The 112,904-nt window shown below is 73.5% G+C and carries 110 protein-coding genes, 3 tRNA genes and 3 pseudogenes (2 of these 116 running past the window's edge); 84 read left to right on the top strand and 32 right to left on the bottom strand.

Features of this window, described 5'->3' with window-relative positions; all coding sequences use genetic code 11:
• The 6 genes from GA0070613_RS02105 to GA0070613_RS02080 all read left to right on the top strand — a co-directional run.
• A protein-coding gene (locus GA0070613_RS02105; RefSeq protein ID WP_089010726.1) for a DUF58 domain-containing protein crosses the window boundary here: on the top strand, positions 1-260 show its final stretch. Its footprint begins 748 nt before the window's first position; the window shows 260 of its 1,008 coding nt (coding positions 749-1,008); the start codon falls outside the window, past its left edge; it ends in the stop codon at positions 258-260.
• Positions 257-1,216 carry a VWA domain-containing protein gene (locus GA0070613_RS02100; protein ID WP_089010725.1) on the top strand — a complete coding sequence of 320 codons (960 nt, stop codon included), beginning with the start codon at positions 257-259 and terminating at the stop codon, positions 1,214-1,216. The genes GA0070613_RS02105 and GA0070613_RS02100 overlap by 4 nt, the downstream gene beginning before the upstream one ends.
• Before the next feature lie 55 nt (positions 1,217-1,271).
• Positions 1,272-2,129: a S1C family serine protease gene (locus tag GA0070613_RS02095; RefSeq protein WP_089010724.1), complete on the top strand. Its 858-nt coding sequence runs from the start codon at positions 1,272-1,274 to the stop codon at positions 2,127-2,129.
• A gap of 206 nt (positions 2,130-2,335) precedes the next feature.
• Complete coding sequence (locus tag GA0070613_RS02090) at positions 2,336-2,548, top strand: hypothetical protein (RefSeq protein WP_231929630.1); 213 nt, start codon at positions 2,336-2,338, stop codon at positions 2,546-2,548.
• A gap of 9 nt (positions 2,549-2,557) precedes the next feature.
• Positions 2,558-2,983, top strand: coding sequence for an alternative ribosome rescue aminoacyl-tRNA hydrolase ArfB (gene arfB / locus GA0070613_RS02085; RefSeq protein ID WP_089010723.1), 426 nt, complete (start codon positions 2,558-2,560; stop codon positions 2,981-2,983).
• A 48-nt stretch (positions 2,984-3,031) separates the two neighbouring features.
• Entirely contained in the window at positions 3,032-3,607 is a 576-nt protein-coding gene (locus tag GA0070613_RS02080; RefSeq protein ID WP_089010722.1) for a GNAT family N-acetyltransferase, read from the top strand.
• A 5-nt stretch (positions 3,608-3,612) separates the two neighbouring features.
• Here the strand turns inward: GA0070613_RS02080 and GA0070613_RS33180 are convergent.
• Positions 3,613-3,756, bottom strand: a pseudogene (locus GA0070613_RS33180) (3-methyladenine DNA glycosylase); the annotation flags it as partial.
• 222 nt (positions 3,757-3,978) lie between these two features.
• On the opposite strand from GA0070613_RS33180, the gene GA0070613_RS02075 reads away from it, so the two are divergent.
• The gene (locus tag GA0070613_RS02075; RefSeq protein WP_089010721.1) at positions 3,979-4,581 is read left to right on the top strand and encodes a DinB family protein; all 603 of its coding nucleotides are present in this window, start codon (positions 3,979-3,981) and stop codon (positions 4,579-4,581) included.
• A 110-nt stretch (positions 4,582-4,691) separates the two neighbouring features.
• On the opposite strand, the gene GA0070613_RS02070 is transcribed toward GA0070613_RS02075, so the two are convergent.
• Both GA0070613_RS02070 and GA0070613_RS02065 read right to left on the bottom strand, forming a co-directional pair.
• Entirely contained in the window at positions 4,692-5,582 is an 891-nt protein-coding gene (locus tag GA0070613_RS02070) for a 3-methyladenine DNA glycosylase (RefSeq protein WP_089010720.1), read from the bottom strand.
• Between the two features lie 34 nt (positions 5,583-5,616).
• A complete protein-coding gene (locus GA0070613_RS02065; RefSeq protein ID WP_089010719.1) occupies positions 5,617-7,011 on the bottom strand; it encodes a hypothetical protein in 1,395 nt (464 codons plus the stop codon).
• Between the two features lie 182 nt (positions 7,012-7,193).
• Between GA0070613_RS02065 and GA0070613_RS02060 the strand changes: the two genes are divergently transcribed.
• The 4 genes from GA0070613_RS02060 to GA0070613_RS02045 all read left to right on the top strand — a co-directional run bounded on the left by GA0070613_RS02060 (position 7,194) and on the right by GA0070613_RS02045 (position 8,564).
• On the top strand, positions 7,194-7,997 hold the full coding sequence (locus GA0070613_RS02060; protein WP_089010718.1) for a fumarylacetoacetate hydrolase family protein: 804 nt from the start codon (positions 7,194-7,196) through the stop codon (positions 7,995-7,997).
• Between the two features lie 106 nt (positions 7,998-8,103).
• Positions 8,104-8,175: transfer RNA gene (locus tag GA0070613_RS02055), tRNA-Gln, on the top strand.
• 88 nt (positions 8,176-8,263) lie between these two features.
• A tRNA-Glu gene (locus tag GA0070613_RS02050) sits at positions 8,264-8,336 on the top strand.
• Between the two features lie 155 nt (positions 8,337-8,491).
• A tRNA-Glu gene (locus tag GA0070613_RS02045) sits at positions 8,492-8,564 on the top strand.
• 61 nt (positions 8,565-8,625) lie between these two features.
• Here the strand turns inward: GA0070613_RS02045 and GA0070613_RS02040 are convergent.
• On the bottom strand, positions 8,626-9,312 hold the full coding sequence (locus GA0070613_RS02040) for an IclR family transcriptional regulator (protein ID WP_089010717.1): 687 nt from the start codon (positions 9,310-9,312) through the stop codon (positions 8,626-8,628).
• A gap of 49 nt (positions 9,313-9,361) precedes the next feature.
• Here GA0070613_RS02040 and leuC point away from each other — a divergent pair, with 49 nt between their 5' ends.
• The 3 genes from leuC (at position 9,362) to GA0070613_RS02025 (ending at position 12,217) form a co-directional block, all read left to right on the top strand.
• Complete coding sequence (leuC, locus tag GA0070613_RS02035) at positions 9,362-10,804, top strand: 3-isopropylmalate dehydratase large subunit (RefSeq protein ID WP_089010716.1); 1,443 nt, start codon at positions 9,362-9,364, stop codon at positions 10,802-10,804.
• A gap of 17 nt (positions 10,805-10,821) precedes the next feature.
• On the top strand, positions 10,822-11,409 hold the full coding sequence (gene leuD / locus GA0070613_RS02030) for a 3-isopropylmalate dehydratase small subunit (protein ID WP_089010715.1): 588 nt from the start codon (positions 10,822-10,824) through the stop codon (positions 11,407-11,409).
• Between the two features lie 172 nt (positions 11,410-11,581).
• Positions 11,582-12,217: an HU family DNA-binding protein gene (locus tag GA0070613_RS02025; protein WP_172875741.1), complete on the top strand. Its 636-nt coding sequence runs from the start codon at positions 11,582-11,584 to the stop codon at positions 12,215-12,217.
• Between the two features lie 112 nt (positions 12,218-12,329).
• Here GA0070613_RS02025 and GA0070613_RS02020 read toward each other — a convergent pair whose 3' ends face one another.
• From GA0070613_RS02020 to cofC, 4 genes are read right to left on the bottom strand one after another with little or no spacing between them, the layout of a single operon-like run.
• The gene (locus GA0070613_RS02020; RefSeq protein ID WP_089010713.1) at positions 12,330-13,211 is read right to left on the bottom strand and encodes an NUDIX hydrolase; all 882 of its coding nucleotides are present in this window, start codon (positions 13,209-13,211) and stop codon (positions 12,330-12,332) included.
• A gap of 40 nt (positions 13,212-13,251) precedes the next feature.
• Complete coding sequence (locus GA0070613_RS02015; RefSeq protein WP_089010712.1) at positions 13,252-15,582, bottom strand: RNA degradosome polyphosphate kinase; 2,331 nt, start codon at positions 15,580-15,582, stop codon at positions 13,252-13,254.
• Between the two features lie 52 nt (positions 15,583-15,634).
• Positions 15,635-15,832 carry a cold-shock protein gene (locus tag GA0070613_RS02010; protein WP_089010711.1) on the bottom strand — a complete coding sequence of 66 codons (198 nt, stop codon included), beginning with the start codon at positions 15,830-15,832 and terminating at the stop codon, positions 15,635-15,637.
• 23 nt (positions 15,833-15,855) lie between these two features.
• Positions 15,856-16,503: a 2-phospho-L-lactate guanylyltransferase gene (gene cofC, locus GA0070613_RS02005; RefSeq protein ID WP_172875740.1), complete on the bottom strand. Its 648-nt coding sequence runs from the start codon at positions 16,501-16,503 to the stop codon at positions 15,856-15,858.
• Positions 16,504-16,617: 114 nt separating this feature from the next.
• Between cofC and GA0070613_RS02000 the strand changes: the two genes are divergently transcribed.
• The 5 genes from GA0070613_RS02000 (at position 16,618) to GA0070613_RS01980 (ending at position 21,639) form a co-directional block, all read left to right on the top strand.
• Positions 16,618-17,343, top strand: a complete 726-nt coding sequence (locus GA0070613_RS02000) for a lysophospholipid acyltransferase family protein (protein ID WP_089010709.1) — start codon at positions 16,618-16,620, stop codon at positions 17,341-17,343.
• Positions 17,340-18,356: an NAD(P)H-dependent glycerol-3-phosphate dehydrogenase gene (locus GA0070613_RS01995; RefSeq protein ID WP_089010708.1), complete on the top strand. Its 1,017-nt coding sequence runs from the start codon at positions 17,340-17,342 to the stop codon at positions 18,354-18,356. Before GA0070613_RS02000 ends, GA0070613_RS01995 begins: the two co-directional genes overlap by 4 nt.
• Before the next feature lie 7 nt (positions 18,357-18,363).
• Complete coding sequence (locus GA0070613_RS01990) at positions 18,364-19,518, top strand: cystathionine gamma-lyase (RefSeq protein ID WP_089010707.1); 1,155 nt, start codon at positions 18,364-18,366, stop codon at positions 19,516-19,518.
• Between the two features lie 161 nt (positions 19,519-19,679).
• Positions 19,680-20,471, top strand: coding sequence for a putative protein N(5)-glutamine methyltransferase (locus GA0070613_RS01985; RefSeq protein WP_089010706.1), 792 nt, complete (start codon positions 19,680-19,682; stop codon positions 20,469-20,471).
• Positions 20,472-20,586: 115 nt separating this feature from the next.
• Positions 20,587-21,639, top strand: coding sequence for an ROK family protein (locus GA0070613_RS01980; RefSeq protein ID WP_089010705.1), 1,053 nt, complete (start codon positions 20,587-20,589; stop codon positions 21,637-21,639).
• Between the two features lie 30 nt (positions 21,640-21,669).
• On the opposite strand, the gene GA0070613_RS01975 is transcribed toward GA0070613_RS01980, so the two are convergent.
• Positions 21,670-22,929: an ATP-binding protein gene (locus tag GA0070613_RS01975; protein ID WP_089010704.1), complete on the bottom strand. Its 1,260-nt coding sequence runs from the start codon at positions 22,927-22,929 to the stop codon at positions 21,670-21,672.
• Positions 22,930-22,966: 37 nt separating this feature from the next.
• Complete coding sequence (locus GA0070613_RS01970; protein WP_408631031.1) at positions 22,967-24,115, bottom strand: tetratricopeptide repeat protein; 1,149 nt, start codon at positions 24,113-24,115, stop codon at positions 22,967-22,969.
• A gap of 255 nt (positions 24,116-24,370) precedes the next feature.
• On the opposite strand from GA0070613_RS01970, the gene GA0070613_RS01965 reads away from it, so the two are divergent.
• Entirely contained in the window at positions 24,371-25,474 is a 1,104-nt protein-coding gene (locus GA0070613_RS01965) for a D-alanine--D-alanine ligase family protein (protein ID WP_089010702.1), read from the top strand.
• A 120-nt stretch (positions 25,475-25,594) separates the two neighbouring features.
• Here GA0070613_RS01965 and GA0070613_RS01960 read toward each other — a convergent pair whose 3' ends face one another.
• Positions 25,595-26,212, bottom strand: coding sequence for a DUF3515 family protein (locus tag GA0070613_RS01960; RefSeq protein WP_089015688.1), 618 nt, complete (start codon positions 26,210-26,212; stop codon positions 25,595-25,597).
• 9 nt (positions 26,213-26,221) lie between these two features.
• Positions 26,222-26,455 carry an Lrp/AsnC ligand binding domain-containing protein gene (locus tag GA0070613_RS01955; protein WP_013284547.1) on the bottom strand — a complete coding sequence of 78 codons (234 nt, stop codon included), beginning with the start codon at positions 26,453-26,455 and terminating at the stop codon, positions 26,222-26,224.
• A 175-nt stretch (positions 26,456-26,630) separates the two neighbouring features.
• Here GA0070613_RS01955 and GA0070613_RS01950 point away from each other — a divergent pair, with 175 nt between their 5' ends.
• Positions 26,631-27,578 carry a thiamine-phosphate kinase gene (locus GA0070613_RS01950; RefSeq protein ID WP_089010701.1) on the top strand — a complete coding sequence of 316 codons (948 nt, stop codon included), beginning with the start codon at positions 26,631-26,633 and terminating at the stop codon, positions 27,576-27,578.
• Between the two features lie 62 nt (positions 27,579-27,640).
• On the top strand, positions 27,641-28,108 hold the full coding sequence (locus GA0070613_RS01945; protein WP_089010700.1) for a GNAT family N-acetyltransferase: 468 nt from the start codon (positions 27,641-27,643) through the stop codon (positions 28,106-28,108).
• 136 nt (positions 28,109-28,244) lie between these two features.
• Here GA0070613_RS01945 and rpmB read toward each other — a convergent pair whose 3' ends face one another.
• The gene (gene rpmB / locus GA0070613_RS01940; protein WP_089010699.1) at positions 28,245-28,436 is read right to left on the bottom strand and encodes a 50S ribosomal protein L28; all 192 of its coding nucleotides are present in this window, start codon (positions 28,434-28,436) and stop codon (positions 28,245-28,247) included.
• A 237-nt stretch (positions 28,437-28,673) separates the two neighbouring features.
• Between rpmB and GA0070613_RS01935 the strand changes: the two genes are divergently transcribed.
• Entirely contained in the window at positions 28,674-30,287 is a 1,614-nt protein-coding gene (locus GA0070613_RS01935; protein WP_089010698.1) for a DAK2 domain-containing protein, read from the top strand.
• A complete protein-coding gene (gene recG / locus GA0070613_RS01930; protein ID WP_089010697.1) occupies positions 30,284-32,485 on the top strand; it encodes an ATP-dependent DNA helicase RecG in 2,202 nt (733 codons plus the stop codon). Before GA0070613_RS01935 ends, recG begins: the two co-directional genes overlap by 4 nt.
• A gap of 249 nt (positions 32,486-32,734) precedes the next feature.
• On the opposite strand, the gene GA0070613_RS01925 is transcribed toward recG, so the two are convergent.
• A complete protein-coding gene (locus GA0070613_RS01925; protein ID WP_089010696.1) occupies positions 32,735-33,679 on the bottom strand; it encodes a cell wall anchor protein in 945 nt (314 codons plus the stop codon).
• A gap of 256 nt (positions 33,680-33,935) precedes the next feature.
• On the opposite strand from GA0070613_RS01925, the gene rsmD reads away from it, so the two are divergent.
• The 9 genes from rsmD (at position 33,936) to GA0070613_RS01880 (ending at position 41,667) form a co-directional block, all read left to right on the top strand.
• Complete coding sequence (gene rsmD / locus GA0070613_RS01920; protein WP_089015687.1) at positions 33,936-34,499, top strand: 16S rRNA (guanine(966)-N(2))-methyltransferase RsmD; 564 nt, start codon at positions 33,936-33,938, stop codon at positions 34,497-34,499.
• Complete coding sequence (coaD, locus tag GA0070613_RS01915; protein ID WP_089010695.1) at positions 34,496-34,984, top strand: pantetheine-phosphate adenylyltransferase; 489 nt, start codon at positions 34,496-34,498, stop codon at positions 34,982-34,984. The genes rsmD and coaD overlap by 4 nt, the downstream gene beginning before the upstream one ends.
• A 148-nt stretch (positions 34,985-35,132) precedes the next feature.
• Complete coding sequence (locus GA0070613_RS01910; RefSeq protein ID WP_089010694.1) at positions 35,133-35,630, top strand: SPFH domain-containing protein; 498 nt, start codon at positions 35,133-35,135, stop codon at positions 35,628-35,630.
• Between the two features lie 109 nt (positions 35,631-35,739).
• Positions 35,740-36,303: a YceD family protein gene (locus GA0070613_RS01905; RefSeq protein WP_089010693.1), complete on the top strand. Its 564-nt coding sequence runs from the start codon at positions 35,740-35,742 to the stop codon at positions 36,301-36,303.
• 5 nt (positions 36,304-36,308) lie between these two features.
• Entirely contained in the window at positions 36,309-36,482 is a 174-nt protein-coding gene (rpmF, locus tag GA0070613_RS01900) for a 50S ribosomal protein L32 (protein WP_088963525.1), read from the top strand.
• 111 nt (positions 36,483-36,593) lie between these two features.
• Positions 36,594-37,565: a phosphate acyltransferase PlsX gene (locus tag GA0070613_RS01895; RefSeq protein WP_089010692.1), complete on the top strand. Its 972-nt coding sequence runs from the start codon at positions 36,594-36,596 to the stop codon at positions 37,563-37,565.
• A complete protein-coding gene (rnc, locus tag GA0070613_RS01890; protein WP_231929629.1) occupies positions 37,562-38,365 on the top strand; it encodes a ribonuclease III in 804 nt (267 codons plus the stop codon). Before GA0070613_RS01895 ends, rnc begins: the two co-directional genes overlap by 4 nt.
• A complete protein-coding gene (gene mutM, locus GA0070613_RS01885; RefSeq protein WP_089010691.1) occupies positions 38,358-39,215 on the top strand; it encodes a bifunctional DNA-formamidopyrimidine glycosylase/DNA-(apurinic or apyrimidinic site) lyase in 858 nt (285 codons plus the stop codon). The genes rnc and mutM overlap by 8 nt, the downstream gene beginning before the upstream one ends.
• 235 nt (positions 39,216-39,450) lie before the next feature.
• Positions 39,451-41,667, top strand: a complete 2,217-nt coding sequence (locus tag GA0070613_RS01880) for an MMPL family transporter (RefSeq protein ID WP_089010690.1) — start codon at positions 39,451-39,453, stop codon at positions 41,665-41,667.
• A 226-nt stretch (positions 41,668-41,893) separates the two neighbouring features.
• Here the strand turns inward: GA0070613_RS01880 and GA0070613_RS01875 are convergent, their stop codons facing one another.
• Both GA0070613_RS01875 and GA0070613_RS01870 read right to left on the bottom strand, forming a co-directional pair.
• Positions 41,894-42,703 carry an endo alpha-1,4 polygalactosaminidase gene (locus GA0070613_RS01875; protein WP_231929628.1) on the bottom strand — a complete coding sequence of 270 codons (810 nt, stop codon included), beginning with the start codon at positions 42,701-42,703 and terminating at the stop codon, positions 41,894-41,896.
• Positions 42,704-42,873: 170 nt separating this feature from the next.
• The gene (locus GA0070613_RS01870; protein ID WP_089010689.1) at positions 42,874-44,028 is read right to left on the bottom strand and encodes a CAP domain-containing protein; all 1,155 of its coding nucleotides are present in this window, start codon (positions 44,026-44,028) and stop codon (positions 42,874-42,876) included.
• A gap of 374 nt (positions 44,029-44,402) precedes the next feature.
• Here GA0070613_RS01870 and GA0070613_RS01865 point away from each other — a divergent pair, with 374 nt between their 5' ends.
• The 3 genes from GA0070613_RS01865 to GA0070613_RS01855 all read left to right on the top strand — a co-directional run bounded on the left by GA0070613_RS01865 (position 44,403) and on the right by GA0070613_RS01855 (position 49,148).
• The gene (locus tag GA0070613_RS01865; RefSeq protein WP_089010688.1) at positions 44,403-44,597 is read left to right on the top strand and encodes a hypothetical protein; all 195 of its coding nucleotides are present in this window, start codon (positions 44,403-44,405) and stop codon (positions 44,595-44,597) included.
• A gap of 319 nt (positions 44,598-44,916) precedes the next feature.
• On the top strand, positions 44,917-48,528 hold the full coding sequence (smc, locus tag GA0070613_RS01860) for a chromosome segregation protein SMC (RefSeq protein WP_089010687.1): 3,612 nt from the start codon (positions 44,917-44,919) through the stop codon (positions 48,526-48,528).
• A complete protein-coding gene (locus tag GA0070613_RS01855; protein WP_089010686.1) occupies positions 48,528-49,148 on the top strand; it encodes an HAD family hydrolase in 621 nt (206 codons plus the stop codon). The genes smc and GA0070613_RS01855 overlap by 1 nt, the downstream gene beginning before the upstream one ends.
• 68 nt (positions 49,149-49,216) lie before the next feature.
• Here the strand turns inward: GA0070613_RS01855 and GA0070613_RS01850 are convergent, their stop codons facing one another.
• The 5 genes from GA0070613_RS01850 to GA0070613_RS01830 form a co-directional block, all read right to left on the bottom strand.
• Positions 49,217-49,747: a DinB family protein gene (locus GA0070613_RS01850; RefSeq protein ID WP_089010685.1), complete on the bottom strand. Its 531-nt coding sequence runs from the start codon at positions 49,745-49,747 to the stop codon at positions 49,217-49,219.
• Between the two features lie 43 nt (positions 49,748-49,790).
• Positions 49,791-50,282, bottom strand: coding sequence for a universal stress protein (locus GA0070613_RS01845; protein WP_089010684.1), 492 nt, complete (start codon positions 50,280-50,282; stop codon positions 49,791-49,793).
• A gap of 3 nt (positions 50,283-50,285) precedes the next feature.
• A complete protein-coding gene (locus GA0070613_RS01840) occupies positions 50,286-51,905 on the bottom strand; it encodes an MDR family MFS transporter (protein ID WP_089010683.1) in 1,620 nt (539 codons plus the stop codon).
• 114 nt (positions 51,906-52,019) lie between these two features.
• The gene (locus tag GA0070613_RS01835; RefSeq protein ID WP_231929627.1) at positions 52,020-52,457 is read right to left on the bottom strand and encodes a MarR family winged helix-turn-helix transcriptional regulator; all 438 of its coding nucleotides are present in this window, start codon (positions 52,455-52,457) and stop codon (positions 52,020-52,022) included.
• A 14-nt stretch (positions 52,458-52,471) separates the two neighbouring features.
• Positions 52,472-54,184, bottom strand: a complete 1,713-nt coding sequence (locus GA0070613_RS01830; RefSeq protein WP_089010682.1) for an alkaline phosphatase D family protein — start codon at positions 54,182-54,184, stop codon at positions 52,472-52,474.
• 136 nt (positions 54,185-54,320) lie between these two features.
• Between GA0070613_RS01830 and ftsY the strand changes: the two genes are divergently transcribed.
• The 11 genes from ftsY to GA0070613_RS01775 all read left to right on the top strand — a co-directional run bounded on the left by ftsY (position 54,321) and on the right by GA0070613_RS01775 (position 67,302).
• On the top strand, positions 54,321-55,511 hold the full coding sequence (gene ftsY, locus GA0070613_RS01825; RefSeq protein ID WP_089010681.1) for a signal recognition particle-docking protein FtsY: 1,191 nt from the start codon (positions 54,321-54,323) through the stop codon (positions 55,509-55,511).
• 6 nt (positions 55,512-55,517) lie between these two features.
• On the top strand, positions 55,518-56,381 hold the full coding sequence (locus tag GA0070613_RS01820) for a phosphotransferase (protein ID WP_172875738.1): 864 nt from the start codon (positions 55,518-55,520) through the stop codon (positions 56,379-56,381).
• A 242-nt stretch (positions 56,382-56,623) separates the two neighbouring features.
• Complete coding sequence (locus tag GA0070613_RS01815; RefSeq protein WP_089010679.1) at positions 56,624-58,021, top strand: ammonium transporter; 1,398 nt, start codon at positions 56,624-56,626, stop codon at positions 58,019-58,021.
• A gap of 25 nt (positions 58,022-58,046) precedes the next feature.
• Positions 58,047-58,385: a P-II family nitrogen regulator gene (locus GA0070613_RS01810; protein ID WP_170285500.1), complete on the top strand. Its 339-nt coding sequence runs from the start codon at positions 58,047-58,049 to the stop codon at positions 58,383-58,385.
• Between the two features lie 13 nt (positions 58,386-58,398).
• Positions 58,399-60,675 (top strand): [protein-PII] uridylyltransferase, encoded by a 2,277-nt coding sequence (locus GA0070613_RS01805; RefSeq protein WP_089010678.1) that lies wholly within the window; start codon positions 58,399-58,401, stop codon positions 60,673-60,675.
• A gap of 96 nt (positions 60,676-60,771) precedes the next feature.
• Entirely contained in the window at positions 60,772-61,674 is a 903-nt protein-coding gene (locus GA0070613_RS01800; protein WP_089010677.1) for an ABC transporter ATP-binding protein, read from the top strand.
• On the top strand, positions 61,664-62,485 hold the full coding sequence (locus tag GA0070613_RS01795; protein WP_089010676.1) for an ABC transporter permease subunit: 822 nt from the start codon (positions 61,664-61,666) through the stop codon (positions 62,483-62,485). The genes GA0070613_RS01800 and GA0070613_RS01795 overlap by 11 nt, the downstream gene beginning before the upstream one ends.
• Positions 62,486-62,510: 25 nt before the next feature.
• Complete coding sequence (locus tag GA0070613_RS01790; RefSeq protein WP_089010675.1) at positions 62,511-63,644, top strand: sensor histidine kinase; 1,134 nt, start codon at positions 62,511-62,513, stop codon at positions 63,642-63,644.
• Complete coding sequence (locus GA0070613_RS01785) at positions 63,641-64,297, top strand: response regulator transcription factor (protein ID WP_089010674.1); 657 nt, start codon at positions 63,641-63,643, stop codon at positions 64,295-64,297. Before GA0070613_RS01790 ends, GA0070613_RS01785 begins: the two co-directional genes overlap by 4 nt.
• Positions 64,298-64,555: 258 nt before the next feature.
• Entirely contained in the window at positions 64,556-66,112 is a 1,557-nt protein-coding gene (ffh, locus tag GA0070613_RS01780) for a signal recognition particle protein (protein WP_089010673.1), read from the top strand.
• A 110-nt stretch (positions 66,113-66,222) separates the two neighbouring features.
• A complete protein-coding gene (locus tag GA0070613_RS01775) occupies positions 66,223-67,302 on the top strand; it encodes an amidohydrolase family protein (RefSeq protein ID WP_089010672.1) in 1,080 nt (359 codons plus the stop codon).
• Positions 67,303-67,409: 107 nt separating this feature from the next.
• Here GA0070613_RS01775 and GA0070613_RS01770 read toward each other — a convergent pair whose 3' ends face one another.
• On the bottom strand, positions 67,410-67,976 hold the full coding sequence (locus GA0070613_RS01770; RefSeq protein WP_089010671.1) for a hypothetical protein: 567 nt from the start codon (positions 67,974-67,976) through the stop codon (positions 67,410-67,412).
• Between the two features lie 148 nt (positions 67,977-68,124).
• Between GA0070613_RS01770 and proS the strand changes: the two genes are divergently transcribed.
• The 12 genes and pseudogenes from proS to GA0070613_RS01710 all read left to right on the top strand — a co-directional run bounded on the left by proS (position 68,125) and on the right by GA0070613_RS01710 (position 76,440).
• Positions 68,125-69,531, top strand: coding sequence for a proline--tRNA ligase (gene proS / locus GA0070613_RS01765; RefSeq protein WP_089010670.1), 1,407 nt, complete (start codon positions 68,125-68,127; stop codon positions 69,529-69,531).
• A 49-nt stretch (positions 69,532-69,580) separates the two neighbouring features.
• Positions 69,581-70,201, top strand: a complete 621-nt coding sequence (locus GA0070613_RS01760; protein ID WP_089015684.1) for a DUF402 domain-containing protein — start codon at positions 69,581-69,583, stop codon at positions 70,199-70,201.
• Positions 70,202-70,440: 239 nt separating this feature from the next.
• Positions 70,441-70,917, top strand: a complete 477-nt coding sequence (gene rpsP, locus GA0070613_RS01755; RefSeq protein WP_089010669.1) for a 30S ribosomal protein S16 — start codon at positions 70,441-70,443, stop codon at positions 70,915-70,917.
• On the top strand, positions 70,892-71,152 hold the full coding sequence (locus GA0070613_RS01750; RefSeq protein WP_172862164.1) for an RNA-binding protein: 261 nt from the start codon (positions 70,892-70,894) through the stop codon (positions 71,150-71,152). Before rpsP ends, GA0070613_RS01750 begins: the two co-directional genes overlap by 26 nt.
• Positions 71,152-71,766, top strand: a complete 615-nt coding sequence (rimM, locus tag GA0070613_RS01745; protein ID WP_089010668.1) for a ribosome maturation factor RimM — start codon at positions 71,152-71,154, stop codon at positions 71,764-71,766. The genes GA0070613_RS01750 and rimM overlap by 1 nt, the downstream gene beginning before the upstream one ends.
• 18 nt (positions 71,767-71,784) lie before the next feature.
• Entirely contained in the window at positions 71,785-72,573 is a 789-nt protein-coding gene (trmD, locus tag GA0070613_RS01740; protein WP_089010667.1) for a tRNA (guanosine(37)-N1)-methyltransferase TrmD, read from the top strand.
• 143 nt (positions 72,574-72,716) lie between these two features.
• Positions 72,717-73,073 carry a 50S ribosomal protein L19 gene (rplS, locus tag GA0070613_RS01735; RefSeq protein WP_089010666.1) on the top strand — a complete coding sequence of 119 codons (357 nt, stop codon included), beginning with the start codon at positions 72,717-72,719 and terminating at the stop codon, positions 73,071-73,073.
• A gap of 193 nt (positions 73,074-73,266) precedes the next feature.
• A pseudogene (gene lepB / locus GA0070613_RS01730) lies at positions 73,267-74,135 on the top strand (signal peptidase I).
• 9 nt (positions 74,136-74,144) lie between these two features.
• The gene (gene lepB, locus GA0070613_RS01725; RefSeq protein WP_089010664.1) at positions 74,145-74,780 is read left to right on the top strand and encodes a signal peptidase I; all 636 of its coding nucleotides are present in this window, start codon (positions 74,145-74,147) and stop codon (positions 74,778-74,780) included.
• A 48-nt stretch (positions 74,781-74,828) separates the two neighbouring features.
• Positions 74,829-75,314, top strand: coding sequence for an NUDIX hydrolase (locus GA0070613_RS01720; RefSeq protein ID WP_089010663.1), 486 nt, complete (start codon positions 74,829-74,831; stop codon positions 75,312-75,314).
• Positions 75,308-76,120, top strand: a complete 813-nt coding sequence (locus tag GA0070613_RS01715; protein WP_089010662.1) for a ribonuclease HII — start codon at positions 75,308-75,310, stop codon at positions 76,118-76,120. Before GA0070613_RS01720 ends, GA0070613_RS01715 begins: the two co-directional genes overlap by 7 nt.
• Positions 76,117-76,440: a DUF2469 domain-containing protein gene (locus tag GA0070613_RS01710; RefSeq protein WP_007075222.1), complete on the top strand. Its 324-nt coding sequence runs from the start codon at positions 76,117-76,119 to the stop codon at positions 76,438-76,440. The genes GA0070613_RS01715 and GA0070613_RS01710 overlap by 4 nt, the downstream gene beginning before the upstream one ends.
• Positions 76,441-76,453: 13 nt before the next feature.
• On the opposite strand, the gene GA0070613_RS01705 is transcribed toward GA0070613_RS01710, so the two are convergent.
• Positions 76,454-77,560 (bottom strand): sulfite oxidase, encoded by a 1,107-nt coding sequence (locus GA0070613_RS01705; RefSeq protein WP_089015683.1) that lies wholly within the window; start codon positions 77,558-77,560, stop codon positions 76,454-76,456.
• Positions 77,561-77,595: 35 nt separating this feature from the next.
• Positions 77,596-78,246 (bottom strand): class I SAM-dependent methyltransferase family protein, encoded by a 651-nt coding sequence (locus GA0070613_RS01700; RefSeq protein WP_089015682.1) that lies wholly within the window; start codon positions 78,244-78,246, stop codon positions 77,596-77,598.
• A 159-nt stretch (positions 78,247-78,405) separates the two neighbouring features.
• On the opposite strand from GA0070613_RS01700, the pseudogene GA0070613_RS01695 reads away from it, so the two are divergent.
• A pseudogene (locus GA0070613_RS01695) lies at positions 78,406-78,984 on the top strand (murein hydrolase activator EnvC family protein); the annotation flags it as partial.
• Between the two features lie 6 nt (positions 78,985-78,990).
• Here GA0070613_RS01695 and GA0070613_RS01690 read toward each other — a convergent pair.
• Complete coding sequence (locus GA0070613_RS01690; protein ID WP_089010661.1) at positions 78,991-80,172, bottom strand: aminotransferase class V-fold PLP-dependent enzyme; 1,182 nt, start codon at positions 80,170-80,172, stop codon at positions 78,991-78,993.
• A gap of 91 nt (positions 80,173-80,263) precedes the next feature.
• Complete coding sequence (locus GA0070613_RS01685) at positions 80,264-81,223, bottom strand: tyrosine recombinase XerC (protein ID WP_089015681.1); 960 nt, start codon at positions 81,221-81,223, stop codon at positions 80,264-80,266.
• A gap of 628 nt (positions 81,224-81,851) precedes the next feature.
• Here GA0070613_RS01685 and GA0070613_RS01680 point away from each other — a divergent pair.
• Entirely contained in the window at positions 81,852-82,193 is a 342-nt protein-coding gene (locus GA0070613_RS01680) for a hypothetical protein (protein WP_089010660.1), read from the top strand.
• 136 nt (positions 82,194-82,329) lie between these two features.
• Here GA0070613_RS01680 and GA0070613_RS01675 read toward each other — a convergent pair whose 3' ends face one another.
• The 3 genes from GA0070613_RS01675 to GA0070613_RS01665 all read right to left on the bottom strand — a co-directional run bounded on the left by GA0070613_RS01675 (position 82,330) and on the right by GA0070613_RS01665 (position 85,615).
• On the bottom strand, positions 82,330-83,562 hold the full coding sequence (locus GA0070613_RS01675; RefSeq protein WP_089010659.1) for a DNA-processing protein DprA: 1,233 nt from the start codon (positions 83,560-83,562) through the stop codon (positions 82,330-82,332).
• Complete coding sequence (locus GA0070613_RS01670; protein ID WP_089010658.1) at positions 83,559-85,079, bottom strand: YifB family Mg chelatase-like AAA ATPase; 1,521 nt, start codon at positions 85,077-85,079, stop codon at positions 83,559-83,561. Before GA0070613_RS01670 ends, GA0070613_RS01675 begins: the two co-directional genes overlap by 4 nt.
• A gap of 176 nt (positions 85,080-85,255) precedes the next feature.
• A complete protein-coding gene (locus tag GA0070613_RS01665) occupies positions 85,256-85,615 on the bottom strand; it encodes a YraN family protein (RefSeq protein WP_089010657.1) in 360 nt (119 codons plus the stop codon).
• Between the two features lie 222 nt (positions 85,616-85,837).
• Between GA0070613_RS01665 and GA0070613_RS01660 the strand changes: the two genes are divergently transcribed.
• The 8 genes from GA0070613_RS01660 to GA0070613_RS01625 all read left to right on the top strand — a co-directional run bounded on the left by GA0070613_RS01660 (position 85,838) and on the right by GA0070613_RS01625 (position 94,750).
• The gene (locus tag GA0070613_RS01660; protein ID WP_089010656.1) at positions 85,838-86,836 is read left to right on the top strand and encodes a hypothetical protein; all 999 of its coding nucleotides are present in this window, start codon (positions 85,838-85,840) and stop codon (positions 86,834-86,836) included.
• A 424-nt stretch (positions 86,837-87,260) separates the two neighbouring features.
• Entirely contained in the window at positions 87,261-88,118 is an 858-nt protein-coding gene (gene rpsB, locus GA0070613_RS01655) for a 30S ribosomal protein S2 (protein ID WP_089010655.1), read from the top strand.
• 136 nt (positions 88,119-88,254) lie between these two features.
• Positions 88,255-89,082, top strand: coding sequence for a translation elongation factor Ts (tsf, locus tag GA0070613_RS01650; protein WP_089010654.1), 828 nt, complete (start codon positions 88,255-88,257; stop codon positions 89,080-89,082).
• A 163-nt stretch (positions 89,083-89,245) separates the two neighbouring features.
• Positions 89,246-90,013 carry a UMP kinase gene (gene pyrH, locus GA0070613_RS01645; protein ID WP_089010653.1) on the top strand — a complete coding sequence of 256 codons (768 nt, stop codon included), beginning with the start codon at positions 89,246-89,248 and terminating at the stop codon, positions 90,011-90,013.
• Positions 90,014-90,096: 83 nt separating this feature from the next.
• The gene (gene frr, locus GA0070613_RS01640; RefSeq protein WP_089010652.1) at positions 90,097-90,654 is read left to right on the top strand and encodes a ribosome recycling factor; all 558 of its coding nucleotides are present in this window, start codon (positions 90,097-90,099) and stop codon (positions 90,652-90,654) included.
• Between the two features lie 259 nt (positions 90,655-90,913).
• Complete coding sequence (locus GA0070613_RS01635; RefSeq protein ID WP_089010651.1) at positions 90,914-92,398, top strand: phosphatidate cytidylyltransferase; 1,485 nt, start codon at positions 90,914-90,916, stop codon at positions 92,396-92,398.
• 104 nt (positions 92,399-92,502) lie between these two features.
• Positions 92,503-93,651 carry a 23S rRNA (adenine(2503)-C(2))-methyltransferase RlmN gene (rlmN, locus tag GA0070613_RS01630; RefSeq protein WP_089010650.1) on the top strand — a complete coding sequence of 383 codons (1,149 nt, stop codon included), beginning with the start codon at positions 92,503-92,505 and terminating at the stop codon, positions 93,649-93,651.
• A gap of 31 nt (positions 93,652-93,682) precedes the next feature.
• Entirely contained in the window at positions 93,683-94,750 is a 1,068-nt protein-coding gene (locus tag GA0070613_RS01625; RefSeq protein ID WP_089010649.1) for a DivIVA domain-containing protein, read from the top strand.
• Between the two features lie 76 nt (positions 94,751-94,826).
• Here GA0070613_RS01625 and GA0070613_RS01620 read toward each other — a convergent pair whose 3' ends face one another.
• Positions 94,827-95,048 (bottom strand): DUF2631 domain-containing protein, encoded by a 222-nt coding sequence (locus GA0070613_RS01620; protein WP_231929625.1) that lies wholly within the window; start codon positions 95,046-95,048, stop codon positions 94,827-94,829.
• Positions 95,049-95,139: 91 nt separating this feature from the next.
• On the opposite strand from GA0070613_RS01620, the gene GA0070613_RS01615 reads away from it, so the two are divergent.
• The 6 genes from GA0070613_RS01615 to GA0070613_RS01590 all read left to right on the top strand — a co-directional run bounded on the left by GA0070613_RS01615 (position 95,140) and on the right by GA0070613_RS01590 (position 102,133).
• Positions 95,140-96,006 carry a hypothetical protein gene (locus tag GA0070613_RS01615; RefSeq protein WP_089015680.1) on the top strand — a complete coding sequence of 289 codons (867 nt, stop codon included), beginning with the start codon at positions 95,140-95,142 and terminating at the stop codon, positions 96,004-96,006.
• A 128-nt stretch (positions 96,007-96,134) separates the two neighbouring features.
• Positions 96,135-97,715, top strand: a complete 1,581-nt coding sequence (locus tag GA0070613_RS01610) for a Rieske 2Fe-2S domain-containing protein (RefSeq protein WP_089010647.1) — start codon at positions 96,135-96,137, stop codon at positions 97,713-97,715.
• A 94-nt stretch (positions 97,716-97,809) separates the two neighbouring features.
• The gene (locus tag GA0070613_RS01605) at positions 97,810-98,436 is read left to right on the top strand and encodes a TMEM175 family protein (protein ID WP_089010646.1); all 627 of its coding nucleotides are present in this window, start codon (positions 97,810-97,812) and stop codon (positions 98,434-98,436) included.
• Positions 98,437-98,581: 145 nt separating this feature from the next.
• On the top strand, positions 98,582-99,082 hold the full coding sequence (locus GA0070613_RS01600) for a GNAT family N-acetyltransferase (RefSeq protein ID WP_331716717.1): 501 nt from the start codon (positions 98,582-98,584) through the stop codon (positions 99,080-99,082).
• A gap of 192 nt (positions 99,083-99,274) precedes the next feature.
• Positions 99,275-99,496 (top strand): transposase, encoded by a 222-nt coding sequence (locus tag GA0070613_RS01595; RefSeq protein WP_089015679.1) that lies wholly within the window; start codon positions 99,275-99,277, stop codon positions 99,494-99,496.
• Between the two features lie 150 nt (positions 99,497-99,646).
• On the top strand, positions 99,647-102,133 hold the full coding sequence (locus GA0070613_RS01590; protein ID WP_089010644.1) for a GcvT family protein: 2,487 nt from the start codon (positions 99,647-99,649) through the stop codon (positions 102,131-102,133).
• A gap of 100 nt (positions 102,134-102,233) precedes the next feature.
• Here the strand turns inward: GA0070613_RS01590 and GA0070613_RS01585 are convergent, their stop codons facing one another.
• The gene (locus GA0070613_RS01585; protein ID WP_157746241.1) at positions 102,234-102,551 is read right to left on the bottom strand and encodes a hypothetical protein; all 318 of its coding nucleotides are present in this window, start codon (positions 102,549-102,551) and stop codon (positions 102,234-102,236) included.
• A gap of 138 nt (positions 102,552-102,689) precedes the next feature.
• On the opposite strand from GA0070613_RS01585, the gene GA0070613_RS01580 reads away from it, so the two are divergent.
• The 4 genes from GA0070613_RS01580 to ispG are packed head-to-tail and all read left to right on the top strand — an operon-like array spanning position 102,690 to position 106,613.
• Positions 102,690-102,929, top strand: coding sequence for a hypothetical protein (locus tag GA0070613_RS01580; RefSeq protein ID WP_157746240.1), 240 nt, complete (start codon positions 102,690-102,692; stop codon positions 102,927-102,929).
• 43 nt (positions 102,930-102,972) lie between these two features.
• Positions 102,973-104,184, top strand: coding sequence for a 1-deoxy-D-xylulose-5-phosphate reductoisomerase (gene dxr / locus GA0070613_RS01575; protein WP_089010641.1), 1,212 nt, complete (start codon positions 102,973-102,975; stop codon positions 104,182-104,184).
• Complete coding sequence (locus GA0070613_RS01570) at positions 104,184-105,431, top strand: M50 family metallopeptidase (RefSeq protein ID WP_089010640.1); 1,248 nt, start codon at positions 104,184-104,186, stop codon at positions 105,429-105,431. The genes dxr and GA0070613_RS01570 overlap by 1 nt, the downstream gene beginning before the upstream one ends.
• Before the next feature lie 9 nt (positions 105,432-105,440).
• Complete coding sequence (gene ispG, locus GA0070613_RS01565; protein ID WP_089010639.1) at positions 105,441-106,613, top strand: flavodoxin-dependent (E)-4-hydroxy-3-methylbut-2-enyl-diphosphate synthase; 1,173 nt, start codon at positions 105,441-105,443, stop codon at positions 106,611-106,613.
• 76 nt (positions 106,614-106,689) lie between these two features.
• Here the strand turns inward: ispG and GA0070613_RS01560 are convergent, their stop codons facing one another.
• A complete protein-coding gene (locus GA0070613_RS01560) occupies positions 106,690-107,274 on the bottom strand; it encodes a PadR family transcriptional regulator (protein WP_089010638.1) in 585 nt (194 codons plus the stop codon).
• 121 nt (positions 107,275-107,395) lie between these two features.
• On the opposite strand from GA0070613_RS01560, the gene GA0070613_RS01555 reads away from it, so the two are divergent.
• The 5 genes from GA0070613_RS01555 to GA0070613_RS01535 all read left to right on the top strand — a co-directional run.
• Entirely contained in the window at positions 107,396-108,622 is a 1,227-nt protein-coding gene (locus GA0070613_RS01555) for an MFS transporter (RefSeq protein WP_089010637.1), read from the top strand.
• Positions 108,623-108,677: 55 nt separating this feature from the next.
• Positions 108,678-109,517 carry a GNAT family N-acetyltransferase gene (locus GA0070613_RS01550; RefSeq protein WP_089010636.1) on the top strand — a complete coding sequence of 280 codons (840 nt, stop codon included), beginning with the start codon at positions 108,678-108,680 and terminating at the stop codon, positions 109,515-109,517.
• A 112-nt stretch (positions 109,518-109,629) separates the two neighbouring features.
• Positions 109,630-110,373: an ATP-binding cassette domain-containing protein gene (locus tag GA0070613_RS01545; RefSeq protein ID WP_089010635.1), complete on the top strand. Its 744-nt coding sequence runs from the start codon at positions 109,630-109,632 to the stop codon at positions 110,371-110,373.
• Positions 110,370-112,520 carry a YhgE/Pip family protein gene (locus tag GA0070613_RS01540; RefSeq protein WP_089010634.1) on the top strand — a complete coding sequence of 717 codons (2,151 nt, stop codon included), beginning with the start codon at positions 110,370-110,372 and terminating at the stop codon, positions 112,518-112,520. Before GA0070613_RS01545 ends, GA0070613_RS01540 begins: the two co-directional genes overlap by 4 nt.
• A gap of 89 nt (positions 112,521-112,609) precedes the next feature.
• A protein-coding gene (locus GA0070613_RS01535; protein ID WP_089010633.1) for a TetR/AcrR family transcriptional regulator crosses the window boundary here: on the top strand, positions 112,610-112,904 show its start. 299 nt of this gene lie beyond the right edge of the window; only the first 295 of its 594 coding nucleotides appear in the window; the start codon lies at positions 112,610-112,612; its stop codon lies beyond the right edge, outside the window.

The following is a 112,904-nucleotide window of genomic DNA, read 5'->3' as shown; positions in this document are numbered from 1 at the left end:
ACGTCGGCCTGATCACCCTGGTCGACCCGGAGACCGGCCGGCGGCGCGAGGTGTGGACCGGCGACCGGACGCTGCGCCAGCGGTACGCCGAGGCCGCCGCCGCCCAGCGCGACCAGGTACGCGGCGCGCTGCGCCGATCCGGGGCGACCCAGCTGGCGCTGCGTACCGACCGGGACTGGAGCGTCGACATCGTCCGGCACGTGCACGCCCAGCGTCGGCTGGTCGCCGCGCCGGCTGCGGCCCGGGGAGGTGCCGCGTGACCTGGCAGTCGCCCGTCCGGCTCTGGCTGCTGCTCGGCGTGCTCGCCCTGGTGGTGGGCTACCTGGTGATGCAGCGCCGCCGCAGCCGGTACGCCGTCCGCTTCACCAACCTGCGGCTGCTGGACCGGGTCGCGCCGCAGCGGCCGGCCTGGCGCCGGCACGTTCCGGCGGGGCTGTTCCTCGCCATGCTGGCGCTGCTGGTGGTCGGCTTCGCCCGGCCCAGCTCCGAGGTGCGGGTGCCCCGGGAACGGGCCACCGTGATGGTCGCGGTGGACGTCTCCACCTCGATGCTCGCCAACGACGTCGACCCCGACCGGTTGAGCGCGGCGAAGGAGGCCGCCCGGCGCTTCGCCGACGGCCTGCCGGACGAGTTCAACGTGGGGCTGGTCGCCTTCGCCGGCAGCGCGGCGGTGCTGGTGCCACCGAACACCGACCGGGAGGCGCTGCACGAGGGGATCGAGCGACTCAACGAGGGGATCACCGGGGTCCAGGGCACCGCGATCGGGGAGGCGATCAGCACCTCGCTCGGAGCGGTGAAGAGCCTGGACAGCAACGCGGCCAAGGACCCCCCGCCGGCCCGGATCATCCTGCTCTCCGACGGGGCGAACACCTCCGGCATGGACCCGATGGAGGCGGCCGCGCAGGCGGTCGCGGTCAAGGTGCCGGTGCACACCATCTCGTTCGGCACCCCGTCCGGCTCCGTCGACCGGGGCGGCCGGGCCATCCAGGTGCCGGTCGACGGGCAGACCCTCAAGACCGTCGCCGAGGAGACCGGCGGCGGCTTCCACCAGGCGTCCACCACCGCCGAGCTGCGGGCCGTCTACGAGGACATCGGCACCTCGGTGGGCTACCGCAAGGAGCGGCAGGACATCTCCGCCCGCTTCATCGGCCTGGGACTGGTCTTCGCCATGGGCGCCGCGGCCGGGTCGCTGCGGTGGTTCTCGCGCCTGCCCTGACCGCGGCACGGACATGTGCTGACCGCAAGCCGCACGACACGTGAGGAGCGCACGGATGGCAGTGCAGACCGGACTGGGAGAGCCACGCGGTCCCTGGTTCATCTCCCCGGACCTCGATCCGGACGGGCGCGCCCGCTGGGACGTACCGGGATCGGACCGGGATCCGGGGCGACGCCGGCCCGGACGGTGGCTGACGGCGCTGGCGGTGCTGGCAATCTCCAGCGTCTCCGGCGCGGCGGCCGGCGGATGGGTCGCCGGCCGGGACGCGCCCGGGCCCACCGCGGCCTCGGCGGCGCCGGTCCCGGCGGAGCTGGTCACCGCCGCCCAGAAGACGGTGCCGGGGGTGGTCTCGGTGATGGCCGGCGGGGCCTCGGGGTCGTCCGCCACCGGCTCCGGCTTCGCCATCGACGACCAGCAGCACATCGTCACCAACGACCACATCCTGGACCGGGGCGGCGGGGGGCCGGTGACGGTGGAGCTGCCGGACGGCCGGCGGTTCAGCGCCGAGGTCATCGGGCGGGAGCCGCGCAGCGACCTGGCCGTGCTGAAGGTGCCCGCGTCGGCGGGGCTGGCGCCGCTGCCGCTGGCGAAGCCGAACTCCGTCCGGGTCGGCGAGCCGGTGCTCGCGGTGGGTTCTCCGCTGGGGCTGGCCGGCACGGTGACCGCCGGCATCGTCAGCGCGCTGAACCGGCAGGTGCGGATCGGCTCGGGCCGGCACACCGCGGTGCAGACCGACGCGTCGATCAATCCCGGCAACTCCGGTGGTCCGCTGGTCAACGCCCGGGGCGAGGTGGTCGGGGTGAACACGGCCATCGCCACCATCGACGGCAGCGGCTCGATCGGCATCGGGTTCGCCATCCCGATCGACCAGGTCCAGCAGACCGCCGACACCATCATCGGCAAGGGTGGCTGACCGGCCCCGCCGCCCCCTGGCCGGCGGAACCGCAGACGGATCGGGGAAACTGTCGGATATCCGGCGCGGGGCCATCGGGCCATGGAAATATTACGCTGAGTATGGATACTGGCTCGGGTGGAGCAAGCTGTCGTCGCGGCCCTCCTGCTGGTGGGCCTGTTGATCGGATGCGGAGTCGGCGCGGCGTACGCCCGCGCGAAGCGCGGGTGGACGGACCACAAGACCGTCAAGAACGCGGTTCCGTCGCCCGACGGACCGCCTGGCTGGCGATCCGTGCGGTCTGCACCAAGGTCGGCGTGATCGCGCTGCTGCTGGTCGGCGCGGCCGCGTACGCGGCGGCCGGCTCGGATCACAAGCGGGCGGATCCCGCGCCCACACCGACCGTGACCCCCGCCCCGACCCGCACCGCGGGACGTTAGCCTCGGGGCATGGACGACGGACTGCGGGTGACCGACCGGCTGGTGGTCCCCAGCGGCGAGCTGCGGGAGCGGTTCTCCCGCTCCTCCGGCCCGGGCGGGCAGGGCGTCAACACCGCCGACTCGCGAGTGGAGCTCAGTTTCGACCTGGCGGCCTCGCCCAGCCTGCCCGAGCCACTGCGCGAACGGGCGCTGGAACGGCTGGCCGGCCGGCTGGTCGACGGCGTGCTGACCATCGCCGCGAGCGAGCACCGGGCGCAGCTGGCGAACCGGGAGGCGGCCCGGGAGCGGATGACCGCCCTGCTGCGGGAGGCGGTCGCCCCGCCGCCGAAGCCGCGCCGCCCCACCCGCCCGTCCCGGGGCGCCAAGGAACGGCGGCTGGCCGAGAAGAAGCGCCGGTCCCAGCGCAAACGCGATCGCCGCGTCGACGGCGACTGACCGGAAAATCGCGTGCGGGCGGTCCCGTCGTCGCCGACAATTCGCCCCGTGCCCGTCGCCTTCTCCGTCAAGCCCACCCTCATCGGGGAACGTGTGCTGTTGCGGCCGTTCGTCGACGACGACGTGGCCGCCTTCCAGGCGGTGCTGGCCGACCCCGAGGTGGCCCGGCTCACCGGCAGCCCACCGGGAGAGGGCTCCGATCCCGGGCGGCTGCGGGCCTGGTACAGCAGCCGCAACGCGCAGACCGACCGGCTCGACCTGGCGGTGGTCGACCGCGCCACCGGGGCCTGCGTCGGCGAGGTGGTCCTCAACGAGTGGGACGGACCCAACCGCAGCTGCAACTTCCGCACCCTGATCGGCCCGGCCGGGCGCGACCGCGGGCTCGGCACGGAGGCGGTCCGGCTCGTCGTCGGGTACGGCTTCGAACGGCTCGAGCTGCACCGGATCTCGCTGGAGGTGTTCGCCTTCAACCCGCGCGCCCGCCGCGTCTACGAGAAGGTCGGCTTCGTCGCGGAGGGCATGCTGCGGCAGGTGCTGCGCGACGGCGGCGGCTGGGTGGACGCCACCGTCATGTCGATCCTCGCCCCCGAGTGGGCGGTGCACCGCGGCCACCCGCACAGCTGACCCCGCGGGTACCCCAGGTCGGCGAGGTCGTACGGGCTGGCCCGCACATCCAGCGTGCGGATCTTCCGGGCCAGCGCGAAGCAGTCCGCGACCAACTCGCTCGGCACCAGCGGAGAGAGCTTGTACGCCCACTTGTAGAGGTCCCTGTTCACTCCGATCGGGTGCATCTCGTCACCGCTCGCGGTCGAAATCCTGGCCGTCTCCGATACGTCGAGCCACACGGCAGGTCCGGCAGTGAGATCGAGCGAGGGCAGGTACCCGTGTGCGGCCTCCAGGAGTGCCCACTCGACCTCGATCGTGGTCGCTGGCGCCGTCTTCGCGGCCGATTCGACGTCAGCTGCTCGCGCCGTCTTCTGGCAGACTTGCCTTCCATGATCGATGAGTTCGCCAAGGATTACCTCCACCATGAACTGCGCGGTGTACGCGAGGCGCTGGTCTGGAAGCTTGACGGGCTCTCCGAATACGACATCCGCCGCCCCCTGACGGCGACGGGCACCAACCTCCTCGGGCTGGTCAAGCACAAGGCGTACTCGGAAGCCAGATACTTCGGCGAGGTCTTCGGCCGGCCGTTCCCCGGACCGATACCGCGGTGGAACGACGCGGGCGCCTGGGAGAACGAACACTGGGCCACTGAGCACGAAACGCGCGCGGATATCCTGGGTCTCTACCGGTCCGTCTGCGAACACTCGGATGCGACGATCAACGCCCTGCCCATCGACGCGCCTGGACACGTACCGTGGTGGCCAAGGCCAGACGTGAAGCTGTTCAACGTCATGGTCCACATTCTCAACGACACCACCCGGCATGCAGGACACGCCGACATCCTGCGCGAACAGTTGGACGGCAGGACCGGGACGACGGCCGCGTACGAGGAAGCGATCGACGCCGCTGCCCGCGAAGCCTACTGCGCGAAGGTCGAACAAGCCGCCACGGCTGCCGACCCCGCCTGCGCACCCGATCGCTGCAGCGACTGAGAGCGTTGTTCAGTCGGCTGTGCTCGATGAGCTGCGCTCAAGTCCTTGATCGACCCGTTCATGACGCCGCTCAGACGTGGTGCCAACTCATGCTGGACACCATCGCTGACCTATCTGTCCGAGGCGGCTAGGAGCCGGTCGCATTCCGCGATCAGGCGCGAACGCAGGGGTGCGGCCCGTTCCGCGAACGACCGCTGTGCCAGCACATACTCGTGACGGCCCTCGATGGTTTCGATTCTGACGGGCGAGTAGCCCAGTGCGGTGAGGTCGTACGGAGAGGCGCGCATGTCCAGGGTCCGGATCTCTCTCGCCAGCTCGAAGCAGTCGGCTACGAGTTCCGAGGGGACCAGGGGCGAGAGCTTGTAGGAATGCTTGTAGAGGTCCATGTTGGCGTGCAGGCAGCCCGGCTGCTCCAACGCGTGCTGGCCCTCCCGGGTCGGGGTGAGCAGGTTCAGCGGCCGGGCCGGCGCGGTGAAGAACCGGTACGCGTCGAAGTGGCTGCACCGCACGCCCCGCTCCTCGACCACGGCGGCGGTCGCGGCCGGGCTCAGCCGCAGCGGCCAGGCGTTGTGGCGTACCTCGTCCTGGGTCTGCCGGTAGACCATCGCCCACTCGTGCATGCCGAAGCAGCCGAGGTGCGCCGGGCGGCCGGCGGTCGCCGCGAGCAGCGTCCGGATCCAGTCGATCGACTCGGCGCGTCGCGCGTGTACCCGATCGGTGTCGAGGGTGAGGCCGGCGGCGGTGGCCCGGTAGTCCCGGCCGAACTCGGCCGGGTCCGCGTCGCGCAGCACCACGCCGGCGCCCGGGTGCCAGCGGCGCAGCTGGGCGGGGCGGTGGGAGTAGTAGGTGAAGAGGAAGTCCTCCACCGGGTGCTTCTCCCCGGTGCGGCGGCGGGCCAGGTGCGGCGCCAGCCAGGCGTCCACCCGCTGCTCGTGCGCCCGCCGGCGGGCCTGCCAGCCGGCCACGTCGAGCGCGGCGGCGGGGGCGAGGGCGGCGGTCACGGAGCCCAGGGTACGACCGCCGCCCGACCGCCGGTCAGGGCACGTCCACCCGGACCCCGGCGGAGAAGATCCCGCTGCGCAGCTCCAACTGCTTCGGCGGCTGGCTGCCGTTGACCGTGAAGACCAGCGGCAGCACCAGCCGGCTGCCCGCCGCGACCGGCTGGGCGAAGACGTCGCGCCCGAGGTTCGCGACCCGGGTCGCGGTCTCGTCGGTGCTGACCCAGTTGCCGTCCGGCAGGTATGCCCGCTGCAGCTGCCCGTGCCAGGTCTGCTCCTCCGGGCTGAGGTTGCGCACCCCGACGGTGGCCTGGCACTGCCGGCCCCCGGGGGCGGCGGCGGGCTGGCCGGCGGCCGCGCAGGCGACCCGGTAGACGGTGAACTCGAACGCCGACTCCCGCAGCGGCACGCCCACCGCGCCGGTGACGCTCCGGCCCGTCCAGGCGCCGATGGTCGGCTGCTTGCTGGTGTCGATCGCGGCGACCCGCTGGGTGGCCGTCCAGGCCGCCGCGCCGACCACCCCGGCCAGCACCGCCGCCGCCACGCCCACCACCAGCCAGATCGGCGGTCGGCGGCGCCGCGCTCCCGTCGGCGAGGGCATTGCCGTGCGCGGGTAGAGCGTTCCGCCGCCCGGCTGGCCACCGCCGCCCCCGCCCGCCGGGCCACCGGTCCGGCCGGCCGGCGAGGCTCCGGCCATGGTCGGCGTGGCGCCGCCCGGCGCCGCGCTGGCGCGTTGCCGGCGGCGCTGCCACCACCACCAGAGCGCACCGACGGTGATGACCAGGATCGCGGCCAGCGCCGCGAGCAGCACCGGCGGGCGGCGCCAGGCGGGCGCCGCGGTCACCTTCGCCGCCGGTACCGGGGCCGCGTTCCAGGTGGCGGTGGCGCAGTCGTACGGCCGGGTGCCGTCGGTGCCGTACGCGCAGGCCGGCGCGGTCACCGGCCGACCCGGCGCGGTCATGGTCAGCGCGGTGTTCAGGGTGGTGGTGCTCCCCGCCGGCAGCCGGAGCCGCCAGGTCACCTCGCCGGCCCTGGACGCTCCGGTCGGGCGGTTGGCCCGGCCACCGGCGGTGACCGTGCTCGCGGACGTCCCGGCGGGCAGTTCCTGCCGCACGGTCGTCTCCACCATGCTGCTCCCGGCGTTGCGCACGTCGATCCGGTACGCCGGCATCGGCGTGCCGGCCGGCGCCACCAGCACGGTGACCGGCGGTATCGGCCGCGGGACCGGCGCGGCCGAGGTCGGCGGCACCGCGGGCGGCGCCGCCGGCATCCCGGTGGCGGTCGGCGCGGGCTGCGCCGCCCCCGGTGCCGGTGCGGCGGGTGCGGCCGCCGCCCGGGGCACCGTGGCGGGCAGCACCGGTACGGCGGCGAGGATGCCGAGGCAGTTCACGATCACTGCGAGGGCTCTGTGGTGTCGTCTCGATGCAGGCATACGAACGAACCTCCGGACCCGAAGCTATGGGGCCGAGCCCGCCGGGCGGGTACGAAGCAGGCATTCCCGCCCCGGTGGCCGGCCGGCGGCGTACCCTGCCGCCGGCCGCTTCGGGCCGCCTCGCGACGTGCCGGTGGTCGCACGCGGCGTGACACGCCCGTGGTCGGGGATAGATTGGCGGGGTGCGTATCGCTCGTTTTGCTCATGCCAAGGGAATGTCGTTCGGGGTCGTCGAGGGCGAGCCGGGGGTCGGGCCGCAGGGCCTGACCATCGCCGAGATCGAGGGGCACCCGTTCGGCCAGGTCCAGTTCTCCGGCGCCCGGTGGGCGCTCTCCGACGTCCGGCTGCTCTCGCCGATCCTGCCCAGCAAGGTGGTCTGTGTCGGCCGCAACTACGCGGAGCACGCCGCCGAGCACGGCAGCGAGGTGCCCAAGGAGCCGCTGCTCTTCCTGAAGCCGTCCACCTCGGTGATCGGGCCGCGCGACGCGATCCGGCTGCCGATCTTCTCCAAGCAGGTCGAACACGAGGCGGAGTTGGCCGTGGTGATCGGCGCGCCGGGGGCGCGCCGGGCCGACCGGGCCGCCGCCGAGCGGGCGATCTTCGGCTACACCTGCGCCAACGACGTCACCGCCCGGGACCTGCAGCGCTCGGACGGGCAGTGGACGCGGGCCAAGGGCTTCGACTCGTTCTGCCCGATCGGTCCGTGGATCACCACCGGGCTGGACGTCTCCGACCTGGAGATCCGGTGTGAGGTGGGCCGCAACCCCGACGAGATGGAGGTGCGCCAGCTCGGCCGGACGAAGGACATGGTCTTCGACGTGCCGGCCCTGGTGTCGTACATCTCGCACGTGATGACGCTGCTTCCCGGCGACGTGGTGCTGACCGGCACTCCGGCGGGGGTTAGCCCGCTCACCGAGGGGGATACGGTCACCGTGCGGATCGAGGGGATCGGCGAGCTCACCAACCCGGTGGTGCCGGTCGCCTGATGCGCCCGACGCCTCGTTTCCGCAGTTCAGGGGCGGTTCGGGGGGTTGGATTTGGCCTGTCGGCACGGGGAGGGTAAAGTTCATCCCCGGCGCCGCAAGGGGCCAATGGGGTATGGGGTAATTGGCAGCCCGACTGATTCTGGTTCAGTTAGTCTAGGTTCGAGTCCTGGTACCCCAGCGCAGCCGCGGGTTCGCGAGAATCCCGGTCGCTGGACTCTGATAGAGTGCAGCTTCCTCGCCACCAGAGTGAGGAAGCAGGAAGTTCTGGCCCCGTCGTCTAGCGGCCCAGGACGCCGCCCTCTCAAGGCGGTAGCGCCGGTTCGAATCCGGTCGGGGCTACAGCGCTGACAGCCCGTCCCACCTCGGTGGGGCGGGCTTCTCCATGTCCGCGATCGCCGGCCCGTTGGTCCCTGGCCCCGTCGTCGGTCGTGGAGGCGGTGCCGTTAGACTACTGCCGCACCGCTCGTCATGGTGGTGAAGCAGGAAAAGTGCCTGGCCCCGTCGTCTAGCGGCCCAGGACGCCGCCCTCTCAAGGCGGTAGCGCCGGTTCGAATCCGGTCGGGGCTACAGCTCGAACGGCCCGTCTCGCACCCGCGAGACGGGCCGTTTCGCTTCCCCGCACCGGGAGTCAGAGGCCGGAGAGGCGTTGGCCGGCTCTCACCACCGCCATGGCGTGGCGTTCGCCGGGGCGACGGCCGAGGCGCTCGATGGGGCCGGAGATGCTGATCGCGGCGATCACCCGGCCGGTGCGGTCGCGGATCGGGGCCGAGACGCTCGCCACACCGGCCTCGCGCTCGGCGACGCTCTGCGCCCAGCCGCGGCGGCGTACCTCGGCCAGGGTGCGGCCGGTGTACTTCGAACGGGGAAGCAGCGGCATGACCGCCTCCGGCGGCTCCCAGGCGAGCAGGATCTGCGCCGCCGAGCCCGCCGTCATCGGCAGCACCGAGCCCACCGGCACGGTGTCCCGCAGGCCGCTGGCCCGCTCCGCTGCGGCCACGCAGATCCGCTCGTCGGCCCGGCGCAGGTAGAGCTGGGCGCTCTCGCCGGTGGCGTCGCGCAGCGCGGCGAGCAGCGGCTCCGCCGCGGTCAGCAGCACGTCCGGCGCGGCGTTGGCCAGCTCGCCGAGCCGGGGCCCCGGGCGCCAGCGCCCCTGGGTGTCCCGGACCAGCATCCGGTGGATCTCCAGCGCCTGTGCCAGCCGGTGCGCGGTCGCCCGGGGCAGCTTGGTGCGTTCAACGAGTTCGGCCAGGCTGGCGCCGTCGACACAGGCGGCCAGAATGACCACCGCCTTGTCGAGGACGCCGACACCGCTCATACTGTGTCCCACAAGCCGAAACTTACCTCCCAGAATTTAGGATGTCCAGATGGTGGGAGTCACTCAACCGAGGACCCTGGCCGAGAAGGTCTGGGACGCGCACGTGGTGCGGTCCGTCGAGGGCGAGCCGGATCTGCTCTTCATCGACCTGCACCTGCTGCACGAGGTCACCAGCCCGCAGGCGTTCGACGGGCTGCGCCTGGCCGGTCGCCGGGTCCGCCGTACCGACCTGACGATCGCGACCGAGGACCACAACACCCCGACCGGGTACGCCGACCCGACGTTCCGCGATCGGCGCGGCGACCTGCTCACCATCGCGGATCCCACCTCCCGCACCCAGATCGAGACGCTGCGCCGCAACTGCGCCGAGTTCGGCGTACGGCTGCACCCGCTGGGCGACGAGAACCAGGGCATCGTGCACGTCATCGGCCCGCAGCTCGGCCTCACCCAGCCCGGCATGACGATCGTCTGCGGCGACTCGCACACCGCCACCCACGGCGCGTTCGGCGCGCTCGCCTTCGGCATCGGCACCAGCGAGGTGGAGCACGTGCTGGCCACCCAGACGCTGCCGCAGACTCGGCCGAAGACGATGGCGGTGAACGTCACCGGCCAGCTCGCCCCGGGCGTCACCGCCAAGGACCTGGTGCTCGCGCTGATCACCCAGGTGGGCACCGGCGGCGGGCGGGGCCACATCGTGGAGTACCGGGGCGAGGCGATCCGGAACCTCTCCATGGAGGGGCGGATGACGATCGCCAACATGTCCATCGAGTGGGGCGCCAAGGCCGGCATGATCGCGCCGGACGAGACCACCTTCGCGTACCTGAAGGGGCGGCCCAACGCGCCCCAGGGCGCGGACTGGGACGCGGCGGTCGACTACTGGCGGACGCTGCCCACCGACGAGGGGGCGGCCTTCGACGCCGAGGTGACCCTGGACGCCAGCCGGATCACCCCGTTCGTCACCTGGGGCACCAACCCCGGGCAGGGGGCGCCGCTCGGCTCGGCCGTGCCGGACCCGGAGGAGTTCGTCGCCGAGTCCGAGCGGGCCGCCGCCCGCCGGGCCCTGGAGTACATGGACCTCAAGCCGGGCACCGCGCTGCGCGACCTGGCGGTCGACGTGGTCTTCGTGGGCTCCTGCACGAACGGCCGGCTGGAGGATCTGCGCGCCGCTGCCGACGTGCTGCGCGGACACCGGATCGCCGAGGGCGTACGGATGCTGGTGGTCCCGGGTTCGGCCGCGGTGCGGGAGGCGGCCGAGGCGGAGGGGCTGGACAAGGTCTTCAGCGACGCCGGCGCCGAGTGGCGCTTCGCGGGCTGCTCCATGTGCCTCGGGATGAACCCGGACACCCTGTCGCCGGGCCAGCGCTCGGCCTCCACCTCCAACCGCAACTTCGAGGGCCGCCAGGGCCGGGGCGGGCGTACCCACCTGGTGTCCCCGCCGGTCGCCGCCGCCACCGCCGTGGTCGGCCGGCTGGCCGCCCCCGCCGACCTCTAGAAGGGCTGCTGCTCGCGATGGACAAGTTCACCACCCACACCGGCACCGCCGTGCCGCTGCACCGTTCCAACGTGGACACCGACCAGATCATCCCCGCGGTGTACCTCAAGCGGGTGACTCGGACCGGTTTCGCGGACGGGCTCTTCAACGCGTGGCGGGAGGACCCGGCATTCGTGCTCAACGATCCCGCCCATTCCGGCGCGTCGATTCTCATCGCCGGCCCCGAGTTCGGCACCGGCTCCTCGCGGGAGCACGCCGTCTGGGCGCTGCGGGACTGGGGCTTCCGCGCCGTGATCTCTCCCCGCTTCGGTGACATCTTCCGTGGCAACGCGCTCAAGGAAGGTCTCCTCCCGGTGGAGCTGGAATTGAAAGCCGTCGAGGAACTGTGGGATCTGGTGGAATCCGACCCGACCACCCCGGTGACCGTCGACCTCACCGCCCGTCAGGTCCGGGCCGGGGACGCCACCTGGGCGTTCCCGCTGGACGACCACAGCCGTTGGCGGCTGATGGAGGGCTTGGATGACATTGGACTCACCCTCCGGCACGTCGCCGAGATCAGCGCCTTCGAGGCGTCCCGGCCCTCGTTCCTGCCGTCGGTGGCATAGCCGTACGCCCGACCGCACATCGGTTTTCGCCCCCACCGGCCCGGCCGGTGGGGGCGAATCCGTTACGACACAAGGGCTTTTTTCCACCGAATGTTTGTGTCCCGGCAGCACAGGGCATACCGTGCGCGCAGAATGGCTCGCGTCGAGTCAGTTGCACAATCGGGAGGAAATCGTGAACAAGGCCGAGCTCATCGAGGCGCTCGCCGTTCGCCTGGGGGACCGGAAGACGGCGACGGCCGCGCTCGACGCGGTCCTCGCTGAGGTCCAGGGAGCGGTCACCAAGGGCGAGAAGGTGGCGATCACCGGATTCGGAGCGTTCGAAAAGCGCGTCCGGGGCGCCCGAACAGCGCGCAACCCGCGGACCGGCGAGGCGGTGAAGGTCAAGAAGACGTCGGTCCCGACCTTCCGCCCGGGCGCCGGTTTCAAGGAGATGGTGGCCAGCGGCAAGGTGCCGAAGGCCACGGCCGCCGCCAGGAAGACCGCCGCGGCCGCCGCCAAGACCACCGGCGCGAAGGCGACCGGGGCCAAGGCGACCGCGGCCAAGAAGACCACCACGGCCGCCGCCGCCAGGAAGACCGCCGCGGCGAAGGCCACCAAGACCACCGCGGCCACCAAGAAGGCCGCCCCGGCGAAGAAGACCACCGCAGCGAAGAAGACCACGGCGGCCAAGAAGACCGCCCCCGCCAAGAAGGCCGCCCCGGCCAAGAAGATCACGGCCGCCAAGAAGACCACCGCCGCCAAGAGCGCGGCGGCCAAGAAGGCGCCCGCGAAGAAGGCTCCGGCCAAGAAGGCGGCTGCCCGGCGCTGACCGGCTCGACCTGAAGGGCGCCCACCGTCGTGGTGGGCGCCCTTTTCGCGTACGACGGCGGCGCCGCGCTGGCCTGGTGGACGCGCTGGCGTCCGCCCGGCCGTTGCCGGCCCTACAGCCGGTCGGCGGCGACCAGACGGTCGCCGGTGAAGGCGAGCAGCCAGCCACCGCCCTTCGGGGTGGTGAAGTCGTCGGCCCGCCCGGCCAGCCGTTCCAGGGCGCCCGGCAGCACCTTGCCCTGGCTGCACACCGCCACCGGCTCGCCGGCGGCGGCCAGCGCTGCGAGGTGCGCGGCGGCGGCCAGCGCGCACTCGTCCGGCTGCTGGCCGGGTCTCGGCTCGTCGAAGTCGCCGACCACCTCGATCGGCAGGTCCAGCAGGGCGGCGGCCGGGTCCAATGTCTGCACGCAGCGGCGGGCCGCGGCGGACAGCAGGCGTGCCGGGCGGACCAGGGCAACCAGCTCGGCCAGCGCCTGCGCCTGGGCCCACCCGGTGGCGTCCAGCGGCCGGCCGGTGTCCGGCCCGGACCAGGTGCCCCGCTTGCCGGCGTGCGCGTGCCGGACCAGCAGCACCGTGGCGGTCACCGGCGGCAGCGCCGCGAACGCGGCGAGCACCTCGGCGTCGTGCGGATAGCTCACCAGGCGTACCGCCTCGTCGACGGGGAGCCAGCGCACCTCGTCGACCTCGGTGTCCGGTTGGAAGCCGCCGGCGGCCACCGCCCGCATCGACCAGTAGTCCACCCGCTTGGGACGGCCCTCGCTGCGGTAGCGGACAGTGGGCAGCCGGACCTGTGGCACCGCCCGGACGTCGGTCTCCTCGGCCATCTCGCGGACCGCCGCGGCCAACGGGTGCTCGCCGGGCTCCAGCTTGCCCTTGGGCAGCGACCAGTCGCCGTACCGGGGCCGGTGCACGAGGCAGACCTCGGCGCCGCCGGCAGCCGGCCGCCAGGCGACCCCACCCGCCGCCCGGATGCCCGCCGGCTCCTCGTCCGTCACCCGCTCACCGTAAGCCCGGCCGGTGCGTGCCGTGGGCCGCTCAGCCGGCCGTTCCGCCGACCCGCCGCAGCAGCAACTCCTGCAGATGCGTCAGCGGCACCTCGTCGGTGCCGGTACGCCGGGTCCAGGTCCCGTCCCCGGCCAGCTCGAACGCGTCCACCTCGGGGCTCATCGCGGCGCTCAGCACGTGGTCCAGCTCGGCCCGGGCGACCGGGTCGCTCACCTGCACCAGCGCCTCCACCCGGCGGTCCAGGTTGCGGTGCATCAGGTCGGCCGAGCCCATCCAGAACTCGGCGTCGCCGTTGTTGCCGAACCGGAAGACCCGCGAGTGCTCCAGGAACCGGCCGAGGATCGAGCGGACCCGGATGTTGTCCGACAGCCCCGGCACCCCGGGGCGCAGCGTGCACATGCCCCGGATCAGCAGGTCCACGTGTACGCCGGCCCGCGACGCCCGGTACAGCGCGTCGGTGATCTCCTCGTCGACCAGCGAGTTCACCTTGAACTGCACCAGGCCCGGCATGCCGAGCCGGACGTGCGCGATCTCCCGCTCGATCCGCTCGATCAGGCCGCTGCGGATGCCCTGCGGGGCCACCAGCAGCCGCCGGTACGCGGTCTGCCGGCTGTACCCGGTCAGCACGTTGAACAGGTCGGTCAGGTCGGCGCCAATCTCCGGGTCGGCGGTGAGCATGCCGAAGTCCTCGTAGAGCCGCGCCGTCTTGGGGTGGTAGTTGCCGGTGCCGATGTGGCAGTAGCGGCGGATCTGGTTGCCCTCCTGGCGTACCACCAGGGCGGTCTTGCAGTGCGTCTTCAGCCCGACCAGGCCGTAGACGACGTGGCAGCCGGCACGTTCCAGCGTCCGGGCCCAGCCGATGTTGGCCACCTCGTCGAAGCGGGCCTTCAGCTCGACCAGCACCACCACCTGCTTGCCGGCGGCTGCCGCGTCGACCAGCGCGTCGACGATCGGGGAGTCGCCGCTGGTGCGGTACAGGGTCTGCTTGATGGCCAGCACGTCCGGGTCGGCGGCGGCCTGCTCGATGAAGCGCTGCACGCTGGTCGCGAACGAGTGGTACGGGTGGTGCACCAGCACGTCCCCGTCGCGCAGGGTGGCGAAGACGCTGCGCGGCACCTCGCCCTCGGCGAGCCGGGGGTGGGTGGCCGGCACGAACGGCGGGTCCTTGAGCTCGGGGCGGTCGGCCTCGCCGTACACCTGCCAGAGCGCCGAGAGGTCGAGCAGGCCGGGCACCCGCAGCACCTCCTGGTCGTGCATGTCCAGCTCGCGGACGAGCAGCTCCAGCATGTGGTCGGAGATCGAGGCGGCGACCTCCAGGCGTACCGGCGGTCCGAAGCGGCGCCGGGCCAGCTCCCGCTCCAGGGCCTGGAGCAGGTCCTCGTCGCGGTCCTCGTCGACCTCCACCTCGGCGTTGCGGGTGACCCGGAACAGATGGCACTCCACCACGTGCATGCCGGAGAAGAGCTGCCCGAGGTGCACCGAGATGAGGTCCTCCACCGGCAGGAACCGCACGCCGGGGGAGTCCCGGGCCACCCGGACGAACCGCGGCACGTTGTTGGGCACCTTCACCCGGGCGAAGAGCTCCGAGCCGCCGTCCGGGTCGCGGACCGACACGGCCAGGTTGAGCGACCGACCGGAGATGTACGGGAACGGGTGCGCCGGGTCGACGGCGAGCGGGGTGAGCACCGGGAAGATGTGCTCCCGGAACCAGGTGCGCAGCCGCTCCCGTTCCGGGTCGTCCAGGTCGCTCCAGCGCAGGATCCGGATGTCCTCCTCGGCCAGCCTCGGCAGCACGTCGTCGACGAAGCAGGCGGCGTGCCGGGCCACCAGGTCGGCGGTCTTCTCCCCGATCAGCTCCAACTGGGTCCGCAGCGGCAGCCGGTCCCCACCACGGACCGGCAGTCCGGCGGAGAGCCGGCGCTTCAGCCCGGCCACCCGCACCATGTAGAACTCGTCCAGGTTGCTGGCGAAGATGGCCAGGAACTTGGCCCGCTCCAGCAGCGGCGTGCGTGGGTCCTCGGCCAGCGCCAGCACCCGGGCGTTGAAGTCGAGCCAGGAGAGCTCCCGGTTGAGGAAGCGGTCCTCGGGCAGCGGCGGCGCCTGGGGCGGCTCCTCGTCGACGCGGACACCGGCCGGCGGGCGGTGCTCCGGCCCGGTGACCGGGTCGAGCACCTCCTCCAGGCCGGCCGCGGCGGCCGCGGCGTCGGCGCCGGGCGAGTCGGGTTCCCGGGGCGGGATCTCCTCCGGGGCGCGGACGGTGCCGAAGCGGCCGTCGACGCCGCGGGTGCGGGCGCCGTTGCGGGGTTCGGCCGGGTCAGTGACGTGCGGCGGTCGGTCGGGGCGCTTGCGAGGGGTGCTCACCTGCTCATAATCACCCGATTCCGGTTAACGCAAAATGAATTGGCCGGGGTGATCAGGCCATCGTCGGCAACGTCACCCGAACCACCGCGCCCGCCGCATCGACGTCGATGCGTACCCGCTGGCCGAGTCGGAGCAGGCGCAGCCCGGAGGCGTCGAACGCGCGGGCCGGGAAGGCCAGCTCGGTGCCGTCGTCGAGGAGCAGCACCCCGCTCCGGCTCGACGCGTCGTAGGTGGCCACCGTGCCCTGCATGCCAGCACCGTACACCGCACGGGTCAGGCCGGGGCCGCGGCGGCGCCGGCCCCGAGCAGCGCCGCGGTGCGCGGGCCGAGGCCGAGCCGGGCGGCCGCGGCCAGGTCGTCCGCGGTGTCCACGTCGCGGCGCAGGCTGGGCCAGTCGCCGGCCAGCGGCAGTGCGCCGCTCGCCGCGTGCGCGGCCGCCGAGCCCACCCCGAACCGGGGCTCCAGCGGCACGCCCGCCGGTGCCGCGAGCAGCACCGTGCCGCCGCCCGGGGCGTCGGCCACGAACCGGCGTACCCCCGGCGGGCCGGCCGGGACCGCGGACAGCGCCGCCGCCAGCTCGGCCGGGCGCAGCGCCGGCAGGTCCGCGGTCAGGCCGGCCACCCGGGCGTGCCGGCCGGCGGCCGCGGCGCCGTGCCGGAAGGCGGCGTTCAGCCCGGCGTCCGGCGCGTCCGGCACGATCCGGGCGCCCGCCGCGGCCAGCTCCGCCGCCGCCCGGGCGTCGTCGGTCACCACCAGGATCTCGGCCACCGCCGGGCAGGCCAGCACCGCGCGGACCGTGTCGGCCGCCAGGGCCAGCGCCAGCTCCTCATGCGGTACGGCCGGCAGGGCGCCCCGCAGGCGGCTCTTCGCCCCCGGGAGACGCTTCACCGGCACCACCACGGTCCAGGTCGGCTCAGCCACGTGACAATCCTGCCAGTTGGGCGGCGGTACCCTCACTGGCCGGACCCGGGGCGAGCAGGCATGATTTCGTCGCGGGACGTGGGCGCGCGGGTCGGGGCACGACGAGGAGGCAGGGTGGCACGGCGAAGGCTGGGATTCTGGCAACGGTTCGCCGTGGTGCTGGTCAAGCCGGTGATGACCGTCTGGACCCGGCGCACCTGGCGGGGCGCGGAGGAACTGAGCCGCCCCGGCGGCATCATCATCGTGCCCAACCACATCTCGCACGCCGACCCGCTGGTCTCCGCGCACTTCATCCACGACGCCGGACGCTGGCCGCAGTACCTGGGCAAGGCCAGCGTCTTCCGGGTCCCGGTGATCGGCTGGATCCTGCACCGGTGCCGGCAGATCCCGGTGGAGCGCGGCAGCGTCGACGCGGTCAAGTCGCTCGACAAGCTGGTCGCCGCCCTGGCCGAGGGCGGCGCGGTGGTGATCTACCCGGAGGGGACCACCACCCGGGAGCCCGACCTGTGGCCGATGAAGGGCAAGACCGGCGCGGCCCGGCTGGCGCTGGCCACCGGCGCGCCGGTGATCCCGCTGGCGATGTGGGGGCCGGAGAAGCTGTTCGACCCGCGCACCACCCGCTTCGGCCTGCGGCCCCGGATCCCGGTGACCGTGGTGGCCGGCCCGCCGATCGACCTGAGCCGCTGGGCGGGCGCGACGCCGACCAGGGCGGTTCTCGAGGAGATGACCGACACCATCATGCTGCGGCTGCGCGACATGGTGGCGGAGATCCGCGGCGGCACTCCTCCGCCGCTGTGGGAACGTCCCGCCCGTCCGCGTACTCCCGAGGTGACCGAATGATCGAGCGTGGCGGGCAGGTGGCGGTGCTGGGGGCCGGGTCGTGGGGCACGGCGTTCGCCAAGATCCTCGCCGATGCCGGCCGGGACGTGACGATCCTGGCCCGGCGGCGGGCGGTCGCCGAGGCGATCCGGTCCCGGCGGCACAATCCGGACTACCTGCCGGACGTGCGGCTGCCCGACCGGGTCACCGCGACCGGGGACGCCGAGAAGGCCATCGCCGGGGCCGAGGTCGTGGTGCTCGCCGTCCCGTCGCAGACCCTGCGCGGCAACCTGGCCGAGTGGACCGGCCACCTCGACCCCGACGCCACCCTGGTCTCGCTGATGAAGGGGATCGAGCTGGGCACCACCAAGCGGATGAGCCAGGTGATCACGGAGACCGCCGGGGTGCCCGCGGACCGGGTGGTGGTGGTCTCCGGACCCAACCTGGCCCCCGAGATCGCCGCCGAGCAGCCGGCAGCGACCGTGGTCGCCGGCACCGACTCCCGGCGGACCGCCCTGGTCCAGTCGTCGATCCGGACGCCGTACTTCCGGCCGTACACCAACGACGACGTGATCGGCTGCGAGCTGGGCGGGGCGGTCAAGAACGTGATCGCCCTGGCGTACGGCATCGCCACCGCGATGGGCTTCGGCGACAACACCCGGGCGATGCTGATGACCCGGGGGCTGGCCGAGACCGCCCGGCTGGGCGTGGCGCTCGGCGCGGACCCGATCACCTTCGCCGGCCTGGCCGGCATGGGCGACCTGGTCGCCTCCTGCACGTCGCCGCTGGCCCGCAACCGCACCTTCGGCGAGCACCTCGGCCGGGGCGAGACGCTGGAGCAGGCGCAGGCCGCGACCCGGCAGACCGCCGAGGGCGTGAAGAGCTGCCTGGCCATCCGGGACCTGGCCCGGGCGCACGGGGTGGAGATGCCGATCACCGAGCAGATCGAGCGGATCTGCCACGAGGGGATGGACCCGCGGCTGGCCGTGGACGCCCTGATGAGCCGGACCGCCAAGCCCGAGTCGTACGAGTGAGGCGCGGATGAACGAGTGGGGTGACGGCACCCGGAGCGTGCACGCCGGGCTGCCCGCGCCGGCGCCGGGACAGCCGTTCCTGCCCGGGCCGGTCTTCGCCGCGCCGTACCACCTGGACCCCTGGCAGGGGCCGGCGGCGACGCCGAACGGGTACGGGCGGCCGGACAACCCGACCCGCCGGCTGCTGGAGGCCGCCATCGGCGAGCTGGAGGGCGGCGACTGCCGGGTCTTCGCCAGCGGCCAGGCGGCCATCACCGGGCTGCTGCTGGCCCTGCTGCGCCCCGGCGACACCGTGCTCCTCCCCGCCGACGGCTACTACCCGGTCCGGACCTTCGCCAGGAGCACGCTGGAGGGCATCGGCGTCCGGGTCGGCTTCGTGCCGACCGCCGGGCCGTACCCGTCGTTCTCCGGCGTCCGGCTGGTGCTGCTGGAAACCCCGGCGAACCCGGGTCTGGACGTGGCCGACGTGCCGGCGCTGGCCGCTCGGGCGCACGCCGCCGGCGCGCTGGTCGCCGTGGACAACACCACCGCCACCCCGCTCGGGCAGCGGCCGCTGGACCTCGGCGCCGACGTCGTGGTCGCCTCCGGCACCAAGGCGCTGACCGGGCACTCCGACCTGCTGCTCGGCTACGTGGTCACCCGTTCGGTCGAGCTGCTGGAGCCGGTGACCGCCTGGCGGACCACCACCGGGGCGGTGCCGGGCGCCTTCGACGCCTGGCTGGCCCACCGGTCGCTGGCCACGATGGACCTGAGGCTGGCCCGGCAGTCCGCCAACGCCGAGGCGCTCGCCCGGCTGCTCGCCGATCGCCCCGACGTGACGGGCCTGCGCTGGCCCGGGCTGCCCGGTGACCCGGCGTACCCGGTGGCCTCGGTCCAGATGCGCAGGATGCCCGGGGTGCTCTCGTTCGACCTGGGGGATGCCGACCGGGTGGCCCGCTTCCTCGACGCGGCCCGGTTGGTCGCCGCCGCGACCTCGTTCGGCGGGCTGCACACCACCGCCGACCGGCGGGCCCAGTGGGGCGACGACACCGCGCCCGGCTTCGTCCGGCTCTCCTGCGGGGTGGAGGACACCGCCGACCTGGTGGCCGACGTCACGGCCGCGCTGGACGCGAGCGCTGGGGAAGGCCCGGCCAAGCCGGGCGGCGCGGCGGGCACCGGCTGAGCTATCGTGAGCCCGGCCCTGAGCCGTTCCGCGCCGAGCGGGCCTCGACCGGAGGAGGTGAGACCGATCCACCAGACAGGACCGGCGCTCCCCTCCGCGTCCGCGTCGCCCGGGAAGTAGGCGACGCCGGGAGCGCCGACGAGCGTTCCCGGAGGTTTCCCATGGCACCATCCACGTTCTTTCCCGACCGTCCCGCCGTCGTCCGTCGGCTGCGGGCCGCCGGCTGCGTCTACGCCGAGGACGAGGCGGAGCTGCTGATCTGCGCGGCCGACTCGGCCGAGGCGCTGACCGACCTGGTCGACCGCCGGGTCGCCGGCCTGCCGCTGGAGCACCTGCTCGGCTGGGCCGAGTTCTGCGGCCTGCGGGTGGCCGTCGATCCCGGCGTGTTCGTGCCCCGCGGGCGGACCGCCCTGCTGGTCGCCGCCGCCGCGGCGGTGGCCGGCCCCGCGCCGGCCGTGCTGGACCTCTGCTGCGGCTCCGGTGCCGCCGCCCTGGTGCTGCAAGCCCGGCTCGCGCCCCGCTGGCTGGCCGCCGCCGACGTCGACCCGGCGGCGGTGGCCTGCGCCCGACGCAACCTCGCCCCGCTGGGCGTGCCGGTGTTCCAGGGCGACCTGTTCGCGCCGGTCCCGCCCGAGTGGCGCGGCCGGCTCGACCTGGTGGTGGCGAACGCCCCGTACGTGCCGAGCGCGGCGGTGGCGCTGATGCCGTCGGAGGCGCGGCTGCACGAGGCCCCGGTGGCGCTCGACGGCGGCGTGGACGGGCTGGCCGTGCTGCGCCGGGTCGCCGCCGACGCGGCGGAGTGGCTCGCCCCGGGCGGACACCTGGTGGTGGAGATCAGCGAGCGACAGGCCGAGGCGCTCTGCGCGGCGTTCGCCGCCCTCGGCCTGGCGCCGACCGTGGTACGCGACGACGACCTCGACGCCACCGCCGTCACCGCCCGCCGACCTGGCTGAGGACGGGCCGCCTGGGCAGCCGCCTGGACGGCGGCGGGGTGAGCGGGGAATGGCGGGACGGTGAACGTCGAACTAGCCTCAGGTCGGGACGGGACCGGCTGGGAGGCGGTGGCGGATGGGCAGCGCGGGTGTGCCGGTGGTGGTGGGTCTCGACAACGGCGGGAACAGCAACAACGCGACCGTCCTGACCGTCGACGGCCGGTTCCTGGTGGACGGGCTGGTGGAGATACCGAGTGAGGTGCTGGCCGGCCCCGAGGCGGCGATCGAGGCGCTGGCCCGGGCGCTGGACGGGGTGCTGGCGCTGACCGGCGTTCCTCGCGAGCTGGTCCGCGCGGTCGGCCTGGACACCCCGGGACCGGCGAGCGCCACCGGGGTGATCTCGTCGCGCGGCTCGACCAACTTCTCCCAGCCGGCCTGGCGGGGGTACGACGTGCGCGGCGCGCTGGAGCGCCGGCTCGGCCTGCCGGTGATCTACCACAACGACGGCAACGCGGCCGCCCTCTACGCGCACCACGTGCACTTCGGCGCGGACGCGCTGCGCCGCTCCTCGGTGGCGGCCATCGTCGGCACCGGGCTCGGCGGTGGGGTGGTGGAGAGCGGGCGGGTGGTCTCCGGCGCCGCCGGGATGGCCGGGGAGTTCGGGCACGTGCACATCCCGCTGGACGGGCTGCTGGCGCCCGGTCAGCAGGTCCCGATCTGCGCCTGCGGCTTCGTCGGGGACGCCGAGAGCGTCGCCTCGCTGACCGCGATCGAGCGGAACCTGCTGCCGTACTGGCTGGGCCGGTATCCGGGGCATCCGCTGGCGGCCGAGGAGCCGGGCCGGGCGGCGAAGCTCGTCCGCGGGTACGGCGAGCGCGGCGACGCGCTGGCCCGGGAGGTCTTCACCCAGCAGGCGATGGCGTTGGGCCGGCTCTTCACGATCGCCGCCAACTTCACCGACCCGCACGCGTACTTCGTCGGTGGTGGGGTGGTGGAGGCGGCGCCGGAGTTCCGCGACTGGTTCCTCGCCACGGTGGCGGAGCACACCGTGCTCCGCGCCGAGCAGGCCGCCGTCGCCACCTTCGCGCTGGTGCCGGAGCGGGACATGGCCGGGGCGCGCGGGGTGGCGATCGCGGCGCTGGAGTCCCTGCGCGCCGCGCCGACACCGCCGGCGGTCGTCGCCGGCTGACCCGGCCGCCGACGGTCGTCCCCGTCGGGCTCAGAGCAGCTTGCGCCGCTTCAGGTACGCCACCAGGTCGTCGTAGACGCCACCCTCGTTGGCGAACATGGCGACGTTGCGAGCGGTCGACAGCCAGGGCCGGGTCGACGGCCGCACCTCCTTCAGCGCCCGCTCCAGGTCCCGCTGCTCGATCATCCGCACCTCGCCGCTGCGTACCGAGTCGGCCATCGCGAACTCGGCGGCGGTCTCGCAGAGGTGGGCCAGGTCGGCGCCGGAGAAATCCTCGGTCGCGGCGACCACCTTGCCCAGGTCGATGTTGGCGATCGGCCGCTGGCGCAGGTGGTACTCCAGGATCGCCGCGCGCGCCTCGGCGTCGGGCGGCAGCACCAGCACCACCCGGTCCAGCCGACCGGGCCGGCGCAGCGCCGGATCCACGTCCCACGGGGTGTTCGTGGCGGCCAGCACGAAGACCCCCTCGTTGCTGCCCTCCATGCCGTCCAGCTCGGCCAGCAGCTGGTTGCCCAGCGTCCGCATCGAACTCGACGAGACCTGCGAGCGCTTGTGGCCCAGGGCGTCGACCTCGTCGAGGAAGAGCACGCAGGGCGCGTTGCGCCGGGCCGCCTCGAACAGCTCGTGCAGGTTCCGCTCCGAGTTGCCGATCCACATGTCGAGCACGTCGACGATGGACAGCGAGAGGAACTTCGCGCCCATCTCGCCGGCCACCGCCCGGGCCAGGAAGGTCTTGCCGCACCCGGGTGGGCCGTAGAGCATCAGCCCGCCGCGCAGGCTCTTGCCGTACATCCGGCGCAGCTCCGGGTTGCGCAGCGGGCCGAGGAAGGCCAGCTCCAGGCGTTCCTTCACGGCCGTCATGCCGCCCACGTCGGCCAGCCGGACCGTGGAGGACTCCACGTCGTACACCCGGTCGGCCTCGCCGACGACCGGTTCCGGCTCGTCGCCGGCCCGGGCGAAGCGCGGCGGCACGACGTCGGCCAGCTCCTGCTCGTACGCGGCCAGCGGGTCGTCCCCGGGTGGCGTGGGCCCGGCGGGGGCCGGGCGCGGCGCGGGCGGCCGGGCCGGCGTCGCCGCCTCCGGTGCGGGCCCGCCCAGCGCCCGCTGCATCAGGGCCTGCGCCTGGTCGTTGCCCGGGTCCCGGGCGAGCGCCTGCCCGACCTGCGCGATCGCCTCCGCGCCCCGGCCGGAGTCCAGCAGCAGCCCGGCCAGGTGCAGGCGCAGGGGCAGGTCGTCCGGGCGGGCGTCGAGGGCGGCCAGCAGGCTGTCGACGAGGGGATCGGCGCTCATAGGACGAGCAGCTTAATGGGCCGTCGCCCGGCTCCGCTCACCCTTGTACCCGGTGGGATGCGCGCTCGTCCGCCGGCGCCCCGACGGGCCCGCCGGGGCGGCTGCGGGCCCGCGTCCAGGCCCGGTGGACGGCCAGTCCGGTCCGGTGGCCCAGCCGCACCAGGGTGTTACGGGCCCCCCGGGCCAGCAGGTTGCGGCAGCGGACCGCGAAGGTGCCGAGGGCGACCGCGAGCGCGAGCGCCCGCAGCTGATCGGCGAAGGAGTCCGGTGCCGGTCGGTACGCCCCGACGATGAGCCCCACCGCGGCCGCGAGGACCAGGATCGGCCACAACGCCACCGCCGCCTGCCGCCGCTCCACGCGCAGCCGCCACCGGACCGCCGCGGGCTGGGCCCGCCATGCCCGTCGGCAGAGCCAGCCGAAGCCGACCATGACCAGGGCCGACGTGGCGAGGGCGAGTACCCGTCGCCACGGACCCAGCGCGTCCCCGGTCACCCCGAAGAGCACGGCGTGGACCACGGTCGCCGCCGCCAGCACGTCGAAGAGGCGCCACAGCAGGGCCCGGGCGCTGCGGCCGTGGGCCGTGCCGGTGAGGTGGTCGTCCGGTGCGACCGCCAGCGCCGCGGTGAAGCCCCGGACGGCGCTGCCCACCCGCTCGCTGGCCAACTCCGCCACGGCCAGGTTGTGCAGCGCGGCCTGGTTGCCCGGCTCCCGCGCGAGCGCCCGCTGGCAGGCGCGCCGGGCGGCGTCGAACTCTCCCGTACGCAGGCACACCTGGGCGTCGACCACGTGCGGCCCGGCCTCCTCGGGTGCCAGTCGCAGCACGGTGTCCGCGCTGAGCCTGGCCCGCACCGACGACCACACGCCCATCCGTTGGACCAGCACCTCGGCCAGCATCGCGTGGGTCCGCCACTCGTGGGGTGCCACGGCCACGGCGGCCCGGGCGGCGGCCGTGGCGGCGCGTCGCCGCTTCACCTTCAGCAGCGCCCGGGCGCGCAGTCGCAGCGCCCACTCGTGGTCCGGCTCGACCGCCAGCGCGCGGTCGGTGGCATCGAGCATCCCGGGCCCGTCGCCGGCCAGGTCGTGGCAGCGGGCCAGCAGGCAGAGGGCGTCGACGTCGTACGGCCGGACCTGGAGCACGGCGGTCAGCTCGGCTGCGGCGTCGGCCCACCGTCCCACCTCGAGCAGGGCCTTGGCCCGCTCGGCGCCGCTCTCCTCGGTGCCCGTGGTCCACCTCCGTCGTCCGCTGGCACACCCTAGCGAGAGGCGCGACGGGCCGTGGTTCCGTTACTCCCCGTCTACGACTCGTTGACCGGTTGCGCTGTCGTGCCCTGTCTCCCCGGGTATCGGCTTCGGGGTCTCGCCACGCACAGTAAGGTCAATCGGGTGAGCGCCACCGGCGAGCACGGCCAGCCGCAGTCGCGAGCGAAGAGGTGACCTCGAGTGACCACCCCAGGCAAGACCCGTGTGGCGATCGTCTTCGGTGGCCGCAGCCCCGAACACGGCATCTCCTGCGTCAGCGCCGGCAGCGTGCTGGGCGCCCTCGACCCGGACGAGTTCGAGGTGGTGCCGGTCGGCATCACCCGGCAGGGCCAGTGGGTGCTGACCAGTGGCGACCCCGGCCAACTGTCGATCCAGGCGCGCAAGCTGCCGGAGATCACCGCCGCCGCCGGCGCCGCCCTGGTGCTGCGCGCCGAGCCGACCGCGGGCGGCCTGATGGTGCTCGACCCGGCCGAGGGCCCGCGGGCCCTGGCCGACGTGGACGTGGTCTTCCCGGTGCTGCACGGGGCGTACGGCGAGGACGGCACCATCCAGGGGATGCTGGAGATGGCCGACATCCCGTACGTCGGGGCGAATGTCTTCGCCTCCGCGGCCGCCATGGACAAGGAGTTCACCAAGAAGCTCTGCGCCGCCGAGGGCATCCCGGTCGGCCCGTACGTGGTGCTGCGCAACGGGATGACGCTGAGCGAGGCGGACAAGGAGCGGCTGGGGCTGCCGGTCTTCGTCAAGCCGTCCCGCGCCGGCTCGTCCTTCGGCATCACGAAGGTCGACGACTGGGCGCAGCTCGACGCGGCGGTCGCCACCGCCCGCGAGATCGACACCAAGGTGCTGGTCGAGGGCGCGATCGTCGGCCGGGAGATCGAGTGCGGCGTGCTGGAGGGCGAGGCCGGCGGCGCGCCCGAGGCGTCCGTGCTGGCCGAGGTGCGCATGGTGGGCGACCGCGAGTGGTACGACTTCGAGGCGAAGTACCTCTACGCAGACGAGGTGTGCGAGTACGACGTGCCGGCCAACCTGCCCGAGCGGGTCACCCGGCAGGTCCAGGAGTACGGCACCCGGGCCTTCACCGCGCTGGACTGTTCCGGCCTGGCCCGGGTCGACTTCTTCGTCACCCCGGAGCTGGACGTCTACCTCAACGAGATCAACACGATGCCCGGATTCACGCCGACGTCGATGTTCCCGCGGATGTGGGCGGCCAGCGGCCTGGAGTACCCGAAGCTGGTCAACCGCCTCATCCGCACCGCACTCCACCGCCACACCACCCGCTGACCCTGCCACGTCGGGCCGGTCGACGGCTCGCCACACCCGCGACCGCGCTGCCTCCCGAGCCGGGGAGGCAGCGCGGTCCGGAAACGGGGCGGATGCTGCGCGGAGCCCGTGGGGCGCGGGTCAGGCGGTGCAGCCGGCGGGGGCGGACTTCGCCGAAGGAACCGCGGAGACGATGGCGTCGGAGATCGGGCTCACCCACTGGAGCGGCTGCTCGTACTGCCGGGGCACCCGCACCCGGACCGGGGCCTCCCGGTCGACGGTGGTCAGCACGGTGGCGTCGGCCTCCTGCACCGCGTGCCAGCAGACCTTGTTGACCGACCACACCTCGTCGGTGGGCGCGACGATCGGCGGGGTGCCGCCGCAGGCGACGGTCAGCGCCGGGTCGCCGTACGCGGCGTTCTGCTCGGGGCCGGCGGTGACCGGCCGCTGGGCCAGGTCGCGTACCTGGTCGGGCAGCTGCGACACCAGGGCGCGGCAGACCGTCGCGGGCCGCTCCGCGAGCGTCGGGGCGGGCAGCTCGACCGGGGCGGTGGACTGCGGCCGCGCGGCGGTCGCCGACGGGGCCGGCGCGGCGGCCGGCTCTTCCGGGGCGAGCTTCGCGAAGGTGAAGCCGGCCACCGCCACGGTCACCGGCAGCGCGACCAGCGCGGCCACCAGCGCGGCGCGGCGGGTGGTCCGGTCCGGGCGCGGGGCCTCGTCCGCCGGGCGGGACTCCTCGAGAGCAGGGGAGACAGTGATCTCGTCCACTTACAGGCGCACCACCGAACACGTGAGGGTGCGGGTGATGCCGGGCACCATCTGCACCTTGCTGACGATGAGTTTGCCGAGCTCGTCGACGGTGTTCGCCTCGGTGAGGACGACCACGTCGTACGGCCCGGTGACGGCGTCGACCCGTACTACGCCGGCAAGGTCCGCGATCAGACCGGCCACGTCACGCGCCCTACCGACCTCGGTCTGGATGAGGATGTATGCCTGTACCACGACTCGACCTCCGTCCGTCGCCGCCTAGGGCGGCCCGAAGGGTGAAACTACCTTACGGAACAGGCCTGATCCCTAACGGTCGTCGGTTGACGCGGTGAGCGACCACACGCGGCGTGCCGGGCGGGGCGCGGCCGGGCGGGGTGGCGAGTATGAATGAGCGCGACGAGGGGACAAGATGACGGTCGCGGGTGTCGGGGAGTTCGGGCTGATCGACCGGGTCACCGCCCGGTTGACGTACGGGAAGAGCTGCCTGCTCGGCCCCGGTGACGACGCGGCGGTGGTGGCGGCGCCGGACCGGCGGGTGGTGGCCTCGACGGACGTGCTGGTCGAGGGGCGGCACTTCCGCCGGGACTGGTCGACCGCGCGGGACGTGGGACACCGGGCGGCGGCGGCGAACCTGGCCGACATCGCGGCGATGGGCGCCACCCCGACCGCCCTGCTGGTCGCCCTCTGCATGCCGGCGGATCTGGACACCGCCTGGGCGGAGGAGCTGGCCGACGGCCTCGGCGCGGAGGCGGCCCTGGTCGGCGCGAGCGTGGTCGGCGGCGACATGTCGGCCAGTCCCACGCTGACCATCGCGGTCACCGCCCTCGGCGACCTCGCGGACCGGCCACCCGTGGTCCGCTCCGGGGCGCGGCCCGGCGACGTGGTGGCGCTGGCCGGGCGGACCGGCTGGGCGGCGGCCGGGTACACAGTGCTGTCCCGCGGCTTCCGGACGCCCCGGCTGCTGGTGGAGGCGTTCCGGCGGCCCGAGGTGCCCTACCCGGCCGGCCCGGAGGCCGCCGGGCTCGGCGCCACCGCCATGATCGACGTGTCGGACGGGCTGCTGGCCGACCTGGGCCACGTGGCGAAGGCCAGCCGCGTCGCCGTCGACCTGCGTCGGGACGCCTTCGAGGTGCCCCGGCAGATGCGGGACGCGGCGCAGGCGCTCGGCGTCGACCCGTACTCCTGGATCCTCACCGGGGGCGACGACCACGCCCTGGCCGCGACCTTCCCGCCGGCGGTGGCGCTGCCCGAGCGGTGGCGGCCGATCGGGCGGGTGACCGAGGGGGCGGGGGTGACCGTCGACGGCGTGCCGTACGCCGGGCCGGTCGGCTGGGACCACTTCCGCCGGGCGGAGTGATCTGCGACCGAACCGGGCCGGCGGGCCCGGGACGCGCCGGGTGGCGGTCGTACCCTTCAGGCGTGAGTGAGATCGAGATCCGCGCGCAGCGCTTCGACGCGCCCGAGTCGCAGGCGTTGATCCGGGCGGCCCTGGCCGACCTCGGTCAGCGGTACGGCGGCAGCGGCGACGACACCCCGGTGGACGCGGCGGAGTTCCAGCCGCCGGCCGGCGCGTTCCTGGTGGCCTACCTCGGCGGGGAGCCGGTGGGCTGCGGCGGCTGGCGCAGCCACGGCGACGACGGGGAGACGGCGGAGCTGAAGCGGATGTACACCGCGCCGGTGGCGCGGGGACGGGGCGTGGCCCGCGCGGTGCTGGCCGCGGTCGAGCGGTCGGCCCGCGAGCAGGGCCGCAAGCGGATCGTCCTGGAGTGCGGCGACAAGCAGCCCGAGGCGATCGCCATGTACACCTCGGCCGGGTACGAGCGGATCCCGAACTTCGGCTTCTACCAGGACGCCCCCGGCTGCCTCTCCTTCGGCCGCCCCCTCTGACTCCGCCTGCGGCGGGTGCGCGGCGACCCGGTCGTCCGCGCACCCGGCCGGCGTGACGGTGCCCGGACACGACAGCACCGGCGGACCGTGACGGCCCGCCGGTGCTGGGTGGTTCGTGAAGTTGGGGCTTACCGCGTCAGGCGCGGGTGACCTTGCCGGCCTTGATGCACGAGGTGCAGACCTGCAACTTCTTGGTGGTGCCGCCACCGGCCGGGGTACGCACCGACTGGATGTTCGGGTTCCAGCGGCGGTTGGTCCGCCGGTGCGAGAAGGACACGTTGTGGCCGAAGCCCGGTCCCTTGCCACAGACGTCGCACACGCTAGCCACGGGATACTCCTGGGATTGAAACGTTCATGAGGTCGCCGCCAGGCGCTGCCCGGGCAACCTGGTCAGGTTACCCGATGACCCGCCGGTACGCCCAACCGGCCCGGTCGGCGGCGGCTCGGGCCCGCCCAGCGTACCCGGTGCCGGGCGCGGCGCGGCCGGCGGGCCGGGACGGGGGACACGCCGGTGGGGGGCGGTCGACCCCGGCGCGTGTCGGTCCGCGCAAGTAGGCTTCTCGCCGTGCTGGACACCCTCGACGCCGCCGCGGTGCGCCGCTGGTGCGCGAGCGGGCTGGCCGCCCTGCGCCGGCACCAGGGTGAGATCGACGATCTCAACGTCTACCCGGTCCCGGACGGCGACACGGGCACCAACCTGGTGCTCACCCTCACCTCCGCCCAGCAGGCCCTCGCGATGGACCTGGGCACCCTCCCCGACGACGGCCACACCCCGCACGGGCACGCGCTGCGGCTGATGGCCCGGGGTGCGCTGCTCGGGGCCCGGGGAAACTCCGGGGTGATCCTGTCGCAGATCCTGCGCGGCTTCGCCGACGCACTGGCCGCCGAGCCGGCGGTCCGCGGCCGCCAGCTCGCCGCCGCGCTGACCGACGCGGCCACCGCCGCGTACGGGGCGGTCGCCCGGCCGGTCGAGGGCACCCTGCTCAGCGTGGTCGCCGCCGCCGCGCGCGCCGCCGAGCAGGCGGACAGCGACGACCTGCGGGTGGTGGCCCGCGCGGCGGCCGGCGGGGCGGCCCGGGCCCTGGCGCGCACCCCCGAGCAGCTGCCGGAGCTGGCCCGGGCCGGCGTGGTGGACGCCGGCGGGCGCGGGCTGTGCGTGCTGCTGGACGCGCTGGTCGAGGTGATCACGGGGGAGAGCCCGCGGCAGCCGACGCCCGCGCCGACCGCGGTCCGCCCGCCGGCCACGGCCGTCCGGGAGACCGGCTCGCCGGAGTACGCGTACGAGGTGCAGTTCCTGCTCGACGCCCCGGCGGAGGCGGTGACGCGGCTGCGCGCCGAGCTGGACGCGCTGGGCGACTCGCTGGTGATCGTCGGCGACGGCGACGCCACCTGGAACGTGCACGTGCACGTCAACGACGTGGGCGCGGCGGTCGAGGCGGGGGTGGTCGCCGGCCGGCCGCACCGGATCTCGGTGACCCGCTTCGCCGACCAGGTGGCGCCCGCCCCGCCCCCGCCGACCGTGCTGCCGGACGGCCGGGCGGCCGTGGTGGTGGCGGCCGGCGCCGGCCTCGCCGAGCTGTTCGGCGCCGAGGGCGCCACCGTGGTGCCGGGCAACCCGTCCACCGGCGAGCTGCTCGACGCGATCCGGGCCACCGCCGCCGCCCGGGTGGTGGTGCTGCCCAACGACCCCAACACCCAGTCCGTGGCGAGCGCCGCCGCCAGGGAGGCCCACCGGCTCGGCGTCAAGGTCAGCGTGGTGCCGACCCGCTCCCCGGTGCAGGCCCTCGCGGCCCTCGCCGTGCGGGACCCGGGCCGGCGGTTCGAGGACGACGTGATCGCGATGGCCGAGGCCGCCGGCGCCTGCCGGTACGCCGAGGTCTGCCACGCGAGCCGGGAGGCGCTCACCGTCGCCGGCCCGTGCCGGTCGGGCGACGTGCTGGCGCTGGTGGAGGGGGAGGTGCACCTGATCGGGTCGGACCTGGTCGACACCTGCACCGCGGTGGTGGACCGGATGCTCGGCGGCGGCGGCGAGCTGGTCACGCTGCTCTGCGGGGCGGACGCCCCGGCCGGGCTGGCCGACCGGGTACGCGAGCACGTCGAGCGGGCCTGGCCGTTCGTCGAGGTCCAGGCGTACGAGGGCGGGCAGCCGCACTATCCGCTGCTGGTGGGGGTCGAATGACGAGCGAGCCGGCCACGATGGACACGCCGCTGAAGAAGCTGGTCGGGGAGAAGACCGCCAAGGCCCTGGCGAGCCACCTCGACCTGCACACCGCCGGCGACCTGATCTACCACTTCCCCCGCCGGTACGACGAGCGCGGCGAGCACACGGACATTCGTTCGCTGGACGTCGGCGAGCAGGTGACCGTGCTGGCCCAGGTGCAGCGCACCGCGGTCCGGCCGATGCGGCAGCGGCGGGGCAACCTGCTGGAGGTGACCGTCGGCGACGGTTCCGGCGGGCTGCTCACCCTCACCTTCTTCGGCAACCAGGCCTGGCGGGAGCGGGAGCTGCGCCCCGGCCGGTGGGGGCTGTTCGCCGGCAAGGTCACCGAGTTCCGGGGCAAGCGGCAGCTCAACGGCCCGGAGTACGTGCTGCTCGGGGAGGGCGGCGACGGCGAGGCGGCGGCCAACGAGGAGGTCGAGGAATTCGCCGGGGCGCTCATCCCGGTCTACCCGGCCGCCGCCGCGGTGCCGACCTGGGTGATCGCCCGCTGCGTGCGGGTGGTGCTGGACACCTTCACCCCGCCGGAGGACCCGCTGCCGGCCACCGTCCGGGCCGCCCGCAACCTGGTCGGCATCGACACCGCGCTGCGGGAGATCCACCGACCCTCCAGCAAGGAGGAGCTGTACCGGGCCCGCCGGCGGCTGAAGTGGGACGAGGCGTTCGCGGTGCAGCTCACCCTGGTGCAACGCAAGCACCGGGCGGCGGACTGGCCGGCGAAGTCCCGGCCGCCGCGGGCCAGCGGGCTGCTCGACGCGTTCGACGCCCGGCTGCCGTACGAGCTGACTCCCGGCCAGCGGACCGTCGGCGCGGAGATCGCCACCGACCTGGCCACCGCGCACCCGATGCACCGGCTGCTGCAGGGCGAGGTCGGCTCGGGCAAGACGGTGGTCGCGCTGCGCGCCATGCTCCAGGTGGTCGACGCCGGTGGTCAGGCGGCCCTGCTCGCCCCGACCGAGGTGCTCGCCGCCCAGCACCACCGGGGCATGCTCGACCTGCTCGGCCCGCTCGCCCGGGCCGGCGAGCTGGGCGCCGCCGACAACGCCACCCGGGTAGAGCTGGTCACCGGTTCGCTCGGTGCGGCGGCCCGGCGGCGGGCCCTGGCCGAGGTGGCCGAGGGCCGGGCCGGCATCGCGCTCGGCACCCACGCGCTGCTCTACGAGGGGGTCGACTTCGCCGACCTGGGCCTGGTGGTCGTCGACGAGCAGCACCGGTTCGGTGTGGAGCAGCGGGACGCGCTGCGCGCGAAGGCCGACCAGCCGCCGCACGTGCTGGTGATGACGGCCACCCCGATCCCGCGCACGGTGGCGATGACCGTCTACGGCGACCTGGAGATCTCCACCCTCTCCCAGCTCCCGAAGGGCCGCTCGCCGATCGCCTCGCACGTGGTGCCGGCCGCCGAGAAGCCGGCGTTCCTGGACCGGGCCTGGCGTCGGCTGCGCGAGGAGGTCTCCGCCGGCCACCAGGCGTACGTCGTCTGCCCGCGGATCGGGGAGGGGCCGGCCAGCGAGGAGGAGCCGCCCCGGGAGGACGACAACGGGCGGCGACCGCCCCTCGCGGTGACCGAGGTCGCCCCGCTGCTCGCCGAGGGGCCGCTGCACGGGCTGCGGATCGGCGTGCTGCACGGGAAGCTTCCGGCCGACGAGAAGGACGCGGTGATGCGGTCGTTCGCCGCCGGCGACCTGGACGTGCTGGTGGCCACCACCGTGGTCGAGGTCGGTGTGGACGTGCCCAACGCCACCGTGATGATCGTGCTCGACGCCGACCGGTTCGGCGTATCCCAGCTGCACCAGCTGCGCGGCCGGGTGGGTCGCGGGTCCGCCGCCGGGCTCTGCCTGCTGGTCAGCGAGGCGGCGGAGGGCTCGTCGGCCCGGGAGCGGCTGGACGCCGTCGCCTCCACCACGGACGGTTTCAAGCTGGCCGAGCTGGATCTGGAGCAGCGCCGCGAGGGTGACGTGCTCGGCGCCACGCAGTCCGGGCGCCGGTCCCACCTGCGGCTGCTCTCGCTGCTGCGCGATGCCGACCTGATCCGGGACGCCCGGGCCGAGGCGATCGCCCTGGTCGAGGAGGACCCGGAGCTGGTCCGGCATCCGGCGCTGGCCGCCTCGGTGGCCGCCCTGGTCGACGAGGAACGCGCGGAGTACCTCGAGAAGGGTTGACCACAGGCCGGCCGCCGGCACGGCGGGCTCCGGTCCTCGCCGTCACGCCGACCGGGACCGACGGGCGGGCGCGACGGGCACCGCCGTTGACCGGGCCGTGGCGGCCTCCACGTCGGAGGGAGGGCAGTGCTTCCGTGTCCGGGTGCGATCTCGACCGCCGCGCCGGTCTGAGACGGCCGGGAAGGGGCGGATGCGCCGAGGGCGCGCCGACCGTCATGGTCGACGCGCCCTCGGGCGATCCGAAGTGGATCAGGCGGTGAAGCGGACCCGACGACGGCGGGCCACCACGAAGAGCACCGCACCGGCGGCGAGCAGCACGGCGGCCCCACCGACGATGGCGCCGGCGGCCGGACCGGTGACCGGCAGGCCGCCGCCCTGGCCGTCGCAGTCCTTCGGCTGGGTGTACGGGATGGTCTCGGAGTCCTCGACCACGTCGTACTTGACCGTGACCTTGAGGCCCTTGTACGCGTCGAAGCTGACCGAGGCGGTCTTGCCCGGCTCGGAGACGAGCTTCTTGGTGACGCCCTTCTCGGTGGTCATCGTGGCGGTGAAGGGAATGCCCTTCGCCGGGTTCTCCACGATGAAGGTCATCTTGTCGCAGGTCTCCTCGAGCTGGAACACCGGCTCCGCCGGCTCGGCCGGGACGGACGGCGTCGCGGACGGGCTGGCCGGGCTGGAGGCGGACGGCGACGGGGTGACCTCGGGCGACTTGGTCGGCTCCGGGGTGGCGCTCGGCGACGGGGAGGTCGGCGACGGCGACGGCGACTCGGCCGGGCCGCAGTCCCGGCTGGGCAGCGCGACGACGCTGCGCTCCCCGGTGATGGTCCTGCCGTCGCGCTCCCAGCGCGCCTCGACGGTGAGCTTCAGCTCGGGGATGGCGCCCTCGAAGGTGTGGGTCTGGGTACCGGTCAGCGGGCCGTCGCCCTGCCTCTTCAGCGTCGCCCCGACGGCCAGGCCGCCGGTGATGTCACCGGGCACGGTGGACTCGAGCTTGGTGATGGTGCCTTCGATGTCGGTCTCGGTGCTGATCACCGACCAGTTGACGGTGACCTTGCCGTCCTGGGCCGCGCAGTAGCTGCCGGAGGGCTCAGGGTGGTGGGCCATGGCGGGGCTGGCGAAGGTGGCCACGCCCGCGAGGCCGATCAGCGCGCCAGCGGTGAGGGCCGCGGCACGCCGGAGGTTGAGACGGTTCACGCAAACTCCTAGTGAGGGGAAGATCGGAGAGTCCGGCGGGCGGACCGGAGCCTCTCGCCCGCAACGACAACCGGGCAGACCCTAGCGAGATCGCCAGGGGATGCGTTACTCCGATGGGTGTGCCCACCAAGCTCTGTTATGAATTTGAGATTATTGATCCACGGTCGGTGATCATTCCGGCGATGCGGTCGTACGCACTGTCGTCGGAACGGTTCCAGCGGTCGCGTAGCGTCTGGGACATGTGCAGGAGCAGACGGTGACCCGGATCGTGGCCGGGACGCTCGGCGGCCGACGCATCGCCGCGCCGCCCGGCGCCGGCACCCGGCCCACCTCGGACCGGGTCCGGGAGGCCCTGTTCAGCGCGGTGCAGGCCGAGGTGGACCTGGTCGGGGCGCGCTTCGCCGACCTCTACGCCGGCTCGGGTGCGGTCGGCCTGGAGGCGCTGTCCCGGGGCGCCGAGCACGTGCTGCTGGTCGAGTCCGACCCCCGGGCCGCCCGGGTGATCCGGGAGAACGTCGCCGCGCTGCGGGCCGCCCCGGCCGCCCGCCTGGTCACCGGCAAGGTGGCCACCGTGCTCGCGGCCGGCCCCGACGGTGCCCCGTACGACGTGGTCTTCGCCGACCCGCCGTACGCCGTACCCGACGAGGAGATCACCGCGCTGCTGGCCGCGCTGGTCGACGGCGGCTGGCTGGCCCCGGAGGCCCTGGTGGTGGTGGAGCGGTCCAGCCGGTCCGGACCGGTCGCCTGGGTGGAGGGCATCACGTCGGAGCGCAGCCGCCGCTACGGCGAGACCACCCTTTGGTACGGTCGCCGATCATGAGACGTGCGGTCTGTCCCGGCTCGTTCGATCCGGTCACCAACGGACACCTCGACATCATCGGCCGGGCCAGCCGGCTCTTCGACGAGGTGATCGTCGGCGTGCTGGTGAACCAGTCCAAGAGCGGCCTGTTCACCGTCGAGGAGCGGATCGACATGCTCCGCGAGGTGACGGCCTCCTACGACAACGTGCGGGTCGAGTCGTTCCGCGGGCTGCTGGTGGACTTCTGCCGGGCCCAGCGGGCGAGTGTGCTGATCAAGGGCCTGCGGGCGGTCAGCGACTTCGACTACGAGCTCCAGATGGCCCAGATGAACATCGGGCTGGCCGGCGTCGAGACGCTCTTCATGCCGACCAACCCGCTCTACTCGTTCCTCTCCTCCAGCCTGGTCAAGGACGTCGCCAAGTGGGGCGGGGACATCTCGTCGCACGTGCCGGACGTGGTCCGCGAGCAGCTGCGCACCCGGCTGGCTCCGGGGCAGCCCGGCTGACCCGACCGCCCGACGGCCCGGCGCGACGCGCCGGGCCCGGGGCGGATGGGCCACCTGTCGCCCGCGCACGACATCATTGGTGGAGCGGGAACCCGGCCGCAGCCCGCATCATGTAGGTCGGCCGAAGAACGACAGGAGTGAGGTACCGGTGGACCCGCTCGATCGCATCGACGAACTGATCGCCATGGTGGAGCAGGCCCGCTCCGTGCCCATGTCGCGCAACAACTGCATGGTCGACCGGGGCGAGATGATCGGCGCCCTCGACGAGCTGCGCGTCGAACTCCCCGCCGACCTGCGCCGGGCCGCCGCGCTGCTGGAGGAGCGCGACAAGATCATGGAGGCCGGCAAGCGGGAGGCCGACCGGATCATCAGCGAGGGTGAGGCGGAACACGCCCGCCTGGTCTCGGTGAACGAGATCACGGTCTCCGCCGAGCACGAGGGCGCCCGGATCATCGCGGAGGCCCGCGCCGAGGCCCAACGCCTCCGCGAGGAGGTCGACGACTACGTGGACACGGCGCTGGCCAACTTCGAGCAGTTCCTGACCCGGGCGCTGGCCTCGATAGAGCGCGGCCGGGACAAGATGCACGCCCTGCGGGAGATCGGCACCTTCGCTGGGGATGAGGCGGATCGCCCGTTACCCTTCTGAGCGGCACCTCACCAGCCGACAGGCAGGACGGACGTCGCCCCCGGTTCGACGGTCCGGCGGTCGCCCAGGTAACCTATTTTGTCGGCCTCTCACCGGCCGGAGTCTGACTATGCCCAAACACTCGCCTTCATCACTCAACCCCAGGTCGCCGCTGGTCCTCGACACGAGAGACCTGCCGCGTCGGCCTGGTGCGTTGCGTACGGTCAAGCGGGTCGTGCCGGCACCGGCGGACCTCGGCGTGGAGTTGATCGGTGTGCCGGAGGGCGCGGATCTCGACCTCGACCTGAGGTTGGAGTCGGTGTCCGAGGGCGTGCTCGTCTCCGGGACCATCAGCGGTCCCGTCAAGGGCGAGTGCGGCCGCTGCCTGCGCGAGATCGACGACTCGATGGTCGTGAACGTCCAGGAGCTGTACGCGTACGAGAACAGCACCACGGACACCACGACCGACGAGGACGAGGTGGGCCGGATGCAGGACGACCTGATCGACCTGGAGCCGGCGCTGCGGGACGCGGTGGTGCTCACACTGCCGACCAACCCGCTCTGCCGGGAGGACTGCCCAGGGCTGTGCCCCGAATGCGGGGTGCACTGGGACGATCTGCCGGCCGATCACAGCCATCAGCAGATCGACCCGCGTTGGGCGGGCCTGTCGCAACTGACCCGTAAAGAGGAGTAAGAACCGTGGCCGTCCCGAAGCGCAAGATGTCGCGCAGCAACACCCGGTCCCGCCGGGCGAACTGGAAGGCGGCCGTGGTCGCGACCGTGGCCTGCCCGCAGTGCAAGTCGGCGAAGCTGCCGCACGCCGCCTGCTCCGTCTGCGGCACCTACAACGGCCGCCAGGTTCTCGAGGTCTGACCTGGACGCCGAGTGACGCCCCCGACCGCGGGTCGGGCGGCGCGCGCACCCTGGCAATCGCCCGGTGCCCCGGCTCCCGCCACCGCCGGCCGTGCAGCGGCCGGCATTCCGGTGGAGCCGGGCACCGCGCGGATCGCCGTTGACCTCCTCGGCGGGGACGACGCTCCCGCCGTCGTGGTTGACGGCGCTCTGCGGGCCGTTCGCGCCGACCCCGACCTGCATCTGCTGCTCGTCGGTCCGACCGAGGTCGCCGGCGGGCTGATCGACGCCCTCGATCCGGCGCAGCGCGCCCGGATCGCGGTCCGGCCGGTCCGGACCGCGGTCGGCATGGCCGACCATCCCACCGCCGCCCGCGCGCACAGCACCGTCCGCGCCGCCGTCCACGCGGTACGCGAGGGGCTCGCGGACGCGCTCGTCTCCGCCGGTTCGACCGGCGCCACCGTCACCGCCGCCGCGCTGGGCTTCGGGCGCTGGTCCGACGTCCGCCGGCCGGCCCTGGTGGCCACCCTGCCCGCGGTCGCCGGCCCGGTGGTCCTGCTGGACGTCGGCGGCTCCCTGGAGCCCCGCCCGGCCACCCTCGCCCGGCACGCCGTCCTCGGCGCGGCCTACGCCGCCGTGGCGCACGGCGTCGTCGAGCCGCGGGTCGGCCTGCTCTCGGTCGGCACCGAGGCGGGCAAGGGCGACCGGCTGCGCCGGGCCGCCGACCCCGTGCTGGCCGCGGCGCCGCTGCCCTGCGGCGCCCGCTACGTCGGCCTGGTCGAGGGGTACGACGTCTCCCTCGGGGTGCGCGCCGATGTGGTGGTCACCGACGGGTTCACCGGTAACGTGCTGCTCAAGGCGATCGAGGGCGCGTACGCGATGGCCGGCGGTCCCCCCGCCAGCGGCGGCGCCCCCCGGGCGGCCGCGCTGCTCGGCGTGGCCGGCACGGTGGTCGTGTGCCACGGCGCGGCCCGGCCCGACGAGGTCGCCTCCGGCATCGCCCTCGCCGCTCACCTGTGGCGGCGCGGGGCCACCGAACTGATCTCCAGCCTGCTCGACGGCATTCCGCAGGATTCCGCACACGGCAACGAGGTAGTGCAATGACCAACGACAAGCGGCGGCGTGCTCCCATCGGTCACCTGGAGGCGGCCTTCGGGGTGTCGCTCGAACCGGAGCTGCTGGAGCGCGCGCTGACCCACCGTTCGTACGCGTACGAGAACGGCGGCCTGCCCACCAACGAGCGGTTGGAGTTCCTGGGCGACTCGGTGCTCGGCGTGGTGATCACCACGGCGCTCTTCCACAACCACCCGGACCTGCCGGAGGGGCAGCTCGCCAAGCTGCGGGCCAGCGTGGTGAACATGCGCGCCCTGGCCGACGTGGCGCGCGGCCTCGGTCCGGACGGGCTCGGCGCGTACCTGCTGCTGGGCAAGGGCGAGGAGAGCACCGGCGGCCGGGACAAGGCGAGCATCCTCGCGGACACCCTGGAGGCGCTGCTCGGCGCGATCTACCTCCAGTACGGCCTGGACACGGCGGCGATCGTGATCCACCGGCTGTTCGACCCGCTGATGGCCGAGTCGGCCGGCCGGGGCGCGGCCCTGGACTGGAAGACCAGCCTCCAGGAGCTGACCGCCGCGCTCGGGCTGGGCGTCCCGGAGTACCGGATCGAGGGCGCCGGCCCGGACCACCTGAAGACCTTCACCGCCTGGGTGGTGGTGGCCGGCAACCGGTACGGCGGCGCCGAGGGCCGGAGCAAGAAGGAGGCCGAGCAGCGGGCCGCCGAGTCGGCCTGGCGGATGCTGACCGCGCAGGCGGAGGCGGACGCCGCGCCAGCGGACCCGGTGGGCGACGTCACGCCGGGCGAGGCCGGCAGCGAGACCGCCGAGGCGGGCTTACGCCGTGCCTGAGCTGCCCGAGGTGGAGACGGTCCGGCAGGGGCTGGCCCAGTGGGTGGTCGGCCGCCGGATCACCGCGGTGGAGGTGCGCCACCCCCGCGCGGTGCGGCGGCACGAGCCCGGCGCGGCGCACTTCGCCGACGTGCTGTCCGACCGGACGGTGACCGACGTCCGACGGCGGGGCAAGTACCTCTGGCTGCCGCTGGACAGCGGCGACGCGCTGATCGGCCACCTTGGCATGTCCGGCCAGCTGCTGCTCCAGCCGGTCGGCGCGGCCGACGAGCTGCACCTGCGGGTCCGCTTCCGGTTCGCCGACGACGGCCCGGAGCTGCGCTTCGTCGACCAGCGCACGTTCGGCGGGCTGTCCGTGTCCGACGGCGGCGCCGAGCTGCCCGCCGAGATCGCGCACATCGCCCGGGACCCGATGGACCCGGAGTTCTCCGACGCCGGTTTCGTGGCGGCGCTGCGCCGGCGGCGTACCGAGGTGAAGCGGGCGCTGCTCGACCAGACCCTGATCTCCGGGGTGGGCAACATCTACGCCGACGAGGCGCTGTGGCGGGCGAAGCTGCACGGCACCCGCCCCACCGACGCGCTGACCGGGCCGGCCGCGCTTCGGCTGCTCGGCCACGTCCGGGACGTGCTCGGTGAGGCGATCAAGCAGGGCGGCACCAGCTTCGACGAGCTGTACGTCGACGTCAACGGCGAGAGCGGCTACTTCGATCGGTCGCTGAACGCGTACGGCCGGGAGGGTGAACCCTGCCGGCGGTGCGGTACGCCGATCCGCCGGGAGGCCTTCATGAACCGGTCGTCGTACAGTTGCCCGCGCTGCCAGCCCCGCCCCCGGGTTGCCCTGAGGGGTTGACCCCGAGACGGGCTCCGGGTTGCGCCGGTGTGCCTCCGCCGGTGGTCCCGGCGCGCCCCCGGGTTCGTACCCGGAAAATGCCTTCTGTCCGGTTGGCCGATCCGTGCCCACTCGGCCGGCCGGCGCTCGCCGGATCGGGGACGAGCCGGGGCCGTTCCCGGATGTCCGGGCCCCTCACGCTGCCTAGCGTCAGCACCGTCGGTAGGGAACCGACGCGTGGAGGGGGAAACCGGAGATGGGCAGACGACCGGTGACGGTGCGGTTGGCGCGGTGGAGTGCGGAGCACCCCTGGCGGGCGATCGCACTCTGGGTGGTCTTCGTGGCGGTGTGCTTTGTGGGGGGCAACGCCGCGGGCCTGACCGAGGCGACCGACCAGGACATGGCGATCGGCGAGGCGGGACGCGCCCAGCTGATCGTCGAGGGCGGCCAGTTCGACGACCCGGCCGTGGAGAACGTGCTGATCACGCCCCGCGCCGGGGGGCTCGACCAGACCGCGGCGAAGGCCGCCGCCGACGACGCCGGGGCGCGGCTGCGCCAGGTCACCGGCGTCGCCTCGGTGGGCACGCCGATGCCGTCCCGCGACGGCGGCGCGCTGCTCGTGCCGATCACCATGTCCGGCGACCCGGGGACCGCGTCGGACCGGGTGCAGCCGCTGCGCGACGCCACCGCGAAGGTGCAGGAGGCGCACCCCCAGCTGCGGATCGAGCAGGTCGGGGGGCCCTCGATCAACAAGGCGCTGGACGACACCCTGGGCCGGGACTTCAAGCGGGCCGAGCTGCTCAGCCTGCCGGTCACCCTGGCCATCCTGGTTATCGCGTTCGGGGCGCTGATCGCGGCGAGCGTCCCGGTGCTGCTGGCGCTCACCTCGGTGGCCGCGGCGATGGGGCTCTCCACCCTCGCCTCGCACCTGGTGCCGGCGACCGACACCACGGCCAGCGTGATCCTCCTGATCGGCATGGCCGTCGGCGTCGACTACTCGCTCTTCTACGTCCGGCGGGAACGGGAGGAGCGGGCCAGGGGTCGCGCCGGCCTGGACGCGGTGGAGATCGCGGCGGAGACCTCCGGGCACGCCGTGGTGGTCTCCGGCTTCGCCGTGATCATCTCGATGGCCGGGCTGCTGCTCGCCAACGACGCGGTCTTCTCCTCGCTCGCCATCGGCTCGATCCTGGTGGTCGCGGTCGCGGTGACCGGTTCGCTCACCGTGCTGCCGGCGCTCCTGGCCAAGCTGGGCCGCTGGGTCGACCGGCCCCGGGTGCCGCTGCTCTGGCGGCTCACCGCGCCGCGGACCGGTCGGCACGGCGAGCGGGCGCCGCGGTTCTGGCCGGCCGTGCTGCGCCCGGCGCTGCGCGCGCCGATGGCCACCCTGGTGGTCTCGGTCGGGCTGCTGCTCGCCCTGGCCGCCCCGGCGCTGGGCATGAAGCTGAAGTTCCCCGGCATGGAGGACCTGCCCCGGACCACGCCGGCCATGCAGGCGTACGACCGGCTCACCGCCGCCTTCCCGAGCACCGGCACCACCCACACCGTGGCGGTGCGGGCGCCGGCCGCGCAGGCCGACCGGGTCCGCGCGGCGCTGACCGACCTGGCCGGCCGAGCCGCCGCCGACCCGCTCTTCGCGCCGGCCGAGGGGGACGGCCCGAAGATCGAGGTGTCGGCGGACCGGCGGGTGTCGGTGCTGGAGGTGGCCACCCCGTACGCCAGCCGCACCGACGAGGCGGCCCGGTCGATGCACGAGCTCCGCGACGACCTGGCGCCGGCCGCGCTGCGCGGCATCCCGGGCATCGAGTACGCGATCGGCGGCGGCGTCGCCGACAGCGAGGACTACGCCGCGCACATCAAGGAGAAGCTGCCGCTGGTGGTGGGCTTCGTGCTGGCGTTGACCTTCCTGGTGATGGCGTGGACGTTCCGGTCGGTGGTGGTCGCGCTCACCTCCATCACCCTCAACCTGCTCTCCGCCGGGGCGGCGTACGGGCTGCTGGTGCTGGTCTTCCAGGGTGACTGGGCGGAGGGGGTGCTCGGCTTCACCTCGATGGGGGCGATCGTCTCCTGGCTGCCCCTCTTCCTCTTCGTGGTGCTCTTCGGCCTGTCGATGGACTACCACGTCTTCGTGGTCAGCCGGATCCGCGAGGGGATCCGCAACGGCATGACCAACCGGGAGGCGGTGGCGTACGGGATCACCTCCTCGGCGGGCGTGGTGACCAGCGCGGCGATCGTGATGGTCGGGGTCTTCGCGATCTTCGCCTCGCTCAGCACGATCGACATGAAGCAGCTCGGCATCGGGCTGGCCGCGGCGATCCTGCTGGACGCCACGATCATCCGGGCGGTGGTGCTGCCGTCCCTGATGACCCTGCTCGGCGACGCGAACTGGTGGGCGCCGCGCTTCCTGCGGGCCCGGGCGGCGACCCCGCCGGCCGACCCGCCCACCCCGGCGCCGGAGCTCGTCGGCGCCCGCTGACCGCCGGCGTACGGAGGGCCCGGACCGCACCCGGTCCGGGCCCTGCGGCGCGCCTGCCGGCCGGACCCGGTGAGGTGTCGCCCACCGTCGGCGTTACGGCAGGATCAACAGACCGACCGGCGGGGCATCTGGGCCGCCACGGATGAACTGCGCATGTCGTTTCCCGCGGCAGTGCGCCCTGGCCGCCTCGGCGCGCTGCCGGGGCCCGGTCACGCCGGCAGCCGGGTCAGGGGAGCGGGCAGGTCTCCCGCCAGGCGTCCAGGTCGCGGTCCTTGCGGATGGAGGTGAACCCGTACCCCACGGTGGTCACGCAGAACCCGGACGGGCTGCCGGCGTACTCGACGTGGAAGACCGGCTTGCGGGCGTCGGCGAAGGGCAGCAGTTTGGCGCACTCCCGCAGCCGGACGCACTCCTCGTTGACCGCGAAGTCGAAGTCGGGCGCCAGCGCGGCGACCTGCGGCACGTCGTTGACCAGGCCGGGGGAGAGGTCGAGGGACCGGGCGAGCGTGGCCAGCCGGCGGTTGAACAGCAACTGGTCGTCGAAGCCCAGCGGGAAGCCGGGCCGGTGCAGGTAGCCGTCGGCGTCGGCGAGTGCCACACCCCCGAAGCCCTTGCCCCGGCACAGCCGGAACCGGTCGGCCAGCACCGGCTCCAGCGCGTCCCACTGCCGTACGTCAAGCCACCGGCTGCCCGGCCGGCCCGCCACTGCGGCGCCGCGGACCGTGGTCGGGAAGCGGGTGGCGTCCGGGTCCGTGCCGGCGTACGTGCCGACCCGGACCTGGCACACCAGCCGGCGGTCCCGGGCGCGCAGCGCCGCGGTCTCGGTCGAGGTGGTCCGCACCGGGTCGAGCAGGAAGACGTCCGCCTCGACGCTGACGTCGAGCGGGCCGCTGAGCTGCCACTGCCACTGCCAGCGACGGGCCGACTCGGTCGGCCAGGGGGTGGGCGCCCCGGGCGGGACGAGCTCGGCCCGGCAGCCGGGCACCGGGGTGAGCAGCAGCAACGGCACCAGCGCCGGCAGGGTCCGGCGCAGCACGCGCCGGAGGGCGCGCGCTGGCCGGACCCACGATGCGGGCCGGGCCGGCCGGATCCGCATCGGCAGCTCCCGGGTCGCGGGCGGCACTCCGCCGCCTGAGCCGGTACCCCGGGCTGGCCCCGGCGTACCTCACCCGGTCAAACGAGCGCGAACCCGGTCACGACTCGCGTTCAGCGCGGGGTGCCGAAGTCCTGCGTCCAGTACGGACCGTTGCTCCGTGCCACCCCGACGCCGATCTCGGTGAAGGAGCAGTTGAGGATGTTGGCCCGGTGGCCCGGGCTGTTCATCCAGGCGTCCATGACGGCGGCCGGACTCTGCTGGTTCCAGGCGACGTTCTCGCCGTACCCGCGCCAGGCGTAGCCGACCCGGTCGAGCCGGTCGCCGACGTCGCTGCCGTCGCTGCCGTCGTGCGACATCGTCTTGTGGTCGGCCTGGTCCTGGCTGTGCGCCTGGGCGGCCCGCATCAGCTTGTCGTCGATGCTGAGCGCCTTGCAGCCGGCCTTGGCCCGCTCCTGGTTGACCAGGTCGACCACCTGTTGGAGCTCGGCGGTGATCCGGCCCGTCGAGGTGGTGGCGGTGCTGCGGCTCGGCGCGGCGGCGCGGTCGAGCTGACGGGACGGGGCGGTGGTGCGGCTGGGCTTCGGCGCGGCCGTCCGGCTGGCCGAGGGGCTCGGCCGGGCGGTGCTCGGCTTGACCGTGGGGGAGGCCGGGGCAAGCGCGTCACCGGGGGCGGCGTCGGTGCTCGGCACGGCAGGGGCGGCGGCCACTGTGTCGTCGACGGCCGTCGGATCGGCCTGCTGGTCGCTGGCCGGCACCAGCAGGGCACCCACGCCCAGGCTGACCACCAGGGTCGCCACTGCGGCGGCCCCACCGATCAGGAGGGGACGGCGAGAGCGCCGGGCCTGCCGGTGCCGTCCCTCGCCGGAGCCGCCGGGGCCCGCGTCCGGGGCGGCCCGGAACGCGGTGAGGTCGGCCGGGGCCGCCCCGTCGAACCCCGGGTGGGCACCCGCGGGCTCGAACGGGGCGGCCGGGAAGGGCAGCTCGCCCGTGCGGTCGGTGCCGTGGGCGTCCGGCCGCTCGAACGGCCCGACCGGGAAGGGGAGTTCACCGGTGCGGTCGGGCTGCCACTGCTCGGTGGGGTGCTCCCGCCAGGCGTCGACGGGCTCCGCCCGCCAGGCGTCGACGGGTTCCCCCGGCTCGTCGCCGAAGAGGTAGGACGACCGCGGCTCCGGCCGGTCGGTGAGCCACGCCGGGGGGTGGTCGGTCGGCGGCTCGGGACGCCGGTGAGCGTCGTCCGGGTCGGTCGGGTCGGTCCAGCGGTACACGCCTGTCGCCTCCACGGGGTCGGTTGCGGGCCGGGCTGACCGTACGGGCGGGCCACGAGCTGCGGCAACGTGGCTAAGAAAGAGTTAAGGGGAAGCGGACACCCGGGTGCAGGCGTTCGCACAATCCCGGGCGTACAGTTAAGTCGTCCGGACAGAGCGTGTCCGCGCCTTGTGGCAGCCCCCCGACAAGTGGACAGGTGGACGTGGAGATGATCTACGGCCTGCCAGAACTTGACGAAGGAGGGGTTTTCGGCTCAATATGTAGGTGTCGCCAGTCGCGCCCGGTCATGCCCACTTATCGGTGGGAAGACAGCCGCGAACACCAGGGGCGCGCGTTGGCCGGCCTTTCCGGCAGCGCATATCAAGGAGTCAGCATGGCGAAGGCCCTCTACGGCCACGTAGGTGCAGCGCCCGACCGGCGTCTGCTCGACGAGGTCACCCGACTGCGTGCCAGGGTTCAGGCACTGGAGTTCGAGATCACGCGTCTGCGCGCCGAGAATGATCGGCTTGCGGCGGCTGCGGCGGAGGCTGACGACCTCCTTCGACTGGCCGAGCCCGCGCTGACCTGATCTCCGGTTGTCGGAAAACTGAATCGCACCACACAAAAACGCGCGCCGACACTCAAGTGCCGGCGCGCAGTTCTGTCCGCACCCATTTCCACGCCGACTTCTCGATCTTGTGAATCGCCAGGGAATGCGCACGAGGGCGCGGAACGCGAATAGCGATCTTGTATTTCCCGCCACTGCCGAAGACTGCTCGCGGATCGGGACGCGACCGGCGTGGGGTGGGTCGCGTACCGGGGCGCCCCGGCCCCCGGGATAGTCTGCGGGTTCACCAGGTCCGCGCAGCCGGCGACGGTACGGCGGCCACCGGACGAGGATCGAGAAGGTGCATCTCAAGAGCCTGACGGTGAAGGGCTTCAAATCCTTCGCCTCCGCGACGACGTTGAAGCTGGAGCCCGGGATCACCTGCGTGGTGGGTCCGAACGGCTCCGGCAAGTCCAACGTCGTCGACGCCATCGCCTGGGTGCTCGGCGAGCAGGGCGCCAAGGCGCTGCGCGGCGGCAAGATGGAGGACGTCATCTTCGCCGGCACCGCCGGGCGGGCGCCGCTGGGCCGGGCCGAGGTCACCCTCACCATCGACAACACCGACGGCGCGCTGCCGATCGAGTACACCGAGGTCTCCATCACCCGCCGGATGTTCCGCTCCGGCGAGAGCGAGTACGAGATCAACGGCGACTCCTGCCGGCTGCTGGACATCCAGGAGCTGCTGTCGGACTCCGGCATCGGCCGGGAGATGCACATCATCGTCGGCCAGGGACGGCTCGACGGCATGCTGCACGCCAAGCCGGAGGACCGGCGGGCGTTCATCGAGGAGGCGGCGGGCGTCCTCAAGCACCGCAAGCGCAAGGAGAAGGCGCTGCGGAAGCTCGACGCGATGCAGACCAACCTCAACCGCCTCACCGACCTCACCGCCGAGCTGCGCCGCCAGCTCAAGCCGCTGGGCCGGCAGGCCGAGGTGGCCCGCCGCGCCGCCGCCATCCAGGCCAACCTGCGCGACGCCCGGCTGCGGCTGCTCGCCGACGACCTGGCCACGCTGCGCACCACGCTGGACAAGGAGATCGCCGACGAGACGGCGCTGCGCGAGCGGCGCGAACAGATCGAGGCCGAGCACGGCGAGGTGCAGGCCCGGCTCGGCGAGCTGGAGGCCGCCCTCGCCGAGGACGCGCCGCTGCTCGCCGCCGCCCAGGACGCCTGGTACAAGCTCTCCGCCCTGCAGGAGCGGTTCCGCTCGATCGAGCAGCTCGCCCGGGAGCGGCTGCGCCACCTCAGCACCACCGGCGACGACGAGCGCCCCGGCCGCGACCCCGACCAGCTGGAGGCCGAGTCCCAGCGCGTCCGGGAGCAGGAGGAGGAGCTGCGCGCGGCGCTCACCGACGACCAGGTCCGCCTCGCCGAGGCCGTCGAGCACCGGCAGGAGCTGGAACGCCAGCTCGCCGCGGCCGAACGCGAGCTGGTCGCCGCCGCCAAGGCCATCGCCGACCGGCGGGAGGGGCTGGCCCGGCTCACCGGTCAGGTCAACTCCGCGCGGGCGCGGACCACCAGCGCGGGCGAGGAGATCGAGCGGCTCGCCGCCGCCCACTCCGACGCCCTGGCCCGCGCCGAGCAGGCCCAGGCCGAGCTGGACGCCGTCGAGGAGGTGTCCACCGAGGCGGACCGGGACAACGCCGACCTGGACGCCCGGCACGCCGAGGCGGTAACCGCCCAGGAGCGGGCCCGGGCCACCGTCCGGGCCCTCGCCGACGCCGAACGCGCCGCCGAGAAGGACGCCGCCACCTGGAAGGCCCGCGAGGAGGCGCTCGCCCTCGGCCTGCGCCGCAAGGACGGCGCCGGCGCGCTGCTGGCCCGCGCCGACCAGGTGCCCGGCCTGCTCGGCAGCCTGGCCGGGCTGCTCACCGTCACCCCGGGCCACGAGGCCGCGCTGGCCGCCGCGCTGGGCGGGCTCGCCGACGCGGTGGCGGTCAGCGGGGTGGACGAGGCCGTCGAGGCGATGCGGCTGCTGAAGATCTCCGACGCCGGGCGGGCCGGACTGCTGGTGGGCAGCCCCGCCGGGCCCGGCATGGCCGGGCCGGCCGACGCGCTGCGCCCCAAGCTGCCGGAGCACGCCCGCTGGGCGCCCGACCTGGTGGAGTGCGCCGCGGAGATCCGTCCGGCCGTGCACCGGGCCCTGCGCGACGTGGTGCTGGTCGACGACCTCGCCGCCGCCGCCGAGCTGGTCGCCGGCAACCCGGAGCTGCGCGCGGTCACCCCGGACGGCGACGTGGTCGGGGCGTACGCGGCGGCCGGCGGGTCGGCCAAGGCGCCCAGCTACATCGAGGTGCAGGCCGCCGTCGAGGAGGCCCGGGCCAACCGGATCACCGCCGAACGGACCAGCGCCGAACTGCGTGAGCAGCTCGTCGACGCGCGCTCCGAGGTGGCCGCCGCGAAGGAGGCCGTACAGCACGCCGCGGCCGCCAAGCGGGAGGCGGAGAGCCACCGCAACGCGGCCGCCCGCCGGCTCGCCGAGCTGGGCGCCGCGGCCCGTTCGGCGAAGGCCGAGACGGACCGGCTGGGCGACTCCCGGGCCCGCGCCGAGGCGGCCCGGGAGCGCGACCTGTTGGCCCTGGCCGAGCTCGAGGAGCGGCTGCGGCTGGCCGAGGACACCCCGCTCGACGCCGAACCGTCCACCGAGGAACGCGACCAGCTCGCCGCGATGGTGCCGCAGGCCCGGCAGAACGAGATGGAGGTCCGGCTGGCGGTGCGTACCGCCGAGGAGCGGGTCTCGTCGATCGCCGGACGGGCCGACTCCCTCGCCCGGCAGGCGACCGCCGAGCGGGCCGCGCGGGAACGCGCGGCGGCCCGGCGGGCGGCCCGGACCCGCGGCGCGGCGATCGCCCGCGCCGTGGTCGGCGGCGCCCGCGAGGCGCTGACCCGCCTCACCGACTCCATCGCCCGGGCAGAGGAGCGCCGCGACGCCGTCGCCCGCGAGCGCGCCGGCCGGGAGGCGGAGCTCCAGGAGGTACGCGGCGCGGCCAAGCGCCTCGGCGCGGAGCTGGAGCGGCTGACCAGCCAGGTGCACCGGGATGAGGTGGCCCGCGCCGAGCAGCGGCTGCGCATCGAGCAGCTGGAGGCCAAGGCCGCCGAGGACTTCGGCCTCGACGTGGAGACCCTGGTCGCCGAGTACGGCCCGGCGCAGCTCGTCCCGCCCACCCAGGTGGACGTCGCGGCGGCCGAACGGGACGGCCTGCCGGTGCCCGAGCCGGTCCGGTACGAGCGGCCGGTGCAGGAGAAGCGGGCCGCCAAGGCGGAACGGGAGCTGGCCCTGCTCGGCAAGGTCAACCCCCTCGCGCTGGAGGAGTTCGCCGCGCTGGAGGAGCGCTACAAGTTCCTCTCCGAGCAGCTGGAGGACCTCAAGGCCACCCGCCGGGACCTGCTCACCGTGGTCAAGGACGTCGACGACCGGATCCTGGAGGTCTTCGCCAGCGCGTTCGAGGACACCGCCCGGGAGTTCGAGCAGGTCTTCACCGTGCTCTTCCCCGGCGGCGAGGGCCGGCTGATCCTCACCGACCCGGAAGACCTGCTCACCACCGGCGTGGAGGTGGAGGCCCGGCCGCCGGGCAAGAAGATCAAGCGGCTGTCGCTGCTCTCCGGCGGCGAGCGGTCGCTGACCGCGGTGGCGATGTTGGTGGCGATCTTCCGCGCCCGACCCAGCCCGTTCTACATCATGGACGAGGTGGAGGCGGCCCTCGACGACGTGAACCTCGGCCGCCTGATCACGCTGCTGGCTCAGCTGCGGGAGAAGAGCCAGCTGATCGTGATCACCCACCAGAAGCGGACGATGGAGATCGCCGACGCGCTCTACGGCGTGACCATGCGCAGCGGCGTCACCCAGGTGATCAGCCAACGGCTCAACCGGGCCGAGGACGACGAGCGGCCTGGCCGCGGCGAGGAGAACGACTAGTGGCTCGGGAACGCGCGACGGCGCTCCTGGTGGACTTCGACGGCGTGCTGCGCCACTGGGACCCGGCGGTGGCCGCCGGCGTCGAGCGGGAGTACGGCCTCTCCGAGGGCGTCCTCGGCGAGATCGCCATGCAGTGGGGGCGGCTCCAGCCGGTGCTGACCGGCCGGGTCAGCCACGCCGAGTGGGTGTCCAGCGTGGCCGACGCGCTGGCCGGGTCGGTGGGCAGCCCGGAGCAGGCCCGAGCGGCCGTCGAGGAGTGGCAGCGCTACCGGGGTGAGGTCGACGCCGACGTGCTGGCGTTCATCCGCGAGGTCCGGACGGCCGGCGTACGGGTGGGACTGGGCACCAACGCCACCGACCTGCTCGACGCCGACCTGGCCGCGCTCGGGCTGACCGACGACTTCGACGTGGTGGTCAACTCCTCGGTCATCGGGGTGCACAAGCCGGCCAAGGAGTACTTCCAGGCCGCCTACGAGGCGCTGGAGACCCCACCGTCGCGGGTGCTCTTCGTCGACGACGAGGACTGGGCGGTCCGGGGCGCCCGCGCCGCCGGCCTGTCCGCGCACCGCTGGAGCGGCCCGACGGACCTGCGCTACCTGCGGGCCGCGCTGGCGTACTGAGGCCTGAACGCGGCAGGTCGCGGTGTCCCGTTCCCGGGCGACCGCGGCCTGCCGCATCCAGCGAATGGTCAGTCGCCGGTGACCCCGTCGATGCGTTCGCGGATCAGGTCGGCGTGGCCGTTGTGCCGGGCGTACTCCTCGATCATGTGCACGTACACCCAGCGGACGTTCATCTCGTCGGCGCTGCCCTCGCGGCGGCGACGCAGGAAGGTGTCGTCCAGCGAGAGGCCGGCGGCAGCGGCGCGGGCGGCCCCGACCTCCGCGGCGAAGGTGGCGAAGTCCGCCTCCGGGTCGGCGTCGGCGACGTCGTCCAGGTCACCGTCCGGGCTGGCCTCGGTGCAGTAGAGGTCGTCGAGCTGCTGGCCGGCGGCCCGGATCCGGAACCACCAGCGTTCCACCTCGGCCATGTGGCGGACCAGGCCGAGCAGGGTCAGCCCCGACGGCTCCACGCTGGGGGTCTTCAACTGCTCGGCGGTGAGGCCGGCGCACTTCATCAGCAGGGTCTGCCGGTGGTAGTCGAGCCAGCCTTCCAGCATGGTCCGCTCGTCGGCGACGTACGGTTCGGTGGTCCGGGTGATCTCCGGCGCTCTCCAGGTCATGCCGGCCATCCTGGTCGCCGGGTCCGACAGCCGCGACGGAATATCAGGGCACCACGACGACCGGCCAGCGGCCGGTGCGGACCAGCCGGGTGGCGACCGAGCCGACCAGGCGGTGCCCGGCCTGCTCGGACGACCCGACCACGACCAGGTCCGCGCGGGTCTCGTCGGCCGCCTTGCGGAGTTCGGCGTACGCGTCCCCGCGCCGGCAGAGAAAGGTGACCGGCAGGCCCAGCTCGTCGGCCCCGCGCCGGAACTGCTCCCGCAGCTCGGCGGCGAGCTCGTCGTGGGTCTGCTGCACCGCCCCCGCGACCACCCCGGAGATCAGTCCGGTGTAGGCGGCGGGGGAGCTGACGAAGACCACCACCAGGCCGGAGCCCTGCCGGCGGGCCAGCCCCGCCGCGTACGCGGCGGCACGCAGCGAGGTCCGGGTGCCGTCGACGCCGACCAGGACCACCCGGGGCCCGTCCGTGCCGCGTTCGAACGGCAGCGGACGGGCCTCCGGGCCGTACTCCTCGCGATCGATCGGGGTGCTCATCGGTCAGTCCCGGACGCCCGTCGCTACCACCGCGGCACCCGCGCCACCGGCCACGGTCGACTCCCGGTCGACCTCCGCGGCGACCTCGTCACGGTTGTGGCGGCGCAGCGGGATCTCCTTGATGAAGCAGACCGCGATCAGCGCGATCAGCCCGAACGGGGCGGCGGCGAGGAAGATGTCGCCGGCGCCGTGGCCGTACGCGCTCTCCACCACGGTGCGGATCGGGGCGGGCAGGGTGTGCACGTTCGGCAGGGTGCCGCCGCTGCCCGAGCCGCTGGCCGGGATGCCGAGGCCGGCCAGCCCGTCGGCGATGTAGTCCTTGACCTTGTGGCCGAGGATCGCGCCGAGCGCGCTGACGCCGATCGCGCCGCCGAGGCTGCGGAAGAAGGCGACCACCGAGCTGGCCGCGCCCAGCTCGTGCGCGCCGACGGTGTTCTGCACGGCGAGGACGAGGTTCTGCATGGTCATGCCCAGCCCGACGCCGATCAGGGCCATGTAGATGCTGAGCTGCCAGTACGGGGTGTCATAGCGGAGCGTGCCCATCAGCGCGAAGCCGACGGTGAGCAGGGCCGAGCCGGCGACGAGGTAGCGCTTCCAGCGGCCGGTGTTGGTGATGATCCGGCCGACGACCGTGGAGGAGACCAGCAGGCCGAGGATCATCGGCAGGGTCATCAGGCCGGACATGGTCGGGCTCTCGCCGCGGCTGATCTGGAAGTACTGGCCGAGGAAGACCGAGGCGCCGAACATGCCCACGCCGACCGCGATGCTGGCCACCACGGCGAGGGTGACGGTGCGGTTGCGGAACAGCCGCGGCGGGATCATGGGCTCACTGGCCCGGTTCTCCACCCGGACCGCGATCACGCCGAGCAGCAGCGCGGCGGCCACCATGACCGCGGACTGCCAGGAGATCCGGTCGTACTTGTCGCCGGCGAGGGTGACCCAGATCAGCAGCAGCGAGACCGCGGCGGTGATCAGCGTCGCGCCCCACCAGTCGATCTTCGCCTCCCGCTTGACCACCGGCAGGTGCAGGGTCTTCTGGAGCACGATCAGGGCGAGGATCGCGAACGGCACGCCGACGTAGAAGCACCAGCGCCAGCCGAGCCAGTCGGTGTCGACGATGACGCCGCCGATCAGCGGGCCGCCGATGGTGCCGACGGCCAGCACCGCGCCGAGGTAGCCGCTGTACCGGCCCCGCTCGCGCGGCGCGATCATCGTCGCCATGATCACCTGGGCGAGCGCGGTCAGACCGCCGGCGCCGACGCCCTGGAGCACCCGGCAGGCGATGAGCTGCCCGGTGGACTGGGCGAGGCCGGCCAGCACCGAGCCCAGCACGAAGACCGTCAGGGCGAGCTGGACCAGGAGCTTCTTGCTGGTCAGGTCGGCGAGCTTGCCCCAGATGGGGGTGGTCGCGGTGGTTGCCAGCAGCGTCGAGGTGACCACCCAGGTGTACGCGGACTGGCCGCCGTGCAGCTCGGTGATGATCCGCGGCAGCGCGTTCGAGACGACCGTGGAGGAGAGGATCGCGACGAACATGCCCAGCAGCAGGCCGGAGAGTGCCTCCAGGATCTGCCGGTGGGTCATGTCCACGGCGGTCGCCCGGCTGGGCGCTGTCGCCTGGGTCATCGTGGGGGGCCTCCGGTGGAAGTCGGGGAAAAGGGTTGCTCCAGGCAACCGTACGGGTTGGTTGCCTCAAGCAACAACCTGACGTGGCGCAGGTCTTATTCCCGCCGGAACGGTTCAGAAGCTGTCGTTGAACCGGTGCAGCAGCCGGGCGAACTCTTCGATGTCCCGCCTCGGCCAGTTCTCCATCGTGCGCCGCATCTGCCCCAGCCGGGCCGCCCGGGCCGCGTCGAACCGGCGCGTGCCCTCCTCGGTGAGGCCGATCTGGGCGGCCCGCCGGTCGTCCGGGTCCGGGTCGCGACGCACCAGGCCGAGCCCCTCCAGGCCCTGGATCTGCCGGCTGAGCGTCCCCTTGCCGATGCCGAGCCGGCCGGCCAGGTCGGTCAGCCGGGTCGAGCCGGAGCGGCGCAGCCAGAGCAGCAGGCCGTACGCGTTGGGCTCCAGGTTGGGATGCACCTCCCGGGCGATCTCCCAGGACAGGGCTCGCCCGCGGCGCAGCAGGGCGGCCAGCTCGTCCTCCACCGCGCGCACGGTCTCCGGCAGGTGCTCGTCCACGGCGTGCAGCGTACTCAGGCGGCGTCGGTGAGCGGGCGCTGCGCCACGGTACGGAGCTGACCGTCGCTGGTGGTGCCCTCGATCAGAACCTCCGCCGACCGGCCGCGGTGGGTCAGCGTGGCCACCGCGTTGCCGAAGTACGGCCCGGCCAGCTTGTTCCACCGCACGCTCGGGCGGCGGACCCCGGCCGAGCGGGCCAGGGCACGGGCGGCGGTCGCCGGGCCGGGCGACCAGCCCAGCGTCATCAGCGGGCGCATCGCGCCCGGCACCTGGTTGTGGATGGGGGAGCAGGTGAGCTGGTGCACCGGGGTGCGGACGGCCGGGTCGGGGAACCGGGCCCGGGCCACGTACGAGTGGTGCACGTCACCGGAGAGCACGCTGATGGATGCCGGTGGCGCGTACGCCGGCCCGGCGCCGACCCGGTCGCCCGGGTGTCCCGGCGTGCCGCTGCCGAGCCGGGCGAAGAGCTCGCCGAGGGCCTCGAAGGAGCGGCGGAACGACGCCCAGTGCTCCAGGTCGAGGGCCCGCCGGACCTGTTCGGAGACCCGGGCCACCCAGGGCCGGCGGGAGTCGGCCAGCCGCTCGTTCCAGGCTTCCACGTGATGGATGCCCGGCGGCAGCAGCCAGGGCAGCGAGGCGCCGACCACCAGGTGGTCGTAGACGCCGTGCGCCCGGTCGAGGAACCAGGACCACTCGCCCGGCGGCAGCATCGCCCGGTTGCCCGACTCGAGCACCCGGCTGGACCGGTTGTCCAGCATCACCAGGCGGGTGCGGCCCAGGTCGAGCGCGTAGCTCCACTGGTACTGCACGGCGCGCCAGCGTTCGGTGTCGTGGGCGACGTCGGCCTCGGTGTCGACCCGCTCGCCGAACTCGCGCAGCACGCTCGTGGCGTCCTCGGCAGCGGTCACCTTGGCGAAGAGCGGGTCGACGGCGATCTCGTCCGGGGCGAGGTTGCCCAGGTGCTGGTAGACCCAGTACGAGGCGAGCCCGCTGCGGATCCGCTCGGCCCACCACGGCTGCTCGCGCATGTCCGCCCGCCAGGAGGCCGAGGTGTTCCAGTCGTCGATGACCTCGTGGTCGTCGAAGATCATCACGCTCGGCACGGTGGAGAGCAGCCAGCGGATCTCCGGATCGCGCCAGGACTCCAGGTAAAGCTTGGTGTACTCGTCGAAACTGACCACCTGGGTCGCCGGGGCGTCCTTCGGCCGCCGCCGGCGCCGCTTGAGCAGCCGCCGCACGGTCGGCGAGGTGACGTCGGCGTAGACCTGGTCGCCGAGCAGCACCAGCAGGTCCGGCCCCGCGGCCGGGTCCGGGTCGGCGATCAGCCGCCGGGCGTACGCGTCGAGCGCGTCCGGGGGCAGCTTGCGGGCCGTGGCGTGCTGGGTGGTCTCCCGGCACGAGCCGAAGATCAGGGTCACCGGCTGGTCCCGGTCGTCGCTGGCCCGGGTCCGGATGACACTCGCCGGGAAGCCGCTCTCCGGCACCGGCCAGGCGACCTCGCCGTCGATCAGCACCTCGTACGTGGTCGCGCTGTCCGGAGTGAGCCCCGCCACCACGACGATCGCGTAGTGGTGGTCGTACGCGGAGAAGGTCGGCGCGGTCCCGGAGGCGCCGTCGGCCGTGCGGACGGTGACCACGGCGGGCCCACTGGTCTCGACCCAGACGGTGGCCCGCGTGCCCACGACCCGCCGCAGCAACGGACCGATGAGCAGGCGCGCGCTGGGCATGGTCGACCTCCGAGGTGAGCGGACTTCATGTTTACTACCCGGCCGGCGGTCGCACCACAGCTGGCTGGCGTCGAGCCTACCGCCGGCGGGGTGCGGTCGATGAGACGGCGCTGGCGGCATCTGACAGGATTTCGGCATGACGGAATACCTCCTCATCGCACTCGCCCTGCTCGGCGTGCTGATCCTCGGTGCCCTCGGGCTGGTGGTGCCGCGGCTGCGCCGGCGTCCCGAACCGCCGCTGCCGGAGACGGAGGTCGACACCCGGGCCGAGGAGGACCTGGCCGGTCCGCCGGTCGAAGCGGCGGAGTCCGACCTCTCCACCGGCATCCTGGTCGAGCCGCCACCGGTGATCGAGGCGCCCGCGCCCGCCATCGAGGTCCCCGAGCCCACCGCCGGCCGGCTGGTCCGGCTGCGCTCCCGGCTGTCCCGCTCGCAGAACGTCTTCGGCAAGGGCCTGCTCGGCCTGCTCAGCCGGGACCACCTGGACGAGGACACCTGGGAGGAGATCGAGGACAGCCTGATCACCGCCGACGTCGGCATCGACGCCACCCGGGAGATCGTCGACCGGCTGCGCGAACGCACTCGGGTGCTGGGCACCCGCTCGGCCTCCGAGCTGCGCGCGCTGCTGGCCGCCGAGCTGGTCAACGCGCTCGACCCGTCGCTGGACCGGTCGCTCAAGACCGCCCCCAAGGACGGCCTGCCGGCGGTGCTGCTGGTGGTCGGGGTCAACGGGGCCGGCAAGACCACCACCTGCGGCAAGATCGCCCGGGTGCTGGTCGCCGACGGCCGGAGCGTGGTGCTCGGCGCGGCCGACACCTTCCGGGCCGCCGCGGCCGACCAGCTGGAGACCTGGGGCGGCCGGGTCGGGGCCGAGACGGTCCGCGGCCCGGAGGCCGCCGACCCGGCCAGCGTCGCCTTCGACGCGGTCAAGCGCGGCATCGACACCGGCGTGGACACCGTGCTGATCGACACCGCCGGCCGGCTGCAGAACAAGGTCGGCCTGATGGACGAGCTCGGCAAGGTCAAGCGGGTGGTGGAGAAGCATGGGCCGATCGACGAGACGATCCTGATCCTCGACGCCACCACCGGCCAGAACGGCCTGGAGCAGGCCCGGGTCTTCACCGAGGTGGTCAACGTGACCGGGGTGGTGCTGACCAAGCTCGACGGGACGGCCAAGGGCGGCATCGTGATCGCCGTGCAGCGCAAGCTCGGCATCCCGGTCAAGCTGGTCGGCCTCGGCGAGGGCCCGGACGACCTGGCCCCGTTCGACCCGGCGCAGTTCGTCGACGCGCTGCTCGGGATCGAGCCGCTCGCCCGGGACGCGTAACCTCGAGTGACGACTGACGATCGCGCCTACGCGGGGTGGCGCGACCCCAGCCACCCGTCGCCGCGCCTCGGGAGACCGTACGTGACTTCGCAGGAGATCCCGCTGCACGGCGGGAACGTGAGCACCGTGGTCCGGGTGGGCGACACGGTCCGGCGCAACGCCGGGCCCTGGACGCCCTCCGTGCACGCCCTGCTGCGCCACCTGGAGTACGTCGGGTTCACCGGCGCGCCCCGGGCGCTCGGCATGGACGAGCGCAACCGCGAGGTCCTGTCGTACCTGGAGGGGGAGTGTGGGGAGTACCCGCTCGCCCCGCACTGGGTCACCGACGAGGCGCTGGTGACCGTGGCCACCATGCTGCGGATGTTCCACGACGCCCAGTACGGCTTCACCCCGCCGCCGGGGGCGGTCTGGCGCTCGTTCGGCCCGCCCCCGCCGGACACCGAGGTGATCTGCCACCACGACGCCGCCCCGCACAACGTGATCTGGCGGCCCGACGGCACCCTGGGCCTGATCGACTTCGACCTCGCGTCGCCCGGCGCCCGGATCTACGACGTGGCGTACGCGGCCTGGACCTGGGTGCCGATCTTCGCCGACCGGGACTCGATCACCCTCGGCTGGAAGCACCCCGACCGGCCGCGCCGGCTGCGCCTGTTCGCCGACGCGTACGGGCTGATCCCGCGGGACCGGCACCGGCTGATCCGGACCATCCGCAAGCGGATCGTCGACCACGTCGAGGGCATCCGTCGGATGGCCGCGGCCGGGGAGCCGGCGTTCGTCCGGATCGTGCACAAGGGGCACCTCCGCCGCCCGATGCGCGACCTGCGGCTGCTCGACTACGAGCGGCACGCCCTGGAGAACGCCCTGCGCTGATCGGCCGTGCCGGGCGGGGTGGTCGCGCGGCCATCGACGTCCGCCGTACGGCCGATCCACCGCCGTCCATCCCGGTGGTTGTGCGGGTTTCTTCACACGTCTGAAACACACCGTCACGGACCGGAAATCGGCCGGGGTCGTTGAGTGAAACAGCCGGCGACGAAGCTTCCGCGCAACCGGCTGACGGGCGATGCTGCCAGGTCTCAGCCGGAGGGAGGACTTCCACACCGAGAGGAGGCAGCGTGGAGATCAACACCGGCAACACCGCCTGGTTGCTCTTGTCGTCTGCGCTCGTGCTGCTCATGACGCCCGGTCTGGCCCTGTTCTACGGCGGCCTCAACCGGTCCAAGGGCGTACTCAACATGATGATGATGAGCTTCTCCGCGATCGGGCTCATCTCCGTACTTTGGGTCATCTACGGCTTCACCCTGGCGTTCGGCACCAACGACAGCACCGGGGCCAACAACCTGATCGGCAGCTTCACCCAGTACTTCGGGACGCAGACGAACTTCATCGGCGAGGAGTGGCTCTTCCTCGGCGCGGGGACCGGCATCCCCACGTACGTCTTCATGGTCTTCCAGATGATGTTCGCCATCATCACGGTCGCCCTGATCTCCGGCGCGGTCTCCGACCGGCTGAAGTTCTCCGGCTGGCTGCTCTTCGCCTTCGCCTGGTTCACCCTGGTCTACGTGCCGGTGGCGCACTGGGTCTGGGGCGGCGGCTTCATCGGCTCCAAGATCAAGGCGCTGGACTTCGCCGGTGGCACCGCGGTCCACATCAACGCCGGCGCCGCCGGCCTCGGCCTGGTGCTGATCCTCGGCAAGCGGATCGGCTGGCCGAAGGAGAGCTTCAAGCCGCACAACGTCCCGCTGGTCGCCCTCGGCGCCGGCCTGCTCTGGTTCGGCTGGTTCGGCTTCAACGCCGGCTCCGAGCTCACCGTCGACGGCACCACCGCGGTGGCCTTCGTCAACACCCAGGTGGCCACCGCCGCCGGTGTGCTCGGCTGGGTCATCGTGGAGTGGGTACGCAGCAAGAAGCCCACCCTGGTGGGCGCCTCCTCCGGCGCCATCGCCGGTCTGGTCGCCATCACCCCCGCCTGCGGCTTCATCGCCCCGCTCCCGGCGGTGCTGCTCGGCCTCGTCGCCGGCGCGGTCTGTGCGGTCGCGGTCGGCCTGAAGTACCGGCTCGGCTTCGACGACTCGCTCGACGTGGTCGGCGTGCACTTCGTCGCCGGCTGGATCGGCTCGCTCTCCATCGGCCTGTTCGCCACCCTCCAGGTCAACTCGGCCATCGAGGGCCTGGGCGCCAGCGAGGGCCTCTTCTACGGCGGCGGGGTGACCCAGCTCGGCCGGCAGGCGCTGGCCAGCGGCATCGTCTCGGTCTACTCGTTCGGCGTGGCGGCGCTGATCGCCCTGGTGATCAAGAAGGTGATCGGGCTGCGTTCCGACGCCGAGGACGAGGTCGCCGGCATCGACGTCGCCGAGCACGCGGAGAGCGCGTACGACCTCTCGCCCACCACGGGCAGCAGCGCGGGCGGCGCGTTCGCCATGGCCGGGATCGGCGCCACCAAGCCGGCCCCGGAGTCCGCCGAGCCGGCGGAGGAGCCCGCCGAGCCGGTCAGCGAAAAGGTCGCCGGTTAACGTTCCTGGGATGGAGGGGTTGGACATGAAGCTGGTGACCGCGGTCATCAAGCCGTACCAGCTGGACGCGGTGAAGGAGGCCCTGCACGCCCTCGGCGTGGCCGGCCTGACCGTCAGCGAGGTCCAGGGGTACGGCCGGCAGAAAGGGCACACCGAGGTCTACCGGGGTGCCGAGTACACGGTCGAGTTCCTGCCCAAGATCCGGGTCGAGGTGCTCACCGACGAGATGGACGTCGACAAGATCGTGGACGCGATCGTGGCGGCGGCCCGGACCGGCAAGATCGGCGACGGCAAGGTCTGGGTGACCGGCGTCGAGGAGGTCGTCCGCGTCCGCACCGGCGAACGCGGCCTGGACGCCCTGTAGGGAGCCACCCCCGATGACCTCGTTGATCAAGAAGGATGCGTCAGGACACCCCGGCGACGGCGACGCGGAGCTCTTGATCAACGAGGTCGTCGGCGTTCCCGGCGGGATCGGGGAGGGGGCGCGGGCGGCGCGGGCCGACGCGTTCGACTCGTGGCTGGGCTCGCTGCTGCCCCGGCAGGACGGCATCGCGCTCATCGCGGTGGGCGGGTTGGGGCGGCGACAGTGCGCGCCGTACGGGGACCTCGACCTGGTGCTGCTGCACGCTGGGGTGCCCGGCACGGACGAGCTGGCCGCCAAGCTCTGGTATCCGATCTGGGACGCCGGGCTGCGGCTCGACCACTCCGTGCGGACCGTCGCCGAGGCGCTCTCGGTGGCCCAGGACGACGTCAAGGTGGCCCTCGGCCTGCTCGACGCCCGCTACGTCGCCGGCGGCCGGGCGCTCGCCGACCAGCTCATCCGCACCGCCACCGACCACTGGCGGCGCACCGCCGTCCGCCAGCTCCCCGGCCTGAAGGAGATCACCACCGCCCGCTGGGCCACCCACGGCGAACTCGCCTTCCTGCTCGAGGGCGACCTGAAGGAGGCCGCCGGCGGGCTTCGCGACGTCGGCATCCTGCGGGCCATCGCCACCGCCGGGATCACCGACGCGCTGCGCCCGGCCGTCCGCGCCGCCCACCTGCGCCTGCTGGACACCCGCGACGCCCTGCACCTGCAGGTCGGCCGCCGGGTCGACCGGCTCGTCGCGCAGGAACGCGACGGCGTCGCCAAGCTGCTCAGTCTGGACGACGGCGACGCCCTGCTGCGCCGGGTCGCCGGGGACGCCCGCACCGTCAGCCACGCCCTCGACGACGCCTGGCGGGCCGCCGACCGGCTCCGCTCCGGCCGCCGCCGGGGCGCCGACGGCCGCCCGGTCCGCCGCCCCGTGGCCCGGGACGTGGTCGAGCACGACGGCGAGCTGGTGCTCGCCCGTACCGCCATCGGGGCCCGCCCCGACCCGAGCCTGTCGCTGCGGGTCGCCGCCGCCGCGGCCACCACCCGCCTGCCCATCGCCCGGGCCACCTGCGAGTGGCTGGCCGCGTACTGCCCGCCGCTGCCCGCGCCCTGGCCGCCCGCCGCCCTGGCCGCGCTGATCACCCTGCTCGGCGCCGGTCCCGGCCTGGTGCCCGCCTGGGAGACCTGCGACCGGTACGGCCTGATCGACGGCTGGCTGCCCGAGTGGACCCGGCTGCGCAGCCTGCCCCAGCACAACCCGGTGCACCGGTTCACCCTGGACCGGCACCTGGTGCAGACCGCGTACGAGGCGAGCCGGCACTCCCGCGAGGTGGACCGCCCCGACCTGCTGCTGCTCGGCGCCTTCCTGCACGACATCGGCAAGGGACTCCCTGGCGACCACAGCACCGTGGGCGCGCCGGTCGCGGAGTCCGTCGCCGCCCGGATCGGGCTGCCCGAGCACGAGGTGGCGCTGATCGGCAACCTGGTCCGGCTGCATCTGCTCCTGCCCGACGTGGCCACCCGCCGGGACCTCGCCGACCCGAAGACCATCGCCGACGTGGCGGAGAAGGTCCGCGACACCACCACCCTGGACCTGCTGCACGCCCTGGTCCGCGCCGACGCCGCCGCCACCGGGCCGGCGGCCTGGTCGGACTGGAAGGGGCGGCTCGTCGCCGAGCTGGTCGCCCGGGTGCGTACCGCGCTGGACACCGGCGTGCTGCCCGCGCCCCCGGCACCCGACCCGGCGCTGGTGGCGGGGCCGCTGCCGGTCGTACACCTGACCGAGGACCGGGTGGCGGTGGCCGCGGCGGACCGGCGCGGCCTGCTCGCGACGGTCGCCGGCTGCCTGGCCCTGCACCGGCTGGAGGTGCTCTCCGCGGACGCCTCCACGGTCGACGGCCGGGCCCTGGTCGAGTGCCGGGTGCAACCCCGCTACGGGCTCGCGCCCGACCCGATCGCGCTCAGCGCCGACCTGCGCCGGGCGGTCACCGGCGACGTCTCGGTCACCCAGCGGCTGCGCGGCCGGGCCCTCGCCGCACGCGGCGCGGGCGCGGCCCCCCGGGTGGTCTGGCACCGGGAGGCGGCGACCGACGCGGTGCTGCTCGAACTGCGGGCGGCCGACGCGGCGGGACTGCTCTACCGGGTGGCCTGCGCCCTCGACGAGGCCGGCGCCCAGGTCCGGGCGGCCCGCATCTCCACCCTCGGCGCAGACGTGGTGGACGCGTTCTACCTGGTCGGCGGCTGGCCCGACGACGCCGAGCGGGCCCGGCTGGAGGCCGCCGTCCTGGCCGCCGTCTGAGCCGCGGGCCACTCTTGGGCCTACGTCCGGAGGCGTAGCCGAGGTGCCGCCCACGAGGCGACGTTTTCCGTCGCGCCGGCCGGCACGCTCGGGGGCATGAACCTGCCAGTGCAGACCGAAGGGCTCACGAAACGGTACGGCGGCCTGACCGCCGTGCGAGATCTCGACCTGACCGTCCGATCCGGCGAGGTGTACGGCTTCCTCGGCCCGAACGGCGCCGGCAAGACCACGACCCTGCGGATGCTGCTCGGGCTGGTCCGCCCCACCGCCGGCACGGTCCGGCTGCTCGGCCGGGCCCCCGGCGCCGGCCGGCTCACCGGGGTCGGCGCGCTGATCGAGGGGCCGGCCTTCTACCCGTACCTGTCCGGCCGGGACAACCTGCGGGTGCTCGCCCGCTACGCCGGGGTCGGCGCCGACCGGGTGGCGCTGGTGCTCGACCTGGTCGACCTGACCGAGCGGGCCGGCGACCGGTACGCCGGCTACTCGTTGGGCATGAAGCAGCGCCTCGGGGTGGCCGCCGCCCTGCTCAAGGACCCGCGCCTGCTGATCCTGGACGAACCGACCAACGGCCTCGACCCGGCCGGCATGGCGGACATGCGCACGCTGATCCGCCGGCTCGGCGCGGGCGGCTGCACGGTGCTGGTCTCCAGCCACCTGCTGGGCGAGGTCGAGCAGGTCTGCGACCGGGTCGGCGTGATCTCCCGGGGTCGGCTGATCGCCGAGGGCAGCGTCGCCGAGTTGCGCGGCGCGGCCGGGCTGCGGGTGCTGGCCGACCCGCTGGACGAGGCCGCCGCGCGGGCCCGGGCGCTGGTCGGCGCGGAGCGCGTGCGGGTGGTGGACGGCGGGTTGGAGCTGTCGGTCGAGCCGGACCGGGCGGCGTGGCTCAACGCGGAGCTGGTCGGCGCCGGGGTGGCGGTCCGCGAGCTGCGGCGCCGGGAACGGGATCTGGAGCAGGTCTTCTTCGACCTCATCGAGAAGGGAACGGCCGATGTCGCGTAGCTTCCGGGCCGAGGCGGTCAAGCTGGTCCGCCGGCCGGCGTCCTGGCTGCTGCTGGCCATCACGCTGGTGCTCGCCCTGGTCTTCACCTACGTCTTCCCGTACGCGAGCATCGCCGGCGGGACCACCGGCCCGAACACCGACCGGACGCTGCCGATGCTGCTGCCCGACCGGCTGGTGGGGAATTCGCTGGGCGGGCTGCCGGTCTTCCTCGGCGCGATCGTGCTGATCCTCGGCGTGCTCGCGGTGGGCGGGGAGTACGGCTGGGGCACCTGGAAGACGGTGCTCTCCCAGGGGCCGTCCCGGCTGGAGGTGTACGCCGGCAAGCTGCTCGCCCTGGCGGCTGCCGCCCTGGTTGTGGTGCTCTCCGTCTTCGCCGTCGGGGCGGTGGCGAGCGCGCTGATCGCGGTCGCCGAGTCGCAGCCGGTGCGCTGGCCGTCGGCCGGCGACCTGGTGACCGGGATCGGGGCGGGGTGGCTCATCGCGACGATGTGGGCCATGCTCGGTGCCGTGCTCGCCGTGGCGTTGCGGGCGGTGGCGCTGCCCGTCGGGCTGGGGCTGGTGTGGATGCTCGCGGTGCAGAACCTGCTCGCCGCGATCGCGGCGCCCCTGCTTGACTGGGTGGCCCAGGCGCAGAAGGGGCTGCCCGGGCCGAACGCCGGGTCGCTGGCGGCGGCGCTCGGCGCGGCCGGCGACACGCCGGGGGTCGCGGCGACGGTCGGCGGCGGACAGGCGGCGCTGGTGGTGGCCGGCTATCTGGTCGCCTTCGCGGCGGTGGGCGGGGCGCTGCTGCGCCGACGGGACATCGGCTAGAGCGGTGGGGACCGGGAGGGACGGCGTGGACCGGAACCGGACCGGGTGGCGCGACGACATCTTCGACGTCCTCGTGGCCCTGGCGCTGGTCGCGTTCGGGCTGATCGGCACCGGGCCGGCCGGCGCCAACGAGGGGATCCCCACCGGTCGGGCGACGTATCCGGTGGTGGTGGTGGCGGCGTTGGCCCTGGCGGTCCGGCGGCGGTGGCCGCTGGCGACGCTGGCGGTCGGCACCGCGGCCGTCACGGCGTACCTGGTGCTCGGCTACCCGTACGGGCCGATCCTGCTGTCGTTCTTCGTCGCGGTCTACACGGTCGCCGCGTGCCTGCCGTTACGCACCGCGGCGGTGGCCTGCGGGGTGGCCCTGGTCGCGCTGCTGGTGCACGTCTTCGTGGGCGTCCGGTCGCCCGGCCTGCTGGGCCTGATGCCCGCCGCCGCCTGGGTGGTGGTGCCGTTCGCGGTGGGGACGACGGTGCGGCTGGGTCGGGAGAGCGCGGCCCGCGGCCGGGTGGACGAGGCCCGCCGGCTGGCCGACGCCGAACGGCTGCGGGTCGCCCGGGAGGTGCACGACGTGGTCGGGCACGGCCTCGCCGCCATCCACATGCAGGCGGAGATCGCCCTGCACCTGCTGGCAAAGCGGCCGGAGCAGGCCGAGGCGGCGCTGACCGCGATCAGCCGCACCAGCAAGGAGGCTCTGGACGAGCTGCGGGTCACGCTCACCGTGGTCCGGCGGGACGAGGCCGCCGACGAACGGGCGCCCGCCCCGGGGCTGGCCCAGCTCCCGCAGCTGCGCGAGCGGCTGGCCGGTGCCGGGGTGCCGGTCACCGTCGAGGTCGACGGGGCGCCGCGCCCGCTCCCCGTCGCCGTGGACCTGGCCGCGTACCGGGTGGTGCAGGAGTCGTTGACCAACGTGCTCCGCCACGCCGGGCCCGCCACCGCCGCCGTCCGGCTCCGGTACGCCCCCGGCGAGGTCGCGGTGGAGGTCACCGACACCGGGCGCGGGCCGCTGCCCGGGGCCGGGAGGCCGCCGGGTCCCGGGTACGGTCTGGCCGGCATGCGGGAGCGGGTGACCGCGCTGGGCGGGTCGTTCACCGCCGGCCCCGGCCCCGGCGGCGGCTTTCGGGTGTACGCGACACTGCCGGTGGAGGAGACCTCGTGATCACCGTGTTGCTCGCCGACGACCAGGGCCTGGTCCGGATCGGGCTGCGCGCCCTGGTGGAGAGCGAGGACGACCTCGCGGTGGTGGGTGAGGCGGCGGACGGGCTGAGCGTCGTCGAGCTGGCCCGGCGGGAGCGCCCGGACGTGGTGCTGATGGACGTCCGGATGCCGGGGATCGACGGCATCGAGGCGACCCGGCGGATTGTCGCCGACCCCGAGCTTGCCGGCACCCGGGTGATCGTGCTGACCACCTTCGAGCTGGACGAATACGTCTTCGACGCGCTCCGCCACGGGGCGAGCGGCTTCCTCACCAAGGACACCCGCCCGGCCGAGCTGCTGCGGGCGATCCGACTGGTCGCCGAGGGGGAGGCGCTGCTGTCGCCGTCGGTGACCCGGCGGGTGGTCCGCGAGTTCGCCACCCGACCGGCCCGGGTGCCCCGCCCCCACCCCCGGCTCGGCACGCTCACCGACCGGGAGCGGGAGGTGGTGGGGCTGGTCGGCGAGGGGCTGAGCAACGTCGAGATCGCCGAGCGGCTGGTGGTCAGTCCGGCCACCGCGCGGACCCACGTCAGCCGGGCGATGGTGAAGCTGGGTGCCCGGGACCGGGCCCAACTGGTGGTCTTCGCGTACCAGTCGGGGCTGGTTCAGGCGTGATCGTCTGGTTGAACGGTGCCTTCGGGGCGGGCAGGACGACCGTCTCCGCCGAGCTGTGCCCGGCGCTGACCGAGCTGGGCGGGCTTGTCGCGCGCCCGGGCCTGCGGCCCTGACCACCGCGGGTCCTGGGATGGTGACCGGCGTGGCCCGGCCGGTGGGAAGCAGTGGCGAGGTGGGACCGTTACCCTTGCGGGTGGCCGGCCTTGTGCGCGCCGGCTGAGTTGTACCCGCCGGAACACTGACAAACGGGATGTTCGTGTGTTTGACACCTTGAGTGACCGCCTGTCCGGGATCTTCACCAAGCTCCGCGGCAAGGGTCGGCTCACCGATGCCGACATCGACGCCACCGCGCGCGAGATCCGCATGGCGCTGCTGGAGGCCGACGTCGCCCTGCCGGTGGTCAAGGGCTTCATCGCGAACGTCAAGGAGCGCGCGCGGGGGGCCGAGGTCTCCCAGGCCCTCAACCCGGCGCAGATGATCATCAAGATCGTCAACGAGGAGCTGATCAACGTCCTCGGCGGCGAGGGGCGGCGGCTCCAGTTCGCCAAGCACCCGCCGACGGTGATCATGCTGGCCGGCCTCCAGGGTTCCGGCAAGACCACCCTCGCCGGCAAGCTGGCCCGCTGGCTCAAGGCCCAGGGCCACCAGCCGCTGCTGGTCGCCGCCGACCTCCAGCGCCCCAACGCCGTCGGGCAGCTCCAGGTGCTCGGTGGCCGCGCCGGCGTCGAGGTGTACGCCCCGGAGCCCGGCAACGGCGTCGGCGACCCGGTGCAGGTGGCCCGCGCCTCGATCGAGCACGCCAAGCGGGCCGCCCGGGACATCGTCATCGTCGACACCGCCGGCCGCCTCGGTATCGACGCCGAGATGATGCAGCAGGCCGCGGACATCCGGGACGTCGTCCAGCCGGACGAGGTCATCTTCGTCATCGACGCGATGGTCGGTCAGGACGCGGTGCGGACCGCCGAGGCCTTCCGCGACGGCGTCGGCATCACCGGTGTCGTCCTCTCCAAGCTCGACGGCGACGCGCGCGGCGGCGCCGCGCTGTCGGTCCGGGAGGTCACCGGGCAGCCGATCCTCTTCGCCTCCACCGGCGAGAAGCTGGAGGACTTCGACGTCTTCCACCCCGACCGGATGGCCAGCCGGATCCTCGGCATGGGCGACGTCCTCACTCTGATCGAGCAGGCCGAGCAGGCCTTCGACGCCGATCAGAAGGAGAAGATGACCGCCAAGCTGATGGGCGGCGAGCAGTTCACCCTGGAGGACTTCCTCGACCAGCTCATCGCGGTCCGCCGGATGGGCCCGATCGCCAACGTGCTGGCCATGATGCCCGGCATGGGACAGATGAAGGACCAGCTCGCCGACCTGGACGACAAGCACTTCGACCGGGTCACCGCGATCATCCGGTCGATGACCCCGGGCGAGCGCACCAACCCGAAGATCATCAACGGCTCCCGCCGGGCCCGCATCGCCAGCGGCTCCGGGGTCGCCGTGATGGACGTCAACCAGCTGCTCAACCGCTTCGCCGACGCGCAGAAGATGATGAAGCAGATGGGCGGCATGATGGGCCTCCCCGGCGGCGGCCGGCGCAAGGCGACCAAGTCGCCGAAGAACAAGCGCAAGGGCACCAAGGGTGGCAACCGGCCGCGCAGCGGCGCGGGCGCCGGACTGCCGGGCGGCTTTCCGGGCGGCATGCCGCAGCTCCCGCCGGGGCTGGACCCGGGCGACCTGGCCGGCGGCCAGGGCCTGCCCCCGGGCTTCAAGCTCCCGAAGATCGACTTCAACAAGCTCGGCAAGGGCGACGACCGCCCCCGCTGACCGCACGTCGCCGACGTCTGACGGCCCCGTCACCTCTCATGGTGGCGGGGCCGCCGTCGTCGGCCGGCCTGCTGCCGCGGCACGGGCGGTGATCGGGTAGGACTGTGCACATGGCTTTGCATGTGCGCGGTGTGCTGCTGCCGGACGACGAGGTCCGGGACATCTGGCTGGACGGCGACCGGGTCACCTTCGATCCGGTGCCGGGGGCGGAGACGGTGGTCGACGGCGGCTTCGTGCTGCCGGGGTTGACCGACGCGCACTGCCACATCGGCATCGCCCAGGGCGGCGCCCCGATCTCCTCCCTGGACCAGGCCCGGGAGCTGGCCCGCACCGACCGGGACGCCGGGGTGCTGGCCATCCGCGACGCCGGCTCGCCGTACCCGTACCCGGAACTCGACGACGAGCCGGAGCTGCCGCGGCTCGCGCGCGCCGGCCGGCACGTCGCCCCGCCGAAGCGCTACCTGCGGGACATCGGCGTGGAGGTCGGCGCGGCCGAGGTGGCCGCCACGGTGGCCGCGCAGGCGGCCGCCGGCAACGGCTGGGTCAAGCTGGTCGGGGACTGGATCGACCGGGGGGTCGGCGACCTCGCGCCGGCCTGGGACGCCGACACCATGACCGCCGCCGTCGCGGCCGCACACGCCGCCGGGGTACGCGCCGCGGTGCACACCTTCTCCGAATCGGCCGTGGAGATCATGGTGCGGGCCGGGGTGGACTCGGTGGAGCACGGCACCGGTCTCAGCCTCGACCTGATCGACCTGATGGCCCGGCAGGGCACCGCCCTGGTCCCCACGATGATCAACATTGCCACCTTCGGCGGCATCGCCGACCAGGCGCGCGCCAGGTTCCCCGGGTACGCCGACCACATGATCGCCCTGCGCGACCGCTTCCCCGAGGTGGTCCGGGCCGCGTATGAGGCGGGTGTGCCGATCTACGTCGGCACCGACGCCGGTGGCGGGATCAACCACGGGCTGGCCGCCGAGGAGATGATGCTGCTGCACGAGCGGGCCGGCATGTCGACCCTGGACGTGCTCGCCGCCGCCTCCTGGGGCGCCCGCGCGTGGCTCGGCTTCCCCGGCCTGGTCGAGGGTGGCCTAGCCGACCTGGTCGTCTACCCGGAGGACCCGCGCCGCGACCTCCGCGTCGTCCGCGCCCCGTCCCGCATCGTCCTCCGCGGCCGCGTCATCCGCTGACCCCGCCTCGGGTCAGGCGGTGGTGGCGGTGAGGAAGAGGTGGAGGGCGAGGTCGGCGAGGGCGGCCACGGTCTGCTCGGGCGGGGCCCAACGGGCGGCCGGACGGCTCAGCTCACGACGAGGCGGTACTGCGCCTCCACCCAGAAGCCGCCGCCGTCGCTGCCGCCGAAGGTCAGCTCGTGCGCGCCGGGGGCCAGCGGCGGGAGGCTGGCCCAGAGCCCCCAGACGGTCACCGGCGTCGGGCGGGGCGTCGAGGTCACCCCGTTGCCGAGGGCGCCGCGCACCTCGAACGGCGTCGTCGTGCCGATCGTGGCCAGCGGCAGCGGCACCCCGTCCAGCTGGGCGTGCCCGGTCGCCCGGGACACCACCGGCACCTCGCCCGCCCGGGCCGGGAACTGCCACATGTTGAACGCCGGGAAGAACAGCGGCCGGCCGGCGGGCACCGCGCAGCGCCGGGTCACCGAGCCGCCGTAGGTGCCGGCCAGCAACCACACGTCGTCGGGCTGGTGGTGCCCGGCGTGTTCGCCGGTCGTGTCGCGGACCGGGTTCTTCGTCGGCCCGTGCGCCGCCACCCAGCGCACCCAGCGGGCAGCCAGCCCCTCCGGAGAGGTCGGCGGATACGGCAGCGGGGCCGGCCCGGAGGAGCGGCCGAAGAGGGAACGCAGCGGGGACATGGCCGCAGATGCTAATCAGCGTCCGGCCGGTCCCGCTGTCCCGCGGCACTGCGTCGACCGGGGTGCTCCGGCCGGCGCAGCCCGCGCCGCGCGGCACGGGCGCGCCCGATCGCTGCGGCCCGGAGGGCGGCGCATAGGATGTGCGGTCATGGCACGCGTGCTCACTCCCCGTGCGGAGGACTTTCCCCGCTGGTACCAGGACCTGATCGCCAAGGCGAAGCTGGCCGACAACGGCCCGGTCCGGGGGACCATGGTCATCCGACCGGCCGGCTACGCCATCTGGGAGCGGATGCAGGCCGAGATGGACGCCCGGATCAAGGCGGCCGGCGCGGAGAACGCGTACTTCCCGCTCTTCATCCCGGAGAGCTACCTCAAGCGGGAGGCCCAGCACGTCGAGGGCTTCTCGCCGGAGCTGGCCGTGGTCACCCACGGTGGTGGCAAGCAGCTCGCCGAGCCGGTCGTGGTCCGCCCCACCAGCGAGACGGTCATCGGCGAGTTCATGGCCAAGTGGATCGACTCGTACCGGGACCTGCCGCTGCTGCTCAACCAGTGGGCCAACGTGGTCCGCTGGGAGCTGCGCCCGCGGATCTTCCTGCGCACCAGCGAGTTCCTCTGGCAGGAGGGGCACACCGCGCACGCCACCCGCGAGGACGCGCGGGCCTACGCCCGGCGGATCCTGCACGAGGCGTACGAGGACCTGATGGTCAACGTGCTCGGCATCCCGGTGGTGGTGGGCCTGAAGACCGCCCGGGAGCGGTTCGCCGGCGCGACCGCCACCTACACCTGCGAAGGCATGATGGGCGACGGCAAGGCGCTCCAGCTCGGCACCAGCCACGAGCTGGGGCAGAACTTCGCCAAGGCCTTCGACATCAGCTACTCCTCGGCCGAGGGCGGACGGGAGCACGCCTGGACGACCTCCTGGGGCACCTCGACCCGGATGCTCGGCGGGCTGATCATGGCGCACGGCGACGACAACGGCCTGCGGGTGCCGCCGAAGCTGGCGCCCGTCCAGGCGTACGTGATGATCGTCAAGGACGGCGAGGGCGTCGCCGAGGCGGCGGCCAAGCTCCGCGACGGCCTGCGCGACGCCGGCGTCCGGGTCGCGCTCGACGACCGCACCGACACCGCGTTCGGCCGCCGGGCCGTCGACGCCGAGCTGCGCGGCTATCCGGTACGCGTCGAGGTCGGCCCCCGCGACCTGGCCGCCGGCAACGCGGTCGTGGTCCGGCGTACGGACGGCTCGAAGTCCCCGACGCCGGTGGCCGACGTGGTCGGCGCGGTCCTCGCCGCGCTGGAGGCCGACCAGCGGGCGCTGCACGACCAGGCCCTGGCCCACCGTCAGTCCCGCACCGTCGAGGTGTCGACGCTGGCCGAGGCGATCGAGGCGGCCGCCACCGGCTGGGCCAAGGTGCCGTGGTCGGCGGTCGGCGTCCCGGGCGAGGCCGAGGCGAACGGCCAGGGCGTCACCGTCCGGTGCCTGCTGCGCGCCGACGGGACGGTGCCGGACTCGGAGGACGAGCCCGACCTGGTCGCCGTCCTCGCCCGCGCCTACTGAGGTGCGGCCCGGCGGTCCGGTCACCCGGTTCGCCCCGGGTCGGCTGATCATGCACCGGAACGTCCGGCACGGCCGGATCGGTTGGGTCCGGGCGGCGCGGGTGGTCCTCGACGACGACCGGGGCCTGCTGCTCTGGGTCGCCCGGCACTCGCCGGTGGCGCACGAGGTCACCGAGGCGGGACTGGGCATGCGGGCGATGCCGTTCGCCGAGTGGATCACGTCGTCCCACCGGCTGGCGCGGGGTCGGTGGAACGGGCCGCCGGTGCTGAAGTTCCTGCCCACCGGGGCGTCCCACTCGGTCTGGTGGTTCCGGGACGCCCGGGGCCGGCACAGCAACTGGTACGTCAACCTGGAGGAACCGGGCGTCCGCTGGGACGACGGCCCGGTGGCCGGCGTGGACATGGTCGACCAGGACCTGGACGTGGTGGTCCGGCCGGACCACAGCTGGGAGTGGAAGGACGAGGAGGAGTTCCTCGAACGCCTCGCCTTCCCCGACGACTACTGGGTGGCCGACGAGAAGGCGGTCCGGGCCGAGGGGGAGCGGGTGATCGCCCTCGCCGAGGCCGGCGCGTTTCCGTTCGACGGCACCTGGTGCGACTTCACCCCGCCGGTGGAATGGGACGTACCGGACGAACTGCCCCCTGGCTGGGATCGTCCGCCGGTCCGCTGACGGTGTCGTCCGTCACTCGGCTACCGCCTCGGGTGACCTGTCCGGGTCCGGTGTGAGAGATCGGCGCCGGATCTGGCAGAATGGTTCGCTGGTATCCGGCGCGCGTCCGGCGCCCTCTAACCCGGGCGCGTCGCCAGTCCACCGAGCAGTCTCCGGCCCAAACCCCACTGTGCCGGTCGGCGCTCACCCGTGCACCGCCCGTACCGGGCCGGTGAAATCGCAACAGGAGCGAAACAACTGTGGCCGTAAAGATCCGGCTCCTGCGGATGGGCAAGATCCGCAACCCGCAGTACCGCATCGTCGTCGCCGACTCGCGCACCAAGCGTGACGGTCGCGCGATCGAGTTCGTGGGCGTGTACCAGCCGAAGGAGGACCCTTCGGTGATCGAGGTCAAGTCGGAGCGGGTCCAGTACTGGCTGTCGGTCGGCGCGCAGCCGAGCGAGGCCGTGCAGCGCCTGCTGGAGCTGACCGGTGACTGGCAGAAGTTCAAGGGCCTGCCGGCCCCGCCGCCGCTGAAGGTCGCCCCGGAGCGGGCCGACCGCAAGGCGGCGTACGAGGCCGAGGCGAAGGCCGCCGCCGGCCTGGCTCCGGAGACCCCGGCCAAGCCGGCCAAGAAGGCCGCCAAGGCCGCGGCTCCGGCCGAGGCCGAGGCGCCGAAGACCGAGGCTCCGGCCGAGGCCCCGGCTGCTGCTGCCGACGCCGGTGAGCAGGCCTGACATGCCGCTGCGTCCCGCGCTGGAGCACCTGGTCAAGGGCATCGTGGACCACCCGGACGACGTGCGCGTCCGGATGGTCGATTCCCGTCGGGGCAAGCGGCTCGAGGTCCGCGTGCACCCCGAGGACCTCGGCACGGTGATCGGGCGGTCCGGCCGGACCGCCAAAGCGCTGCGCCAGGTGATCGGCTCCATCGGTGGGCGCGGGGTACGCGTCGACATCGTCGACTCGTACTGATGCTTCTCGTCATTGGCAGGATCGGCAAGCCGCACGGGATCCGCGGTGAGGTCACCGTGGAGGTGCGGACCGATGAGCCCGAAGCACGGTTCACCCCCGGCTCGGTGCTACGCACCGAACCGGGGGTGAGACCCCCGGCTGAGTCTTCCCGCGGTCGCGGCGTGCTACGCACCGAACCGGGAGTGACACCCCCGGCCAACCCGGCGTCTGGTCCCGGGGTGCCGTTCCGGGTGCCGGCCGAGCTGACCATCGAGTCGGCGCGCTGGCACCAGGGCCGGCTGCTGGTCGCCTTCGAGGGCGTGCCGGACCGGGACGTCGCCGAGGCGCTGCGCGGCACCCTGCTCACGGTGGACAGCGCCGACGTCGCGCCGCCGGAGGACCCGGAGGAGTTCCACGACCACCAGCTGGTCGGCCTCGCCGTGGTCACCCCGGCCGGCGAGCGGCTGGGCGAGGTGGCCGCGATCGACCACGCGCCCGCGTCCGACATGCTGGTGCTGCGCCGCCCCGAGGGGCGTACCGCGCTGATCCCGTTCGTCAAGGCGATCGTGCCCGAGGTGGACCTCGCCGGCGGTCGCGTCGTCGTCGACCCGCCGGCCGGTCTGCTCGATCTCTAGACCGCCGGAGCACCCCTGATGCGCGTCGACATCGTGTCGATCTTCCCGGAGTACTTCGCCCCGCTGGACCTGTCGCTGGTCGGCAAGGCCCGGGCGAACGGCACGCTCCGGCTGGCCGTACACGATCTGCGGACCTGGACCCACGACGTGCACCGCACGGTCGACGACACCCCCTACGGCGGCGGCCCCGGCATGGTGATGCGGCCGGAGCCGTGGGGTGAGGCGCTGGACGCCCTCGCCCCCGACGAGCTCAGCCCGGACGGCCACACCCTGCCCCGACTGCTGGTGCCCTCGCCGGCCGGCGTCCGGTTCACCCAGGCCATGGCGCACGAGTTGGCCGCCGAGTCGCACCTGCTCTTCGCCTGCGGCCGGTACGAGGGCATCGACCAACGGGTCCTCGACCAGGCGGCGACCCGGATGCGGGTGACCGAGGTCTCCCTCGGTGACTATGTGCTCTTCGGCGGCGAGGTCGCGGTGCTGGTGATCCTGGAGGCGGTCACCCGGCTGCTGCCCGGAGTGCTCGGCAACGCCGGGTCGCTGGACGAGGAGTCGCACGCCCACGGGCTGCTCGAGGCCCCGATGTACACCAAGCCGGCGACCTGGCGCGGGCACGAGGTGCCGGAGGTGCTCCGCTCCGGCGACCACGGACGGATCGCCCGCTGGCGGCGGGACGAGGCGCTGGCCCGGACGGCCGCGCGCCGCCCCGACATGATCGCCGCGCTGCCCCCGGAGAGCCTGGACAAGCGGGACCGGGCCGCGTTGGACCGGGGCGGATTTCCGCTGCCGCCGGGGGATGTGGCAAAGTAGAGGGGTTGCCGCATCTGTCCGCGCCCGCGGACGGCTGCGAGGATCCTCGACCGGGGTCGGCCCGCCGTCCACCACCCGGGGATCAGAATCACCCATCCGCGCACCGAGTGACGGTGCGCCGTGAGCCTCACGAGGACACAGCGATGAACATCCTGGACGCCCTTGACGCCCAGTCGAAGCGGGTCGACCTCCCCGACTTCCGTGCCGGTGACACCGTGAAGGTGCACGCGCGGGTCGTCGAGGGAAACCGGTCCCGGGTCCAGATCTTCCAGGGCGTCGTCATCCGCCGCCAGGGTGACGGTCTGCGCGAGACCTTCTCGGTCCGCAAGGTCAGCTTCGGTGTCGGTGTGGAGCGGACGTACCCGATCAACAGCCCGGCGATCGACCGGATCGAGGTCGTGACCCGCGGTGACGTGCGTCGGGCCAAGCTCTACTACCTGCGCGAGCTGCGCGGCAAGAAGGCCAAGATCAAGGAGCTGCGCGAGAAGCAGCCCAGCTGACCTACCGCTCGCCACGCCGCCTGACCTGCGCGGATGTCGCATCGACCGGATCCCATTACCCTGGTCGTACGGGCGCAGGAGGGCAGCGACGCCGCAGCGGTGTCCCGCGCGGCACAGCGATCCACTACCGCCCGTGGGGTCTCACGACGAGGCCCCCGGGCGGTAGTGTCGTTTCTGCGGACCGGAGAGTGGCATGGTGCAGATGCTTGACGAGGACGGCACCGTCGATCCCTGGCGCCGGCGGGCCCGGCGCACCAGGCGGCAGATGCCCCTCTGGCAGGAGCTGCCCCTGCTGCTGATCGTCGCGTTCTGCCTCGCCGTGCTGATCCGCACCTTCCTGCTCCAGGCGTTCTTCATCCCCTCCGGGTCGATGGAGAACACCCTCCTCATCGGCGACCGGGTGCTGGTCAACAAGGTCGTCTACGACGTCCGCGATCCGGCGCGCGGCGAGGTGGTGGTCTTCCGGGGCACCGACAAGTGGGTCGCCCAGGAAACCCCGGCGCCGCCGGCCGGCTTCGCCGGCAAGGTCGGCCGCACCCTCGGCGACCTGGTCGGGGTCAGCCGCCCCGGCGAGAAGGACTTCATCAAGCGGGTGATCGGGGTGCCCGGCGACAAGGTCTGGTGCTGCGACAAGGGCCGGGTCGTGGTCAACGGCGTGCCGCTGGACGAGCGGGGGTACGTCTCCGAGGATTCGCCCGCCGAGCTGCCGCCGAACCCGAAGGAGTGCCGGTCCCGGCAGTTCACCGAGGTCGTCGTGCCGGCCGGCCAGATCTTCGTGATGGGCGACCACCGGCTGGTCTCCCAGGACGCCCGCTGTCAGGGTCCGGTGCCCATCGACAACGTGGTGGGCCGGGCCTTCATGATCGTCTGGCCCTCCGAGCGGTGGACCTCGCTGCCCGTGCCGGACACCTTCGCCGGCCTGCCCCGGGCCGACGGCGTGCCGGCCGGGCCGACCCCCGTCGATCCCGATCCGGTGGGCGGTGTCGTGCTGATCCTCCCGGTCACCGCGGCCCTCTCCGTTCTCGCGCGTTCCGGGCGGCCCCCGCGTGCCCGGCGTCGTAGGCTCCTCCCGTGATTGACGAGCAGACCGAAAAGCCTCGCAGCTCCTTCTGGAAGGAGCTGCCCATCCTCCTGGGCGTGGCGATCCTGGTCGCAGTGCTGGTGCGTGCCTTCGTGCTGCAGACCTTCTTCATCCCCTCCCCGTCCATGGAGAACACTCTCAAGATCGACGATCGGGTGCTGGTCAACAAGCTGGTCTACGACTTCCGGTCGCCGCACCGGGGCGAGGTGATCGTCTTCAAGGCGCCCACCGAGTGGAGCGGCAACCCGGAGGGTGAGGACTTCATCAAGCGGGTGATCGGGGTCGCCGGCGACCACGTGGTCTGCTGCGACGTTCAGGACCGGTTGGTCATCAACGGCCGATCGCTGGAGGAACCGTACATCTACTCCGCCAACGGCCAGCAGGACAAGCCCGCCGACCAGGACTTCGACATCACCGTGCCGCAGGGGCGGCTCTGGGTGATGGGTGACCACCGTTCGGCCTCGGGCGACTCGCTGGAGCACTGGCAGCAGTCCGGCCAGGACATCACCGAGGCCACCATCCCCGAGGACCAGGTGGTCGGGCGGGCGTTCACCGTCTTCTGGCCGGTCGACCGGGCGACCTGGCTCACCGTCCCCAAGCAGTTCGACGGGATCCCCAATCCCTGACCCCGGAGGGCGTGGGCGTTCGTCGGAGCCGTCTGGCAGGCTTGGGCGGTGACCGTCTACACCCCGCGACGCGCGGCCCGGGTGCTGCTCGTCGACGCGGCCGACCGGGTGCTGCTCTTCGCCGGCACCGATCCGGCCCGGCCCGGGCACAGCTACTGGTTCACCCCCGGCGGCGGGCTCGACCCGGGGGAGAGCCCGGTCGACGGCGCGGCCCGCGAGCTGGCCGAGGAGACCGGGCTGCGGCTCATCCCGGCCGAGCTGGGCCCGCCGGTGTGGGCCGAGACGGTCGAGTTCCCGTTCGACGGCGTCTGGTACCGGCAGGAGCAGGAGTTCTTCCTGGTCCGCGTCCCGGCCTGGGAGGTGGACACCGCGGGCTTCGACGAGATCGAGCGCGCCAGCGTCAGCGGCCACCGCTGGTGGTCCCTGGGCGAGCTGGCCGGCACCGCCGAGCGCTACTACCCCGAGGATCTGCCGGCAGTGCTGACCCGGGCGCTCGCCGCCCGAGCCGCCGCCCACGGGGGTACGCCGTGCTGACGCCGCCGCGCACCGTGGTGCGCCGCGAGGGTGGCCTCTACGCGCTGGAGCGCGCCCTGCAACGGCGCGGCTTCCGGCACGTGGCCGGCGCGGACGAGGCCGGGCGGGGCGCCTGCGCCGGGCCGCTCGTGGCCGCCGCCGCGGTGCTGCCCGAGGGGCGGCGCGGCGAGATCGACGGGCTGGCCGACTCCAAGCTGCTTACCCCGGCCACCCGGGAGCGGATCCACGACGAGGTGGTCGCCCGCGCCCTCGCGTACGCGGTGGTGGTGATCCCCGCCGAGGAGGTCGACGCGCGCGGGCTGCACGTGTGCAACGTGGCCGCGATGCGGCGCGCCCTCGCGTCGCTGACCACCCGCCCCGAGTACGTGCTGACCGACGGCTTCGGCGTCGACGGGCTGGACGTGCCGGGGCTGGCGGTCTGGAAGGGCGACCGGGTGGCCGCCTGTGTGGCGGCGGCGAGCGTGCTGGCCAAGGTCACCCGGGACCGGATCATGGTGGAGCTGGACGACCGGTACCCGGGGTACGGCTTCGCCGAGCACAAGGGCTACATCACGCCCGAGCACACGGCGGCCCTGCGGGAGCGCGGGCCGTGCCGGGAGCACCGCTTCTCCTACGTCAACGTGGCCACGATCTCCGGCCGGGACGGGCGCCCGCCCCGGTCCCGTCGTCCGGTGGTGGACGGCCCGGACGAGCCGATGGAGCGCTCCGGCGCGTCAGGGGGTACCGTCGGCGTGGCGTTGGGCGAGCAGCCTCGACCTCCGGCGCCGGTGGGGGAAGATGTGGTCATGGAAGGCGGAGTGCGATGAGCGCGGAAGATCTCGAGAAGTACGAGACCGAGATGGAGCTGCAGCTCTACCGGGAGTACCGCGACATTGTCCGCCAGTTCTCCTACGTGGTGGAGACCGAGCGCCGTTTCTACCTGGCCAACCAGGTCGACCTGCACGTGCGCAACTCGGACGGCGAGGTCTACTTCGAGGTCGAGATGCACGACGCCTGGGTGTGGGACATGTACCGCCCTGCCCGTTTCGTCAAGAACGTCCGAGTCATGACGTTCAAGGACGTCAATGTCGAAGAGCTCGAAAAGCCGGACATCTCCCTTCCCGCAGACTCCGGATTCGGCGGCTGAGGGTTTCCGGCTCTCACCCCGCCAGGACCACCACCTCGACCCGCTGCACCAGGTTGTTGGCGAAGCCGCCCCGGTTCCACGGCTGCTCGACCGGCTGACGGCGTCCGGCGGCGTCCGTGGCCCGAGCGCCCAGCACGTACCGCCCCGGCTCCGGAGCCCAGTCGAACTGCCACCGCCGCCACGCCCACTCCCCGCCGCTCGGCTCGTCCAGCCGGGTCGGTACCCAGCTCGCGCCACCGTCGGTGGTCACCTCCACCGCGCTGACCGGCGCGTGTCCCGACCAGGCCCGACCGTCCACCGTGCACGGCCCCGGACGCAGCACCCGGGTACGTGACATGAAGTCCGGGAAGCCCGGCGGGCGGACCAGGGCGCGAGGCTCGATCCGGGTCACCGGCACGCCGGGGTCGTCGGCGTCGCTCCGCAGCCGGTACGCCACCGCGTTCTGGTAGCCGTCGAAGGGCTCGGTCAGCACCCGGATGCCGCGCAGCCACTTCACGTGCGCCATGCCGTACCAGCCGGGCACGATCAGCCGCAGCGGCGACCCGTGCTGCGGCAGCAGGGGAGCGCCGTTCATCTCGTACGCCAGCAGCACCTCCTCGCGCAGCGCGTCCGCGACCGGCAGTGCCCGCTGGTAGTCCTGCTCGACGCCCCGCTCGACGCCGTGGTCCGCGCCGGTGAAGACCACGTCCACGGCGTCCGGGGAGAGCCCGGCCTCGCGCAGCAGCGGCGCCAGCGGCGTGCCGGTCCACTCGGCGTTGCCGACCGCCTCCACCAGCCACGGCTGGCTGACCGGCCGCGGGTGCAGCAGCGCCCGACCGTTGCCGGCGCACTCCAGGGTCACCCGGTGGGTGACCCGGGGACGGTCCCGCAGGCCGGCCAGGTCGAGCCTCAGCGGCCGGTCCACCGCGCCGTCGACGGTCAGCGTGTGCGCCACCGGGTCGACGTCCGGGATGTCGTAGTGGATGAGCAGGTAGTGCAGCCCGGCCGGGGTGACGTCGTAGCGCAGCGCCTCGAGGGGGATGCCGTGGTTGCGCGCGGCGAGCTGCAACTCCTCCGCGCTGATCGCCTCGTCCGGACCGGCGATCCGGGACGGCCGGCTGACGTCGTCCACAGTGGTCATCTCGGCTCCCCGACGGTCGGCGGGCGGACGCCCGGTCACGGGTGGGTGAGGCGGTCGTAGCCGACGAACTCGAACATCCGCACGCCGGCCGGCAGCGGCCGGGGTCGGTCGGTGAAGCGGTGCACGCCCACCCCCACCCCGTCGGCCGGGCTGCTCACCGCCACCGGGGTGAAGCCCTCCTCGGCGAACCAGTCGCAGATGGCGGGCACCAGGTCCGGCTCGCGACGGTGCCGGGTCCAGAAGACCGTCCCGCCGGCGGCGCAGAGGGCGGCGCAGTGCCCGACCGTGGCCCGGATGTCGGCGTCGACGATGTTGCCGAAGACGCCGCAGACCAGCACGAGGTGCGCCGGGGCGAGGTCGGCGTAGTGGTCCGTCAGCGCCGCGTCCCCGACCACCACCTGCACCGCCGGCAGGCCGGCCTCCGCCGCGGCCGCCCGGGCCACCTCGGCGTTGCGGGGGTCCAGCTCGACCAGGCGGGCGGTCACGTCGTCCCGCCGGGGATGCGTCGCGAGCACCGGGATCAGGTCCCGCCCCTGGCCGGCGCAGAGGCTGACCACCCGGAGCGGGCCGGGTGGCGCCTGGTCCAGCGCCTCGCGGATGCGCAGCCGCAGCTCGGTCAGGCGTCGGGACAGGGCCGAGTCCGGCTGGTCGTAGTCGTCGTGCCAGGCGTACCAGTCCCGTGTCACCGGCTCAGCATAGGCGGTGCGGGTCGCCGGCCGGTCTGGCCGCATAGCAGATCGACTCCGCCGCCGGGCGTTGTCCACAGCCGGGCCGCCGTCCACAGTCGGCGGTGCGCCCGGTGGCGCGGGCACCGCCGTCGGGGCAGGCTGCCGGCCGTGCGAACCATGCCCGGGCCCGTCACGGTGGCCCTCCTCATGCTTCCGCTGATCCTTCCGGCGGCACCGGATCCGGTGGTCGTCCCGGCCGCCGCGGTCCCGGTGGTCGTCCCGTCGGCGTCCCGTCGGATGGCGGCCCTGACGGATCCCGCCCCGGGAGGGGCGCCCCGGGTCGGGCCACGGTTCCGGTGGCCGCTCGCCGGCACACCCCGGCTGGTGCGCCGGTTCGACCCGCCGCCCCAGCCCTGGCTGCCCGGTCACCGGGGCGTCGACCTGGCCGCCGCCCCGGGCGCCGAGGTCCGCTCGGCCGGCGCGGGCGTGGTGCTCTTCGCCGGTCCGGTGGCCGGGCGCCCGGTGGTCACCGTCGGGCACGGCGACGGGCTGCGGACCACCTACGAACCGGTGAGCGCTGGACTGTCGGTCGGCGCCCGGGTGGCTGCCGGCACGCCGATCGGCACCCTGCTCGCCGGCCACACCGGCTGCCCGGCCGCGGCGTGCCTGCACTGGGGGCTGCGCCGGGGCGACGAATACCTCGACCCCCTGGCCCTGCTCGGCCTGGGACCCGTCCGGTTGCTGCCGCTGGACGGCGAAGGCTCACCGCTGGGCGAGCAGCGCGGGAAGCTGGACCGCCAGCCGCTCGTACTCGTCGGGGGTGTTGTAGACCTGGCCGCACAGCCGCAGCCAGCCCCGGTCGTTCCAGGTCATCACCGCCACCTCGGCGGCGATCCGGTCCGCGACCCGGGTCTGCAGCGCCTTCGCCGCATCCATCGTGGTGGCGACGCCGCGTGGCAGCGGGATGAGCCGCATGGACACCGTCGGTCCGCCGGGCTCCGGCAGGTCGGCCGGCGCCACCCCGAGGGCGTCCCCGAGCACCCGCTGCCCGTACGCGGCGAGCGCGGCGTTGTGCGCGCGTACCCGCTCCAGGCCCAGGCTGCGCAGGGTGAACAGCCCCACCGGCGCGGCCAGCCACGGGGTGTAGTCCAGCGTCGCCTGCCACTCGACCCGGGCGGGGAAGCCGGCCTCCTGCTCCCAGGAGACGACCAGCGGTTCGATCCGCTCCCGCCACGGCTCCGCGACCACCAGCGCGGCGGTCCCGCGCGGCGCGTACGCCCACTTGTGCAGGTTGCCGACCCAGAAGTCGGCGCCGACGGAGGCCACGGTGATCGGCAGCATGCCCGGGGCGTGCGCCGCGTCGACCAGGACGGGCACGCCGTGCTCGCGGGCCACCCCGACCACGGCGGCGGCCGGGAAGAGCCGGGCGGTGGCGGAGGTGAGCTGGTCGATCACCAGCAGCTTGGTCCGTCCGGGGCGCAGCCCGGATCGGACGATCTCGACGACCTCCTCGTCGCCGGCGGTCAGCGGCACGTGCAGGGTCCGGTGCGTCGCCCCGGTGCGGCGGCACTCCCGCTGCACCGAGAAGCCGACCGCGCCGTACCCGTGGTCCGTGGTCAGCACTTCGTCGCCGGGGCGCAGGCCGAGCGACTGGAGCACCACCGCCACCCCAGTGGTCGCGTTGCCCACCAGCGCGGTGCCCGCCGGGTCGGCCCCCAGGAAGCCGGCCAGGTGCCGGCGGGTGTGGGCGATCCGGTCGACCAGGCCCTGGGTGAAGAAGCGCAGCGGGTTCGCCTCCATCTCGTCGCGCAGCCGCTGCTGGGCCCGCTGCACCCCGATCGGGACGGCACCGAACGAGCCGTGGTTGAGGTGGCTGACCGACGGGTCGAGCGAGAAGAGCAGTCGAGCGCCGGGGATCGGCTCGGGCGGCTGCGGGACCGTCATCCGCCGATCGTAGCCCGCCGTCGATCATCAACTCGCCGATCGCCGTCCTCTCGCGGTGACGGCCGGCCTACGACGCGGCCCGCCGGGTCGGTCAGGCCCGCGGGTGCGCCTGCCGGTACGCCGCCCGCAGCCGCTCCACCGAGACGTGCGTGTAGATCTGGGTGCTGGCCAGCGAGGAGTGGCCCAACAGCTCCTGTACCGCGCGCAGGTCCGCGCCGCCCTCCAGCAGGTGGGTGGCGGCCGAGTGCCGCAGCCCGTGCGGGCTGGTCCGGGGCAGGCCCGCTCGCTCGGCGTACCCGGCGACGATCCGACGCGCGGTGGTCGGATTCAGCCGCCCGCCCCGGGCACCCAGGAGCAGCGCGCTTCCGGAGCCCGGACCCGCCAGGGCAGGTCTGCCCCGGCTCAGCCACACGTCCAGCGCGCGCTGCGCCGGCACCCCGTACGGCACGGCGCGCTCCCGGCCGCCCTTGCCCAGTACCCGCACCACCCGGCGGCCGTGGTCGACGTCGGCGACGTCCAGGCCGCACGCCTCGCTGATCCGGATCCCGGTGCCGTAGAGCAGTTCCAGCAGCACCCGGTCCCGCAGCAGCACCGGCTCGTCCTGGCCGGCCGCGGGTAGGTCGGCCGCCTGGGGCGGCGCGGCGGTCCGGTCCGTGGCGTTGGGCGGTGCGGCGGCCCGGCCGGGGGCGGCCATCAGGGCGGCGGCCTGGTCGGCACGGAGCACGGTGGGCAGCTCGCGGTGGGCCTTCGGGCTGGCCAGCGGGGCGGCCACGTCGGCCGGCAGCAGCCCCGACCGGTGCGCCCAGGCGCTGAAGGTGCGCGCCGAGGCGGCGCGGCGGGCCAGCGATGTCCGGGCGGCGCCCATCGTCCGCTGCTTCGCCAACCAGCTGCGCAGCACCGTCAGGTCCAGCTCGGCCAGGTCGACGCAGCCCATCCGGACGGCATGGTCGAGCAGCGAGACCACATCGGTGACGTACGCCCGCACGGTGTGCGCGGAGCGGTTGCGCACCCGGGCGAGATGGTCGGCGAAGTCGTCCACCGACTCCCGCATCGCCGGTGGCAGTCCCTCGTGGGCGGCCCGGGTGCCGCGTCCCTCGCCGCTCACCGCGCACTCTGGGCCGGTGCTGGGGCGCCGGGTCGCGTCGGCAGCGGCTTGTCGGCGCCGGTGGGGGCCGCTGCGGGGCGTGGCCTGCTCCTGCTGTCGGCGGACACCGGCCAAGCCTACGGGCCTGATCCCATAACGGCAGCGCACCAGGCGGTCGTCCCGTCCGCGTCGACCGTCCCGTCGCGCGCCGACGTCCGTCGCCGTCGTTCCGTCTCCTCCCGCGCCGCCGTTGCGCCTTCTCCCGGTGCCGCGCTTCTCCGGAGCGCCGGCGCGGCTCGGCGGGTCGGCGCGCCGTCAGGGGTGGCTGAATGAGCCCTGGACAGGGGAAACTGGTCGTACGAAGAGGACGGTGGAACTGCCGAGCGGACGTGACGACGACCGCGCCGGTGTCACTGCTGATCCCGCCATGCCCGAGCGCGCTCACCCCGGCGCCGGGCCGGTGGCATCACGGTGCCGGACCGGCCCGGGGGCGTCACGGTGTCGGCCGGGCAGGTGGCGCGGAGTGGTGACTCGCTGGGCGGAACGGAGCGGCGTCGATCCGGGAAGGTGACGCCGACGGGAGGAGGGACCGATCGTGGGTGTGGATGCCGTCCTCTACCGGCTGGTCCGGGCCGGACCCGGTCGGGGGCGTCCGTCGTACATCGCGGCCGGGGTGGTCGCCGACCCCGACGACGTACTGCTGGACCTGTTGAAGCGGGTGCGGGGCGGAGGTCGTACACCGCTGCTGGACCGCGTCGATCCGCTCGGCGAGCTGGTGGTCGGCACCGAGGCCGTGCCGCAACTCCTCGCCGAGCTGCGCTGCCTGGCCGAGGTGGCCCACGCGCCCGCGGAGGTGGACCGGGTCCGCCGGCTCGCGCAACTCACCCGGCGCTGCCTGACCAGCCGGGAGGTGGAGATCCGCTTCGAGGGCGACTGAGCCGAGCTCGCGGTCGCTCCGGTCGGCTCGTCCGGCTCCGGCCGGCCGGCTGACTCGCCGGGCGGTGGGGCTGACTCGCCGGGCGGTGGGCTGACTCGCCGGGCGGTGGGCTGACTCGTCCGGGCGGTGGGCGGACTCATTCGGGCTGTGGCGGCGCGCCCGCCGGGCGGGTGCCGGCCGGACGCCGGTCCGGAGGTGGGGCGAGCGCGTACCCGCCGTCGCGGCGGACCACCAGCCCCAACTCCTCCAACAGGGACAGCTTGCGCAACGCGACCCGGACGCCCACCCCGGCGCGGGCGGCCACCGCGTCCGGGCTGCGCAGCCCCCGACGCGGCAGGGATTCCAGCACCAGGGCGGCCTCGTCGTCGAGTTCGTCTGCGGGGCGTCGCGGCCCCCGGGCCGGGGGTGCCAGGTCGGCGCCGATCCGTCCCACCTCCTCCAGTACGTGCGCGACCCCGGTGACGAGTCGGGCCGTGGGCTGCTCCCGGAGCAGTTCGTGGGCGCCGACCGACATCGCCGAGGTGACCGGACCGGGCACCACCATTCCCGGTCGGTCGATGGCGAGCGCCCGGCGCATGGTCTGGGTCGCCCCGCTGCGCGCGGACGCCTCCACCAGCACGCTTCCCCGAGTGGCGGCGGCGATCACCCGGTTGCGGATCAGGAACCGCGGCCGGAGCGGCTCGGCGCCCGGCATCCACTCGCTGACCAGCAGCCCCGTCTCGGCGATCCGGTCGAAGAGGGCGGTGTTGCCCATCGGGTAGGGCCGGTCCACCCCGCAGGCCAGCACCGCCACGGTCACCCCGCCGGCGTTCAACGCGCCCCGGTGCGCGGCGGCGTCGATGCCGAACGCCCCGCCGGAGACCACCGACCACTCCCGGTCCGCCAAGCCGTAGCCGAGTTCGGTGGCCACGTGCACGCCGTACGGCGTCGCAGCCCGGGCGCCGACCACCGCCACCGACCGCGCCATCGCCTCGGCCAGCGGCCAGGCGCCGCGTACCCAGAAGCACAGCGGCGGGGCGGTCTCGGTGTCCACCCGACGGCTGGCGCCGGAGAGGGCGAGCCGGCGCAGGTCCTCGACGCCGGCCGGCCACTCGTCGTCGTCGGGGGTGACGATCCGGGCGCCGAGCCGATCGGTCCGCTCCAGCGCCCGGGCCGCCGCGGCCCGGGAGTCACCGGCGGCGAGCCGGGCGGCCACGGTGGCGTGCAGCTTCTCCTCCGGCGCGCCGCCCTCGCAGAGCAGCGTCAGGGTGGCGGGCGCCCCGAGCCGCTCGACCAGCCGATGCACCGACCAGGTGCCCGGTTCGGTGAGCCAGGTCAACGCCACCCGGGCCAGCCGGTCCTCCGTACGTGTCTCCTGGTCACGGCTCATGCTCCCTCTCCCGTCCGTAGTCCGATCGCTTCCCGTACGTCCTCCCGGTCCGGCCGGTCCCGCCCGTCCAGATCGGCGATCGTCCACGCCAACCGGATGATCCGGTCGAAGCCCCGGGCCGAGAGCGACCCGCTGTCCAGCCGGGCGCGCAGCTCTTCGGTGTCCTGACCCGGCAACCGCCAGGGCGAGCGGCGCAGCAGCGGGCCGGGTATCTCGGCGTTGAGCCGGCGGCCGAGCGGGGCCCAGCGCTCGGCCGCCGCGGCGCGTGCCGCGGCGACCCGCGCGCCGACGGTGGCCGAGGACTCGTTCGCCCCGCCCGTCTCCATCAGTTCGGCCGCCCGCACCGGCAGCACGGTGACCTGCACATCGATCCGGTCCAGCAGGGGACCGGAGAGTCGCCCCAGGTAGCGTCGCCGGGTCAGCGGGCTGCACTCGCACTGCGTGTCGCCAGCCGGTTTCGCGCACGGACAGGGATTGGCGGCCAGCACCAGCTGGACCCGCGCCGGGTACTCGGTGCGGCCCCGGGTCCGGGCCAGCCGGATCCAGCCGTGCTCCAGCGGCTGGCGCAACGCCTCCAGGGCGCCCTTGCTGAACTCCGGCGCCTCGTCGAGGAAGAGCACCCCGCGGTGGGCCAGCGACACCGCGCCCGGGCGGGCCAACCCGGCGCCCCCACCCACCAGCGCCGGCACGGTGGCGGTGTGGTGCGGTGCCTGGAACGGCGGGCGGCGCAGCAGCCGCCCGTCCGACGGCAGCACGCCGGCGATCGAGTGCAGCGCGGTGACCTCCAGCGCGGCGTCGTCGTCCAGCTCGGGCAGGATCGACGGCAGGCGTTCGGCCAGCATGGTCTTGCCGGCGCCGGGCGGCCCGAGCAACGCGAGGTGGTGGCCACCGGCGGCGGTCACCTCCAAGGCCCGCCGGCCCAGCCCCTGGCCGGCGACGTCGGCCAGATCCGGCCCGCCCGGAGGTGGCGTTCGGCCGGCGGCCGGGGGTTCCAGCAGCGGCGTGCCGTCCCGGATGAAGCCGACCAGCCGGTGCAGGGTGTCGACCGCGCGGACGCGGACGCCGGGGATCACCGCCGCCTCGGCCGCGTTGGCGACCGGCACGATGACCCGCCCCAGCCCCGCCTTGACCGCGGCGGCCACCATCGGCAGCACGCCGCGGACGGGTCGGACCGTGCCGTCCAGCCCCAGCTCGCCCAGGACCACCACCCGCTCCAGCGGCAGCAGCGGAAGCTCCCCGGCGCCGCCGAGCAGGGCGGTGGCGATGGCCAGGTCGAACGCCGAGCCGTACTTCGGCAGGTCGGCGGGGAGCAGGTTGAGGGTGATCCGCCGGTTCGGCCACTTCTCGCCGGAGTTCACGATGGCGGCGCGGACCCGGTCCCGGGCCTCGTGCAGGGCGGTGTCGGGCAGGCCGGAGATGACCACCGCCGGCAGCCCCGGCGCCAGATCGGCCTCCACCTCCACCACGTGCCCGGTCACCCCGACCAGGCCCACGCCGAGCACCTTGGCGTAGCTCATGCCGGCACCTCGCTTCGCTCGCCGCCGGCCTGAGCCTCGTACCGCGCTGCCTTGATGACTCGCTCGCTGCGCTCGCTCATGCCGGCACCTCGCTTCGCTCGCCGCCGGCCTGAGCCTCGTACCGCGCTGCCTTGATGACTCGCTCGCTGCGCTCGCTCATGCCGGGACCGCCCATCTCAGAACGCGCCCTTGAGGTGGTCGACCCGGGCCGCGCCCGTCGCGGACAGCCGGACCGAGAGGACGTCGAAGCGCACCTCGTCGGCGGTGGTGCCGGTTTCGGCCAGCCACCGGGCGGCCAGGCCGCGCAGCCGGCGCGCCTTGGCCGGTACAACGGCCTCGGCCGGACTGCCGAAGTCGTCGGTACGGCGGGTCTTCACCTCGCAGAAGGCGAGCACCCCGCCCTCCCAGGCGATGATGTCGATCTCGCCGGCCGGGCAGCGCCAGTTCCGGGCGACCGGCCGCAGTCCCGCCTCGATCAGGTGTCGGACCGCGCACCGCTCCCCGTACGCGCCGACGGCCTGGTTCCGCTTCGTCATGGCGGCAAGGGTGGGCCGGCCCCGGCGGTCCCGCCGTCCCGCTCGGTCTGCCTGTGGACAACCGGAGGGGCTGTGGACGGCCGGACGATCATGCTGGGACTGTGCTAGGAAGCGGCTTCACGGTCACCGAACGCGCATCCGCGATGACCGGACCCGTGCCGTACTGACCCGGGGTGTCGTCGTCAGCCCGCCGGATGGCGCGCGTTGAGCCGGTCGCATACCGTGCCCGTCGTGGACGGACGACGGAGCTTTCCCGAGGACCAGCAGGGGTCGCGCTGGAGCGACCATGGGTACGCCGAACCGGACTGGCGCGGAGCGGGCGACCCGCGCTACCGCGACGACGACTTCCGGACCCCGGAGCAGCGCGCCGGCGCGGACGAGGGCGGCTACGCCGACCCGGTGACCTCCCGGTACGGCGATTCGGGACGCTTCGGTGCGACCGACCCGCTCGGTGACGGACAGCTGGAAACCGATGGTTACCGGTCGTCCCGGTCGCGACGGGGGGATGACCCGGAGGTCTCCGGCGAGCTGCCCGGCGAGCGTGGCGGCCGCTGGGCGGCCCGGGAAGGCGCGGATCAGCTCGCCACCGGCGGCCGGGGAGGCGTCGCCGGGCCGGACCCGCGCGGCGCGGACCGGACGCCGGACGCTCCGCGACCCGCTCCCCTCAGCGGCTACCCGGTCGTCGAGGCGACCCGTCCGACCGAGCCGACCCACGCCGCTGTGCCGCCGTTCGCGCTGGGGGACCGTCCGCCCGGCCCGACCCATGCCGGTCCGACCCCGCTCACCGTCGGGGACCGGCCGGGCGGTCCGGCCGCGTCCCCCGCGCCGGTGGGCGGCCCGGCGTCGCATCCGCTGGAGATGCCGACCGGGCCGATGCCGTCGGTCGCGCCCCGGCTCGACGCCCCGCCGGCCGGCGACGGCGTCTACCGGACCCGCCGGCCGGCGCTGGCGGTGCTGCTGGCGGCGCTGGCGCTCGTCTTCGAGGTCCCGGCCCTGCGGGTCCTCCTGCACGGCCTGGTGGGTGACCCCGTCTCGGCCTCCGACGTGGTGGTGGGGACGTTCCTGGTGGCCGGGCTGCCGATCTTCGCTGCCGGCCTGTACGGGCTGCGCACCGTCGGGCTGGCGCTCGCCGACGGCAGCCGCGGCTGGCTCCGCCCGCCGACGGCCTACCTGACCGTCGGGCTGGTGCTCTTCGTCGCCGCCGCGCTCGGGGCCCGCTGAGCGGTCCCGAGCGGCCGAGCGGACCGGCCGCCCGCCCCCCGGTCGTCGGCTGGGACAGCTGCTCGCGGCGGCGGCCCGTTCTCGGGCCGGCCGCGCCGCCGCGCCGGGCGCCCAGCCGCGGGGCACGGCTGGGCGCGGAGGCGATGCCGGGCCCGACGCCGGGGACCGGTCCCGGTCGTATGCCCGGAAAGGTACGGTGCGGGGCGTTCCCGCACCCCTGGACCGGCGGGCGGAGAAGGGGCGTACACTGGTCGACTGGCGACCGCCTCGCGCGGTCGACCTCGCGCGCCCTCTCCACGGTTCCTCGTGGGGCGACGGCCCCCTGGTCCCGATCCTGTCGGGCCCACCATGGCCGGCGACCAGGCGCCAGGACGCCCGGCCACCGGCCGGGCGTGACAACCAGGGATCTTGAGGAGTACCCACCATGGCCGTCGTGACCATGCGTCAGCTGCTGGAGAGCGGTGTCCACTTCGGGCACCAGACCCGGCGCTGGAACCCGAAGATGAAGCGCTTCATCATGACGGAGCGCAACGGCATCTACATCATCGACCTGCGCCAGACCCTCGACTACATCGAGAAGGCGTACGACTTCGTGCGCAACACGGTGGCTGAGGGCGGCAGCATCCTCTTCGTCGGCACGAAGAAGCAGGCCCAGGAGGCCATCTCCGAGCAGGCGACCCGGGTCGGCCAGCCTTACGTCAACCACCGCTGGCTCGGCGGCATGCTGACCAACTTCCAGACGGTGTACAAGCGCCTGCAGCGGATGAAGGAGCTGGAGGGCCTGGGTGACCTGAGCGGCACCGCCGCCGGCTACACCAAGAAGGAGACGCTGCAGCTCTCCCGCGAGAAGATCAAGCTGACCCGCACCCTGGGTGGTCTGCGGGACATGCAGAAGCTTCCGGCCGCGATCTGGGTGGTCGACACCAAGAAGGAGCACATCGCCGTCGACGAGGCCCGCAAGCTGGGCATCCCGGTGATCGCGGTGCTCGACACCAACTGCGACCCGGACGAGGTCGACTTCCCGATCCCGGGCAACGACGACGCCATCCGGTCGGCGGAGCTGCTGACCAAGGTCGTGGCCGCCGCCGTCGCCGACGGTCTGATCGCCCGTTCCGGCCGTCGCCGGGGCGGCGACGAGAAGCCGGAGCCGGGCCAGGTCGGCAGCGACGAGCCGCTGGCCGAGTGGGAGCGCGAGCTGCTGGAGGAGCCGAAGAAGGCCGGCGAGCAGCAGCCGGCCGAGCAGCCGCAGACCGAGCAGCCGGCGCCCGCCGCCGCGGAGTGATCGCGCCGCCGCGTCCCCACCGTCCGTTTTCGCGGTCGATGGGGACGCGGCGGATACGCCGGGCACATCCGGCCCGGATCCGGGTAACCCGGCAGCCAGACCATCCCACCGCAGTCTCAACACCGAAGAGAGAGTCATGTCCAACTTCACCGCCGCGGACGTCAAGAAGCTCCGCGACCTCACCGGCGCCGGCATGATGGACTCCAAGAAGGCGCTGACCGAGGCCGAGGGCGACTTCGACAAGGCCATCGAGATCCTGCGCGTCAAGGGTGCCAAGGACGTCGGCAAGCGGGCCGGCCGCACCGCCGCGAACGGCCTGGTCGCCCACTCCGGCAAGGCGCTGCTCGAGCTCAACTGCGAGACCGACTTCGTCGCCAAGAACGACGCCTTCATCGCCCTGGCCCAGCAGCTCGTCGAGCACGGCGAGCGCAGCGGCGTCAGCACCGCCGAGGAGCTGCTGGCCAGCTCGATCGACGGCAAGCCGGTCGCCGACCTGATCCAGGAGCAGTCCGCCAAGATCGGCGAGAAGCTGGTGCTGAACCGCTTCGCCAAGCTGGACGGCAACGTCGCGGTCTACCTGCACCGCAAGAGCCAGGACCTGCCGCCGGCCGTCGGCGTGCTGGTGGAGTTCGCCGGCAAGACCGACGAGGCCGGCGACGCCGACGCCCGCGGTGTGGCCATGCAGATCGCCGCGATGCGGCCGAAGTACCTCACCCGCGACGAGGTGCCGGCCGAGGTCGTCGAGTCCGAGCGGCGCATCGCCGAGCAGACCGCCCGCGAGGAGAACAAGCCCGAGGCGGCGCTGCCGAAGATCGTCGAGGGCCGGGTGAACGCCTTCTTCAAGGACTACGTCCTGATCGAGCAGGCGTCGGTGGCCGACAACAAGAAGTCGGTGAAGCAGATGCTGGCCGAGGCCGGCATCGAGGTGACCCGCTTCCTGCGGTTCGAGGTCGGCCAGGCCTGAGCCGCCAGCTCGGGCGTCTGACGCGCCCGTGGGCAAGCAACGTCGACGAGGAGGCCGCCGGTGTACGTGACAGGCACCGCGGCCTCCTCGTCACATAGGGTCGGCAGCGGCAGGTACGCGGTACGCGGCGCACGCGAGGTGCGCGACGGGAAGGGCGGGGCGGATGACGCAGGTTGTGAGTGACCGGAGCCTGGCGGCGGTTGATCCCACCGCCCCACCGCCCGGCCGTTCCCGCCGGGTGGTGCTGAAGCTGTCCGGCGAGGTCTTCGGCGGCGGCGCGATCGGCGTCGACCCGGACGTCGTGCAGGGCATCGCCCGGCAGATCGCCACCGTGGTCCGCCGCGGCGTGCAGGTCTCGGTGGTGGTCGGCGGCGGCAACTTCTTCCGCGGCGCCGAGTTGCAGAAGCGCGGCATGGACCGGGCCCGGGCCGACTACATGGGCATGCTCGGCACGGTGATGAACTGCCTGGCCCTCCAGGACTTCCTGGAGAAGGAGGGCATCGAGACCCGGGTGCAGAGCGCGATCACCATGGCCCAGGTCGCCGAGCCGTACATCCCGCTGCGGGCCATCCGGCACCTGGAGAAGGGCCGCGTGGTGATCTTCGGCGCGGGCGCCGGCATGCCGTACTTCTCCACCGACACGGTCGCCGCCCAGCGGGCGCTGGAGATCCGCGCCGACGTGGTGCTGATGAGCAAGAACGGCGTGGACGCGGTCTACACCGCGGACCCCCGGATCGACCCGACCGCCAGCAAGCTGGACTCGATCACCTTCTCCGAGGTGCTGCGCCGCAACCTGCGGGTGGCCGACGCGGCGGCGTTCAGCCTCTGCATGGAGAACGGCCTGCCGATGCTGGTCTTCGGTGCGCAGGGCGACGACACCATCGTCCGGGCGGTCGGCGGTGAGAAGATCGGCACCCTGATCACCGCCTGAGCGCCCCGCCGGAGCGGCCGGCGGTCCTGCGACACGACATCAGCAGAGCCCACGACGAGCAACAGAAGGAGGCGAGGAGACCGGTGATCGACGACACCCTCCTCGAGGCCGAGGAGAAGATGGAGCGTGCGGTCGAGCACGCCAAGGAGGAGTTCGGCGCCATCCGCACCGGTCGCGCCAACGCCGCCATGTTCTCCAAGGTCATCATCGACTACTACGGCACCCCCACCCCCCTGCCCCAGATGGCGTCCATCGGCGTCCCCGAGTCGCGCATGGTGATCATCAAGCCGTACGACAACTCGCAGATCAACGCCATGGAAAAGGCGATCCGCGACTCCGACCTCGGCGTCAACCCGAACAACGAGGGTAACCAGCTCCGCATCCTGCTCCCGCAGATGACCGAGGAGCGCCGCCGCGAAATGATCAAGGTCGCCCGGCACAAGGGCGAGGAGGCCAAGGTGGCCGTCCGCAACATCCGCCGCAAGGCCAAGGAAGAGCTGGACCGCCTGGTCAAGGACGGCGAGGTCGGCGAGGACGAGGGCCGGCGCGCCGAGAAGGACCTGGACGACCTGACCCAGCGGTACGTCGCCACCGTCGACGAGCTGGTCAAGCACAAGGAAGCGGAGCTGCTCGAGGTCTGAGCCCCCGACCACCCGCCACGGCACCGGTGTGCCGCCGCCCGCCAGGGTGGTGGACCCGGTGCCGTCGTCGTGGTGGGCCAGCGTCCGCCGTGCCGGCTTCCCCGGTGCAGTAGGCTCGGCAGGATTCCCGCCCACCAGGAGGTGAACGGCGGGGATCGGCCGGCCGTCGGGCCGGTCAACCGGAGCAGTCGCGCCTGTAGGGGATGGTCTTGGTCTTGCGTCAAGTGGTGGAACTCGTACCGCGTCCGCTCGGTGCGTGATGTCCCACCCCGACCCCTACGGCGCCGCCGAGCCCCGCGGCTGGGACCGACCGGACCGCCCGCCCGCGCTGCCCTGGCCCGATCCTGACCTCGAACCGGGGCCGTGGCGTCGCCCGGGCGCCAACCCCGAGCTGTACGCCGAGCCGCCCGGCCGGCCCCGGCCCACGGCCGACTCGTATCCCGGTCCGGCCGGCGACCCGTACGTCCGACCGGACGGCGGCGGCCGGCGGCCCGGCCCGTACGACGAGCGTCCCGTCCCCGCCAACGGCCGTCCGGATCGGCGCCACGACGGCCCCGGCCACCCCCGCCGGGACCACCACGACGTCGGCCGTCGGGGCCCGGAGCACGACGATCGGGGCTACCGCGACCACGGTGGCTACCGGGACGACTTCGCCGACGGCCGCCGGCGGAGCGGCGGCTTCGTCGACCCCGGCCACCGGGACGCCGGCTACGACGACCCCCGCCGTTCGGCGGCCCCCGATCGCGGATACCCGGGAAACGGGCCGCGGGGCGAGCGGCCCGGCGCGCCGGACGACGAGTACCCGACCGCCCAGATCGCCCCGGTGCGGGACGAACCGGACCCGGAGCCCGAGCAGCCGTCCGGCCGCCGCCCGCGCGGGCGGCGGCGGGCCAGCGCGGACCGGCCGCCCACCCAGCAGGCCGCGACCGGCCGGGCCGGCCGCAACCTGCCGGCCGCGATCGCGGTCGGGGTGGGCCTCGGCGCGGCGATCCTGGTGCCGCTCTTCCTCTACCCGCCGGCGTTCCTCGGCGTCGTCGTCGCCGCGGTGGCGGTCGGCACCTGGGAGATGGCCCGCGCGGTGCGCCGCGGCGGCGCCCACCCGCCGCTGGTGCCGCTGGTCGCCGGCGGGGCGATCACCGTCGGGCTGGGCTGGTTCGCCGGCCCCGACGCGCTGAGCCTCGGCCTGCTGGTCACCGTGCTGGGCACGATGATCTGGCGGCTGGGCGACGGCCCGGGCAACTACCAACGCGACCTCACTGCGGCCACCCTGATCGCGGTCTACGTGCCCTTCCTCGGCGGCTTCGCGGCGATGCTGGCCGCCGCCCCGGGGGACGGGCGACTGCGGGTGCTGGCCACGCTGGTCGCCGTGGTCCTCTCCGACACCGGCGGGTACGCGGCCGGCGTCTCGTTCGGCAAGCACCCGATGGCGCCCTCGATCAGCCCGAAGAAGTCCTGGGAGGGTTTCGCCGGATCGGTCACCGCGGCGGCGGCCGGCAGCGCCCTGCTGATCTGGCTGCTCTTCGACGTGGCCCCCTGGTGGGGCGCGCTGTTCGGGGTGGCGATCTCCTGCGCGGCGGTCCTCGGTGACCTCGCCGAGTCGATGATCAAGCGGGATCTCGGCGTCAAGGACATGAGCAACCTGCTCCCCGGCCACGGCGGCCTGATGGACCGGCTCGACTCGATCCTCTTCGCGGTGCCGACGGCGTACCTGCTGCTGGCGGTCTTCGTGCCGGTGGTGGGCTGAGGCATGAATCACGTCGGTGGGAGCGGCTCCTCCATGCGGTCGGGGCCGATTCGGCACGGACGGACGGCTGCGTCCCGCTCCCGGCGTGTCAGACTGGACGCGCCATGACGAGCCTGCCACTGATCTCCGTAGACCCCGACGCCCGCGGCCGCCGACCCGCGATGCCGCCCCGTCACCTCGCCGACCTGGACCTGCCGGGTCGGCAGGCGCTCGTCACCGAGCTGGGCGAGCCCACGTTCCGCGCCAAGCAGGTCTCCAACCACTACTTCGGCCGGTTGGTCCGTGACCCCGCCCAGATGACCGACCTGCCGGCGGCCACCCGGGAGCGGCTCGCCGAGTCGCTGCTGCCCACCCTGCTCACCCCGGTACGCGAGCTGGCCTGCGACGACGGGGCCACCCGCAAGGCGCTCTGGCGGCTGCACGACGGCTCGCTGGTGGAGAGCGTGCTGATGGGCTACCCGGATCGGGTCACCGTCTGCATCTCCAGCCAGGCCGGCTGCGGCATGGCCTGCCCGTTCTGCGCCACCGGTCAGGCCGGGCTGACCCGCAACCTCTCCACCGCCGAGATCGTCGACCAGGCGGTCTACCTGGCCGGGGTGGCCGCCTCCGGCGCGGTCGTCGGATCGCCGCCGCGGCTGTCGCACGTCGTCTTCATGGGCATGGGCGAGCCGCTGGCCAACTACTCGCGGGTCGTCGGGGCGATCCGCCGGCTGGTCGCCCCCGCGCCCGAAGGGCTCGGCCTGTCCCAGCGGCACATCACCGTTTCCACGGTGGGGCTGGTCCCGGCCATCCGCCGACTGGCCAGCGAAGACCTCTCAGTGACCCTTGCGTTGTCGCTGCACGCCCCCGATGATGAGCTGCGCGATGAACTCGTCCCGGTCAACCAGCGCTGGAAGGTGTCCGAGGTGCTGGACGCGGCGTGGGGATACGCGGCCACGACGGGACGTCGCGTGTCGATCGAGTACGCGATGATCAAGGACGTGAACGACCAGCCGTGGAGAGCCGATCTGCTCGGGCGGCTGCTGGCCGGCAAGTTGGCCCACGTGAACCTCATCCCGCTCAACCCGACTCCGGGCAGCCGCTGGGACGCCAGCCCGAAGCCGGTCGAGCGGGAGTTCGTCCGGCGGTTGCGCGACGCCGGGGTGTCGACCACGGTGCGGGACACCCGGGGACGCGAAATCGACGGCGCGTGTGGGCAGCTCGCCGCCGCCGAGGACAGGGACACCGACGCGCCGCGCGAAGCAACGGCGTGACCGGGCGTAGCGAACGAGACCAGGAGACATAGTGGCGAGTCAGGGTCAGCGTTTCCGGCGTAAGGCGCTCCGCCGGGGATACAAGGTCGACGAGGTGGACGCCTTCCTGGACCGGGTCGAGGCGACCCTCGCCGGCCAACCGGTCGGCGCGCCCGTGGCCTCCCAGGAGGTCCACGACGTCGTCTTCCGGGTCCGCTTCAACGGCTACGACGAGTGGCAGGTGGACCTGCACCTGGACCGGGTCGAGCGGCAGCTGGCCGAGCTGGAGGAGCGCGGGGGCGTCCCCGGCGGGCGGGGCGGCGATCCCCGGATGGCCGACCGGCTCGGCCCGCCGATGCGCGACGACCGCGGCCTGTCGCCGGTGCCGCAGCCGCCGATGCCGCCCCGGGCGATGCCCACGCAGGCCGGCCCGCCCGCCGACCGCTACAGCCGGTACGACGAGCCGACCGGCGCCTACGCCGGCGGGTACGACCCCCGCGGCGGGTACGACGCGCCGCGCGGCCCGGGCGGCCCCGGTCCGATGGGTCCGGGCGCCCCGATGGGGCACGGTGGCCCGCCGCCGCGCGGCCTGCCCCCGGGCCCCGGCGGGTACGGCCAGGACGAGCAGCACTTCGACGGCTTCGAGGCCGGCCGGCACGGCCGTGCCGACATGACCGCCGAGATCCGGATGTCCGAGCGGGAGCTGCGTGACATGCGCGGTCGCGGCCCGGCCGGCCCGCCGGCCCTGCCGCAGCAGGGCATGGGCGGCGGCCCGGCGATGTCCGGTCCGCCGATGGGCGGCCCGCCCGTCGGTGGCCCGCCGATGGCCGGCCCGCCGATGGTCGGCCCCCCGATGGCCGGCCCGCCCGGCAGCGACCTCTACCGGGTGGACCAGATCCGGCGCAGCTTCCAGGTGCGCCGCTTCGGCAGCGGGTACGACCCGGACCAGGTGGACCGCTTCTTCGAGAGCCTGCTGGGCGGCATGCAGGGCCGCAACCCGATGCCGGTGAACCCGAAGGACCTGGACACTCTGCGCTTCGGTCTGGTGCCCGGCGGCTACTTCGAGGCCGAGGTCGACGCCGCCCTCAAGGACGTGCAGGACATCCTGTTCGGCCGCTGAGCCCGTACGACGACGAAGGCCCGCCCCCGACGAGGGGCGGGCCTTCGTGTGTCGCTGGTCCCGAACGGCTGCCGGGTCAGGACCGCAGGCCGTTGCGGCGCAGCACCACGTCGCCGATGACGAGGGCCAGCAGCAGCACGGCGATTCCGGCCAGCCAGATGTCCTCGACCTTGCCCTCGTGGTTGCCGCACAGCATCGCCAGCAGCGCCAGCGCGGAGACCACCGCGCCGATCCGTCCGGACTTGCGGTGCCCGGGCTTGTGCTGATCTGGCGCGGTTACCGGCTCGCTTCCTGCCACTGTCGGTCCTTCCCTCGCGATCGGATCTCCGGTTAGTCTGGCACGCCCCGTGCCGGGCCCGGCGCAGGGTCCGACCTGTATGGGGGACGGCATGAGCCGCGAGGACGACCGTGAGCTGTACGAGCGGGCGCGGCAGGCCTGGGAGGCCGAGGACTGGCCGGTCGCCGGGGAGCTGTGGGAGCGCCTCGTGCGCCGGTATCCGGACATCCCGGCGGCCGCGGCGTGGTGGTACAACGCGGCGCTGGCCCACAAGTTCCTGCGCAACTGGGCGAAGGCGTACGAGCTGGGCCGGGAGGCGGCGGCGCGGGCGGAACGGGGCAGCCAGGATCCGGCGTTCTGGAACCTGGGCATCGCGGCCACGATCATGGAGGACTGGGCCACCGCCCGAGACGCCTGGCGAGGCTTCGGCCTGACCGTGCCCGACGGGGAGGGCGAGATCGTGGCGGACTTCGGGGCCACCCCGGTCCGGCTGAACCCGCAGGCCGGCGGGGAGGTGGTCTGGGCGCTGCGGCTCTGTCCGACCCGGGCCCGGGTGCTGAGCGTCCCCACCCCGGGGTCGGGCCGCCGGTTCGGCGAGGTGGTGGTGCACGACGGGGCGCCCAACGGCGAGCGGGAGGTCGACGGGCGGGCGTACCCGGTCTTCGACGAGCTGCTGCTGTTCCGGGCCTCCGAGCTGCCCACTACCAGCGTCGAGGTCACCGCCCGCACGCCGGCGGACGTCCGGGCCCTGGCGGACCTGTTCGACGAGCGCGGGTACGCGGCCGAGCCGGTCAGCGGCGTCCGGACGATCTGCGCGTGTTGCAGCGAGGGGAGCGTCAGCCAGGATCGCGACCACCAGGTCGCCGGCGGGCAGCGGGTGCACCTGGCCGCCCCGGTCGACGAGATCCCCGCGCTGCTGGAGGGCTGGCGCGCCGCCGCGCCGGAGCGGCGGAGCTGGACCGGCCACGTCGAGGGTTGACCCCGCCCGGGCCGTTGGACCCCTCTCCGGCCGGGCGATCGGCACTACCGGCGTCGCGGGTCGGCGACCACACTGCCTCCGGTAGCGTCTTGACGTACACCTTGATTGTCTTTTTGAGGGGGACTGCGGTGCGAGTGACCGGTACGGGACATGCCAGCATGCGGATCGACACGGCCGCGGGCAGCATCCTGTGCGACCCGTGGGTCAATCCGGCCTACTTCGCCTCGTGGTTCCCTTTCCCGGACAATTCACTGCTGGACTGGGACGCGCTGGGCCAGGTCGACTACCTGTACGTCTCGCACCTGCACCGCGACCACTTCGACGCCAAGAACCTGCGGGACCACATCTCGAAGGACGCCACGGTCCTGCTTCCCGAGTTCCCCACCTCGGAGATGGAGGACGAGCTGCGGGAACTCGGCTTCACGAAGTTCCTGAAGGCGCCGAACGAGCAGGTCGTGGAGCTGCCCGGCGGCCTGAAGATCATGATCCAGGCGCTGACCAGCCCGACCGACGGCCCGATCGGCGACTCCTCGCTGTGGGTGGAGTACGACGGGGTCCGGCTGCTGAACCAGAACGACGCCCGCCCGACCGACCTGAGCGTCTTCGCCGAGCTGGGCCACGTGCACGCGCACCTGCTCCAGTTCTCCGGCGCGATCTGGTACCCGATGGTCTACGAGCTGCCGCAGGCGGCGAAGACCGCGTTCGGCAAGCAGAAGCGGGACCGGCAGTTCGACCGCACCTGGCGCTACATCGACGACCTGAAGGCCGACCACGTCTTTCCGATCGCCGGCCCGCCCTGCTTCCTGGACGACGCGTTGTGGCAGTTCAACGACATCCACGGCGACGAGGGCAACATCTTCCCCGACCAGTCGGTGTTCCTGGAGGAGTACGCGAAGGTCGGTGGCACCAACGGCATCGTGCTGCTGCCGGGCAGCGTCAGCGAGATCACCACCGAGGGCGCGACCACCACCCACCCGGTGCCGGTGGAGGAGTTCTTCGCCGACAAGGTGGCCCACCTGGAGGAGATGCGGGAGCGCAAGCGCCCGGTCATCGAGGCGGAGAAGGCGTCCTGGCGGCACCCCGAGGTGGACGTGCTCGGCGAGATGAAGCGCCGGATCGAGCCGCTGCTGGACGAGTCGATCTATCTGGCCAAGGGGGTCGGCGGCCCGGTCCGCTTCGACCTGGTGGGCTACGACGGAGAATCGGTCGAGTCGATCGTGGTGGACTTCCCGGGCAAGGAGGTCCGGCCGTACGCGGACGAGAAGGTCCGCTACCGCTTCCGGACCGATCGGGCGCTGATCGAGCACCTGCTGCACGTCGGCGAGGTGGACTGGGTCAACTCGCTCTTCCTGTCCTGCCGCTTCTCGGCGGCCCGGATCGGCCAGTACAACGAGTTCGTCTACGCGTTCTTCAAGTGCCTGTCCGAGGAGCGCCTCCAGTACGCCGAGGGCTGGTACGACGAGCACGGGCGGGCCGTAGACGCGGAGGACATCACGCTGGACGGCTGGGTGGTGCAGCGTCGCTGCCCGCACCTGAAGGCCGACCTGAGCCGGTTCGGCATCGTGGAGGGCGACCAGCTCACCTGCCAGCTGCACGGCTGGAAGTTCGACATGCCCAGCGGTCGCTGCCTGACCAGCGTCGGCCACAAGATCCGCGCCCACCGCGCCGACGAGCAGACGCCCGCTCCCGCCGGTGAGGCGCTCAGCTGACGACCGGCACCGACCGGACACCAGCGAGAGCGGGGCGGGCGTGACAGGGGCAGACGACAAAGAGCGGGAGTACCGGTACAGGCGCGACCGGGAGATGGCCCGGGACGCCTCCCGGGTGGAGGCGATCAGCGACGGGATCTTCGCGGTCGTGCTGACGGTGATGGCCGTCGAGCTGCTCCAGTACGGACCCGCCCGGGCGAGCGGGAAGGCGCTTCCCGACGCCCTCGCCCAGGCCTGGCCGTCCTACCTGGCGTACGTGATCACCTTCGCGATCGTCGGCCACATCTGGCTCGCCCACCACAACATGTGGCGGTACGTGGTCCGGGTCGACCAGACGATGCTGGTGTTCAACCTGCTCCTGCTGCTCTTCGTCGCCGCGATCCCGTTCACCGCCGACCTGCTCTCGGACAACCTGCGCAGTGGCGTGACCGAGCAGCGGCTGACCGCTGTCCTCTACGTCGGCACCATGCTGGGTGAGGCACTCTTCTTCAACCTGAGCTGGTGGTGGGCGCGCCGGCGCCGGCTGCTCCACCCCGACCTGGATCCCCGGCTGGCCCGGGCGGTTTCGCGGCGGTTCATGCTGCGCCCACTGCTGTACCTGATCGCCTTCGCCTTCGTCTTCGTCGATCCGATCCTCAGCCTTTTCCTCTACCTCGCGTTCGTCGGCCTCTTCCTCATCCGCGGCCCCGGCAACCTCCCCGGGTCCTCCAGGGCGGCATAGATTCCGCGAAGATCGTGGGGGAGAGCGGGGTGGGGGTCAGCGGCCGAGGTCGGTGAGGATGCGGCGGGCGGCGTTGTGGCCGGCGGCGCCGATGACGCTGCCGGCGTAGACGCCGTCGACACCCGTCGCGTACGGCATGCGGTCGGTGAACGAGACGGACCTGGACCGGATCTACGACATCTACTCCCGGGACGAGGTGATGCGCTGGCTGGGCGGCGGATCGGGGCGGATGACCGACCCGGCGCAGGCGGCCGAGCGGGTCCGGTCCTGGCGGGACCGGTACGCCCCGTACCGCGACCGGTACGGCCTCTGGGCGATCGAGCCGCGCGCCACCGGCCGGGCGGCGGGCAGCGTGCTGCTCAAGCCGCTGCCGGGCCGTGACGGCGTCACCCCCACCGACGACATCGAGATCGGCTGGCACCTGCACCCCGACTCCTGGGGGCACGGCTACGCCACCGAGGCGGCCCGGGCGGTGCTCGACCGGGAGTTCGCCGGCGGCGCCCGGCAGGTCTACGCGGTGGTGATGGCGGGCAACGAGGCGTCGACGGCGGTGGCCCGCCGGCTCGGCATGACCCATCTCGGCGTCCGCACCGGCTGGTACGCCGGCGCCGAACTGGAGACCTTCGTTCTCAGCCGTCCCGACTGACCGGTTCCGCCGCGCGCCCATGCCTGGAACAGGGGGTGTGCAGGCGAGCTGCGGCCCTATCGTCGGCGCCGTGCTGATCCGCTTCGACGCCGCCCCCGATCGGGTCCGCTTCACCGCCCGTACCGGCGGCACCTGCGCCAGTTGTTCCTGCCGTACCGGGGCACCGGCCTCGAAGCCAACCTGGTGGAACTGGTGTTCCTGCCGACCTACGCGTCCCGGCTGAACTGGATCGAAGCCGAGTTCGCCGCAGTGCGCTACTTCGCGCTCAACGGCACCGACCACCGCAGCCACGCCGAGCAGGACGCCGCCATCGGCGACTACATCCGCTGGCGCAACCACCGCGCCAAACCGAAATCCGGATTCACCACCGGATCCAAAATCCGCCACCCGGATTACCCGTTCAAGGCTGCATGACGAGGCACTAGTTCGCGGCGCTGCGGGTCTAGGGGTAGCGGTCCAGGATCGGACAGACCTGTCGAGGTGACCGGCCGACGGCGGTGCGCGCGGTCGGGACGGCCATAATCGACGCGCCTGGCGAACTCGTCAATCAGGATCGGAGCGACCATGACCCTGCCGACACCGCCCAAGAGCGGCCCCGCGCCGAGCGGCGTCCCAGATCGTGCGCGCGTCGTCGTGGTGGGCGGCGGGATCATCGGGACCTCCGTCGCGTACCACCTCGCCCACCTCGGGTGGACCGACGTGGTGCTGCTCGAACGCGACCAACTGACGTCCGGCACCACATGGCACGCGGCCGGGCTGATGGTCACGTTCGGCTCGACGTCCGAGACCTCCACCGAGATGCGCAGGTACACCCGCGACCTGTACGCCCGACTCGAGGCCGAGACCGGGCTCGCCACCGGGTTGAAGCAAGTCGGCTTCATCGAACTCGCGACCGAACCGGGCCGCTTGGAGGAATACCGCCGCGTCTCGGCCTTCAACCGGTACTGCGGAGTCGACGTTCACGAGATCTCGCCGGGCGAGGTCAAGAAGCTGTTCCCCCTCGCCCGCACGGACGACCTGCTCGCCGGCTTCTACGTGCCGCAGGACGGCCGGGCGAACCCTGTGGACGTCACGATGTCGCTCGCCAAGGGCGCCCGGATGAAGGGGGTGAAGATCTTGGAGGGCGTCCCGGCCACGGGCGTGCTGCGGCGGGGCGGCGCGGTGACAGGCGTACGGACGCCGTACGGCGATATCGAGGCCGAGTACGTCGTCAACTGCGCGGGCATGTGGGCCCGCCAGCTCGGCGCGGCTGCGGGCGTGAACATCCCGCTGCAGGCGGCCGAGCACTACTACCTGATCACCGAGCCCGTCGAGGGCGTCGACGGATCCCTGCCCGTACTCGAAGACCCGGCGTCGTACGGCTACTTCCGCGAGGAGGGCGGCGGGCTGATGCTCGGGCTCTTCGAGACCGTCTGCGCGCCCTGGAAGATCGAGGGCATCCCCGACAACTTCTCGTTCGGGGAGCTACCGCCCGACTGGGACCGGATGGCGCCATACCTGGAAAAGGCGATGGAGCGGATCCCGGTCTCGATGGAGGTGGGCGTCCGCAAGTTCTTCTGCGGGCCCGAGAGCTTCACCCCCGACCTGCAGCCGATCGTCGGCGAGGCGCCCGAGCTGAAGAACTATTTCGTGGCGGCCGGGCTGAACTCCATCGGCATCCTGACGGGGGGCGGGATCGGTCGCGCACTCGCCCACTGGATCGTCGACGGCCGACCGGACATCGACGTCACCGGCATCAACATCGACCGGCTGCACGCCTACCAGAGCAACCCGGAGTACCGGGCGACGCGCACGGTCGAGTCGCTCGGCATGGTCTACCAGTGCCACTACCCGGGCCGCTCGATGCAGACCGCTCGCAATGCGAAGCTCTCCCCGCTGCACCACCGGCTCGTCGAGCAGCGCGCGTACTTCAAGGACGTGAGCGGTTGGGAGGGTGCCGACTGGTACGCGCCCGAGGGTGTCGAGCCGAAGGTCGATGCGCTGTCGTGGGGGCGGCAGAACTGGTTCCCGTACTGGGAGGCCGAGCACCGCGCCGCCCGCGAAGGCGTGATCCTCATGGACATGTCGTTCATGTCGAAGTTCCTCGTGCAGGGACGCGACGCTGGACGCGAACTCGAGCGCATCTCCGCCAACCGCGTCGACGGCGAGGCGGGCGTCATCACCTACACGCAGTGGCTCAACGAGGGCGGGACGCTCGAGGCCGACCTCACGGTTACCAAGCTCGGGGACGACCGGTTCTGGGTCGTTGCCTCGGACACGGCGCACCGGCACGTCGAAGCGAGGATGCGCCGCCACTTCGGGGACGCGCACGCGTTCGTCACCGACGTCTCGGGTGGCTACGCGCAGATCAACATCCAGGGACCGCGCTCGCGGGAACTGCTGGCGTCGGTGACGACGCAGGACATGTCCAACGAGGCGTTCCCGTTCCGCACGGCGCGCGAGATCGACCTCGGGTTCGCCCGCGTGCTCTGCATCCGCATCACCTACCTCGGCGAACTGGGGTATGAGCTCTACATCCCCGCCGAGCAGGCCGTGCACGTCTACGACCGGCTCGTCGAGGCGGGCCGGGCGGTGGGTCTGCGGCATGCCGGGCTCAAGGCGCTGTCGAGTCTGCGGATGGAGAAGGGCTACCGGGACTACGGGCACGACATCGACAACACCGACTCAGTCCTCGAAGCCGGTCTTGGCTTCGCAGTCGCGCTCGACAAGCCGGGCGGCTTCATCGGCCGCGAGGCCGTGCTGGCCAAGAAGGCCGAGGGGCCGCTCACCCGCCGGCTCGTGCAGGTGCTGGTCACCGACCCCGAACCGTTGATGTTCCACGCCGAGGTCGTGCGCCGCAACGGCACGCCGGTCGGCTACATCCGGGCGGCCTCGTACGGCTTCTCGCTGGGTGGGGCGGTCGGCCTCGCGATGGTTGACGCACGCCAGCCGCTCGATCAGGCGTGGATCGATTCCGGCAAGTGGACCGTCGAGATCGGCGCCTCGACCTACCCGGCCGTGGTCTCGCTGCGACCGCTCTACGATCCCGCCAACGAACGGATAAAGATGTGAGGGGTAGGAGTATCCACCGATCTCATCGAGCTCTATCTCATCCACCCTGGGCATGACCGTAATCTTGAGCCAGGTTCTTGACGCGGGACAGGCCGACGCATCAGTCTTTGACACGCTCGGCGAACAGGTTGATCGATTCGGGCTCGTACATCACGCGGGTGGTCGGGCGTCCGAAGGCCGATGCCTGGAAGAGCCGATCCAGGTCCTCCTCAGTCCGATGGACGAGCCGCCAGTCCAGCACGTGGTCCATCAGCGCCTTGGTCCCGTTGCGCAGATGGAAGTTGCCGACGATGAGGCGCCCACCGGGCCGCATCGTTGGGTCGGCGTGACGACGCGTGGACCGCACGAGCAGCGCTCGACCTGTTGCCGGAGAACACGGCCCGCGCGTGGAGGTGCTGCGTGGCTGCGTCGTGGTCACGCCCGGATGCGGGCCCGACCGGCGGGTGGTGCAACGGGAGCTCGCCTATCGCCTCCGGCAGGCGGTCGAACGGCGATTGACATCTCATCGGCGGTCCTGCTCGGCGAGATCGTGTCGCCGGCCGACCACCGCAGCGGTGTGATCGACCGGCGTCGCGAGTACGCCGCGGCCGGGGTTCCCTTCTTCCTCCGGGTCGACCTGCGTAACCGGGTTCCTGTGCTGGCCCTCCACGAGCTGGTCGAGGGGGAGTACCAGGCGCTCTCCGCCGCAGCCGCCGGCACCACCTTCGTCATGCGGCAGCCGTTCGTGTTCACGGTCGACCCGGCCGATCTGCTCGACGAGGAGGCGCCGGTGGAGGAACCGGACAGCGGGGGGTGAGGCTCCCAGCGGGCGTTCAGCACCGTTGGGGAAGAATGGCCGGGTGACCTCTCCCCGCGACCTCGTCCTGCTCGGGTCCACCGGCTCGATCGGTACCCAGGCCATCGACATCGTCCGGCGCAACCCCGACCGGTTCCGGGTGGTCGCGCTCGGCGCGGGCGGCGGCAACGTCGAGCTGCTCGCCGCGCAGGCCCTCGAACTGGGCGTGGAGGCGGTCGGGGTGGCGAAGGCGTCCGCCGCGCAGGACCTCCAGCTCGCCTTCTACGCCGAGGCGAGCCGGCGCGGCTGGGCCACCGGCGACTTCAAGCTCCCCAAGATCGTGGCCGGCCCGGACGCGATGACCGAGCTGGCCGGGTGGCCGTGCGACGTGGTGCTCAACGGGGTGGTCGGCTCGCTGGGGCTGGCGCCGACCCTGGCGGCGCTGCGCGCCGGTCGTACCCTCGCCCTGGCGAACAAGGAGTCGCTGGTGGCCGGCGGCCCGCTGGTGAAGGCGGCGGTGACGCGGCCGGGGCAGATCGTTCCCGTCGACTCTGAGCACTCGGCGCTGGCGCAGTGCCTGCGCGGTGGCACCCGCGGCGAGGTGCGGCGCCTGGTGGTGACCGCCAGCGGCGGCCCGTTCCGGGGTCGGCGCCGGGACGAGTTGACCGAGGTCACGCCCGCGCAGGCGCTGGCCCACCCGACCTGGAACATGGGGCCGGTCGTCACGATCAACTCCGCCACCATGGTCAACAAGGCGCTGGAGGTGATCGAGGCGCACGAGCTGTTCGACGTGCCCTACGCCGACATCGAGGTGATGGTCCACCCGCAGTCGGTGATCCACTCGATGGTCGAGTTCACCGACGGCTCCACCCTCGCGCAGGCCAGCCCGCCGGACATGCGGCTGCCCATCGCGCTCGGGATCGGCTGGCCCGACCGGGTGCCGGGGGCCGCCGCCGCGGTCGACTGGACGAAGAGCCATACCTGGGAGTTCTTCCCGCTGGACGACACCGCGTTCCCGGCGGTCGCGCTGGCCAAGGCGGCCGGGGCGGCCGGGCGCTGCCGGCCGGCGATCTACAACGCGGCGAACGAGGAGTGCGTCGAGGCGTTCGTGGCCGGGCGGCTGCCGTTCCTCGGCATCGTCGACACCCTCCGGCGGGTGTTGGAGGACGCTCCGGACTTCGACGAACCAGGTACCGTCGAGGACGTGCTCGCCGCCGAGTCGTGGGCACGGGCGCACGCCCAGGAGATCATCGTCGGGTCGGTGGAAGGAGCTTGATGGCAAACCTGCTCGGGGTGATCCTCTTCGCCGTGTTCATCCTCGTCTCGGTGAGCCTGCACGAGGCGGGGCACATGCTCACCGCCAAGGCGTTCGGGATGAAGGTCACCCGCTACTTCGTGGGCTTCGGCCCGACCCTGTGGTCGTTCAAGCGGGGTGAGACCGAGTACGGCGTCAAGGGCATCCCGCTCGGCGGCTTCTGCAAGATCGTCGGGATGACCCCGCAGGACGACGACGTCGAACCGGGGGACGAGAAGCGTGCCATGTGGCGCTACCCGGTGTGGAAGCGGACGATCGTGATGTCCGCCGGCTCGATCACCCACTTCGCGCTGGCCCTGGGCGCGCTCTGGATCATGGCGGTCTCGGTGGGCCTGCCGAACCCGAAGGCCCCGACCACCACGGAGGCCTTCAAGGCCGAGCCGGCGGTCATCGCCCTGGCCCCGTGTGTGGTGGTGGAGAACGCCAACCGCGCCTGCCAGGCCGGCGACCCGGCCAGCCCGGCCGCCAAGGCCCAGCTCAAGGAGGGCGACCGGATCACCGCGGTCAACGGGAAGCCGGTCTCCACCTGGGGGCAGATGCTCGACGTGGTCCGCGGCACCACGCCCGGCCTGGCCACCGTCGACTACGTCCGCGACGGCAAGGCCGCCACCGCCACCGTCGACCTCGCCGCCGTGCAGCGCCCGCCGCTGACCGACCCCAAGGGCGCCACCTCGGCGGTCGCCGCGATGGGCGTCGCCCTCCGCCCCACCACGCCGCAGTACATCGAGTACGGGCCGATCGACGCGTTCGGTGCCACCGCCGACTTCACCGGGAGCATGGCGGTGCAGACCGCGCACGCCATGCAGCGCATCCCGCAGAAGGTGCCCGCCCTGTGGAACGCGATCACCGGCGGCGAGCGGGACATGGACACCCCGATCAGCGTTGTCGGCGCCAGCCGGCTCGGCGGCGAGTTCGTGGCGAACGACGCCTGGTACGGGTTCTTCATGCTCTTCGTCTCGCTGAACTTCTTCATCGGCGTGTTCAACCTGCTGCCGCTGCTGCCGCTGGACGGCGGGCACATCGCCATCTCCTGGTTCGAGCGGGCCCGCTCCTGGCTCTACGCCCGGATCGGCCGGGCGGACCCGGGCCGCGTCGACTACCTCAAGCTCATGCCCATCACGTACGCGGTGATCCTGATCGGTGGCGTGTTCACGCTGCTGACCGTCACCGCGGACGTCGTCAACCCGATCACGCTCTTCCCAAGGTGAGTGCCTGAAGTGACCGCTGTCAGTCTCGGTATGCCCCCCGTGCCGCCGCCGCCGCTCGCCCCGCGTCGGGCCAGCCGCCAGATCATGGTCGGCTCGGTACCGGTCGGTGGGGGTGCGCCGGTCTCGGTGCAGTCCATGACCACCACCCTGACCGCCGACGTCAACGCCACGCTCCAGCAGATCGCCGAGCTGACCGCCTCCGGCTGCCAGATCGTCCGGGTCGCCGTGCCCAGCCAGGACGACGTCGAGGCGCTGCCGGCGATCGCGAAGAAGTCGCAGATCCCGGTGATCGCCGACATCCACTTCCAGCCGAAGTACGTCTTCGCCGCGATCGACGCCGGCTGCGCGGCCGTCCGGGTCAACCCGGGCAACATCCGGCAGTTCGACGACAAGGTGAAGGAGATCGCCAGGGCGGCCGGCGACGCCGGGGTGCCGATCCGGATCGGCGTCAACGCCGGCTCGCTGGACAAGCGGCTGCTCGCCAAGTACGGCAAGGCCACCGCCGAGGCGCTGGTCGAGTCGGCGCTCTGGGAGTGCTCGCTCTTCGAGGAGCACGGCTTCCGGGACATCAAGATCTCGGTCAAGCACAACGACCCGGTGGTGATGATCCGGGCGTACCGGCAGCTCGCCGAGCAGTGCGACTACCCGCTGCACCTGGGCGTGACCGAGGCCGGCCCGGCCTTCCAGGGCACCATCAAGTCGGCGGTCGCCTTCGGCGCGCTGCTGGCCGAGGGGATCGGCGACACCATCCGGGTCTCGTTGTCGGCCCCGCCGGTGGAGGAGATCAAGGTCGGCAACGCGATCCTGGAGTCGCTGGGCCTGCGCGAGCGGGGCCTGGAGATCGTCTCATGCCCCTCCTGCGGCCGGGCCCAGGTCGACGTCTACAAGCTGGCCGAGGAGGTCACCGCCGGTCTGGAGGGGCTGCCGGTGCCGCTGCGGGTCGCCGTGATGGGCTGCGTGGTGAACGGCCCGGGTGAGGCCCGCGAGGCCGACCTCGGCGTCGCCTCCGGCAACGGCAAGGGGCAGATCTTCGTCAAGGGCCAGGTTGTCAAGACCGTCCCGGAGGCGCAGATCGTCGAGACGCTGATCGAGGAGGCGCTGCGGATCGCCGACGAGATGGGCGCCGAGATCCCCGAGGAGCTCCGCGACCTGGTCCCCGGTCCCCGGGTCACCGTGCACTGACGTCCCGACGCACCGTCGGAAAGGGCGGCCGTCCCGTGGGGGAGGGCCGCCCTTTTCGCGTACGCGGGTGAGGTGCTCACTCGGATTCGGCGAGGATGGCGTAGAGCTTGCGGCGGGTCTCGTCGAGCACCTGGGCGGCCCGTTCGCGCTGGTCGTCGGTGCCGGTCATCATCACCTGGCGCAGCGCGTTCATCGCCTGCGCGCCGGCGTCCCGGATGTCGTGCCAGCTGTTGACCGTGTTTTCGGCGAACTCCGCCCAGGGCGGGGTCTGCGCCGCCTCGGTGGCCTCGGCGCGCCCGTGGTCGGTGAGGGTGAACCGCTTGCGCCCGCCGCCCGACCCGTCGGTGGCGGCGATGACGCCCTCGTCCTCCAGCAGTTGCAGGGTGGGGTAGATCGAGCCGGGGCTGGGCCGCCAGGCCCCGCCGGTGCGGGAGTCGATCTCCTGGATCATCTCGTAGCCGTGCATCGGCCGCTCGGTGAGCAGGGCCAGCACGGCGCCCCGGACGTTGGGCCGCCGTCCCCGGCCGCGACCGCCTCGGCCGCCTCGCCCGCCGTGACCGTGCGGTCCCGGGGGGAACGGTGGGCCGGGCGGGAACGGGGGGAAGCCGAAGCCGCGCATCCGCGCCTCGTGCATCGCGTGCATCCGTGCGTGGAATCCCATCGGACTCTCCTTCTCTTCGTACTGTCGCTGATGCATCGACGATATATCGGCAATGCATCGCCGACAAGCTGAATCGTGGACGGGTCAGAAAACCGTACGTACGTCTTGCTAAGCTTTCGCCGTGCGCCTGCTTCCCGAACCGGGCCCGGCCCGGACCCTCGCCCTCTCCACCCTGGTCAACACCGTCGGCCGGGGCACCTGGCTGACCGTCAGCGCGCTCTTCCTGACCCGCTCGGTCGGCCTGACCGTGGCCCAGGTCGGCCTCGGCCTCACCATCACCGCGCTGGTCAGCCTGGTGGCCAGCACGCCGATGGGCTATCTCGCCGACCGGTACGGCCCGCGCGGCATCCAGCTCGCCGCGCTGGTCGCCTCCGGCGCCTTCACCGCCGCCCTGGTCGCCGTCCGGTCGTTCCCGACCTTCCTCGTCGTCGGGATGCTGATGGCGGTCGCCGACGCGGCCAGCCGCGGCGCCCGGGGCGCGCTGATCGCCGGGGCCGTCCCCGCCGACCAGCGGGTGCGTACCCGGGCCTGGCTGCGCGCCGTCACCAACGTCGGCATCTCCGTCGGCGCCGTGGTCGCCGGCTTCGGTCTCGCCGCGGACACCCGGGCCGGCTACCTGGCCCTGATCCTGCTCGACTGCGTGACGTACCTGGTCGCGGCGGCGATCCTGCTCCGGCTGCCGGCCGTCCCGCCGGTCCCCGCGCCCACGCACGGCCCGCGGCTGATCGCCCTGCGGGACCGCCCCTTCCTGGCCTTCACGGTGCTCGACGGGCTGCTCTCGATGCACTTCGGGCTGATCAACATCGCTCTGCCGCTGTGGATCGCCGACCACACCGCCGCCCCGAACTGGCTCGTCTCGGGCTGCATGCTGGTCAACACCGTCATCGTGGTGCTCTTCCAGGTGCGCGCCTCGCGCGGCACCGAGGACCTGGCCGGGGCGGCCCGGGCCGCCCGCCGGGCCGGCGCGGTCATCGCGGTCGCCTGCGCGCTCTTCGCCGCGAGCGGGGGTGCGCCGACCCCGGTCGCGGTGGCGCTGCTGCTGGCCGGGGCGTTCGTGCACGTGATCGGCGAGCTGTGGCACGCCGCGGCCGGGTGGGGGATCTCCTTCGGCCTGGCCCCGGCCCACGCCCAAGGGCAGTACCAGGGCGCGTACGGGATGGGCATGCAGCTCGGCGGGATGATCGCGCCGGTGGTGGTGACCACCCTGGCGGTCGGCTGGGGGGTGCCCGGTTGGCTGCTGCTCGGCGCGCTGTTCCTCCTGCTCGGGCTGCTGGTGCCGCCCGTGGTGGCGTGGGCGCGGCGGTCCCGCCCGGCCGAGCCGGCGCCCACGCCGATCCCGGTTGGCTGACCCGGTCATCAGGTCGGCCCGCGCGCCACCGGGCCGATCTGGCAGGCTGGTAGCCGTGCTGACGGTGCCGGTACGGCAACTGGGGGAATCGGAGCGCCGCGCGGTCGAGCGGTTGCTCGACCTCGATCCGTTCGCAGGCGCGCAGGTGGCCGAGCGGGTCGCCGCCCGCGGGCTGGCCTGGTGGCGGGCCGACGGCCGGATCCTGGGCTACGGCGCCCGGCGCAACCTGGAGTCGATCTGCTGGCTGGGCGGCAACCTGACCCCGGTGCTCGCCACGGAGCCGGCGGTCGCCGCCTTCGCCGATCAGCTCGGCACCGAGGAGCGGATCTGCTCGTCGATCGTCGGGCGGGCGGACGCGGTGCTGGGCCTCTGGGACCGCCTCGCCGCGCACTGGGGGCCGGCCCGGGACGTACGCCCCAACCAGCCGCTGCTGGCCACGGACGCGCTGCCCACGGTGGCGGCCGACCCGGCGGTGCGGCGGGTGCGCGGCGGCGAGGTCGACCGGCTCTTCCCGGCGGCGGTGGCCATGTACACCGAGGAGGTCGGGGTGTCGCCGCTGGTTGAGGACGGCGGGCGGGGGTACCGGCGGCGGGTGGCCGACCTGGTCCGCGCGGGCCGCGCGTACGCCCGGTTCGTCGACGGCAAGGTGGTCTTCAAGGCCGAACTGGCCGTGGTGACCCGGCGGACGGCCCAGGTCCAGGGGGTCTGGGTGGCGCCGGAGTGGCGGGGTCGCGGGATCGCCACGCCGGCGATGGCGGCGGTGGTCCGGGACGCGCTGGTCCGGGTCGCGCCGACGGTCAGCCTCTACGTCAACGACTTCAACCTGCCGGCCCGCCGGGTCTACGAGCGCTGCGGTTTCCGGCCGGTCGGCACGCTCGCCACCGTGCTCTTCTGAGCCGGGCATGGCCGGGATCACGTTCCGCTGAATCGCCGAACCGGACGTACGGCGCTACGCTGACCATGTTTTTGTACTGACCGGTCAGTTCAAAGGAAGTCGGGATGGGGCGATGAAGATCGTCGAGGCCAGCGGGCTGGGGCTGCGGACCCGCCGGGGCTGGATGTACCGGGACGTCGACCTGACCGCCGAGGCCGGCGAGCTGCACGCGGTGACCGGGCCGCCCGGCAGCGGGCGCACCTCCCTGCTGCTCGCCCTGGCCGGCTGCTTCCCGCACACCGACGGGGAGCTGCGCCGGCGCGGCCCCGCCGCGCTCGGCCAGGTCGCCGGGGTGCACGAGCCCGACCCGACGCTGACCGTGGCCGAACACATCCAGGAGCGGCTGCTGCTGCTCGGGCCCGTGCCGCGCCGTCGCCGGCAGCTCGTGCCGGTCGCCGCCGTCCGCGCCCGCCGGGCGTACCGGCGGGACGCCTTCGCCGCCGCCATCGCCGGCGCCGGCTTCACCGACAGCCCGCTCGACCCCGACCGGTACGGCCGGGACCTCACCCCCGTCGAGCGGCAGGTGCTCGGCCTGGTGCTGGCCAGCCTGAGCGGCCCGAACCTGATCGTCGCCGACGACGTGGACGCCGGATCCGACGCCCCCGAGCGGCAGTGGATCTGGGCCGCCCTGTCCCGCCTCGCCGACCAGGGATACGCCGTCATCGCCAGCGCCCGCGCCGTCGAACCCGGCACCATCGCGATCACCCACCGGCTCGGCGATCCGACCCTGCCCACCCGCACCGAGCTGACCCTGCCCCCGGCCGCCCTCGTCGCCCCCCGGGCGGCCCAGGACCAGACCCCCGAGGTGACCGCATGAGTGTCGTTCGTCTTGCGCTGTTCGAGCTGCGCCGGATGACCCGGGGCCGGCTGCCGCGCGCCGCGCTCGCCGTCCTCACCGTCATCCCGCTGCTCTACGGCGCCCTCTACCTCTACGCCTTCTGGGACCCGTACGGGAACCTGGATCGCATCCCGGTCGCCCTGGTCAACGCCGACCGGCCGGCGAAGGCCGGCGACGGCACCGAGGTGCACGCCGGCCGGGACCTCACCGACGAGCTGATCGGCCGCAAGGTCTTCGGCTGGACCGTCACCAACTCCGACGACGCCACCGCCGGCCTGCGCAGCGGCCGCTACCACCTGGTCTTCTCCATCCCGGCGGACTTCTCGGCCACCCTGGCGGCCAGCCCCGAGCCGAACCAGCCGGCCCGCCGGGGCGAGCTGAAGGTGGTCAACGACGACGCCACCAACTACCTCTCCGGGCTGCTCGCCCGCTCCGCGTTCAGCGAGATCCGAGCCGCCGCCGCGGAGAGCACGGCCGCCTCGTACTTCGACAAGATGCTGATCGGGTTCACCGACGCCAAGGCCGAGACCGGCCGGGCCGCCGACGGCGCCGGGAGGATCCACGACGGGCTCGGCGCCTCCGAGGACGGCGCCGGGAAGATCGCCGACGGGCTGGACGCCTCGGAGAACGGGGCCGGGCAGCTCGCGGACGGCCTGGGCAGGTCCGTACAGGGCGCGGACAAGCTGGCCTCCGGGCTCGACCAGCTCTACACCGGCGCGGCGCAGATCGCCGACGGCACCAACCACGCGGCGACCGAGACCCGCGCGGCCGCCGCCCGGGTGGACGCGGCCGTCGACAAGTACGAGCCGCTGCTGCGGAAGAACGCCGCGGACATCCAGCGCGCCGCCACCCTGGTCGCCGAGGGCGCGCAGGCGCTCGCCGACGGCATCGACGCGCTGCCGGCGAAGGCGGACCAGGTGGTGACCCAGGCGGAGCAGGTCCGCGACCGGCTGGACGCGCTGGTCGAGGCCCACCCCGAGCTGGCCGACGACCCGAACCTCGTCGCCGCCCGGCAGGCCGCCGACAAGGCCGTCACCGCCGCCAAGGCGATGGCCGCCACCCTGGACAAGACCGACCTGGCCGCGCTGCAGAAGAAGATGACCCAGGTGGCCGCGACCGCCGGCGAGGTCGCCACCGCCGCGCCGCACCTCGCCGACGACGTCGCCTCCGCCCGGGCCAAGGTCGACCAGCTCGCCAGCGGGCTGACCACCCTCGCCGCCGGCAGCGCCAAGCTCCGCGACGGGCTGGGCGGCGCCGCCGACGGCGCGGACCAGCTCCGCGGCGGGCTGTACCGGCTCGCCACCGGCGCCCGCCAGCTCGACGGCGGGCTGGCCCAGCTCAGCAGCGGCAGCGACCGGCTCGCCGACGGGCTGACCAAGCTGGAGGGCGGCGCCGGCGACCTCGCCGACGGGCTCGCCGCGGGGGAGAAGAGGCTGCCCGGGTACCACGACGCGGAGAGCCGCTCCGACATCCTCGGCGACCCGGTCGGGCTGATCCGCAACTCGCAGCACCCGGCCGGCTCGTACGGCGTGGGCTTCGCCCCGTACTTCCTGGCCCTGGCGCTCTGGGTCGGCGCGATGATCACGTACATGCTGCTGCGGCCGGTCAACCGGCGGCACGTGATGTCCGGTGCGCCCGGCTGGCGGGTCGCGCTCGCCGGCTGGCTGCCCGCCGCGGCGATCGGCCTGGCCCAGGCCGGGGTGCTCTTCACCGTGGTCACCCTGGTGCTCGGCCTGGACCCGGTGCACGACCTGGCCACCCTCGGCCTGCTCGCGCTGACCTCGCTCGCCTTCACCGCGATCATGCAGCTGCTCGGTGCGGCGCTCGGTCCGGCCGGCCGGCTCGCCGCGTTGGCCCTGCTGATGCTCCAGCTCACCTCCTCCGGCGGCACCTACCCGGTGCAGACCTCGCCCGGCTTCTTCCAGGCCATCCACCCCTGGCTGCCGATGACGTACGTGGTGGCCGGGCTCCGGCACACCATCAACGGCGGACCCACCGGGCCGGTGCTCACCGGAGCGGCCGTGCTGGTCGCGTTCGGGGTGGGCGCGCTGCTGTTCACCATCGGCGCGACGCGCCGGTCCCGCCGGCTGACCCCGGCCAAGCTGCACCCCGAACTGACCATGTGAGGATGCTGATGGGCCGGACGGCGGTGACCCGGGGCTCCGGCACGGGCCGGCCCACCGGCGCGTGCCGGACGGGTGGACGTGGAGGGCGAGTGACGGACGGACGGTCGCGGCGGCGGGAGGACACCCGCCAGCGCCTCTTCGTGGCGGCGGTGGAGCTCATCGCCGAGCAGGGCTTCTCGGCCACCACCGTGGACGACATCGCGGCCCGCGCCGGGGTGGCCAAGGGAACCGTCTACTACAACTTCGAGTCCAAGACCGTGCTCTTCGAGGAGCTGTTGCGACACGGCATCGGGCTGCTCACCGCCGACTTCCGGGCCGCGGTCGCCGGGCTGCCGCCGCGCGAGGCGCTCGCCGCCCTGGTCCGCGCCGAGCTGGAGTACATCC

Origin of the sequence: Micromonospora inositola (assembly GCF_900090285.1) — a bacterium.
Taxonomy (GTDB): Bacteria; Actinomycetota; Actinomycetes; order Mycobacteriales; family Micromonosporaceae; genus Micromonospora; species Micromonospora inositola.
The sequence above is the reverse complement of the archived record's forward strand: the minus strand, read 5'-3'. Positions and strand labels throughout refer to the sequence as shown.

Excerpts from the sequence above, each read along its gene's own strand:
- GA0070613_RS02075 (WP_089010721.1), top strand. The coding sequence starts at position 3,979 with ATGATCGATGAGTTCGCCAAGGATTACCTCCACCATGAACTGCGCGGT.
- GA0070613_RS01845 (WP_089010684.1), bottom strand. The coding sequence starts at position 50,282 with ATGAGCACCCCGATCGATCGCGAGGAGTACGGCCCGGAGGCCCGTCCG.
- GA0070613_RS02095 (WP_089010724.1), top strand. The coding sequence starts at position 1,272 with ATGGCAGTGCAGACCGGACTGGGAGAGCCACGCGGTCCCTGGTTCATC.
- GA0070613_RS01685 (WP_089015681.1), bottom strand. The coding sequence starts at position 81,223 with ATGCGGGAGTCGGTGGACGACTTCGCCGACCATCTCGCCCGGGTGCGC.
- GA0070613_RS01880 (WP_089010690.1), top strand. The coding sequence starts at position 39,451 with ATGGGCAGACGACCGGTGACGGTGCGGTTGGCGCGGTGGAGTGCGGAG.
- GA0070613_RS01545 (WP_089010635.1), top strand. The coding sequence starts at position 109,630 with ATGAAGATCGTCGAGGCCAGCGGGCTGGGGCTGCGGACCCGCCGGGGC.
- rimM (WP_089010668.1), top strand. The coding sequence starts at position 71,152 with ATGCTTCTCGTCATTGGCAGGATCGGCAAGCCGCACGGGATCCGCGGT.
- GA0070613_RS01665 (WP_089010657.1), bottom strand. The coding sequence starts at position 85,615 with ATGACGAAGCGGAACCAGGCCGTCGGCGCGTACGGGGAGCGGTGCGCG.
- rnc (WP_231929629.1), top strand. The coding sequence starts at position 37,562 with ATGACCAACGACAAGCGGCGGCGTGCTCCCATCGGTCACCTGGAGGCG.
- GA0070613_RS01570 (WP_089010640.1), top strand. The coding sequence starts at position 104,184 with ATGGCAAACCTGCTCGGGGTGATCCTCTTCGCCGTGTTCATCCTCGTC.
- GA0070613_RS01770 (WP_089010671.1), bottom strand. The coding sequence starts at position 67,976 with ATGTCCCCGCTGCGTTCCCTCTTCGGCCGCTCCTCCGGGCCGGCCCCG.
- GA0070613_RS01775 (WP_089010672.1), top strand. The coding sequence starts at position 66,223 with ATGGCTTTGCATGTGCGCGGTGTGCTGCTGCCGGACGACGAGGTCCGG.
- GA0070613_RS01850 (WP_089010685.1), bottom strand. The coding sequence starts at position 49,747 with ATGACCTGGAGAGCGCCGGAGATCACCCGGACCACCGAACCGTACGTC.
- GA0070613_RS01810 (WP_170285500.1), top strand. The coding sequence starts at position 58,047 with ATGAAGCTGGTGACCGCGGTCATCAAGCCGTACCAGCTGGACGCGGTG.
- GA0070613_RS02010 (WP_089010711.1), bottom strand. The coding sequence starts at position 15,832 with ATGCAGGGCACGGTGGCCACCTACGACGCGTCGAGCCGGAGCGGGGTG.
- GA0070613_RS01950 (WP_089010701.1), top strand. The coding sequence starts at position 26,631 with ATGACGGTCGCGGGTGTCGGGGAGTTCGGGCTGATCGACCGGGTCACC.
- GA0070613_RS01690 (WP_089010661.1), bottom strand. The coding sequence starts at position 80,172 with ATGACGGTCCCGCAGCCGCCCGAGCCGATCCCCGGCGCTCGACTGCTC.
- ftsY (WP_089010681.1), top strand. The coding sequence starts at position 54,321 with ATGACGGAATACCTCCTCATCGCACTCGCCCTGCTCGGCGTGCTGATC.
- GA0070613_RS01705 (WP_089015683.1), bottom strand. The coding sequence starts at position 77,560 with ATGACCACTGTGGACGACGTCAGCCGGCCGTCCCGGATCGCCGGTCCG.
- GA0070613_RS01560 (WP_089010638.1), bottom strand. The coding sequence starts at position 107,274 with ATGGGATTCCACGCACGGATGCACGCGATGCACGAGGCGCGGATGCGC.
- GA0070613_RS01635 (WP_089010651.1), top strand. The coding sequence starts at position 90,914 with ATGTCCCACCCCGACCCCTACGGCGCCGCCGAGCCCCGCGGCTGGGAC.
- leuD (WP_089010715.1), top strand. The coding sequence starts at position 10,822 with ATGGACAAGTTCACCACCCACACCGGCACCGCCGTGCCGCTGCACCGT.
- GA0070613_RS01710 (WP_007075222.1), top strand. The coding sequence starts at position 76,117 with ATGAGCGCGGAAGATCTCGAGAAGTACGAGACCGAGATGGAGCTGCAG.
- GA0070613_RS02065 (WP_089010719.1), bottom strand. The coding sequence starts at position 7,011 with ATGCCTGCATCGAGACGACACCACAGAGCCCTCGCAGTGATCGTGAAC.
- pyrH (WP_089010653.1), top strand. The coding sequence starts at position 89,246 with ATGACGCAGGTTGTGAGTGACCGGAGCCTGGCGGCGGTTGATCCCACC.
- GA0070613_RS01675 (WP_089010659.1), bottom strand. The coding sequence starts at position 83,562 with ATGAGCCGTGACCAGGAGACACGTACGGAGGACCGGCTGGCCCGGGTG.
- GA0070613_RS01980 (WP_089010705.1), top strand. The coding sequence starts at position 20,587 with ATGGGCAGCGCGGGTGTGCCGGTGGTGGTGGGTCTCGACAACGGCGGG.
- proS (WP_089010670.1), top strand. The coding sequence starts at position 68,125 with ATGGCACGCGTGCTCACTCCCCGTGCGGAGGACTTTCCCCGCTGGTAC.
- GA0070613_RS01975 (WP_089010704.1), bottom strand. The coding sequence starts at position 22,929 with ATGAGCGCCGATCCCCTCGTCGACAGCCTGCTGGCCGCCCTCGACGCC.
- GA0070613_RS01540 (WP_089010634.1), top strand. The coding sequence starts at position 110,370 with ATGAGTGTCGTTCGTCTTGCGCTGTTCGAGCTGCGCCGGATGACCCGG.
- GA0070613_RS01840 (WP_089010683.1), bottom strand. The coding sequence starts at position 51,905 with ATGACCCAGGCGACAGCGCCCAGCCGGGCGACCGCCGTGGACATGACC.
- leuC (WP_089010716.1), top strand. The coding sequence starts at position 9,362 with ATGGTGGGAGTCACTCAACCGAGGACCCTGGCCGAGAAGGTCTGGGAC.
- arfB (WP_089010723.1), top strand. The coding sequence starts at position 2,558 with ATGGACGACGGACTGCGGGTGACCGACCGGCTGGTGGTCCCCAGCGGC.
- GA0070613_RS02040 (WP_089010717.1), bottom strand. The coding sequence starts at position 9,312 with ATGAGCGGTGTCGGCGTCCTCGACAAGGCGGTGGTCATTCTGGCCGCC.
- GA0070613_RS01670 (WP_089010658.1), bottom strand. The coding sequence starts at position 85,079 with ATGAGCTACGCCAAGGTGCTCGGCGTGGGCCTGGTCGGGGTGACCGGG.
- rlmN (WP_089010650.1), top strand. The coding sequence starts at position 92,503 with ATGACGAGCCTGCCACTGATCTCCGTAGACCCCGACGCCCGCGGCCGC.
- GA0070613_RS01905 (WP_089010693.1), top strand. The coding sequence starts at position 35,740 with ATGCCCAAACACTCGCCTTCATCACTCAACCCCAGGTCGCCGCTGGTC.
- recG (WP_089010697.1), top strand. The coding sequence starts at position 30,284 with ATGACGAGCGAGCCGGCCACGATGGACACGCCGCTGAAGAAGCTGGTC.
- rplS (WP_089010666.1), top strand. The coding sequence starts at position 72,717 with ATGAACATCCTGGACGCCCTTGACGCCCAGTCGAAGCGGGTCGACCTC.
- tsf (WP_089010654.1), top strand. The coding sequence starts at position 88,255 with ATGTCCAACTTCACCGCCGCGGACGTCAAGAAGCTCCGCGACCTCACC.
- GA0070613_RS01805 (WP_089010678.1), top strand. The coding sequence starts at position 58,399 with ATGACCTCGTTGATCAAGAAGGATGCGTCAGGACACCCCGGCGACGGC.
- GA0070613_RS01830 (WP_089010682.1), bottom strand. The coding sequence starts at position 54,184 with ATGCCCAGCGCGCGCCTGCTCATCGGTCCGTTGCTGCGGCGGGTCGTG.
- GA0070613_RS01995 (WP_089010708.1), top strand. The coding sequence starts at position 17,340 with ATGATCGAGCGTGGCGGGCAGGTGGCGGTGCTGGGGGCCGGGTCGTGG.
- GA0070613_RS01800 (WP_089010677.1), top strand. The coding sequence starts at position 60,772 with ATGAACCTGCCAGTGCAGACCGAAGGGCTCACGAAACGGTACGGCGGC.
- GA0070613_RS01985 (WP_089010706.1), top strand. The coding sequence starts at position 19,680 with ATGGCACCATCCACGTTCTTTCCCGACCGTCCCGCCGTCGTCCGTCGG.
- GA0070613_RS01590 (WP_089010644.1), top strand. The coding sequence starts at position 99,647 with ATGACCCTGCCGACACCGCCCAAGAGCGGCCCCGCGCCGAGCGGCGTC.
- coaD (WP_089010695.1), top strand. The coding sequence starts at position 34,496 with ATGAGACGTGCGGTCTGTCCCGGCTCGTTCGATCCGGTCACCAACGGA.
- GA0070613_RS01990 (WP_089010707.1), top strand. The coding sequence starts at position 18,364 with ATGAACGAGTGGGGTGACGGCACCCGGAGCGTGCACGCCGGGCTGCCC.
- rpsB (WP_089010655.1), top strand. The coding sequence starts at position 87,261 with ATGGCCGTCGTGACCATGCGTCAGCTGCTGGAGAGCGGTGTCCACTTC.
- GA0070613_RS01760 (WP_089015684.1), top strand. The coding sequence starts at position 69,581 with ATGCACCGGAACGTCCGGCACGGCCGGATCGGTTGGGTCCGGGCGGCG.
- GA0070613_RS01795 (WP_089010676.1), top strand. The coding sequence starts at position 61,664 with ATGTCGCGTAGCTTCCGGGCCGAGGCGGTCAAGCTGGTCCGCCGGCCG.
- trmD (WP_089010667.1), top strand. The coding sequence starts at position 71,785 with ATGCGCGTCGACATCGTGTCGATCTTCCCGGAGTACTTCGCCCCGCTG.
- GA0070613_RS01615 (WP_089015680.1), top strand. The coding sequence starts at position 95,140 with ATGAGCCGCGAGGACGACCGTGAGCTGTACGAGCGGGCGCGGCAGGCC.
- GA0070613_RS01865 (WP_089010688.1), top strand. The coding sequence starts at position 44,403 with ATGGCGAAGGCCCTCTACGGCCACGTAGGTGCAGCGCCCGACCGGCGT.
- GA0070613_RS01605 (WP_089010646.1), top strand. The coding sequence starts at position 97,810 with ATGGCCCGGGACGCCTCCCGGGTGGAGGCGATCAGCGACGGGATCTTC.